Origin of the sequence: Paenibacillus lentus, assembly GCF_042714055.1 — a bacterium.
Classification (GTDB): Bacteria; Bacillota; Bacilli; order Paenibacillales; family Paenibacillaceae; genus Fontibacillus; species Fontibacillus lentus_A.
The window spans coordinates 403154-518496 of the sequence record NZ_JBHGVC010000002.1 but is presented as its reverse complement, the minus strand read 5'-3'; the positions used below and the strand labels follow the sequence as shown (position 1 = coordinate 518496).

Sequence of the window (115343 nt, the reverse complement as noted above, 5' to 3'; positions counted from 1 at the left end):
TAGAAATTCAAAACAGGATAGAGAGAGAAAAGCTATAGAAATTGCAAAACATCTAAATAAGTATAAAATTCCCTAAGCGAGGAACTGAATATGTCATCGTAGATTTTGTCCACTATATCTTTCAGAAATATATGACGCTCATGCTGGGCGTACTAAAATTAAAGACCCTGCCATTAACGGCAGGGTCTTTATACCGATGTTTTCGGGTTGCGCGGCGGTATTCGCTACGTAGCCACATTATACCATCTATTTCAGTAATCTTCCAAGAATAGTTCCCAGCGTGCCCACGTCCACCGGATCGGTTGCCTTCCAATCCGGGCTAATATTGGCGTTCTTAACAAGCCAATCCTTGCCCTTCTCTTTCCACTCAGGTGCTTTTGCCACGGTTGCCCCCTCCCTTCGTTTTAATCCCAAGTATTTAGCAATCCCGGACACATGCCCCTGGATGATCGCCTCGATCACCTCTTGCCGTTTAAGCTTGGCCGCATCAGTTGCTACATCGATAAACAAGTTCTCGGACAGCACTGCCGGCATTTTGGATTCCCTAACCATGTGCAGATTCTTCGACTTCTTGCCCCGATCGTTTACGCCGAACGGTTTAAGCGCGGCCATGATCTCGGCATGCAGCACATTTTGAAATGCCGTGCCCATAGAAGATGCATTAGTATAGCGGAACGTCTCAAAGCCGCCAGCGCCGCCGCCAGCATTGCAGTGGATGGAGACCAGGATATCTGCTCCCGCTGCATTAGCTTTATTCGTTCGGTCTTTTAGCTCCAAAAATACATCAGTGCTACGGGAGAGCAGCACCTGAATGCCGTCATATTGCGATTCCAAGCGTTCCTTTACGCCGAGGGACACCGCAAGCGCGATGTCCTTTTCCTGTAAACCGTTGCCGACCGCTCCCGGATCTTTGCCGCCATGGCCAGCGTCAATCCATACCTTTTTCATTGTTCTCCTCCCTTTCCCTTCAGTACCTCAACAGCTTTTTTCAGACCAGGAGGAATAGCCGCTCCTAAACGACCAGCGTTTTCAATCAATGACAGTAACTCGTTGGCAAGATAGAAGAATATTGCCGCATCCCGGAATAGGTGGGAACCGCCCAATGCCGTATCTACCAAGTGTGCCACGGCAACAATAGCGAAGATAGAAACTTTTTTTGCAATGCCCCATCCACCTACTGTACTGTTTAGCTTGCCTTCTTTGGCTGCAGCACCAACCCCAGTGGCATAATCGATAATCACAAAAGCCAGTAGTATATTAAGCAAAGGCGACCAACCCCCAAACAAAAATGACGCCGCAAAACTTCCGGCGGCTAATGATGCTTTAATCACGTTCTCCATTGCTACCACCCCTTCAATATAAATAGCCCCGGGGATCCCGAGGGCAAAATAAAAAGCACCCGAAGGTGCTTTTCAAAAGAACTATTAATTTAACTCATGGTTTACAACATATAACCAGTAAACTATAGATGGATCAACGAATACTTTTGATTCTGCTCTAATATAGAGTGTCGCGCCAGCCGGAACATAAATATGAGAAATGCCAGTTCCGTCATAAGAATAGAAGATGTCTGTACTGCGCCCGTCTTTGTAAACAAGTTCATGTCCAATGTGGTACTTACTTCCACTACTATTATCAACCACAGCAATGAGAGTACTAATAAACTTATCTGAACCGGTATTATTTGTCCATTTATACCAGTCAACATCATATTGGTTGGATAAAGACATAGACATTACATAATTACCGGCTGCGGTAGGTTGAACCGAAAATGCTTGATCTTTTGTATCAGCAAACCCAGTAGCAGCATAAATAGGCGACGAAAATGTAAGTAATAGCATGGATGTAAAGAGAACGGTTAATATCTTCTTAAATTTCATGTTCTTCCACCCTTTACAGTTTATTAGAACCGCTAGATTCGACTCTATTATATAGCTTGCTAACTTAAAAAGAATCCAACGAAACTACCATATACTAGGATGTTTTATTTATGTTTGGAATTTTGTCAATCGCTTCAACGCCATCCTTGGACTGAAATACTCTAATCATTTTCAACACCCTTCGGAAAATATTTTATTCCTTCAGGCCTATATAAAGTCTATAAAATCTCACCGTAATTTGTTGCTTTATCCGAACGCCTCCCATTCCCATGTTAATCCTGAACCATATGTCATTACTGGAATATCAAATGTAGTTGTCTGCCTATTAATTGCATAAAACCTCGACGATACTGCACCACCACCACCAGGTCCAGTATCCGTTGTTTTAAATAACCTAGCATCGGATGAAAATAGATTCAGTGTCTTTTCTGAGTATATAGACAAATCTCTATAAGTCCTCAATCTCACGAGTATTAAGAAAGGTACAAACCCAATACCCGTGATTGTGACACAAGCCGAACTTTCAGTAGCACCAGTACTACCGGTGATTGTAAAAGTTTTATGTGAGTAGGTTGATACTGTACCACTCGCATATTTTGCTGTGTTTATCGTATTAATCTTATTAGCCAAAACGGTATTCGAATCACTCACGCTAGCAGGAACACCTTTAGATGCAATTGCATTCGCAATAGCTGTCTTTTCTGCGGTGGTCACACGCTCGAGCGCACCCTGTATTCCAAATAGATTAACATCTTTCGGGAAATTTGCAGCTACTAGATCAGGATCCCCAACAACATACCCACTACCATTGTGATACCCTGCTGGGATCACTTTGTTTGTTGTCCCAGGCGTAATCACTTGAGCGCCCCGATTAATGATTGCTGTCATCTTGCTAAGCAGTGAATCCCATGATTCGCTTGTGGATGCCGATATTCCCCAGGCAACAAGCGCGGCAACCACTTCCGCTTTCCGCTCATTGCCAAGCTGAAAAGCCGCTGCTGCTGCTGAGTTTGCGGCGTTGGCTGTAGTCTGGGCTGCTGCGGCCGCATCGTAGGCCGACTTTACTGCCTTTGAGGTTGCTGCCTGTGCTTCACTTGTACTATTCGTTGCATTCGACAGTTGCACAATCCCCGCTTCCGTTAACGATGCCGTTGGAACCTCAATATGATCCACATCCATACGCAACTGATTAATTTCTCGCCCAATGTTATTGAAGTCATCCGGTTTCACCGTATCCGTTAATGTCCAATCTGTTTTTGCCATGAATGAATACCTCCGCTTTTTATAGTTCGCAGCAGCTAATTCTTATCTCTGCTAAATTCATACTATAAGAAGCACAGGGTATTTATTGGCCTTATTGCGGACAGTAAGGGGACGTGGGGAGGACAGAAAAAATTCACTCTAGGGAGGCAGTCGGATCATTGTCAACACCCCTCGGCAAACTTTCTCAACATATTTGGCAAAGAATCTTGTGTACTCCGCCTCTTTAACCCCACTCCAACAAAATAGCCCCTGGGATCCCGAGGGCAAAATAAAAACGCCTATTCGGCGTCTAGAAGCATATCTTGTACTTGATCCTTCCAGCGAAGAGGCACGTCATCAAGCGTCTTAAGCGCCTTTTTAATTAAGTCACAGTAGATTTTAGCCATCACTCTCACCTCCCGAAATGAGTTCGGCAATCTCCGCAAGCGCGAGCTGCATTTCCGTCTTATCCGCTTCCTGGGCTTCGGCCAGCTCTGTGAGAGCAAGCTTAAGCTCGGTGTTCTCGGCTCTGAGCTGTTCCAGTTCGTCAGGCTCCGGGACATAATCAGCCGGATATAGTCCGCCGTCTTCGCCTTCAACGATTTCCATTTCGACGACTTCCGCACCATCGGGCAGAGGATTAGTAGGTTGATCCTCATACACCGGCACCCTCTCGAATACTGCTTCACGTATCAAACTCCCTTCCCCATCGTATTCAGCTGGCTCGACCTCAATCTCCTCTGAACCTACCTCTATCTGCTCCACCTTATAGTCCCAAGGGCCAATGTTTATAACTCGTCCGTCTAGCACTACGCACTCTTTTAGCATGTGGTCACCTCCTGTTTATTTTATGGGGATGTTGTGTTTACCCTTGCCCACCCCGTATTCCCCGTGCCGGATTCTTTTACATACAAAGTTGTCCCCGCGCCGCCGTTGTACCGTAAATGTAGCGATCCCACATTAGCTGCAACAACACCCTCCGGATTAGAGCCGGATGTGATAGAGACATTTCGACCGGACAGAACGGTTATGTCACCGTTGGTTATTTGAAGTGCCGCCCCGGTAGTCCCATCGCCTCGTGATATTTGAATTAACTTATTACCGGATGTATTTGTGTTGCGAAATATTCTTAGTATAGCTTGCTTGTCGGTCAGATCCGGGAAATTTGCTAGATCCCCAATCGTATCCGCATTTCCATTGCGCCAAACTAGCCCCTTCATCGTTTCGAAGTCTATATTTCCCGATACTGTTATGTCTCCACTTGGCGCCATCGCTATTACCTCTGACCAAGGCCCCCAAACGACGTTGAATTTAACTCTAAAAAAAGAGCGGTTGCCGTTATAGTTGGTAGCAAATTGTACTGCATAATCAGCTGCGGGGCTATTAATCTGTGTAACGTAACAGTTAGTCGTTGTTGGCTTATTGGCGGTACCGCCCACTGCGTAATAGCTCCCATTATTCGTTAAATTATTTAGGTCTGTCCCGGCTGACCTAGTGTTAATTGCAGGGGAGGCAGCTAGTTCTGATTTCTTCACAGTTTCTGCAAGCTGTGTATTAATAGTGTCGAGCTCGGCTTTACGTGCTACATCATCGCTCTCACTCGGGGCAGCAGCTTTTAACCGGCCCTCTGAGTCTCGTTTAACTAAGGTATCTGCCGTCGGGTTTGGCGTTGCATTTTCTAGTAAATCCTCCAAACCCGATATAGCCACAGCGTGTTCGTCCAGTAGTTCGCCATGTGCGACGATCTCAGCCAGCTGAGCAGCTGACAACAAACCGCCCTCGGTCAATGTGGCCGTCGGGATCGGATCAGCTCCGTGCTCGGTGTGGGTTATGCCGTGAGCTCCTGGGGCAGCTTCGCCCGTTGCCGTTACGGTAATCTCTCCGTTAATCGGGTTGGTAGTAACCGTTATTCCAATCCCGCCAACGATGTAAAACTGAGATGACGGATCCGCTGCAGTAATATCATTGACCTTGGCAAATGCGTTCTGGTTGACCTGGGCGCCCTCTTCGATGCCGTCTAACTTGTCTTGCTTCTCCTGCGTCATATAGACAACCTGATCCGCTACGTGATCAGCCAGCTCTGTTTCCGTATTGCCATCTGCCTTGGAGTCCCACGCAGCCTTTTGAGACGCCGTGACGTGAATATCGGCGTTCGCCACATGACCGTCCCATTTGGTTTTATCAGCCTTCGTGACGTGGATGTCCGCATTTGCGATATGGCTATTCACCGTGGCCGCCTTGGCGTCTACGTCGGCCTGGACTTTATCAAAACCGACATCAATTGTTCTAAAGTCTTGACTAATATCCTTGCTCGGAGTTAGGTTTGCGTACCTGTTCGCCATATGACTCAACTCCTTTCAATTGCTTGATTCCTATGCTCACTTCATCTTTAACTCCTTCCAAAATGGCCTCGCGTTCAATTGGAGGATAAAGCGAAATGACAGCTTGAATGACTTGGGTAATCTCCGGTACAGGTTTATTCGGATCGAGCTCAATCTTTAGTACGTTTTGTATTTGAGCCAAGTTCATCACCCTTTCAAGGCATAATAAAAGGCCCCGCTGATCAGCGAGACCTAATTAGTTATTTGATATTATTTTGTTTTGAACCAAACTCCACCAGTTCCGTCATACTTTCTCTCAAACACAACCAGGGGCGATTCATCATTCTTCTTAACTTGGAAAGCTACCCATCCTTCACTAGACGACCCAATGTAAATACTAGCATCGAGTTTTGGTTCAGGCGTGACAACCGACGGATAATCATAAGCAGTTCCCGAAGTGGAGACCAGCGTAAAATCACCGCCCCAGAGGCCAACGGCAGCATCTGATTTAGCATTTCTAGTAATTGTAACTTTAGCTTTGACCAGTATATATTCGTGTCCAGTATCTGGCTCGCGATTGAACATATTAGCCTCTTGTATCATTTGCCAGGCTTGCTCACCTCGAATGACTTGCGAGATATTTACGCTGCCGCCATAATCACTAATAATGTCCTTCACAGTAAACGGAAGCGTTGTTCCGATTTCCGCCGGATTAGACCTACTATTCGTACTCGACTTCGTATTTTCAGTAGCTTCTTGACTAGGAACACTTGGAGTATTAGGAATAGTAGCATTCCCCGCACTGTTGATCGTAATCGTACTCGAAGCACTATCATACGATACCGTTGCACCTAACATTTCCGATACTGCTCGCAAGGGTACGTATGTTGTGTTGTTAATTGTTTTCACTTCTGCTGTTGCCGCCTTGCCGTTAACAATTAACTTCAACTTCCCTGCTCCGTGAGCTCCAGCGGCAAATGACGATAGGGCTATCGCAGCAACACTCAAAGACAATAATAACTTATACCTTTTAGTCACCTAATCCCCTCATTCCTTAAAATATAGGAATATAGTACCATGATTTGGTAGATAGGTTAAGGATTAATTTTCCAGTGCTTGCAAGGCTTCGTTTACTAAGCGAAGTTCTGCTTCATTTTTCGATATAATACTTTCGTATTCCGTCAGTTGTTCTTCTTTGACCGCAACCCCTGGCGCAGGGCCGCCGTCTAAACCTGAGGTTTTTAAAATCTCAATCTCGGCAAGAATATTCTTCCGCCCCTCATAGGCTAAAGAAAGAATATTATCTTCAATACTGGCCTTTAGTTCTTCCAAGCTATTTTTGGAACTTCCGATGTACTTATTGTTAACTGGTGATGCCCCAGCAGTTTCATTTCCTGCACCATCGTTGGATTGTGAACCTTCGCTAGTAGTAATATTAATCGTCTTACCGGACACCTCTAAATCTACCCCCAGTGCATCAGACAGGGCGCGAACCGGGACATTAGTTCTGCCATCAATCACGGCACCCTTATCCTCCAATGTTTTCCCATTAACTACTACTGTATATTTGATAATATATTTTTTGACCAGGCTTTAAATTTCTTTTATTAGTACTTAGCCATATTGCTTCTCCGACATACTCATCCATAATGTCTTTCCAAGTCTTATTCATATATTTTTTCTCAATCACTAAAATACGGTTTTCAGTTACTTCCAAAATATATCCTTCACCTTCATTTGGAGACGTGTTTATTGAAGGCTCTCCCTTGGAATTACAACCAGCAATAAACATGATCATCATAGCTAGTATAACAATTCTCTTCATTGATGTTTCCCCCTCAACGCCAATGTTGAATGATTTCACTTTCCGTCATTCCAAGCTTTATTTCACCGACATCAAGATTCTTGTCTTCTTCGACTATACTTCCAAATATTCTATATTCTTATATGTTTTAATTTGGTTATGAATCGATCAAATTTCTTTTTAAGGGTTCCTCTACTATCTACTTGTAATTCAAGTTTGCACTCTCTTGCAATTCGATCAACTATTTCTTCTATGGTTAAACGATCTGTATGAATGTGTGTTTTAAACATTTCCTGAGATAAACTTGAAATACATCTATCAATTTGTTTTGCAGGCCATGAGTTTTTATGATCTCCTCTACTTTTCAATCGTTTTAATAATGTTTCTCGATTCGCTAGTAAGGTAAAATGATGGACTTCAACTCCATTAGAGCTTAACTTATTTATAATTTCATCGAAGTATTGAGGTTTAACAATCGTCATCGGCACAATTATAATTCCGTTGTATTCACTGTTTATTGTCTGAAGAACTGAAAAGTTAATCTCTCTCCATATAGCATGATCTTGAAAATCTTGTTTTAATATTTGTCTAGGAGCATTCTTTCTAATGAAGTATCCAACATTCTCAGGATCATAAACAAAAGAATTGGGAATTCTTCTATTCAATTCATAAGCTACTGTTGTCTTTCCAGATCCAAATGCACCGTTTATCCAAAGGATCAATGGGTTCACCTCTTTTATCTTACACTGCAAATGATTTCAGCTAAACGTTTCTTTCATTTTCATGAACCCGGAAAAGCAAACTATACTAATCGCACTTTATCCTTTAAGTCTTCATATGCATCTGTTAACCAAGGATGAATCACCTTCAAGGTTTCTTTCCGGACCCACAAGAAATTTATATATGCAAATGCCCCGTGTGTAATTGATTCCTGTAAATTCCTGTTAAGTTCATTGATATAAGGGGGTGTCCCCTTCTGATCCCAGGAAATCTTGTCGGCTACGAACAAAACCTGGTCTAGCAATGTAGGATTTGCTCTTAATGTTGTATGACAACCTACTGCATTTAATATATCTTCATCAGTAATATTAAAGATTTCTTTAGCCATTACCTTCGAAATCTTCTGGTGAATAATCATTGGAAATCTTTCTTCTTCAGGTAATATCTCAATTTGTAATTGTCTTGCTGCATCTATTCTCTCGTTGTTTGGAAATACAGCGCTGATGTCATGTAACCATCCTGCAGTCTCAGCCGAGGTTGGATTGGCATCAAACATTAGAGCGAGTCTTCTTGATTCTGCACCTACATCAAAACAATGCTTTGCGGTATCTGAACATTGATTCAATGATAAGAATAAATCAATATCTGCCTTCAAATCTCCGGTAAAATTGATATGTTCCGTGAAGGGCTTGAAAATAAAATGCATCATTGAACCCCTTTCTCAATTGTAGTATCTGCTAACGTTCTGGTAATTACGAAACGACCCAGCTTCAAATTGCTTTATTAGGCTGGGTCGTTGGATACCTGATCCATGAATACAGTGTTAGCTGAAATTTGTAATATCCTCGATATGCTCAAAATCCCATTCTTTAAAAATAACATCCATTTGCTTGGATGCTCTATTTACAAACGTACCAACTGCATCATCTGTAAAGTGCCCGATGGATCCATTATTCTCTGCTGTTTTGTATAACTAACTGCAACATTCAGATGAACCATTGGTAAAGGCATAGTTTAATCTCCTTCACATTTGAATTTTCAGTAATATTGTTTATTCTTTATAACCTTTAAATATATTCACAGCAGATATAACACATAATAAAAACAATAATAGTAATCTTAACCAATCCATTAAAAGCCAAAATTTACCACCGCTCACAATATCGGGACTTATGTTATATTCATCCACAAAAATACCCAAATTCCAAAATAACTTTAATGAAATAATCAGTGAAAGAAAACTCAATGCAAATATTAAGATTGATAGTATTCTTTTATTCAATATAGTTTACTCTCCTTGCTATCATTAATTATACAAATATTCAATATCTTATCTCGACTTAAAAATTCTTTTCAACCTGTTGAGAAGACCTTCCTGTTCTTTTATTACTTTAGTTTCCCAGCCATCATAATCTCCATCATATTCCTGTGATGCTTCTACTAAATAATCGGTCACATCACTAATAGAGTGAAGTTGTACTAAATCAATTCTAGAAATGATCAACGAGTACTTATCACCTGAAGTTTCCTGCTCTTCGATATGAAATCCGTCATTTTGAACTTTCTCTTTAAAAAGTTCACGTGACTCAGCGGAGCTGAAATAAATCCAATGCTTCACTGTTCGCGGTTTTTCCAAGTTGTCTCCAAGTTCACAAAGTTTATTTACTAGCTGTCTGTTAGTCATCCGATGCCAATCAGATTTACCGGGATATAGGAACTCATAATAGAAAGCTCTTGGCTTCTGCTCTTCAATACGATCGATGCTGTACTTATAATTTACAAGAAATTTTACAGCAAGACTCTCCAAAGTGCTTCCATCCAATGAATCTGTATAGTAGAAAAAATCTCTTCTGCCTTGAGTCGTAATCCTTCCTACAAACATATAATTACTATCTAAAGAATCATGGATTGAGTCTTCAAGATCATACAAAACTGCTGCTTCTTGATCGCAGGTGAGGCCATCTTCATTCGGTTCATTTAAGGTTACCCTGAGCCGGTACAAATAAACTAACATTTCATTTGCACCATTTTTCCAAGGCTCCAAATCCAGCAAGAATGAAGCTGGTTTATTATCAATAAAAGTTAAGTATGTATTCCAATTATCTGACATTTTAGCACCGCCTTATGTATTTACAAAATGACCCAGCCTTAGATTGCTCTTATCTAAGCTGGGTCATTTGTTGTCTAAGTTTCTACCATGATTATACACCTGGTAACCGAGGGGCGATAGCCCTGACAAGAATATGATGTTATACGAGCCCCTTCCCTCTACTTCGCATATCCGCTTTGGTTCGCATAACTCCAAAGGGAGAAAATACGAAGTGCCGAACAAAAAAAACTTCAAGTTAAACTCCGATTGGAAAATGCATTCGAAGCTATCAATATGGCCTGGAAAAGCTCCGTCAGCATCTCGTCACTGTGGAAATGCAACTACAGGATCTTTCGTCCGCTGTGTTTTGTTTGAATTTTCAAGCTACGAAAGTTGAGTTAGTAATGATTAGTAAACAGGATAAAACGAAGCCTGCTTGGTATGTACCTTTTTTGATACTAAACCTAATCACATAGTTTCCCTCTTAAAAATATACAGTAGCATCTCTAACAACCGTTCACGTGTGATGGGGTCTTCATAATTCCATGTAGCATCCATATAATGAATCTTATCGGGAGTTAACTCGGCTATAGCCGCGATCTGTGGACAGTGAGCAACTGTTTGCAATTCAAGGGGAGAAGCCAAGATGAAATTACGATCTCCAACATAGTGATTCGATTGTTGCTGCTCAATTTCTATCCATTTTTTCTCTTGCTCGATGAGGTTCATCACTCTAGCAGAGGGTCGAAAGCCAAGTGATTCATACAAGGTGGCTGCTAACCCATTGTGGCCCATAATATAAAGTTTTGCCCCTAACTTGAGATAAACAGTAGCCGTCTCCCCAGCAACATAAGCATGTGCTAATTGCCTACGCACCAGTCTTACTTTGTCCTCATATTTAGTAATCCACTTCTCCGCCGCTTTACTACGTTCAAATAGTTTAGCGATATACCGTAACCGCTCAAATAGTCTAAACTTACTGTTCAGTATAACAGTAGGAGCGATCGCATCTAGTTTCTGCAAATCTTGTTCAGGATGAAAATAGCTAAGCAATAATAACTCCGGCTGCAGTTGTGCTATTTTATCCGGATCTGCCCAATACCCGATATTATGAATATTTCGCAACTTATTATGATAAATCACATTATCTTTCATGGTAGAGATGGCAGCTCCTATAGGAGATATGCCTAGAACTAGTAATTCTCCAAGTGTAAATTTGCCATCAGTCACAATACGTGTTGCATCATTAGGAACATGAACCTTTCTGCCAAGTGAATCGATAACTGTCTTTTGCTGAGTATGAAGATGGATATTTGCATATTCACGCGGAGTGTTTCCAGTTAATTTATGAAAGCACCGACTGAAATAGTATTCATCTCTAAATCCAATTTGTCGAGATATTTTTCTCAATGGCTCGGTGGAATTACACAGAAGTTCTTTTGCCTGGTTTATACGTAAATGGACCAAATAATCAGTTGGCTTTTTGCCGGTCAATGTTTTAAACTGTTGACTATATTGCCATCTGACCATTCCGGCCATGTTAGCTAGTTGTTCTACTGTCAAGTCCTCATCATAATGCTGTTCCATATAATGTACAGTATGTTGAATCATTTTTATCTTTTCTTCGCTCTGCAAATGGGAAGCTTGCTGATCTAACTGGGCCATCAACCCTAGAATTAGCTGAAGTCTACCTTGCATCATAGCCATTTCTGATGTGGATAGAGAGGAGCAAAATTGATTCCTCATCCATGCTTCATTCCCTAATACTTGCTTGACTTTAGAAAATAACAGACTATAAGGATAACCACAAAGCAAGGGTGGATGAGCAACCGGATTCAAAGTCATTCCTTCTACTTCAAAGGTTTCAAAGATAAAGCGCGCAAGCTGTGCCTCTCCGTTATTTGATTCCACAGTGTAGTGTTGTACAGGTAAAACTAGAATGCAGCTCCCTTGTCGCAGATCGATTGCAATTTTGTCTACATATAACCGTATACCATGACTGAGTGCTATCAATAATGTGCATGAATTCGTTTCATTGTCATTTATTCCTTCATTATGGCTACTCGCTGGCATCATCTGTTCAACTTGAAACCTATCATAGTGTTGTAGCTTCATATACAAGGATGCTAGATTCATAAGCAACTCTCCGACTACAATTTCTTACGGCCGCTGCATCCATTGCGGCAGCTTTCTAAACAATTGCTCCAAAGCTAACAAGCTATCTGTATTCCATTCAGCAGAAACAATGTAAACATTCCCCTTTTGAACTGCAGGCAGAGTCTTCCAGAGTGGGCTTTGTAGCATGAGATCAGCTTCTGTTTGACTTTCATCATTATCTTGTACAAGTACAAACAAATGATCACCAGCATACTCTGGAAGCAGCTCTTCTGAAATCGTAACGAATGACACCCCTTTTTCATCGATAATATTCTTCTTTACAGCTGGTGGGATGGCAAAGCCGTTCTCTCCATAAATAATGGCACCAAGTGAACGATTGCCCATAACATAAAGCGTTTTACCTAACTGGTAGAAAACTGTTGCTGTCTCCCCTTCTGCTAATTGAAGCTTATCAAACATTTCTTTCGACTGTGTTTCAAACTTAGCAGTCCACTCGGCTGCCTTTTCCTGTTGGCCAAAGATATTTCCCATCTCCTTTACACGTTCTGCGTAAGGAAGAGCTGGGTTGAAGGGGATAGTAGGAGCAATTTTCGACAATGCCTCATTTTGCTCTGTATCCGCATTGTAATAACTATTAATAATCAGATCCGGTTTCAAAGTTAGAATCACCTCTAAGTCACCTGGATGTCCAACATCAACTATTCCTTCCGTTTTACCTTCATAGTAACTATGATTAGTATGGATAAGATTACTACCAACGATTGGAATATCCATCACCAAGAAATCGCCAAGCGTCGGACCAATATAAACGACCCGTTTTGGATGTGCAGGTATTTCAGTCTGTTTCCCTGTAATCGTTGTATATTGAATTGTTTTCTCACTTTCCCCTACCTGTACATCGGATGCGTTGCCTCCAGAATTGCTGCATGCCGATAATATTAACAAGAGGAGGAAAATCCCTCCCCATAGCATAATTCGCTTTCCACGAAGTCTCATCACACTTGTTGCCCCTTTCCTTCTCGCATTCAATTGAAAATGATTATCATTCTCTGTGTTATTATAGCTTGTGTGCAAAGGGGGAACAATGAAAAAAACGCAACGATTTATTTGGATAAATGTAAATAGCCCGAATAACTAAATTTTATTATTTTTACATCCCGCAGTTATGAGAGATTCAAGATAGCCCTTTTTTGGGCAATAGGATCGTGAACGTAGTTCCTAGCGAAGGCTCGCTCTCGACGGTGATTGTGCCATCATGGGCCTGAACAAGCTTATAGACAATGGCCATTCCTAGTCCCGTGCCATCAGAGGAAGATTCCGTGGTGGTGCCGCGGTAATATTGCTGGAATAGATTTTCTACCGTATGAGCCGGCATGCCGATGCCATTGTCCATAACGCGGATCGCTGCGTGCTCCCCATCATCCGCAATCTGTACATAGATATCTATATGCTCAGGATTATGGATAATGGAGTTCATCATTATATTTTGCAGGATACGCTGCATGTATTTTTCATCAAAATCAACGTGAATGGCAGGCGGATCCGCTTCAAAATGCAAAAGGTAGTTGGTTGCTTGCGGATTATTGCTGATATCGGCAACCACCCTTTTGGTGAACTCGACGATATCCTGGTTCGTCTTCTGTAATGGCAGCGAGCCATCAGCGCGATTGAGCTGTGTGACGAGGCTTAAATCATGAATCAATTCCTCCATATGCTTTCCTTTGCCATCCATTTCCCGGATGAAAGAAATCGCCTCTTCCTTCGACCACTCGTACTGCTCATTCAATAAGAGGGTCGAGTAGCCTTTGATATAGGTTAATGGCGTTTTCAAATCATGGGATATCCCCGCAATCCATTCCTGTTTGGCTTGTTCGATTTGGGTTCTCTCGACATCGTTCGCTTGCAATATGGTACCTAAGGATTGAAGATGCTGGAGCACCTCCTGATACAGGCGGTACCGCATGCGTAGTTTTCCTTTTCGGGTATATATTTTGGACATATTGTCAGGCTGCTTGTAGTTGTCTTGCGAGAGTTGATGAATCCAGGCCATGATGAATCCGATCGGTCCGCCAAAATACCATCCGAACAAGGCTATGCATAGCAGCGCACTGGCCCCAAAGATCCCTCCTACAATAAGTCCTTCATGATCCATACTGATAGGGATGCCAAGCAAGGGAAGAAGGCCTTCAAGCAGGATAACAATGAGTATACCCGTACCAAGAAGCCACAGAACAAGTCCTAATGCCAGATGAATGGTGAATCGAGTTTTTATTCGCATAGCAGTGCCTCATTCGGGGGGATGAACTTATAACCGATTCCCCGCAAATTCACAATGATTTTAGGTTTGCGGGTATCATCGCCGAGTTTTTTTCGTAGCTTGGCGATATGGATCGTTACCGTTTTTTCTTCCCCGAACACATCATTTCCCCATACCAATTCGTAAAGCTGAGCCGTTGTGAAAATATGATTCGGATGCTTGCAAAAGAAATGCAGCAGCTCCAGTTCCTTCGCTGTGCAATCTACGGGTTGACCCTTCACGGTTAACGTCGCCGATTCCGGATGAAATGAGAAATACCCGTAATCGTATGCCGTGTTTTGTTGATGGGCATTCTCCATGATCCTTTGCCGGCGAAGGATCGCCTTGATTCGGGCAATGACCTCCAATGGATTAAAAGGCTTTGTAATATAATCGTCTCCGCCGATTCCTAACCCCGTTAATTTGTCGAAGTCGGTAGAGCGCGCGCTAATAAAAATAATCGGTGCATTCGTATGTTTCCGGATCTCCGTACATAGTTCAAAGCCGCTAATATCCGGGAGCATAATGTCAAGCAAAATAATATCATATGACTTTTCCTTAATGCGCTGCAGCGCGCCTTTGCCTGATGATGCGGTGTCAATACGAGTGAAGTTTTCTTTTCGAAGCGTGATCTCCAATAACTTCAAAATACCAATTTCATCATCGACAGCTAATAGGTTTGCAGTTTCCATGGCTATCTTCCCTCACTTCAAACTTATCCTGTAAATTCATTTTCTATCTTACTCTATTTAAAAGGTCACGAGTTTATTTTATGTAAAATGTTACGAGCATTTTCCGCAGCGTTTACTTTGTTTTTACTTTCATTCCTTAAGCTAAGTGTAGCACGTCAATAAGAAATCGGGAGGAAATCGGAGTGGAAGCCGTCATTCAAATCCATCAAGTAAGCAAGATATTCAAAGGCACAGAAACCATTACGAATGTCAATATGAAAGTCAGCAGAGGAGAAATTTACGGGTTTTTAGGGCCGAATGGAGCCGGGAAAACAACCATCATGAAAATGATATTAAATCTGGTAAAACCGTCTTCCGGTGAAATCCAAGTATTCGATCAACTGGTTCTGCCAACGTCGGTTCAATACTTAAAAAGAATCGGCAGCATCATTGAATATCCCGTATTTTACGATCGGCTGACAGCGGAGGCCAATTTGGAATTTCATTGTAGATTCATGGGCTATCGCGATAAGTCTGCGATCAAGGAAGCGCTGAAGATCGTAGGTCTTCACGGAGTGGAGGATAAAAAAATCCATGAATTCTCGTTAGGCATGAAGCAGCGGTTAGGGATTGCTCGCGCGATTGTTACGAGACCGGAAATCCTCATTCTGGATGAACCTATCAATGGACTTGATCCGATCGGGATTAAGGAAATGCGGGAGCTTCTCTTATTTTTAAAAGAGAAATACGGAACGACCATTTTAATCTCGAGTCATATCGTATCCGAAATCGAATCGGTCGCCGATACGATAGGCATTATTCATCAGGGAGAATTATTAAAAGAAGTAAAGATGGAGGACATCCGAAGACAACATGCCGGATCGTTAGAAGAGTATTTCATCAATCTCATTCATGGAGGCAAACGATATGCTTAAACTTATACAACTGGAATGGCAAAAAAGTAGCATATCCAGTTATTTTAAAGGATTAGCTATTTGCATTGTGGCTATTTTCTCCGCCGTTGCGCTGATGGCGTTGGGCTCTCGTGGTGAAACTGAACCGATGTTTCAGGATTATACTGAGTTCATGTCTTTAACGAATATAATGATTCGCATCACTTATATCATTTTCTCGAGCGTTATTTTGTCACGTTTAGTTATTGATGAATACAAAAGCAACATGATCCAAGTGTTATTTACCTACCCATTGCAGCGAAAAAAGATCATTCAAGCCAAATTATCTATCGTGTTTGGATTTTGTTTTTTCAGCATCATCATAACGACGTTCATGATCAATCTGTTAACGTACTTCTTGAATCCGATGATAGGTTTATTTGAGGCATCGGTTCACATAGGTGAAATGATGGCTGCCGTTCCGTCAACACTGCTAAACGCATTTATGACCGCCGGAATCAGCCTGATTCCTTTATCTTTTGGCATGAAAAAAAAATCGACGGCTTCCACGATTACTTCGGCTGTCATCATTGGATTTGTGATTAACGCAACGGTGTCTGACGGGGGAAGCTCGACTAGCTTGTTCCAATTCATTGCCATCCCGATTGCACTCTGTCTGCTTGGCCTTATCCTTGGGTATCTTTCTTTCTATAAAGTGGATCGAAGCGATGTGGCCTAGGATTTACGCAGAACATGAATGGAGGAACATAGCTTGAAAAAAATCATAACCGCTTCGCTTGTCTTGATAGCCGTCAGCGGGTTGGCGATGGGCTGCCAAGGCATAGGGAAACAAAGCTATAGCCATGAAACATCCTTTGAGGCCAACCGCCTCGAAGAAATTGAAATTCACAATGAATCTTGGGATATTGAGTTCAAGCATACGGATTCCCCGAACATAACTATCGCCTGCGAAGGAAAGCGGCAGGAGAACAAGAGCGACCCTGTAACGATTACTCCTGACGGAAATAAGATCGTCGTTACCCAGCAAGACCAGGGCGGCATGGGAGGCATCACTTTTGGCAAAAAAGGTACTATTTATATATCCATTCCCGACCATGAAGTCGATACGATTACATTGAATAATGACGCTGGTGATATCAAAATGAAAAATGTAGCGGTTCAAAATATTCTCATTACCAATGATTCGGGCTCTCAAAACATCGAAGGACTGTCAGCTGACAAGGGTGAGTTCACATCCAAAGACGGGGAGTTCATATTGAAAGATAGCTCGCTAAACGAATTAACAGTAAAGTTCAGTAGTGGTGACAGCTATATTACAGGCGTGACAAGCTCGGAGATGACAATTACTTCAATAGATGGGGAAGTATCGGTCAAGGGCACCGAAGAAGGAAAGTTATTACGCGTAGAAACAAAATCCGGTGATATCGCCGTGTCTTATAAAGCCCCCCCTGCTTCACTAAAGCTTACCGCGAGCAGTGACTCATTGGATATAAACGTTGGTTTAGATGGCTTGACAGAACAACAGAGCACGGAAAAATCAATGGAGGGAACGATCGGGGATGCAGCCAATACATTAGAGCTTATCAGCCATGCTGGAACGATAACAGTAAAATAGTTGATTTACAAGTTTAATGATGCGAAGACTTCTTCGCGTAAACCTCCAATGCACGCTTTACGATTTTTTCATGGATCCCGCTCATTTTATATATTCGTTCTGCCCACTCATCTATACTTTTCAGTTGATTTTCAACATCCCTACCTTCCTTTTAACTAAGGAAGCTACTGAACTTCCTCCATACTTGCATGACATCTTGAGAAGCGCATGTTCCTTCCTCCTTCATCACCTTCTATCATGTGCCACCAAGAATCCCCGTCCAGTCTATCGAACGGAGCATAATACAAAGTAGGCTACCTTTAAGGGCAGCCTACTTCTAGTTGCGTTTATTTGCTGACTGAGAGAATGAACTTCTCCAGGGATCCTGTATCGGTAATACTGTGATTACATCCTTGGCTCTCCAGACACACGTATTGACTAATGGCAGAAAAATTATCCGGCGAAGCGATGGCAGGCTTGGTCTTGACCGAGAAAGATGCAAGCTCTTGATGCCGATTGCAGAACAGGCAATAGCCTTTCTTGTTGATCGGCGTAATTCTTCCCTCGATCCCCATGAACCTTCCTTCGAACGGATATACAATAAATAACTTGTTAGTGGCAATATCGATCCAACTTAAATACGTTACATATCGAAGGTCGATTGATCGTAGATCCGGTATTTTTAATTTCTTATTTTTAGGAAATAGCTTCTGAATCTGTTTCAGCGAAATCGTCGGAAAAGGCTCTAGGTATGGTTCTAATGAGCTAAGATATCGCTGGAAATCCTCTGCCTTTTCGAAGGTCGATATTTGTCCCAGCATCTGCTTTTGATCCTCTGTCAGAAAAGGAAATGCTTCAATAATGTTCGTTACAGCACGATGCCTTACGGTTTCCAAAACGCTCCGATCCGCGACAGCTCGCAATGTTTTCAGAAGGAATTCCGCTTGTTTCTTAATCACGTTATACTGGTGGTTTCTAATAAATGGTGTATTCATAGCTCTTCAGCCCCTTATTTTTTTGAAAGATAATAAGGTGCAAAGCCTGTTATTAGAAACGATAAAGTTAAGTTTGGGCGATCGAATTTATCCTATCGCACCCCACGCAAAGTATCGCCCCAGATCAGGCTTTGCATGAGGACTTCCTAGCTAATGAGCAATTCAGCATTGCCATCGGTATAACCCCCAATCACATTCTATACGCAAAGTATATCAGCAAGTTCTCGAAGGCGCAATTTGCTTCGGTCGAGGGGAACCCCATCCATTTCAATCGCATACGCTGAGGGACGGACATTCAACAGCTGTCACTCATGCCGAGGATACCCAAAAATCCCGGCGAGGAAGTCCGCCGGGATTTTGTTAAGAAATCAAAATTCAATTAACCGCTTCGGGGGTTTTTAATGGATCTCCAAATAATCAATGTAAGCATCCCATGTCCCGTTATCGGCTGTTACAACGAGCTCAATCTCTTGATTTCCGGTTCCGTGGCTGACATTGTTCAGGGTATAGACCGCAGGACTGCTCCCGCCGAAGTAGAACGTCCCCTTCGTCTGTCCGCCGATTTTTAAGTCGACTCTGGCCATGTTGGAATTATTCGAAGCACCACGGAGTGAAAAGTTATGGGTGCCGGTCGTGAAATTTTGCGTGAACTTCACGGAGTCATTGTTAGCGTATAAAGCGACTCCGTTGAACGGCGAGCTGATATTCCCGGTGTATTGGCCGCTTTTGGTCATACTTTCGGCTTCCACTTTTGTACCTGTGCCCGTAGGAGGAGGTGTGGTACCCCCACCGCCGATAGTAAGTGTATTACTATATACATTAGCGCTTCCACTGCTTTGATAACCCTCTACCGTAAGCGCAACTTCATACATCTTGCCCATGGTCATCCCTAGCTTTTCCCACGCCTTAAAGTGTTCACTTACAGATATAGTTCCGCTCGTGCGTTTCGACGTCCGAACACTCCAATACTGTTTAAAAGTTGCAGTGCCTTTAATGGACGGTTGGTTGACCCTGGTGGTCTCATAGATGTCATAAGTCCCCCCGTCAACGCTAATGGTGCCCTTTGGCGAAGACCCTGGCGGACGCCAGCTGCCCCAGCTATCGACGATGTAAAATTCTACGAGTGGATCAACCGTCCAACCATAGACCGTTAAATACGAATTGCCGTTCGGCTGGTAGGTGGCGCCGTAGGTTATGGATATGTTTCCGATCTGCTGGTGTGTCTGCGTCTCGTTGAATTTCTTGCCTTTACGGAATAAAATATTGTTGATATTGCTCCACTCGGCACTAAACGTACCGCCGCTACCGAGAATCATCGTTCCGTTTCCGCTATCCTTCCAGTATTCATAATCATAGCCGTCATGGGTACCGACGGAATTACTGGTGATCGTTTGTGCATGGACTACTCCAGGCAATGTAAGCGTAAAACAAAGTAAAAATGCGACAAATAACCTCATTCTTTTTTGTTTCATTGTACATTCCTCCTTTTAAATTAAATTGCATATAGTTTTACAATAATGCTGTGCAGCCCATAGCAGGCCGCCGCTCCCAAAACATCACTTCCTTCCAATATTGTAATTGAAAGCGTTTGCAAATATTATTTTATCAAAGGACTCCTTAAGATTTCTTGTGATAAACTAAAGTTTATATCGTCAAAAGTTTAGTTTTTTTTTGAGGTTGGAAACAGAATAGCCTAATTCAAGCTATTCTTAATTCCACTTTCGGGTCAAATCAATGAAACCCCCATTGACAATATTCTGTTTAATTAGCTAGGGTATGCCGGGAATCCACACAAAAATCCCGGCGAGGAAGTCCCGCCGGGATTTTGTTAAGACGATCAAAATTCAAAATAAGTAAAAGGTTCTTTTCGCCTGTCCGCCGATTTTTAAGCCGACTCTGGCCATGTTGGAGTTATTCTAAGCACCCGGAGCAAAAATTATGGGTGCCGCTCGCGAAATGCTGCGTGTATTTCACCGAATCATTGTTGGCATATAAAGCAACTCCGTTGAACGGCGAGCTGATATTCCCGTTGTACTTTCGGCTTCTACTTTCGTACCTGTGCTTGGAGGTGGAGTTGTACCGTCCTCAGGCGCAACCGCCCGGCCGTTGATCGGTGAAATCATGCCGGAGCAAAGGCCGCGGCTCTTGAGATCCTCCGCGATCAGCGGAATCGCTTCGAGCGTAGTCTGGGGATGGTCATGCATCAGGATCACGTCACCGTTTTGCAGCATGCCTGCAGCGGCTACGATCTGGGCGGTGGTGGTGGCGCTGTTCCAGTCCTGGGAGTCAACATCCCACAGTACTTCGGTAAGACCGTTTGCGCTCAGAATGGATTTCAAAGTCGCATTGGTCGCACCGTACGGCGGGCGGAACAGCATCGGTGCGGTTCCGGTAGCCGACTGGATCGCCTGCTGCGTTTGTGTAATTTCCGACGACATCTGCGAGCTGCTCAATGCAGTCAAGTCCGGATGAGTATAGGAGTGGTTGCCGACCCACATGCCCGCAGCCACTTGGTCCTGCACCAGAGGCGGGTTATTCTGCGCGTTTTCTCCAAGGTTGAACATCGTTGCGCGCAAGCCGGCCTGCTCTAGCGCATTGAGCAGATTTGTCGTGTTATTGGGATTTGGGCCATCGTCGAACGTCAGGCCTACGTAACCGTTCTGACAATTGGCATCGGCAGTACTGGCTGTAGGCATCATTGGAACGGTGAATAATGTGCCGAAGAGCACCAGCACCACTGCCCCTTTTACTAGTGTTGCTTTGAACATCATAGTACCTCCTCGCAATAAAATACTAGTATAGTTGTTCACGTCACTCCAACCCGTTCAACTCTCTCTACTAGAATCGGGATTTAGCCTCATCTCCTTCCAAATTTTTAAAACCTGACATGAAATCGCTTTCAAATATTTAACTTCTGCCACTACCTTTTTCTTATGTAAGAATAGCTTTTGCCAGGTGACTATAGTATAAACGAAATAATCATAAAACAAAATAATATATTACAACTAAACCATTATACCCCAATGCACTTAGGAATCTTAAATTGCCCAATAGCTATAAAAATGCCGGTCAACGTACCTTTACGTTGACCGGCATTTATTACTCATTAGTGAAGCGCAGCGCATCAAGTTGCGTTGCATTGGGTTTCTTTATCTGGAAGACTGAGCTTGAAGCACGTTCAGCAAGACTGCTACCGCTTCTGCACGGGTTGCCTGCGCCGTTGGAGCAAAGCGATGATCGCCGCGCCCTTGAAGAAGACCTTCCTTCACGGCGGATGCGATCCAGCCTTTTGCCCAGACTGGGATTTCTCCGGTATCAGCGAACGTCAGCCCGCTGTTCGATCCCTCAGCAAGACCCAGCGCCTTGGCTGCCATTGTTGCAAGCTCCGTCCGAGTAATTGATTGATCCGCACGGAATGTATTATCTGCATAGCCGGTAATAAATCCTTGATGAACGCCTTTGGCAATATCCGATTTCGCCCACTGTGGAAGAAGGCTGGCATCTTCGAATGTGAGCTCGGTTTCTTCGCGCAAATCGAGTCCTCTTGCCAATAAAGCGGTAAACTCTGCGCGTGTGATCGGCTTATCGGGATCGAACGTTCCGTCCGCATACCCTTGAATCAAACCTTTTTGCGCCGCATCCTCAATTTTCGCTTGAGACCAGTGTCCTTGAATATCGCTGAAGACTACGGTTGTCTGATCCGCCGGTTCACCGATCCGCACGGACTTGCCAATGGCTAAGTCTTGCGCGGCAAGCTTGTGATCGACTGCCGTCATAGCATCTAAGCGGACTTCGGTGGCGCCGGTCTTTTTCACCTTAAACGTAAAACCGCTAATTTCAATATCGCCCTCTTCTCCGGCAATATTGCCCGTCATCGTATGAATGAACGTAATCTTTCCGTCCTTCACAATCGGTGAAACGGAAAATCCGTCCAATGCCGAAGCTGCTTCGGTCAATTCCAAATATTCAGGATCAAAACTCAAGTTCACTTCATAAGCGTACAAATCCCGAACGTTTTTCCCCGTCAAAGTCAGTTTAACGGTATCCCCTTCTCTCCAGCCTCCCGATTTTGCACTGAGATGGAAAGATGTCGGGCCTTCGGGGGAATTACGTTTAGGAGTATCGCTCGAACCAGCCATTTTCCTGGCGATTGATGCCAGATCGATCACGTCGATTTTACCATCGCCGTTGACATCGAGTGCTTTGATTTGCTCCCATTCTACGCTTGTCTTGTCATGGCCAAGGAGCTTGGCAAGCTGCTCAAGATCGCTAATCTTTGTTTTGTTAGCCTCGTTTGCACTTGTACCGGACGTGCTGCTTGAGCTACTGCTATTCCCTGATCCGTTATCCGGCTGCTGCGGTAGACCGGGTTCACCAGGTTCTCCCGGCTCTCCAGGTTCTTCTGCATCGGCTTTCAACTTATATACGAAGGAAGCCGACACTGCTTCGATCTCATCACCACGAGCGTCCCCAATCCGCGCCCCGGCGATATCGATACGGCTCTCCGTCGTTTGCTCGACTTTGTTCGTATCGAAAGTCAGCTTGATTAAGTCTTGATTGCCTTGGATCGGCTGGCCTTCACCGGCGAGAATGAGCCGCAGCTGCCCCGAATTGTTCCGCGTATCGAGAATGGTTACTCCTTCCTGCAACGATTCGGCAGACACGAACGTCAACAAATTCGCATCGTATTGCAGAGTCAGGTCGTGCGCATACATATCCTGCATGGCCGATTTAATTTGGTAATCGACAGTCAACGATTCGCCGCCCGTCACTTCGTTCGATCCGCTAATTTCAACCGTCGGCTGTGTAATTGAGACGACGATGCGCTGCGCATCTTCGACATTGCCCGCTTTGTCGACCGACCGGTATTCAATCGTATGGACGCCTAGCTCTTGAACGACCAGTTTGCCGTCTTTCAACGTCTTCCATTTGCCTCCGTCAATCCGGTACTCGGTCCGAAGTACGCCCCAGCCGTTAGAGTTATCTTCGGCGGAAAAGTGAAGAACGACTTCTTTATAATGCTCCTCTTCGGTCTCGCCGCTTCCCTCCATCCGAACCGTTGTTGTCGGCGCCACCATGTCTTTAAGGAGAATGTCCAGATAAGCTTGGTACTTGCCGTCTTCATTTTTGCGGCTTCGCATGTTGGCATACTTGCTTTCACCAACCTGCTGAAGCTGAAGGCTCATTGTTTTGTCCCCTTTCATCTCCGATTGTACAAATGGCGTTACATCGAATTTCTGCCACTGTTCCGGGGAAACAAACACGATTTCATCTATTTTTTGATTCGTTTCAGGCCGATTGTTGTAAGTTAATGTCTCTTCCTTCCAACTGTCGTCCTGTATCGCGAACACGCCGATGTTGGATGTACCGCCGCTATTGTTATGATTGGTTTGTCCGAATATATGCAACGTTGCCCGTTCAATATCCTGTTCAACCTGGGAAAGGTCAAACTTTAGAAAGACGCTGCGGTTTCCGTCTTTAATAATTTCAAGATAGTTTTTGGTCCCGTTATTATCGCTTGGTTTTCCCCCGTTCACGAACGTGTCTTCCGATACGTTAATGCGCACTTTGGCCGCGTCGTCAGGCTCAAGCGCGCCTTCTTCGGGAAGCTCCGTCTCCGAGTCGGGATCAACTTTCAGCTTAATGACATGGCTGCGGCCTTTCGTTCCTCCCGTCGCAATCTCCAGTTGAACTGAAGGAGCCGTCTGTAATACGGTCACGGTCGGATCCTTAGCCAATTCCTCAAGGGCAGCTGCGGCGATTTCCACCTTTACCTTGGATTGCGTCTGTGTTGGGTCGGACACGGATACGGTCAATTCATCGCCTTGCTCCTTCACCATCACGGAAGCAGGCTGATAGGCGCGCACGCGTCCCAATTCTCCCGGCTGCCAGAAGTTGATGCCTGTCAGGCCAAGCTTCGTTTCTTCCACCGCCTGCATTTCTGCCGTATTGCTCAAGACGCGAATATCCGGAGTTTCGCTATACGCTTTCGTTGCGTTCGTCGACAACGTCGGCAGCAGCACATAGGAATACGCGGCATCCGTCGGCTTCGTGCCATGCTCCACCGCGAGACTGACATAGTTTCGCGTAATCGGATCGTCCGGGCCCGAGACGTTAATTTCCTTCCAGGAACCGGTTCTCGATTCGCGTAAGGCTCGAATATCCGTACTCTCCGGGAAGTAGTAGCCGATATCGGCTCCGTCCGCCGTGCCCGCAAGGTGCGCCCAGTTTACTCCTTTCAGTTCATTTGACCAACCCAGCTCGCTTGGCATCGCCTGACCGTTTACGGTCAGTTGATTGGAGCCAGCCGCATTGATCATCCGATTTTCCACAATCGTTTCAACCTGTTGTCCGTCCTTCCGTTCGTCGGGCGTCGTGATGCCCGCTCCCAGCGCGACGATCTCATTGTCGAACATAAACCACGACTTCTTGCCGGTCAATTTGCTTCCGGGCGGAGCCAGATCCATCCCGGCAATACCGTAAAGGCTGTCCATCGACGAGCCGCCGACCCATGTTTTCCCCGTCGTTTTGATCATCGGTCGCTCCACGCCGTCGGACGTCGTGCCCGGCATCCGGTGGGAATCGACCGTTGGCCAGAACGCATCGCGGAATTGCCCCGAATCGCGATTATATAAATACGCCATTCCGTCGCCGGTATACCAGCCTCTAGTATGTTCGCCATTCATTCCTCCCTCGAAGTTGGCAATGCGAGAGGAGGACATGCTAATGCCGAGAGTGTAGCCCGGCCGCGAATGAACGATCCGATCCATCGCTGAAAATTGGCGATGCGCAATTAAGTCTCCGCGCGGTTTGATCGAAGTGTCGCTCATCAGCTTTTTAAATAAAACGATATCTCGAATTTGCATGCCTTCGTACATATTCGGCATGGTTTTATCAGAAACGACCCAATCCTTGACCATACTCTTATAATAGGCGGCTTTTTCCGGGGGAGCATATTGCGCCAAGCGCAGGATCGTCCATACCGCCCCTCGAGTGTTGTTATTGTAACGGGAGACCGCTCTGCCGCTGACCATCTCCATAATGTGACCGCTATAAATGACCGGTTCGAATGAATTGGTAACCCAATCCCACACATGATCGAAATTCGGATCTTCGATCGGCCACGGAGAGCCGCTCAAGACGGTCAGCAATTTCGAAATATCCCCAAGCAGCACGCTGCCGTAGCTGCCGGTATAAGCAATATTATTATGCTGAATGAACGAACCATCCTCATAAAAGCCGTCACCGTTGGTCACATACGGGAAGACGGAACCGATCGCATTGCGCGCTTGCACGATTTTTGCCTCGTCCTGACCGAGAACACCCCGCAGCAGAACAGCCAGCGATTTATCCAGCAGATTGGCGCCCGTCTCTTTCAGGCCTGGAGCGCCGATCAATCTTTTGGTCGGATCGGGTATAAATCGATCGATCGTACGGGTATACCCCGCAATCTGTTCCGGACTTAAATGATCGTACATCAGTGTAACGATATCGGCTAACGAGAGCGGCGAGCCGATCTCCCACTCCCACCAGTTTCCATAATTGCTTCTTGTTTCATTAAAACGATTTTCGTACATCCAATCCAGGCCTGCGATAATATCGTTCTTCAACGCCTCATTCTGATACAATGACGTGCCAGGAGTCGTGAAGGCAATCGCCATATCCTTCAAGCGGTTGTACGATAATGTGATATGGTTCGGAGCAGTCGTACTGTTATAATCCGCCCATAGATAGGTACGGTCTGCCGCTGTATTGAGCGTGTCCCATACTCCAGTTCTGTTCTCGTTCGTTACCTTTTGGGCATTCGCTTCAACCGCATTGCGGATGTCCGCATCATGGAGGTCGATTTGTGCGCCGCCCGTTAAATAATTGAACCATCTCATACGCAGCGCATCGAAATCATTCGCCTGCGCCGCCGCCGCTGCCGGGGCAGCCGGAAATGACGCAATAATAAGTGAAAAGATCAGCAGAGAAAGGACGCAAAACTTGACGCTGTACTTTTTCACGATGAAATAACACCCCTTCCAACAATTTGCGAGAGGGACCGAAAGTCAGTCCCCTTCGCTAATACAAACAGTCACTAAAAAATCGATCAGATTTATTTCGTTGACAAAAACACCATTTTCTTACTCAGCGAACATGAATTCGGCAAACCATTTCAAATCGTCCGCATCGATGATGCCGTTGCCGTTGATGTCGGCAGCCATGACCGCATCCCAATCAGGGCTTTCGGCCGTCTTGCCGAAATGAGCGGCGGCAATGGCCAAATCGCCAACCCCAACCTTGCCGTCCCCGTTCAAATCGCCGACGGTATTTGTAAGCGTAATGTTAATGACACAGGTTGCGGCAAATGCGCCGTCCTCGGTCGTTACGGTCACTTGAACGCGGCCCGGTTTCAAAGCGGTTACCATCGCTTGGAGCCCGTCCGCCTTCACCTCTGCGATATCGCTGCGATCGATGGTCCACACTACATTGGCGTTCGTCGCATTCTCAGGAACGATGATCGCCTCAAGATTTACGCTATCGCCAACGATGAGAGCCGCTTGCTCTTTGTTTAATTGGACGCCCGTAACCGATACGGCTGGCTTCAACGTTATTTCCAAATACGATTTGTAAATCCCGCCTTCGTTTTCCTTACTTCTTACTTCCACCGTCAAATCGGTTTCGCCCTGGAGTGCGATGCTCACTTGCTTATCTTCGGCCATTCGCGCTTTGGCATAGGCGGTAATGTCAAATTGGCGCCATTGATTCTCGCTGTCAAACGATACTTTATCGATCAATTTTCCAACTTGAGGCATGTTATTCCAGGTGATTGTGTTCTCTTTCCAAAGATTGCTCTCTACCTCATAGACCCCTGTCGTCTCAGTCACTCCGCGACTATCGTTCTTTCTACCAAAAACAATCAGCTTCACCGACTCAATTTCTCCGGAAAGCTCACTCAGGTCGTATTTCAAGAACGTTTTGCGCAAGTAGTCGTTCACGCCGTTTTTCACATTGAGATAGCCGACGCCGCCGAAGTTTTGTCCCGCTTTACTTCCGGCATTCACATAAGCGTCTTCGGAAACATATACGACGACTTTCTCATCTTGGCCCGGTTCCGTAGCAGGATCGTCCAATTCCGGCGTTTGGCTTGGATCGTATTGGAATTGAATCGTATGGCTTCTGCCTATCGCGCCCTTCGTGTCAATTTCCAATTTGAGATAAGGTGATGTTTGAACCACGGTAACGGAAGGATCCTTCGTGATTTCCTTCAATACGACTTTGCCGAGCTCTACCGTAACTTTATCTTGCTTCTGCGTCGGGTCGGAAACGGCGATAGTCAATTGATCGCCCTGTTCCTTGACCATAATCGAAGAAGGTTGATACGCTCGTACAAATTCCGAACGATCTGCTTCCCAGAAGTTGAATGCCGTAATGCCAAGCTTCTTTTCTTGGACGGCATGAACTTTGTTCGTCTGGCTCAATATTTGAATATCGGGTTGCTGGCTGTATTGCTCAGTCGCTGCCGTATCCTTGTTCGGCAATAGGACGTAAGCGTAGGAGCCATTCTGCGGTGCCGTACCATGATCGAACGCCAAGCTTAGGTAGTTTCTCGTCATCGGATCGGACGAGCCGCCGTTATTGATCTCTCTCCAAGAGCCCGTTCTCGCTTCGCGTTTCCCCGTGATATTTGCTTTGTCCGGGAAATAATACCCGATATCGGAACCGGCAACATTGCCCTCCAAGTGGGCCCAACCGATCCCTTTCATCGGCTCCTCCCATCCGAGTGCGTCGGATTTCACCTGACCGTCCACCGTAAGCTCATTCGTGCCGCTGTCTGTCAATTGGCGGTTTTCCACGATCGTTTCTACTTTACGGTTGTCCGTACTTGCAATGTTCGAGCCTAACGCCACAATCTCATCGTCGAACATAAACCACGATTTTTTACCCTGCAGTTTGCTGCCCGTGCTTTTTTCAAGCGAAAAATTCATCCCTGTCGCGCCATACTGTTCGTCGAGCGCCGAACCGCCGACCCAGGTTTTCGAATTGTAATAAGCAGCCCAATCTTTCGGAGCCGGTGCATAGCCGTCCGTTGTCGTTCCCGGCAAGCGGTACATATCCACCGTCGGCCAATATTGATTGCTGTATTGAGACAAGTCGTTATTATATAAGGCAGTCATACCGATTCCGGTGTACCAGCCTTTTTTGTTCTCGTTATTGCCGAATTCAAAAGCCGAGATCCGGTCGGAGAACATGCTGAGCCCGAAGCCAAACCCTGGACGCAAATGAACGACCCGATCCATTGCGGCGAAATTCTGATGCTTCACCAGTTCCCCGCGCGGCTGCACCGCAGCATCGCCTACGATCGCCTTGATCAAATTCATTTCATAAATCGGCATATTTTCGTAATAGTTCGGGAATGTCGTATCGGTTAAAACCCATTCCTTAATCATGCTCTTGATCCTAGAGGATTCTACCGCAGGCGCTCCTTCGGCCAAGCGCGCTAACGTTCGAATGATCGCGCGGCCCGTCAGATGATCGGAGTCTGTCTCGCGGGAAATGCTGCGGCCTTTCACCATATCCATCATTGCGCCTTTATAGATCAAGGCCTCGAATGAATCGTCCACCCATCGGTACACATTGTTCGCATTCGGATCGTCCAGCTCCCACGGCGACGAATTGAACAAATACATTAAATCGGCCATACGTCCGACCAATACGCCGCCATATGCCCCGGTATAAGCAATATTGGAATGCTGGATTAGAGAGCCGTCTTCATAAATTCCGTCGCCGCTCTTCGCGTATTGGAATTCCCCGGACATCACATTCCGGCCTTGTTCGATCTTGGCACCGTGCTTGCCGACGGCACCGCGCAGCACAACAACTAGCGCTTTATCAAGCAGGTTTGCGCCGGTTTCCGTGACGCTCGCGTTCTGCACCCTTTTCGTCGGATCGGGAACGAATCGGTCAATGACGCTTAAGTATTGATCCCTTTGTTCTGCCGGCATATCTTCGTACATCAATACGAGAATATCCATGAAAGCTTGCGGCGTTCCAATTTCCCAATCCCACCAGTTCGGGACGCTATTCTTGCTGTGGTTGTATTGGTAGGTATGCATCCATTCCAAAGCCCTTAGGATATCATTCCGTAATTCCTCATTTTGGAACACAGCAGTACCTGCGGTCGAATAGGAAAGCGCCATATCCTTGATCATGCCGTAAGCTTTCGTGATTCGAGCCGAATCGGTGTTATTCTTGTCGATCACATCATCCCATAGCGCATTCGCATCCGGCGTTTTGTTCATCCGGTTCCAAATCCCTGTACCTTCGGCATTGGACACTTTATCTGTTAGCAACTGAATATAAGCGGCAACATCCGGATCGGACGCATCCATGGAAGATCCGCCGATGAGTTTGTCATACCATTTCAGTCTTAGCTCATCATAACCGGTCAGTGTTGCGGCAGACTCCACCGTTACATAGGATTGGGCGCTAACGAGACCGTCCGGTGTCGACACGGTTATGGCAGCGCTTCCATAATTGAGAGCCGTCACCGTCCCGTCTTCTACCGATGCAATCGTTGAATCGGAAGAACTCCACAGGACGGGTTGATCCGACGCGTCTTCTGGCGTGAATATTGGCGTTAGTACCGCACTTTGGCCTTTTTCTAAGGAGATCATTTTCGGCTCCAGTGACAGACCGGTTACGCCTTTGCGCGGTTTCAGCGTCACATCGTCAAACCAAGCAGTTCCCGCCCCCGTTTCGAAAAACGGTTCGATTCGGACATATTTCGCTTCGGCCGGAGCTGACAGCACCGCTTCTTTCAGCGTCCAATTGTTGGTTCCGTCCAACTTAGCGGTCGAAGGGCCGTCCCCGACTTTTTCGTTCTTCGTGCTGCCGTCCAGACCTGCAATGCTTTTATAAAAATTCTTTCTCACAAATACACCGCCGCTCGATACGACATCAGCCGTTTTTATCCGGGCGCTGAATTCATATGTAATTCCGCCGGCAATCGGCACATCCAGGCTAAGACCTGTCCGGTCATCAGCGCTCAGATGCTCGATCTGTACCGAGTAAGCTCCGGAATAATATACGGCATCGGTAGCAGACACCCTTCCATGTCCCTTGGCCAGCCACGCGCCCCACCCTTGCGGTTGAATTCCGTCTGCCCAGGATGCGTTCCCCGTAAAGACGACATTTTCAAATCCCCCGTTAGGAACAAGATTGTCTCCCGTATCGCTCGCTTTCGCCGTATTCGTCGACCAAGTCGGAAACACCGGCAGCAAATTCAACGTCATACAAAAAACCAAAACCACTGATATTCTTTTGTACAGCGCTTTCAAAAAAATTCCTCCTCCCAGCTGTTGAAATCGTTTTCCAGATTCCGTTCTATGATAAATCAGAGGGAGGAGGTTGGAGCAGGGTCAATTTTTGCCTTCCGGTGAATAATTTTGACTTCTATGTGGAAATGCTAGAAGGGAGCTTTGATTATAGAGTTTGTATCGACTGTTTTGTGGATTCATTTCAATAAAATAGCAAGCCCATGTCGATCACATGAGCTTGCTGCTTAAAGAAAATTATTTATCAAACTATTCAATCGAGAAATTCATGGCTACAAAATCTATTTCTTGATCCGCAACCTTGCTCTTGAATGTTTGACCTTTCATAAATCCAACACGTTCATAGACCTTAATTGCTCGTTCATTAAATTTGGCAACAACCAGTCGAACATCTAACGTATTATATTGCTCTTTAATAAATTCAAGACAACTTGTTAAAAAATAAATTCCTATTCCCTTACCAGTTAATTCTGGGTTTAGCCCTAATCCCAGATCTATATATTTATCACTATGATATATGCCAATTTTATATCCTCCTGGAACACGAGCCGAGTTTCCTGTACAAATGAATCCAATCAATTCATTTTCTTCATTCAGGACATAGAAGTAATCACCATTCATTAATTCTAATATGCTTTCCCTACTACCATCCATACTATATAGCGAGTATGGATCTCCATACTTCCATTTTGCAATTAAAGAGGCATATTGTTTGGTCATTGAAAAATATTGAAACGATAACATTTTAAAGCGCCTACTCCTTCACTCATATTCTTTAATATAATCTCTTCTCGTAACTTTCTTGCAGCCCTTTCCTAATTACTTCTTCGGTATATTCAGATGACTTAACATGATCCGATAATATTGATGGGATGGAGGGCAGAGTATTAGAATCCATCCATGATTGGCTATTCCAAACCCTAGAACGCTTAAAAGCTTTTTAGTACAATGAATGAAGCATTCCTCAACTTCTACCCCTATTCCTAATAACGGTTTTTTATCTTTAGCTTCCATCTGTTCTAGAATCTTTTCATCTTTAATTACAAATGCTTTGCCATTAATCCTAAGCGTTTCTTCTAGTCCAGGGTTTATAAATATCATGCCTACTCTTGAATTCAATAATATATTTCTTAATGAATCTATCCTTCGGTTACCTGGCCTCTCTGGAACAACTAAATGCTTATCGTCCAAAACTAAAACTGACCCAGGTGCATCCCCTCGCGGAGACACATCACAATACCCTTGATCATCTGAGGTAGATAAAAATAATAATGGGGAAATGTATTGTTTTCTTCTTAACAAGCTCACTTGGATAACCCAGAAGATCTCTAATCTCTTCTTCAGATGACAATATTTCTTTAAAAGGATTCTTCATATAGTCCTCTATTCTTTTTGTACTGTTTGTTTAAAATATCTTTGCACCGGTTTCTTATAACGTATTGGTTCGAAAATACAACTTACCAAATTTTATAATTAGCGTGTTTAATGGGAATATATTAAATAATTCAGCGAGAAAAAAAGAATGAAACTATTAAGTTAATTGCTTTTTTATTTTATTTAGCTCTTCTTCTATCCCTTCATTACCATTGATCCTCAGATATATCATGAGAACATTCCTCATCTCATAAAATTGAGGTGAATATTCAGTATCAATTAATGCAGTTTGTTTTTCTATCTCTTTCCTTCCGAGGAGTTGATCTTCTTCCGATTCAAAAACATAAATAAATAATTTTTCTTTCTCATCTAATTCAAATGATTTCTGAGTTTTTACTTGTTCAAGACGATACGAATTGATCATTTCGATTTCTTTGACTTCGAGATTGTATTCTTTCAATATGCTCTCTAAATCTTCAAAGCTATATAGTCTAAGATCCTGGCCATAATCAAAACAACCATTCAATAAGAATGAAGTTAATAAAATAAACACAAGTAATTTAAGGGGGTTCTTCAGAGGCTTTACCTCGCTTTTTTGTGATTTCATATATCGTTTCTGGTATTCATGCACCATCACTACTTAAGGTTTACAATTTGTTTTTCTCTTAGTATTGATAATTCGTTAATCCATTTCTCCACATGATTAACTGCCCAAGCAGCTTCTTCATAATGATTTCCTTCTTTAAACTTTATTCTTAAAAGACTAACGCCCATCTTCCCCAAATGTTCGTTCGCTTTACTTATTTCTGTTATCATATTTATTGAAATGGTATATTTCCTTCTCGGTATATACATTTCAAAATTTAATGAATCACTTGATAAAAATAAAATCCCGTTTCCTCTAATTTGTTTTATTCCCTTAGAGCTAACTCCATAGAAATTTGAAAAGTAGTCCACTAATAACTTTTCTTTTTGGCCATAACTTCTCTTCAAACTAATTAATCTATATATCAGTAACAATAAGAGTATAGCAAAACATATAATAATTATGCCTACGATTACCTGTTCCACTTTCTTGTCACACCTTTCAATTAATATTACACTAATTTCATTTAACGTTTATGTATTTGAGTATTTTGCATTCCGTAGGAGGAGGAACAGGCCGCATACCGAGCGGGCAGTCGACCTTGCCAGTAACATGAGATACCGGATTTGCTGGCCCGATTTCAATTGACCGATTATTTCCCCCTTATGCTCCGCAATTAGAAAGTAGTGCTGTGTTCCGACGCTTTCGAAATCATTTTTTAAGTGGATTATTTTCGAATTGATTTCGTCTTCAATGTCATCCAGCAGTTCACCAATGCCTTCCCTCATAAACGCATCTGTAATCACGAATCTAAAAAAACTCACATAGTTCTTTGACGTCTCTACTGCTAGATCTTCTTATCTCCACGTGCAACAATGGATTGCCACTCCTGTTAATTTAGTGAATACGACATATTTTCGCATTAAGGATCCCCTGCTTACTCTTTATTATCATTAAATATTTTTGCACCTGAAACAATGCATAATATAAATAGTAATAACAATCTTAACAATCCATTAATAGCCAAAAGTCGCCGCCATTTACAGTAGTAGGACTCAACCTATATTCATCCACAAAAGTGCCCATTTTCCAAAATAGCTTTAATGAAATAATTAGCGAAAGAAAACTTAGGGTAAATACTGTAATATATAGTATTCTTCTTTTCACTATATTGATCTTCTTGCTATCAACCTTTCAATAGGAAAATATACTACTGACAATTTTGAATTGATAGTTTTAGCAGCTCTGTCAGTATTTTCACTTTACCAAACGAATTGATATTTTTCTATTTAAAAGAAAACGGGAAATGCCCAAACAAAATCCCGGTGGGGAAGATCCCACCGGGATTTGTTGAGAGACGATCATTTACCCCGCTTTATTTGATCTCCAAATAATCGAGGAAAGCATCCCATGATCCGTTATCGGCTGTTACCACGAGCTCAACTACTTGATTTCCCGTTCCATGGCTGACATTGTTTAAGGTATAGACCGCAGGACTGCTTCCGCCATAATAGAAGGTACCCTTCGTTTGACCGCCGATTTTCAAATCGACTCTGGCCATATTGGAGTTATTCGAAGCTCCGCGGAGTGAAAAATTACTGGTGCCTTTCGTGAAATTATGTGTAAACCTTACGGAATCGTTGTTAGCGTATAAAGCAACTCCGTTGAATGGCGAGCTGATATTCCCGGCGTACTGTCCGCTTTTGGTCATGCTCTCGGCTTCTATTTTCGTACCGCTGCCTGTAGGAGGAGGGGTTGTGCCCCCGCCATCAGGCGCAACTGCCCTGCTCGGTGAGATCATGCCGGAGCAAAGGCCACGATTCTTGAGATTCTGCGCGATCTGCGGGATTGCTTGGAGCGTAGTCTGATACTGGTCATGCATCAGGATCACGTCACCGTTTTGCAGTCTGCCTGCTGCGGCTACGATTTGGGCGGTGCTCGCTCCGTTCCAGTCCTGGGAGTCAACATTCCACAGCACTTCGGTAAGACCGTTCTGGGACAAGACAGACTTCAAGGTCGCATTGGTCTCGCCGTATGGCGGACGGAATAGCTTCGGTGCAGCTCCAGTTGCCGACTGGATCGCCTGCTGTGTCCGCGTGATTTCCGAAGACATTTGCGAGCTGCTCAATGTAGTCATATGCGGATGCGTATAGGAGTGATTGCCAACCCACATGCCCGCGCTCACTTGATCCCTTACCAGAGATGGGTAGCTCTGTGCGTTTTGTCCGAGGTTGAACATCGTTGCGCGCAAGCCGGCCTGCTTTAGTGCATTAAGCAGATTTGTCGTGTTGCCGGGATTAGGACCATCGTCGAACGTCAAACCAACGTACCCATTCGGGCAGTTGGCGTCAGCGGCACTGGCGGTAGGCATCATCGGAATAGAGAACAACGAACCGAAGAGCGCGAGGGCCAATGCCCCTTTTACTAGTTTTGCTTTGAACATAAAATAGTACCTCCTCGTAATAAAATACGAGTATAGTTATTCCCCTCACTCCCAGCCGCTTCAACTCTCTCTACTAGAATAGAGATTTGGCCTCATCTCCTCCCGAAGTTCAACATCCCAAGAAAAAAGCGCTTTCAACAAAAAGATTGCTGCCGCTACCTTTTCATCATGAAAGCCGCTTTTTGCCAGGTGACTTTAGTATAAGCGATAAGAATAACAAAAATATCTTACAATTAAACCATTTTACCCCAATTATCTTAGAAATATTAAGTTCAAAGTGAAATTCCTACTTTACTGGCGTTATACATTCTACTCTGTTTCCAAATGGATCTCTGAATTCAAATCTTTCAAACCCTGGAATAGGAACTGACTCTAATAATATTTCAATTCCATTCTCTTTCAGCCGGGTCTCCATTAGCTTGATATCTTCTACTTCATAGGCGAGATGGGCTTTTGTTAATAAACGATCCACTCCTGCTTCAGTTCCAATATGTAACTGTTGATCGCCAACTTCAACCTAAAATCCACCTCTGCCAAGCAAACTTTCAGGTTTTTGTATTTCCTTCAGCTGTAAGACCCCACAATAGAACTTCCGCGCCTCTTCTTCTTGGCCCTTTGGAATTGTAATTTGTGCAACCATTTTTCTTATAATATAACCCGGATTACCCTCGATCATGTCATTCTCTGCTTCATGCTATGTACATCCGTTGGATAACCTAAATCAGTCATTAAATCAGTTACAGCTTCTAGGTCACTTGGATTATATTTACGTATCAAAACCAACTAACAATCACCTACTCTCTTAAAATGGTTATACGATCGTCTTTAATATCGTTTTGTCTCTATCTACAGTTGATGTTATAAATTCCTGTTTGATTTCTTGTTTTAGTACTACTTTAAAACGCTCTCTGCCAATCTGATCAAATCGTTCTTGGACTCTTTTTACATGTTCCTCATCCGCTTTTATCTTAGCTTCGATGTCCTCGTATTGTTCAAAAGAATCATATTCCCAGAGTGCAAAAATCTCACTCGTGTTCTGATCCACTTCAAGATGCCATCTGCCGATTAGTCTAGCTCCATACTTTAATTGAGATAGTAAAAGAATGTCGTTAAATAAAGCATTAAACTCCTCAACAAATGAAGATTCCACGATATATGTCTTTCTCCGATAGATCATTTTACACCAACCTTATTAAAATTTTTCGATGATTATATAAAACAGGCAGCGTACTTGCATTATTTTCGAACGGTACCTCGAATAAGAAACACTGAATTTATCATCATTCGCTCCAAGTTCTCGATTTCAATTCCCGCATCATGTACCATCTGCAGAATGTCCCTATTTTGATGGCAGCCGACTAACTTTACAGATAGTCCATCCAGTCGGTTCTGGAACCATGAATAGGTCGGGTTTGTACTGATACCGTGTTCAAACAACAGGATGGTCCCTCTGTCTTTTACCCACGCCTTCATTTTACTTAAAACTACTTCTGGCTTCTCGTACGCGCATAACGACAAAGTGGATACGACGGTATCGAATGAGTTCTCTGGGAAATCCAGGCTCTCTACATCAGAAACCAACAACTCGCAATCAATGCTGAATTCCAATGCCGCCTCCTTCGCTTTTTCAATCATCTTAGGGCTGAAATCGACCGCCGTCACATGAACGCCCTTGGGATAGAACGGAAAATTGTTTCCAGCCCCAACCGATACTTCCAATACCTTTCCCTCGGCATGTCTCAATAATCGGCTGCGTTCAGCAGCCATTTGGAGTTTTTTTCGTCGTCTTTCATACGATTTGGCCTGCCGATCGAAAATACGTACTCCATTTTGATTTGTCATTCAATCACCTCGCTTTATTACTACTTTCTATTTCGCATAAGGAGTTTAGTCATTTACCTCAAATGAAATGCTTGCTAAATATCCTTAGTCACTTCGATCCATTTCGACACAACTTCAATTAGTTTGCTTTTCTTATCCTCCACATCTCTTGCCGATGTAAAAGTTAAAGTGGCTCTTTCACCGGTCACCCAATCTAATAGTCCTGTATCATCTTTTAAAAGCGGACCTTTATTCGCATACTCTGTTTTCTTTGATCCACAGTGAAAAACTAGTCGAAATCCTTCTTTCCCATGAAAATTGAAAGTTATTCTATCTTTATTATTCACACAAAAACTAGGCGCGTTCCATTTAATATGCTCTGAAATTCGGTTGTTTGAATTCAAGATGATTTTTCGGACTTCTTCAATTTCCGGTTTTAATGGATGTTCAAGCTTCTCCAGAAACTCTAATACCTGCTCATGGCCCGAAGGTTTATTAGATTTATTGCGTTTATTCTTAATATTTAACTCCATGTTATCCCCCCATTTGCATCAATGAAATGACCGTAGCCCTAGATCGTTCATACCTTAGGCTGGGTCACTTGTTGTCTGTGCTTCTTCCATGATTATACATCTGACAACAAAAGGGCGATAGCCCCTCAGCGTGAATAGTGAGGCACAAGTATTAAGATAGCTTTCATGTAGATTTATGGTATTGGTAAACTAGGAGGTACTGATGATTAGATATTCGATAACAGCAGCAAAAGTACATTGGATACAGCGGTAGTGAGTTTACAGATGACATTGGATGCGGCATGACCCTTTTTACAGAGATATTCGCTTTCATCAGGTGGGTTTCTGTGTTGGTGTATATTTATCTATATAATTGCATCTTCCAACCAAGGACGTATGTCGCAGCGTGAAACTTGTGTTATAGGGTGTCGCGTCTTCTTCGAAATAGTTAGATTATTCAGCTATCGTTTCCTATAGGATCAGCCGGCCCGCGATGGCCCAGTTAATCCGTGTGTGCGACGGCACTGATTTCGATCAGTTGCTCAGGGAACGCCAAGTGTGTCACGCCGATGAGACTGCCAGCGGGCCGATGTTGTCCCACGTATTCCTTAAACAGCCGTATGCATGGCTCGGAATGCTCTTGCGCGTTTGTCAGATAGATCTCCACATACGCGAGGTTAGACCTCGTGACACCAAATCCCGCCAGCACGCGATCGAGATTCTCCAGCGTTTGCAGGGTCTGGGCCTCGATATCTCCCTCACCAACGAACGCGCCCTGCATATCATGGGAAAATTGCCCTGAAATGTAAATGGTGCCATTGACGGAGTAACCCTGAGTGACGCCGTTACCCTCTTCCCATGCAACACCGTGATTGTAGGTTTTAGTATTCGTCATTTTTTTCTCTCCTTTAGATCAAAGTAAGGTTAGTATAAAATGAAGGGAAATAAAAAAATAGTACGCACTTTATGGATAGGTACTACCAGAAAGGATAGTGTAATTATGAGTATGGCCGAATACAAAGGTAAGGTTAAAAATATTCAAGATACACCTTTTGGTTATACCTTGTCAGTTATTGGAGGTAAGTGGAAATTGGTTATTATTTACCTTTTAGCAGAAAACCAACCGATTCGTTTTAATGACCTGAAAAGACAGATAGGAGCTATTACTTACAAAATATTAAGTTCACAACTCAAAGAATTGGAAGCCGATGGTATGGTGAAACGGAAAGAGTATCCTCAAATTCCCCCAAAAGTTGAGTATAGTCTTACAGATAAAGCGAAAACACTATTACCCGTGTTGGAAGAGTTATGTGAGTGGGGAGTAAAGAACCAAAATAATTAAATTCAGTTTTCTTATAAATTTAATTTTTTCGATTTGAAAAATAAATGAGGGGTGACTACTCATAAAATCCGCACATCTCAAGAAGGATATTGCACGATGATCAACCGGTCAACTGCTAATATCTGTTCATTTTAAAATATCGGCAGCAACTCCCATCGAAGAATAGGAAAAAACACGAATAATCACACCATTTTCATAGCGAACTGGCATATTCTAATTCGACGTATTTTGATAGCGCGACTCCGTCATCGCACTCGGAAGATTCACCCACAGTTGCCGAGAACAGTTTCTCCAGCGACAGGATCCTCAGATAAGTAATTCCTATCTGTTCCCATATTTACTGATCTAACTGAACTCCCTTATTCGACTGTAGTACTTACCCGATCGGCCAGCTTTAACATGTGGGTGCCGGGCAAAAGCGTCAGTTTTTTCAGTTTGCCCTTCCAGTACTTCTATGGCTTCCAGTTCTTGGCTTACTTCTCTTCGCGCTTCCACCACAGAAATCTGGCTTCAATTTACTGATACAATTCAGACACCTCCATATGCAAAAAGTATTTTTCTATTATATAATTTGTATAACTTTACTTTACTTTTTTATAACTATACTTTATACTGCTCGTGAAAGGGGGGGCACTCTTTGAAAAAAAATACCGATACCATCGTCAATAAAGTTTACGAGTACAGGGTTCTTAGAAAAATGACTCAGAGTGAATTGGCAGAAGTTGTTGGCGTATCAAAACAAACCATATTTGTCATGGAGAAAAATAACTATGTTCCATCTTTGCTGTTGGCTTATCGGATAGCGAATTTTTTTGGGGTAAGTATTGAAGAAATTTTCACATACACAGAAGGAGGAAATAAAGATGCTCAATAATTTGGATAAGTGGTTGGATGTTACGGAGAATTTAAATTTGTTTGTGGGGATTATTAGTTTCGTTGGACTGCTTAGTATGGTTGTATACACCCTTTTTTTGACTAAGATAGGCAAGAAAGATGAATATAGTTTGCAGATTCGACTAAATGTGACCAATAAAATGTTCATAACTCTCATGATTTTATTCATAGCTTTTGCCCTAATTGTCCCAAATGGATTGGTTTACTACAAACAATTAATTTATGCGTTTTTCTCCATTACAGTGCTGGTTGGCGCTATTTCATCCGCATACTACTACTTTAGAGACTTCAAAGATTAAGGAGGCAAGATCATGAAGCCTGTCATTGAAACCGAAAATTTGTCAAAAAGATATGGGAACATAATCGCCCTGAATAAAGTAAATCTTCAAATAAAGGAAGGAGATATTTACGGGTTAATAGGCAGGAACGGTGCGGGGAAATCTTCGCTGCTTCGCGTATTATGCGGTCAATCCACTCAATATTCCGGTAATGTTAAGCTCTTTGGAAAAAACATCAAACAGGATTTCGAAGAACGTAAAAAAATTGGAACTTTAATTGAATACCCTGCATTCTATCCCGAATTAACCGGAAGACAAAATCTGGAGTATTATAGAATTCAAAAAGGCATTTCTCAAAAATCTCGTATACAACGTGTGCTTCATGATCTGGATCTGATTCAATTGGCGGACAGGAAGTTCAAACAGTATTCATTGGGGAACAAGCAACGGTTGGGAATCGCCCTTGCTTTATTAAACGAGCCAAAAGTTCTGATTTTAGATGAGCCGACGAATGGATTAGATCCTTTTGGGATCAAGGAAATACGCAATTTTTTGTTGGGAATCAACAAGACATATAACACTACGATATTAATTTCGAGCCACATTTTATCTGAACTTGAGCAGCTCATCACTAAGGTAGGGTTTATCGACAAAGGCAATGTCATAGAGGAACTGAGCATTGAAGATTTAAGAAAAAAATGCAGCCGATCGATCCACATAAAAGTATCCAGGCCGGATAAGATATACCCGCTTTTGAAAGAACAATTGTTACAATGCCAGGTTACTCGTTCAGACCATTCCAATATTAAAATTTCTGGCGATTATATCGATATCTCGGAACTCTCGACCATTGTCTCTACTGCCAATGAAAAAATATTAACTGTCAATGAGTGTGCAGATACGCTGGAAGACTACTTCATCAATTTGATTGGGGGCGCTGATCATGAATAAATACCTAAGAAGCGAACTGTATAGGATCCGTTCCAAAAAACTTGTTTACTTTTTGCCTTTTTTACTCGCAGCAATTCCGCTTTTGGGCATCCTCTTAGTCTGGTCAGTCGGGCTCTCGAATCCTTCTTTCGAATATAACAGTACGGGATTTTTGTACAGATTCTGCAGACTTTCGTTCAATAATCTTGTGCTTGTCCTTCCCTTTATCACAATTTATCTGTTTGCGAATGAATATTCCAACGGGACATTCAAAAATACGGTCGTATCAGGCATTAATAGAAGAACGATCTACATTTCAAAGTTAATTGTCATATTTGCGTTATTACTATTATTTGTCCTTCTTGACTTGATCATGATTGTGTCGGCAATCGAACTGCTCTTGGAACCCAAAGATCAATTTGAACGAACCTTATTTTTTAAGGATTTTCTTCAATCGATCCCTCTGTTTATTGCTTCATTTTCAGTCTCCGTGATGTTTTGCTTTACAGAAGAAAAAGTGTTCTCCAATTTAATAAAATATTTTCTAATCATATATTTAATACCTGTTTTTTTAGGTAGTTTTGAAAATATTATTTCTGGAATTAAGCCTTTTCTCAATGTTTTTCCTATTATTCGAATGGCGAGCAATTTACCCTTTAATGCAGAGACTATTTTGTTTAACTGGTTACTAGCGGTTCTCTATTTCTGTATTGCTTTCATGATCGGTGACTCCAACTTTCGTAAAAAAGAAATATAGCCGATAAACGCAGGAAAACATAGTTTGGTGATGGATCTGGATCAAGTCAGGGTGGCGGCTCTTTCCTCCGCCCTAATTTGGCTCTCAGTCTTGAATCCCACATTTCCAGTTAGCAGGTTTTTCTTAACGGAAGAATGCGGTGTTACAGCGTCAAAAGTTAATGAGTGATTGACAGCTTATTGTTTCACATTTGGAAATATTAGCGATATAACCACCCCCGAACCAAGCTCTGATTTTGCATCCAACTGAATGGCTAAATCATAAGCCATCTTGCTCACTAAGAAGAGTCCCATACCTGTTGCTTGTCTTGTATAAGTACCCCGCCCTCCAGTAAAGCCTTTGTCAAAAATAAATGGCAAATCCTCTTCATATACACCAGGTCCGTTATCACGAATATGTAAAATGGTTTGATCGCTCACTTCATCATAAACCATTTCAAACTTCAGGATTGGATTGCCCTGATTCTGTGCAACATATTTCGTACTATTAGCGATGATTTGCTCTAATATAAAAGCTAATCCCTTGCGGTCAGATACAATTTCCATTTCTTCACCGATGAACTGTATTTGAAAACCGGATTCATCTAATAATGTTTGATGGTCTTCCATTGTCTGTTTACAAAATGCTAGTAAGTTTATAGACTCAAAAATATAATCTTTATGAGCAGCCCCAAGTCTTGCAAAATACAAAATTCGCTCTACGTCTCCAAGCATTTGATCTCTAATATGAAGCATACGTTGTCTAACAAGGGGAGACATTTCGTCACTGCGGTTATCCAATAACAATGTCATCAATGACAGAGGCTTTTTAATTTCATGAACCCATCCTTCTATATAGTTTTCATACTCGGTCAACTCAATGACTTGCTCTTGAAGTTCCGACTGATATGATCTTATGACACTTCCCATTCTTCGGATAAATGACCAATGTGTCTTAGGAGATACATGACATAATCTTTCCTCGTTCACCTCATTCGGTTCTAACAAAAAATCCTGAAAGGCTGCTTCGATTATTTTTTGCTTTCTAATGATAATGAATACAGACAAGGATATCATGGCTAGCGTAAAAACAATCATGAGTCCTACTAAAACTTTAAACGTTTCAGGATAAGCCAGCCAAGCTAAAAAACTAAATAGGAGACTTGTAGCCATCAACATAAGAAACCATTGTTTATAAGCATGAAAACAATCATAGATTTGCTTTATCCATCTCATGGCTTCAACTGCCCCCTAAGTCGATACCCTTGACCCCTTATTGTTTCAATTTGATTTTCCAAGTTTAATTGCCGCAGTGTTTTTCGCAAGCGAGTGAGATTTACTTGAAGCGCATTTTCGTCTATATATTGATCTGTTCCCCATAAAAGCTCACTTAGTGTTGACTTGGATACAATCTCAGGCCTATTTTGCACTAAAGCCAATAAAATTTTTCCTTCATTAGTTGACAATAATAACGATTGAGAGCCCTTATACAAAGTAAAGGTATTGGGGTCTAGCGAAAAACTGCCCCCATCGATTAAGCCTGGTTGTCCTTCAAATCTTCTTAGCAGGTTCCGAATGCGCGCTAATAATCGATCTCGAAGACATGGTTTTGTGAGATAATCATCTGCACCTAAATGAAGACCATGTAATTCATCTTGTAACTTATCTCTAGAAGTAAGCATCAATATGGGAGCAATCCCTTTTGATTTTAGACTTTTGCATATTTCAAATCCTGATTGTTCCGGTAAATTGATATCTAATAAGACTAAGTCTGGTGCCGAAGTCGCTATTTGAGCAACTACGTCATGGAAGTCTACAATTGCCATCACTTCATAACCAGCTTTTTGCAATATATCCATTAACTCCTCTCTCATCCATGAATCATCTTCAACAATTGTAATCCTCGCCACTTCAGCACCCCCTTCGATGTGAAATTGTATCGATCCTTAATCTATATTCGGCTTCCAACGCAATTTATCTATCTCATGATCTGCTGAACGGGCAGCGGCTGCTCCGTAAATGACCAAAACTACGATGACAATACATGCAAAGGTAAAGGCAATCGGATAAAGTAACGCTTTGTCTTCGATGTGAATAATAACAAATGAAATCATAGCCCTTATACCAACAGCTCCACTGACGCATGCAAGAGATATAGGTAATAGAAAGGTCAACAACACCTGTCTATGCATAGATTTTTTCATTTGATTACGTTTTGCCCCTAACATGGAAAGCGTTACATAGCGCCCGCCTGTCTGCTTCATCTGCGTCAAAAATTGTAAAGCTAATACCGTACAAGCAATAATCAAGAATAAGAATCCCATATATAAGATCGTATAACTTCCAGCAACAACATAGAAAAGCTTACGTCCAAAGTTTTGTAAATAGCTTTCAAACTTGAAGCCTGAAGAGTTTAATAAATCTCTAGCCTCCATCATTGGTTTCATTAAGCCTTGTTGATCTTGCAGCTTTTGTGGGATACGAAAATTCCAATATGACGCATAGGTTAGCGTATTTAATAATTGTTCAAACATATGATCAGGGACGATAAACGCTGAATGAATTTCTACGGAACGATCTGCTACTAATCCTCTCATTGGAATGGATGGGCGTATATATATTGCCTTATCATTAATGCTCATCAAACTTTGCCCTTCTTTTGCAGCCTTTTCAAGAATATGGTCTAGTACAGGCATGCTTTCTAGATTATCCATATGCAAAAGGTCTGGATTAAAGTATAAAGCAATTTCGTCTGAATGTAGGTTCAGTGGTTTTTCTCCTATCGCTTCTAAAAGTCCATTATAAGATGATTCAGGAATGAGGTAAGGTTTTGTTGCATCAATCTCTAGAACCCCAAACAGATTAAGTGCTTCAGGGTTTTCCGAACTGATACTATAACCCTGCATGTCTCCAGATAAAATTTGCTCTCTATAGTTGTTTGGCAGAGCCATAATAATTTGCTCTCTTAATTTTGACCAATCAACTAACGATAAAGGCAAGCCGTCTTCCCCATCTTCATACTGGTATTTCATACTTCCAATTTCCAAGAGATTTAAGTCTTCTACATAGGGTACCATTTTTTCTGAAGTAAGAAATTGCTCAACCTTTTGATTATCCCCATGAACAGTAAAATCATATAACGAAGAACTCCTAGTATAAATATTTTCCAAACCCATAATAGTTGAAGCACCATTTGCTATCAAAATGATAGACAACGTGATAAGAATAGATGTTACTGCAACAGAAGTAGATTTATTCGCTATGTTCTCTTGAAACTGCCTTAGAGTAAATGTGTGCAGCCCTTTAGTAGATCTACGCTCGGACAAGCTTGCCAATAATCCTAGTAATTTTCCAAATCCCCTCATAAAAAGGATCGTTCCTAAACTTCCAAGTGCCAATGCCACAAACAGGAGCAGTCCTCCAAAGTCCATAAAACGATATAAAACGATCCAATATGCCACGCCTAGTAAGATAGAACCTGCTAATATATGGAGTACGTTGCCTTTAAAATGACCCATATCTTGTTTTTTATCCATTTGCTCATTCAGTAATTGATGTACCTCTTGATTAAATAATCTTCCCCCGAGAATGACTAATGCTATGAACTGGATCAATAAAAAACCGATGATAGTAAAGAGAATCGCACTTACCGACAAGCTTATTTGATGACCGATAATTCCTTGTCCGACTAATCTGGAAACCGTCAAGCTGATGACTTCTGCTAAAAATCCGCCTATTAAAAGGCCTCCAATAAGTGCCAAAAGAGAAGTAATGAACCCCTCTGCTAAGAGCTGTAGAACAAGGCGTTCCTTACGCATTCCTAACATAAGATAAAGTCCAAACTCTTTGCTTCTCCGATTTAATTGATACCGATTCGCAAATAAAACCAAGAAAAACAATAAAAACAATGCAAATACATACACAATGGGCATTTGAGCTAAAAGTTTATCGATCGCATCACTTTCAAATTCCCTTAAGAATAAGATAACATCTTGTTTCCCCAGCGAAAGAATGATATAAAACGAGGCTACTGCTGTGACAAGGGTTGCAAAGTAAATTACATTCTCCTTACGACTTCGTTTCGCATTACGATAAATCAGCCTAGAGAACATTTGCGCTTCCTCCCCCAAGCTGAGCAAGTAACTGCAAAATTCTTTCATAAAATTTCTCTTGTGACTCATCATGTTTGCGACGCAGCTCATGAAAGATGACCCCATCTTGAATAAAAAGGATTCTTGAGCAAAAACTCGCTGCATTCGGATCGTGGCTGACCATTAAAATGGTTCTTCCATGACTTTTATTAATGCCTTCCAACTTATTCATTAATGTTCTTGCAGAACGTGTGTCCAATGCTCCTGTCGGTTCATCTGCAAGAACGATGTCTGGATCAGAAATTAAACAACGTGCAGCTGCTACCCTTTGCTTTTGTCCTCCAGACATTTGAGATGGGAATTTATGAAGGATATCTGTAATTTCTAAAAAACCTGCTAGCTCATTTAATTTAGCTCGTGCTTTTGCAAAATCCACCCCATGAATCGATAATGGCAACAATATATTTTCTTGTCCAGTTAAATTGTCCAGTAATTCAAAGTCTTGAAACAAATACCCAATTCGACTACCGCGATACTCCGCTAAATCCTTACTGTCAAAAGCACTGATGTTTTTACCATTTAAAAGTACACGCCCAGATGTGGGTTTTATTATTGTTGCAATGCAGTTTAATAATGTAGTTTTACCAGATCCGCTCGGTCCCATTATTCCTAAAAATTCTCCGGGGAGAATATCAAAACTAACACTGTTTATAGCTTTGGTTATATTGTTTTTCTTTCCGTAGATTTTTTGTAGGTCTTGAACTTCTAGTAATTTTCCATGCTTGATCACTATATAACGCTCCTTTTGCATCGAAGTATTAAACAGTTTTGCTTAAGCGACCCGAAATGATAATTGGGTTATTCATATAGTAACAAGTATAGAAATCTAAAAACACTTACAACTGATGTAAGAAAAATGAATAGTATTGACCTTTCATAATAAATTATTCCCGCTTAATTTTTGAAGTATTACTTATGTGCGATACAACACCTATAAATCAAGCTAATAATATATTTAATTTTCTTCAGTGAAAGACCCTCTTTAAATTAAAACTCTCCTTGTAAGGTCGAAAAGAAATTTCGCTCTTACAAGGAGAGTATAAAATATGATTTTCAATTGTTTTTGCGCTGATTTCCTATAACGTTCTCGCATTACGAACCAGAGAGGCCGTAAGGCTCCTTATGAAACATAGTGTTATATGATGTATCCGCCTTCTTCGATTAATTAAAGCTCACTTCAATCCATCTATATAATTTCTTCGATTTGCCTAATATGTCTTTGTTCATGCACGTACAGAGATCTAACCCAGTCAATTAATAACATCTCTTTAAAAACTGGGTGTACAAAATGTTTTCTGCTTAGCTCGGATCGGTCTTCCAAAATACTCAATGTTTCCAGTAACTTCTGTCTTGATTGATTTAACTTTTCAATGATTTCATCAAGTTCAATGATTTCATCCGTTGGCTGAACAATATCTGGGGCTACTATCTTTTTACTTCTATCAAGCAGAAAATCTAATGATTTACTATCTGTATTTGAACTTTCTTTGCTCTTTAATCCTCTCTTAATTGCTACAACATATATTTCTTCTGTCTTATATAAATGTTGACATATCTGACCTACACTCCAGCTATTAGGATCTTTCCGATGATTTATTTGATCTCTATTCATCCTATGAAGTAATCCCAATAATTCGTTTCTTGTTTCTTTTAATTTTTGATTGATTTCATGAAATTCCATGGAATTCTCCTTTCAAATTTTTTACTGATCCTTCCTATAACGTTCTTTTATTCATAACGCCCCACCACCTTAAAGTCACGAAATGACCGGCCGCAGTCTGATCTTAATTCTAATCTTTTAAATCCAAGTCTTTATCCTAGTCCTAAAATTCAAGCCCCTAAATGGAATTGTATCCCAATTGAGTGAATGTCGCCATTATTTCTTTAATTCAAACGACATGTACCGCGGCGTCGAATATCCAATCCTCTTATTGCACGATTGATTTCCTTGTAATGAGGAATGCTTTTTTATCTTTTATTAAATGAGAAATATATTTCTATAACAATAATATTATAATAATAAACAATAATATTTTATTGTAAAACAATAAAATACGTGTTAAATTCAAATGACAATAAATAAGTGAGGTGCCTTTTATGAAACGAGGCTCAACAATCTTTTTAAAAATAGCTGTTTTTCTTATTGGAACTCCAGCTCTTGCTTTATGTATATTTGGCTTACCTTGGTTAGCTAATAATCCAGTAAATCCAGATTATGCCCACATACTATATCCCATTTTAATCATTATGTATGTATCAGTGATACCGTTTTTTGTTGCGTTGTATCAGGCGTTCCGACTTCTAAGCTACATTGACAAGAACAAAGCGTTCTCTATAATTTCTATAAGAGCTTTCAAGAAAATAAAATACTGTGCAATCACAATTAGTACCTTGTATGTGGTAATGATGCCATTCGTTTATCTCGTAGCTGAGAAAGACGATGCCCCAGGTCTTATAATAATCGGAATGGTTCCTATCTTTGCTTCGATGGTAATCGCAGTCTTTTCTGCTGTTCTCCAAAGGCTTTTACAAGAAGCCATCGATATAAAATCAGAAAATGACTTAATAATTTGAGGTGAATAACATGGCCATTATAATCAATATTGATGTGATGTTGGCTAAAAGGAAAATGAGTGTTACAGAACTTTCTGAAAGGGTTGGAGTAACGATGGCTAATATTTCCATATTGAAAAACGGAAAGGCAAAAGCGATTCGGTTATCAACTTTAGAGGCAATTTGTAAGGCTTTAGATTGTCAGCCTGGAGATATTTTAGAATATAAAATTGACGAAGACACTCAAGGGTAAAATGAATTGACCGCATTTAAACCTAACGGGAAACGATAGTTCTGACAACCAAGGGCGATAGCCCTGCAGCGTGAATACGGTGTTACCTGAAGGTGCCCTGAATTACCCATAATATATCCCTACCAGGTTATCTTTTATATTTCTCTTGAACATTTGGCAATAATGTTACTATCTGTATTAATAAACCTAGTGTAATGTAGATTAAATGAATTATAGAAAACGCATCTATTATATAAACTTGAATAGTAATCCAGATGATTAATTGAAAACCTGAATACAGTGAAAATGTCCAAGACCAATGTTTATCACGGAATACATTAAGTTTCTCAGCTAATTTCCAATTCCATCTTATTAATAATCCTGACGCAATTGTGATTGGAATTACTCCCAAAGCAGTAAATAGTAATAATCCTGGTATCAAATAATTATTAAAAAATGAATTTTCCAATAATAAAAGAGGCATACCAATTAGTTCTCCGCTTGGATCTATAATTAGTGCTGCCCCACCGAACACTGCTCCAATTCCTAAAAGTAATTGAAGTACGATAAGTAAATTTGACTTCTTCTGCTTATTATTCATACAAGCAACCTGCTTTCATTTATTTATAAAAACTTCGCACTTTCAGATAACGTTCTCGCATTCACGAACCCCTCACTACTTAAGCCGAAGGGCGGGCCTTTGCATTCCTTTCCTTTCTAACGCTTTGGTATTCTCGACTTCTGAATATATCCACATCAATATATTCTTTATGTACCGGAGTACTCCTTACTCTAAGCATTCGTTATAAAACCATTGAACAACCATTGATTACCCTCTTTAATAAAATCAAAATAAATTGTGCCATGAGTATCTTTAAGGAATTGAGCAAAAACAATTTGAAAATCAGAATAGGTTTCAGTATAACCAGAACCCCAATATTCTAAGTTACTAAAATTTATCCCCTTAAGAAAATCACATCTTATTTCTTCTCCGCTATATGTGTAAATAACCTGATTTTTTTCTTGATCGATTGTTATACCCGATGCCGAAACAACTTTCAAATATGTATAGTCATTGTTCTCCATTGCTTGTAAAATCTTAAAAGATTCTCTCTAAGATCCATCATAAACGTTTCATTGGGTGGTTTTATATCTTCCTCCACTTGCTCGTTAAGATTGAAGTTTTCTTGTATCATTTGAGTATTCGGAGTTAATGCCTCTGATTCCTTAGAAGTACAACCAATTAACAGCAAAAAAATTAATATTATAAATAATGTCCATGTATTATTTTTCATAAGCGCTCCATCCTCATTAAATATATTTAATGATAACGAATTAGTTATCTTGATAAATAACTCGGGAATTTTGCCTAACGTTTAAAGATTCACAACGGACTCCGCCTGCTACTTGCTCTTGCTTAATTAGGTGGGTTTCTGTTTAACTTTCACATTTTATTTAATTTCTTATCAGTTATTTGTTTTATTACAATTAATATTAAAGCTAAAACTAGCATTGTAAATGCATTATATAAGTTAAACATATATAAAGATCTAATATAATGAAGGGGCGCAATAATACCTACACTATCCCATGTAATAAGCCCTTCTTGTGACTTTCCCAATATAGTATTTATTACATAATTTAATAGTTGTTCTTGTGGTTCTTCGGTTATCTGGTAAGCAATTGCAACCCATAAAAAGCTAATTAAAGCATATAAAAAATTTAACATTGCAAGTCCAATAAAAGCTTTGTTTAATATACGATGGTTTTTAACTATTAGAATTAGACAAATAATAAATCCTAATAGATTCAATATAATAAAGGAGATTTTTGTTAATTGAAAAGTCATACCTAAATGAGGAAGTCTTACTTCCATTCCACTATTTAATACATCAAAAAAACTTCTAAAAAAGAAAATACCTATTATAACAAGTATTAAAGAAGCCATTACATATGAAATGATTTTTAATTTCAGTTTCATTGAATTTCCCCAATCTGTTTATGTTTTTCAGGAATTTCGCCTAACGTTCTTGTTTTACGAGCCCGAGAGGCTTAAGTAAGCAAATGCGACTGGATCCGACGGACTCTATTGATTTTACAAATATTTTTTGTTCCTTATTGTTTCTATTAATTAATGTATCGCCATTCCTTAATACTGTATCTCTAAAAATCACTTCGCCACCAATCACAAAACCTCTCCCCGTTATTCTAAATATATCTTTCACTTCAATTTCAAACATTTATACACATCCTTTAATCAGTCATAAGTTTTATTGAGTGATGATCTCTATGTTTATGATTTATTTGATTTTAATTTGCGCCAATTTCTTATAACGTTCAGGTATTCACTAAACGACCCAGCCTTAGAATGCTCTTATCTTAGGCTAGGTCGTCTGTTGTCTGAGCTTTCTTCCATGATTATACATCCGACAGCCAAGGAGCGATAGGCCCCGCAGTATGAACCATGGCAACAATCTGTGTTGGCCTGGTTCAGTATGACAATAAACTCGCTGTTCGCGAGCATGATACGGCTGTATGACTGTGCAACAAATCGAAGTCGTCCACGTTTCTAACGTATAACCAGTAAAAAAAGCACCATACTTTCTAACCCGCTTCCAGAGCGTGTATAAAAAGTCGGCGCTGTATTCAAGCCGAAACAAAAAAATAATTGGGTAAAATAAAGAGCTTGAACTAAACAAGCTTTTTACTTTTATTGGTTTATCGATATTTTATGATTATATTAATTCCATGTTAATGCTTTCAAGATATTTAAGCTACTGTTCTGATTTAATTGTTTCCCATAACGAATTCTGTGAAATATTAATGTATTTCAGTTGCTTCATACCATAGAGGAAGTCAGGCTTCCTATTGATCATACACATTCCTAAGTCCAAGGTTCGCAATTGCTTCAGTTTCTCTAGCTCGAGCGGTAATTCATAGATCGAGGTGTATTGAATCGTAAGCTGCTCAAGTTGTTCTAGTTCTCCAATCTCCGGTGGGATGCGATTTAGACTGATCGCTTCCTTTGGCTTAACCCGATACCCGGGAGTCGGCCGATCTGAGCTCCCACATTGTATGCAAAGCGCTCTCAGATTCTTTAGTTTGGATATGGATGCGGGAATACTCTCCAAATCAGCCGTCAGGATTTTCAACCGCTCAAGCTTGCTTAACTCGAACAGCTCTTCGGGCAGACGAAAAAGATCCTGTTCAAAAATTTCTAGATCACGCAGTTCTGTAAGGTTTTGGATTTTCTCAGGTAGCTCTGTCACCCCATGTCCACTTAGATACAGCCGATCAGTTTTATGTTTTATAGCATCATTTAACAGACGATCCAGATCCCGGTGAGCTTTTAATTCCAAAAAAAGCCCCGAAATTTGATCCATCAGTTCAATGGCTTCTTCCTCGGCTACATCTATACCATACATTTGTTCATGCACAACGGAGTAAAGGAAGTCTCCCCCACCTTTTTTCAAAAAACACAAGTCTTCCGGCAGGTTCGGATAAATCCAATCCGACAGGCGGTTTGCCATTTGCTTCAGTAGATTTCCACTTTCTTCGCAGCATCTATAAAAATAGTAGGTTCCTGCAGTATAAAAGGCATTACTGCAATAAATACTTCTTATTTGTGTGACTTCATCCATATTATCGCCTTGAATTACGATTGTCTTTACCAGATAAGGTTCCAACGCTTCCAAGACGCTTGTATATTGGCCCCTTACGACATCAACCGAAATTTTCTCCCCTAACACAAAAAATTCCGAATTCCGTATAGCTAAATCTATTACCTGTTCATAAGCTTCACCTTTAGGGTCTGTATATAATCTCATCCCATAATTCCCCATTCCCATACGTTCTGCTATTTACGAAATTTATCCGCCTTAATTTACTTCAATTGCAAATGCATAACTTGAGTCTCCTTCGCCTATTCTATTCTCTTTATCAATTAGCCAATTAGCTGAAAGAGAATAGTAATATATTCCCTCTGTGCTTGAAACATTGAACTCGTTGTCAGTTATCGTTTCTTGAGCAATCTCATCTTGATTATATTTTGTAAGTACCAATTCGGTTGGCTGCTTTCCTTCAAACTGAATTCTAATCGTCGCATTTTTAAAAATCCTGTCTTTATCTTTGTCCTTTAACATTTCGTTTGGACTTATATAATCGACGCATTTCGTACTCCAACAGTACGAACTTTGATATATTCTAATCCGTTTCCCGTCTGCTGTTAACTTAGGCTGAGGAGGCTCATTCCCTAAATTCTGATTTGACTCTTTTCCATTTGTTGTACATGCATTAAGAATAAAAAACATGAGCAATATTATAATCCATAATTTCTTATTCATTAAATCACTCCCTTGTTAAGGAAGACGAATCATGATGGTGAAATGTTCCTTTCCGATCAACTGTGTCTTAGCGAACCAAGGGCGCAGCCTGCAGCCTGAACAGGCAAATCATACATGAAGTATGGTATTATGAACCCATCATTACAGCGAATTCTCAGATTTTGGAGATACTTTATGAATGAAGCGAGAGTTTATATTTATTATTTAATAATGCGTTTGAGGATTGTTTATACTTTTCTGCTATCGTTTACAATAAATAAATACTGCTTCAATGAAAGGATGGAGAAGAATTGCACTTTGCAACTAAATTAATGCTATGCATCCTTTTTCTCGCTGGCTGCCAATCAAAGGAGGATCTCATGGACACGAAGAACGCGAATTTGCTGCTTGCAGTGACACAAGGCAATTCCGCTGAAATAACGAGGCTGCTTGAGGCAGGGGCGGACATTAACACAGTTGATGATCTCGGAAGAACGGCTGCGATGATAGCCGTTCACACCAATCAGCTTGATATTTTCAACCTTTTGATTGAAAAGGGGGCGGATATTAATATTCGCGATCAGCGCTCGGACAATCCGCTTCTTTATGCAGGCGCCGAAGGCTTGCTTGATTTTGTTCGGGCTTCAGTCGCTACCGGTGCCGATACGACCCTTACGAATCGATTCGGCGGAAGCGCCTTGATTCCGGCAGCCGATCGCGGTCATGTCGATATCGTAAGAGAACTGCTCGCAACCTCGGATGTAAACATTGATCATGTCAACAATCTCGGCTGGACTGCCATGCTTGAAGCGATTTTGCTAGGCGATGGTGGATCGAGACATCAAGAAATCGTCAAGCTGCTGGTCGAATATGGGGCAGATGTGAATCTTGCCGATTCGCAGGGCGTTACGCCATTGCAGCATGCGAAACGTTTGGGTTACGAAGAGATAGTTCACACATTAGAGCAAGCAGGTGCAAAATAAAAACAAGTGCGGTGATGACAGATTGTCCATACGATTTAGACTGCTGCTTTCTTTCATCCGTAGTCATTGTATCCGTAATTCTTTTCGTATTTTCCGCTTATTTGCTATCTGTCGCCGTAACAGGCGACTTTCGCAGTATTGGAAGCTTTTATAAGATCCACTATTCGGTTCATCCCCTCTCAGAAGAAGAGGAAAGCCTTTTTCTTGACTTAAAATATCTGGCGAAGCTTGAACGCTAAGAGGAATATGCGGTCACCGGCAAGCTTGCGAATGGGATTGACTATGAAATTGCTCCTGTAGGCAGTTGGGCAAGTGCTAATCATGTGGTGCTAAGCCGGAAAATAAGAAAAAATGCAGGAGTAGTCCTATATAAGGGCTGCTCCCTTTAATGTATATCCAGCACACATCGCATTGCATCAGCCTTCGTTTCCGCCGTATAGACAAGGCAAACCTCTTATATTATGTGATAATTTCATTACTTGAAAATGCTCATCTTTTTTTGTTTTTTTTAGTAATCCCTTAATGATAGTTCTTGAATGAGTTTCTTATTATCCTTTATTCTCATAATTTCCTTCGGTTGATTATGTATCCATCCAAGTTGTATGCAGTATGCTATTTCTTTAATTATATCACTCATTAAAGAACTCCTTTTATATTCTTTCAGACGAAAACGTCCTCTTATTCACGACGTCCCACTGATCTTAATAGTTCATCTGAATATCTTTTTGAATTATATTGTTTAACAAAGAATACTCTGAGTCAGTTTTGATTCTCCACTTCAATTAGCATATCCAAAGTGATTGATTTCTGCGTCGTATGTTTTGAATCAAATTTCTCTTTAATATTATCCATAATTTCATTCAATATTTCTCTCGCATTCACGAACCCCCACCAGCTTAAGCACCGATTGGGCGGCTGCGATGCAGTTAGCTTGTGCAGGGTTGTCGCCTGAATTTATTTCCTGGAAAATCCCCTGGTGACCAAAGGTCGCGCCAGCGGCCCGATGCGTGAATGTATTGTTATAAGAAGTTCCAGCCTCCGTAGCAACACTTACATTAAATCCTCATTCATTCCTATCTTATGTAACCAATAACCTTGTTTAACTTCTCAATATCCTTGGGTTGAATCTTTAATGTTGTTTGTGGTACACCAGTTCCTCCATATACATATGCAAATCGATATAATTCTCGATCTATGATTGTCGGTATATCTAGATTTATTAATGAGACGCTTCCAATCTTACTTCCAGTAGCTTGTTCTACTTCCATTGGCTTTGCTAATTTGATCTCCTTCACCTGTAACAATTCTTTCAACGAATGTAAATCAACTCGACCATAATTTCCTGAAATAATTAATGAATACAATCCTTTATCTGTCTTCAAGATCAGCGTTGAGGCGGTTTGTTCGATATCAATTCCGAAATAATCTGCCCCTTCCTGAGCAGAATTTATTTCTTTGTCATGGCTAATGATCTTAAAATCAATATTATTCTTCTCTAAAATCGATATCAAATCTTCCATGCATTCCTTCCTCCGCTCATTTTTTATGCTTTTTATTTTGTTGATTTGAGTTACTCCGGTCAAATCCCCTTCAACTCCGATTCGAACCGAGGGGCGAATGCCCCGATGCTTGAATATGGTGTTATGCGAAATCCCCTTACCTCCTTCAAAATACCCCTAAACTAATGGTAGAGTTATATCTTCGAGTTCCCCCGCCAACTCTGTATTAATAGTCGTTGCACTTCTCCTAATTCAAAATATTCTTTACTTATCCAAAGAAGTCTTCCATGATCGCCTTTGATTCTAATCTTATCCTGATCTTGTTCTACGATTTGATATTGCCTGCCCCTTGTAAGTGCATGTTCATATACACCGACTCTATTGCAAGTGACAATTCGGATATCCATGTAACCACTCCATGACTGTTTGATTTCAATCACAAGGGTTTCGTATAACGTTTTGGTATCCGTGAAACGCCCCACCTTAGAGAGTTCTTATCTTAGGCTGGGGCGTTTGTTGTCCGAGCTTCTTCCATGATATACATCTAACAACCAAGGGACGACAACCCCGCTGTGTGAATATTGTGTTATCAGATGTCATCGCCTTCCTTAAATAACTTTCAAGGATTTATGTTCCGACCGGTATTAGAATTTCTACATCCTCTTCTTCCACATTATCTTCAAAGTAAAAAATCTCTATTGGGCACGTGTTTTCCAGAAATCTCTGAACATATCCTTTCTCATTCATCCATTTGAAAATCCTATCGTACGCCTCACCAATCGATTTGTTTGTACAATTAATCTTTGCATAGGTTTGGGAAGGCAAGGTGAATCCAATCATGCCTTCCGGAATATCAGTCAGATCACTGACTTCTAAACAAGCAAAATATGTTGCAATGATTCCATTACACATATACGGCGAGAACAATACTTCCTTGTCCTTGGAATTCATAATTTCACTTCTTCTTTCAACGAACTCCAACTGTACTTTCAGGGCGGCGTCAGGAAATCCACTGGGAAAATTCGTTGTAATGCTCTGACCGATCAACGAATATTCCCGTATTGTTAGTTCACATTTAAATTTCTCAAGTTTTTGTCTCTGCATGATAGGTACCTTCCTTTCAATATGGTTTTTGACCTTGCGATGATTTCATATAACGTTCTTGTATTCCCGACGCCCCACCACCTTAAGGTCACGAAGTGACCGGCCGCGATGCGGTTAGGTTGTGCGGGTGTGTCGGCTGATTATGTTTCCCTGCTGGAAATGCTCATCCTCGAATCCGCTTCTAACTCCGGCTGGATCGAGGAGCGAGAAAGTCGATCCGAAGCGTGAATATGGTGTTACCAGATGTTGCGGCATCATCGAATCTGCTTAAGTTAACTCATTTCGTTCTTCATACATTTCTATTGGTGTGATTCTCTTAAATAAGAACGAGTTTCCATCTAAATACTCTTTGATATAAGCTAAAGCATATTTCTGTTCAGCTTTCAAATTAGAGATTTCATTAGGATTAGAAGAGTGGTGACAATAATTTTCAATCATGAACATGATGAAAAAACATTCTAGTTGACTTACGTACTCTACCTCTAAACGTTTGACACTTTCGTAACCTTGTATAAATATCTTTCGTTGTACAGGAGAAAGTTCTAAGAGCGCTCCAGCCATATCATACAAGTAGTATCCATAACCACATCTTCCGAAATCAATTGGGTAGAGAGTTTCTTCATGAAAAATAACATTGCCGCAATGTAAATCAGCATGTATAAGACCGTAGTTCTGATTATTCTTTGGGACTCGATCAACCTCATGTTCGATTCTAGTTATTGCGGACTGATAAACAAGCCAGTCACTGTTTGATAAAAATCGAGAATAATAAAATTCCAACTTTCGAACATTGTCTCTAAAACTACTGCTGCCCCATTCAGGTCTTACAAAATGATCTGGTGCTTTAAATTTCATAGAAGCCTCATGAAGTTTACTCATCATAACTCCAATATTGTATACCTGGCTTTCTGTTATGTCTCCACTTAATTGCTGACCTTCGATCCATCTCATTAATGAGATGCACGGCTTCTGATAACCTTCTTCCGTTTCACATTCAAATACATAAGAGCCATTAAGGCCTTTAACCCCTACCGGAACAATTAAACCATGTACATTGCATAATTCATTTAGAAAAAGAATCTCAGAATTAATCTCTTCTTTGTTTAGTTTATCCGAATGAATGCGAAGCAAATATTTATCATTGGAATCGGTTTCGATTTTAAAAGTAATTGTGTCTGATACTTGAACAAATCGAATGCAATTCCAATCTAAATCATATTGTTGAAGTGCTTTTAAGGCGACTTTCCTCGCCCGGGAAAGCAAGCTTTTCTTTCCTTCTTCTGTGTCATATTGAAAGAAAGGGTGCATCATAGATTTCTCCTTCACGATTTAATAAATTGCTGCAATGTCTGATAACGTTCTGGTATTCACGAAACACCCCAGCCTTAGATTGCTCTTATCTTAAGCTGGGTCATTTATTGTCTGAGTTTCTTCTATGATTGAACATCTAACAACCAAGGGGTGTATGCTCCGCAGCGTGAACATGGTGTTATGAAGCGGGTGACTTCCTGGCATACGTTCAGGAATTCCTTACTTTGTCTTCTCCAAAATAAAATCCCTTGAGCTGTGTATCAAAGAAATTCATTAATTCTCCTTGATTGATTGAATAAACAACTTGGCTATTTTTTTGATCTGTTCTTGTTATATATATCTTTTCAAGATCATATTGAATTCGTATTTCTTTGTTGTTTTTTAATCTAAATACAATCCCTGCACTAATGCTTTTATTTGAGGGTATTTGGTTCAACTCTATAATTTCTGATTCAGGTACGGAATTAATCCAGTTTGCAATATTTTCAACTTCGTCTTGTCTTAATTTAATATCTACCCAATTGACAATTGCACCGGTTCCTTCTTTTGTATATACTGCTTTGGACATCTCAGAACTTAAAATTTGTTTTATTTGAATATCCTTTAAACTTAGTTTACTTGTGGCATTGTTCAAATCAACAAATAAGAAATATACTGCCCCTATTAGAAAAATGAGAATAATAATTACTCTTGCGCCAGTTAATTGGATTTTAATCGTAGTTCCCTCATTTCATATAACGTTCTTGTATTCTCGAACCTTCACTGGCTTAAGGGGCGACAGCCCCGGATCCGACGGACTTAGCAATGCAGGGTTGTTGACTCCACTTCTTAGAAATACCTCGGGCGAACCAAGGGGCGCGGTAGCGATTTATAGCGTGAATGCGTTGTTATACGGCGTAACTGACCTCTCGAATCATCTTATAAAATGTGCTCTTTCTTCTTGATTTGAGCTAAATATGTAATCTGGGTATTTGTTTGCAATTGGTGGTATCTGGTCTTCAGAAAAGAATTTAAGATCCTTAATCTCTTCATTATCTAGATTTAACTGTCCATCCTTGATTTTGCATTCAAATACTATTGTTAAGTATTCAACTTGGTGTCCGTTACCATAAGTAAATCGTTGTTCTTCTCCACCATATACTCCAATGATTCGATCCGGTTCAATATCAAGCCCTGTCTCTTCGAATGCTTCTCTGACCATAGCCTGAGCAGGGGTTTCTCCTATCTCAATAGCTCCAGCAATTAACCCCCAGTTCTCCTCATTGTGTTTTCTGCCAAAGAGGATTTCATCTTGTTTATTTCTTATAACGCCTACTACTGCCGGCATAAAGAGTAACTGATTCCCAAGTTTTTCTCTAAGATTTTTATAGTAATCTGACATCCCCAAAAAATGTCACCTCTTCCTTTACTTTTAGTTATGTCATATAACGTTTCCGTGTTACGACGTTTCGTTCCCTTAAATAGCTCTTATCTTAGGGAAAGGAATGTTTCGGTACCACATCTTCTTTGCCCACACTTCTTCCGACCGAGGGCGCAGCCCGTAGCGTGAACCTGGTGTTATACAACGATATCGCCCTCTTAGATCAGTTGAACAAGAAAACTTTTACTTCATTTAAATCTTGATATATATGATCAACGTTTAATCCGTCCGGTATTTTTTTATTTAATCGGTTTAACCAAATCGCATTTATACCAAGATTTTGTGCTCCTCCAACATCACTTAGTACTGAATCTCCAATATGTATTACTTCACAAGGATTCAAATTACTTCTCCTTAGGGCTTCTTTAAAAAGTTCTGGTCTTGGTTTATATGACTTTACATCTTCACTGGTCAAAATATCTGTAACATTAATATGATGGTATTCAGTAGCTTTTAGTATATCTGTAGTGTCAATATTAGATAGGATATAAATTGGAGTTCCATTGAGTGCTTCTAGAAATGAAATCGTATCATCATAGATCTTTGGCTTAATCCAATGCTCAAATTGAATTTTTATTAACTCTTCTGCTTTACAGCTAGATTTATAGTACTCTATGGTCCTGGATAAAGAATGAATTCCAATTTCTCTTTGTAATTTAAATGTTTCTCCATAACTCTGGATAAAGATGTTTGAGAATTCTTTCCACCAGTAACTTCCAACTTCTTTTGTACTGCATTCAATTTGAGCATTTGCTTTTATCTTTTCACATATAATTGGGATAATCTCATCATCTTCATGTACCAATGTCCCATAGAAATCAAGAAATACTGCTTTGAATCTCATATCTTTATCTCCTTCATTTATTTGCCGTATTGTCGTATAACGTTCTTGTGCTCACGAACCCGAGAGGCTAAAGGCGCTTTAGCGCCGAAGTCGAAGACTTAACCTCGCAGGGTTGTCTGCAGCAATTACCTCCTTGCCTTAACCTCTGCAAATCAAGGGGAACCGTGAGGGTTCGCAGCATGAATACAATGTTACAGGATGTCAGCGCCTGCTTAGAAATATCAACAGCTTCATCCATTTTTAACTATTGTTTTCCGAATAATAAGTTTAAAAACTATAAATATGTTCTCTTAATGATTCCGCTTCATAGTCCATTACTTTATGTATATTAATTATTTGTTTTAGCTGATACACTCTATCTTGGAGTTTAGGATTAGTTGGGTCACTTTCAAGCTGGGCAGCTAACGAGCAGAGCTGGGGCACTTCCCAGACGCTTCGTAAAGCGGTACTTATACAATAACCGTATCTAGCTAATCTCTCCTCCCCTTCCCACCCCATTTCCCTCATTCCTTTCATGTAGGAGTAAAACAAAGAATCTCGATAATCTTCGTATTGATCCGTAGGGATGATTCCAATGCTCATATTTGCACCAAACATCTTACCGAGATCTTCTCCAATACCTGAGATACTCATGAACTGCCAATCAATAAGCACCAGTTGTTCGTTTGGAGTTAAGAACATATTTTTTTGTCCTAAGTCTTGATGTGCTAACACACGTGGCAAATTGCTGAGAGAAGCCAATTTTTCATTTAATTCTTCAGTTAGTTCTTTGAACCAGTCCCAAATATACTTTACCTCTTTATCTTGTATCTGGTTTATGTATGACTCTGGGTTAGGCGCGTACATTCGACTTGAGGTTGTCCACGATTTAAGCCAGTTTTTACAGATCCATGATTCGTTTGGTATTGCTTTTACAGTAAGATATTCTGCGTTAAACATGCCAAGTCGATGAGCAATAAAATCGAATTGCTCCTTTGAATTTGCAAAATACCCATTTACCTGCTCCATCCATAACCAGATAGTTCCATCATTCTGTTCTTCAACAAGATAAGTTTTTGGAGCTTGGATATATCCAGAAAGATGATCAAAGAGCTTAGATTCGAACAACAGCGCCTCACGGCACCAGTAATTATGGTGTTGGATATCGTCCTTTTCTTCACTATCTGGCTTGATTACTTTTAAAATAATTGACCATGGTTGTTTTTCATTGTTAGTTTCTAAGAAACCGTACAAATGATAGATACCTTTTGTAGTAAAATTCAGAGTATCATTTTCTAAAGCGTCACACGTAAAGGCATCAATCTCAAAAACAATCTCACCGATCATCTTATGAATACAAGCATAAAGTTGGTCTACTTTTTTCTCTATAGGTAAGCTTGTGTTATTGTTTATTATCATTTTGAAAATATCCCTCCCTCAAAATTCTTCAGTATTATGTTATAATCAATACACTTAATCTTAGAACATATGTTCCGAGTTGTAAATATTTTCAATTGAATTGCCACACTATCCTGCCCGTTAGTGTAATTCTTCTAATGAGTCTTTTCCTATTTTTCCTCTTAATTTTTAATCGTAGAACGATTTATTTCTCTTTTATCTATTTAATACTCCAGTTTATAGACGACTTCCCCATCTATCACTCGGCCATCTTCTTCAAATCCTAATTTTTCATATAAATGTTTTGCCCAAACATTCTCTGGTTCAAAGCTTATGTATATGACCCGATGTTGTATATCTTCTTTAATCCTATCAATGAGCATCTCCATAGCAGCCTTTCCATAACCTTTTGACTGATGCTTATAATCTATCATTAACCGATAAATCCAATATTCATGATCTTCTTCATCTATACAATACATCGTAAATCCCACTAGCACATCATCGTGATAAATAGCTAAGCAAACACACTCTGGGAATGCCTTAGCCTGTGCGAGCGAAAACAAATTTGTCGCTACAAACTCACTTTGTTCATCAGCTACGCTCAACTTAATGACCTCAAAAAAATTACTTCGATCTACTTCCTTAAGTGCTATCATAAGTGCTCCCCCATCTTCATTATGTTAATCTTGGATAATATACTCTCCTTCGGCCTCTAAAAGATATTCACCACCTTCATAATTACATAGTCACCTCTATCTCTCAGTAATTTCAGATAACGTTCTTGTGTTCCTGACGTTACTTTCCCTTAGATAACTCTTATCTAAGGGGAAGCGATATATTGTGTTTCGAACTGACTTTTATAAATTCCCTGCTCAAGCAATGATTGAGCAACACTTTTATTGTCCGCTATTGTCCGATCAGGATGAAAATGCAGTGCGACCCTAGCGTTCGAAAATATCTTAGTACGGGCCTCTTCAAAAGTGCTCCAAGGAATATTTGACATCTGGAAAACTTCAATTAGTGACTTTTGGGCTTCAAATTTTCGGGTTCTGGCATACTGAGTAATATGATCAATTGCTAGGAATTGTGAGTGCGATAACTTATCTGACATTAATATCACCTTCCCATAAAGCAAGACATAGTTTTGATATTAAAATCATCTGGATTTGCATCGCGATAGTACATAAGTATTGTTATCTTGCCATTAAACGCTCTTTCGTAAATGTTAGTCGATGCGGATGTGTCCCGTAATAAGCTTCCCAGACTCTTCTTCCGGGATCGAGGCGGTTTGTCCGACGATGCGTGAACACATTGTTATACGCTGCCCTTGTCTTTCTGAATAACATTCCATATCACTAGAATTTGTAATACCAAATAATCGCCTTTTCATTAGCTGTTGAGAAATTAGTGTATAGCATATTATCCACGGCACCAATAACAAAGTTATTCTTTGCATAAAAACGGCAAGCTGAAAGATTAACATCCTGAGTTTCAAGCATGAGACCTACTAAATTATTCTGCTTTGCCCACTTAATCGCTTTCATTAATAATTCTGTACCAATACCCCGTTGTCTCCAATTAATAGCAACTGTGATTTCCTCAATAAATGCAAAACCATTCCAATTGGTTCGCAGCCTAATCTGACCGATGCAGTTATTACCCTCATAATAGAAAAAAACTGCCTTATCCTTATTTTCGATGTAACTTATGTCAATATCATCATTTTCATATTGTTTTATATATTGTTCTGAAAATATCTCCTCGGTATATGACCAATTCTCGTTCTCGTATTTCGGAATTATTCGCCCGAACACAACTAAACTTTCATTAGACTTGTTATAATCTCTTATGTTTTCATGTGTCATTCTCATAACCATATAAAACACCCCCTGTTGTGAAGTTTCGATTTATTTAAATAAATTACAATAACTCAATTCTCCACTTAACTTTCATTTATAAATGCATAAACTGGATAGTCTTCTTTTACTTCAAAACCTAATTTTGTAGCTAACTTGTGAGAAGGTGTATTCTGATGGGTCGTCTCCCATAATGGAAACATACTATTGTGTAATAAATGATCAATTAATTTGATTGCAGCTAATGTTGCGTAACCTTTTCCTCTCTGTTCATGAACAAAAGTATCAACGTCTATAAAATATTCATTATTATAGACAAATCCGTTATTTCTACAGATTGTAATCAATTCGTGTCCCTTTCTAATTTCAACTCCAGGATAAGATTTAGTTAAAAACCTTTCATCAATGTATTTTAAATTCCGATATTCTTCTGGCAGTATCTCAAATTCCAATAAGTTAACTTCAATATTTTCAATTGGCGGGGAAAATGTTTCCTTGACACGCTTAAACTTATCCAAGTTCAAGGTGTAGACTGATTCATAATGCTTATCTGCTTTAACAAGGTGTAATCCATCGAGAAAAAGTTCATCCCAGCATTTAATATCAGAAGCATAAATTTCAAACCAATTCACATTACTTTGCTTACACTCTGGAATGACTACGTCATAAATAAAACTATTGAGTTCCGTTTTTTCCTTCTCGCTATTTATATTGCCCTCTAAGTACATCCATCTACCGATTGCCCAAACAATTACTAGATCGGGTTCACGATCATTCACAAATACTCTTCCAGGATAGTTACCATGAATAACAGACAATGCAGGAATATATTGTTTCTTCTTGAAAAAAGGTTCTGCAAGATGATACTCTTTAAAATTCAATTCAATCATAATCAAATCCACTCCAACTCTACTTTTTCTTTTCTTTTATAGCGACTGCCAAAAACCTCTCCGATTCCGCATCTTCTACTTCTGCCGGATCAAGGATCGGATCAGCCGATTCGCAGCGTGAATATTATGTTATCCGATGCCTCCGACATCCTTGATCCGCTTACAAAGACCGTTACTCTATTTAGTTAGATAAGTTATTCATTGGAAAGATCGTCAATCCGTCGAATCAAACTAACTATTTCAAGTTATCAGATGTGGCTGATATCTCTGAATTACACTCATAATCTGAGTTAGAGAATCCTATATCTTGCTTAATCTTTCGATGGCCCGTTGTTCATCAGGCAGGAAAAATGTGTTACTTCCTTTATTACTCTCATATATAAAATCCTTGAAGCTTTTACTCGAATATATTGAAAAATCACCTACGATAGCGACTTTAACTTGATAATTGATAAATTTCTGTAGAACTTCGCCCGCAAGACCAGATCTTAAATCGAAAAATTTCTCATCAATGGCTGATTTGTTTAGAACAAACCGATCAGCTCCTGTTTGATAGCTAATTGTAGCCATAAGATCCAAGGCTGACTGAATATCATAAATCAAAATTTCATTACTATCCATAAGGGCAATTTCAATTCCATTCTCAGTTATCTTTCTAATGTTCATATAATTCTCCCTCTTTAGTATGTATTTGTAATTTGAAATTAGGCTAAAATCCCGAATTCTTTCTATATAGTCCTTGTTATACGAAAATATCACTCGCCATATGCTGCGCCCGAACCTGGAAATTTTAATTTCCATATCAGTACCTTCCTTTACCCAAGATTATAGCCCATTTGTAAAATGCAGGAAACGACAAAAAGGAGACCCCACCGAAGTATTGGCTCCAATTCTTTTGGAAAATAACTGTTAGCTGTATTTAACTGCTAACCTCCGCCTATCAACAAAGAAGCAAGAAACATCCCCAAATCAAACGATAGTACAAGTGTACAAAAATCTTTTGGCCCATGCAGCGCCCTTCCTGCTTTATCACCAACTTGACTACGGGCAGAAGCATGTTAAAATTCAATCATTCGAATGATTACAACTAGCGAGGAGAGTATGCTTGTATGAACTGGAGAGAAATAACGACACTTGAAGAGTGGAATGAGATCATGGCTAAATCAACAGAGCGCGGACAAATTATTTTAAAACATAGTACGACATGTCCTGTTAGCTCCAACGCGCTTCATGAATATGAACAATATTTGCAGGATACACCTAATCAGGATTTGGATTATACACTAGTGAAAGTCATCGAATCCCGTCCGGTGTCAAACAAAATCGCCGAGGATTTGAATGTCAAGCACGAATCACCGCAAATTATATTTATTAAGGATACAGCCAAATACTGGACCACGTCTCACTGGTCGGTTACGAAGGCGCATATGACAGCAGTATTAGACTAACTTGGAATAGGCATTTACACTGCTTATCAATTGCCTCATGCTGCAGCGATCAAGCAGCATTTCTCGTTTTGACAGCATCATGATTCATAATCGAGTAGGCCCATGCGCAATTGCATGGGCCTCTCACTGTATCAGGACGTGCGGGTCATCGCACCTCTTATAAATTTAGCAATATCCTTCGCGCTTACGAACACTTGCTATACCCGCAGTTGGCGCAGGTTTTGCAGCCCTCGACGCTCAGCAGTGAGGCCGAGCCGCAGGACGGACACAGGTCGCGCGAGGTTGCTGGCGCACTTACATGATGTCCATTGCCAGCAGCAGGCTGGCCATTGGCCGTAACGCTGCCCGCAGACCCTAAGCCTGCTTGTTCCAGCTCTTCATGATGCACCACAGTCGCGGCTACAGGAGCTGGATCATGGTTATCGTAAGGGCCGTGCTGCACGTGTGTTTCCAATGCTTTGGCTACGGCATCCGCAATCGACTCGACGCGATTCGGGCCGAAGCCGATGGCGCCGGAACCGCCAATGCCCTTCAAATGCTTGATCAGCAGCTCCACCTTCTGTCCATGATCGCCATAGCGCAGGAACAAGGAGCATACGCGGCCCAGAGCTTCCGCCATAGCGAACACGTCTGATCCCGCTTTACCGACGTTCAGGAAAATCTCGCTCGGAATGCCGTTCAAATCATTTATCGTAATGTACGCCATACCGAACGGTGTATTGATTTTATAGGTTGCTCCATGGAGCACCTGTGGACGTTTCTTATACTGCTTATCAAAAACAGTCTTCTGACCTGGATCTACTCCGGCCGAGAGCGATTGATCCAGACCGCTTAACGCAGACTGCTCCGCACTCGTTACCGAACCGTCAGCACTCGCCGCTGCTCCAGCTCCTTCACCAGCGGATACGCCCGCTTCAGCCCCGGAAGCAACTGCCTCGGAAGCTCCTCCATCTGCTGCTGCTCCAGCTCCTGCCGCCTCAGTCTTATCTTCCTTCTTCTCCGTTTGCAGAACTTGAATATCGCGGCTGCCGTCACGGTAAATCGTTACGCCCTTGCAGCCCAGATCGAACGCCAGCTCATACAGGCGCTTCGTCTCTTCCACCGTGAAGTCAGCCGGACAGTTCGCCGTCTTGGAGATGGAGCTGTCCACCCAGCGCTGGATCGCCGCTTGCGCGCGGATATGATCCTCTGCGGACAAATCCATGGCCGTCACGAAATAATCAGGCAGCTTCTCCCCCGGATGCGCATCGATCCACTCCTGCGCGATCGGCACGAACTGCTCGTCGAAGCCAAGTCGGCTTTGACGGTAATATTTAAATGCAAAGTAAGGTTCGATTCCTGTGGATGTGCCGACCATCGTCCCTGTGCTTCCCGTAGGAGCCTGGGTAATAATGGTTACGTTGCGTATTCCCTTCTCGCGAACCGCTTCTTCCACTTCAGGATAGACTTCCGTCATGACCTTCATAAATCCGCTTTGCAAATACTTGTCCGCTTCAAATGCCGGGAACGAGCCCTTCTCAGCTGCGATATCCGCCGAAGCGAGATAAGCTTCTTTTGCAATAAAACCGTATAATTTATCGAGGAATTCCAGCGATTCCGGACTGCCGTAACGGATGTTCAGCTTGATCATCAGCTCGGCCAGCCCCATCGTGCCCAGTCCTACTCGGCGCTCGTTCTTCTGGTTCTTCTCGTTCTCTTCAAAATGATAAGGCGTCTTATTAATGACATTATCCAGGAATCTGACCGAATAGCGCGTCGTCATCGCCAGGTCGTCCCAAGCGACATCATGATTATCTTCATCATAGAATTTCGACAGGTTCATCGCCGACAGGTTGCAAACTCCCCAGCCGGGCAGACCTTGCTCACCGCACGGGTTCGTACAAATAATCGGGTTGAAATACCAGCTGTTCGACATCTGATTATAGTATTCCATGAACACGACGCCCGGCTCGGCCGATTTCCATGCCGATTCAATAATCGTATGCCAAATTTCCCGCGCCTTCACCGTACGGAAATGATTGACTCTCCGGCCTGCGGCTTTCCATTTGTCCAAGTCTCCGTCCCATACCTCATTGTAATCCTCGTAAGTCGTATCCGGGAAAACAAGCTCCCAGTCCAAATCTTCCTTTACAGCCTTCATGAAGCCGTTGCTGACGCAAACCGATAAATTCGCGTTCGTCACTTGCCCCATCGTTTGCTTAACCGTAATGAAATCAAGCAGATCCGGATGCCAGTCGTTAATCATCAGCATAAGCGCACCGCGCCGGCTTCCCCCTTGCTCGATCAATCCGGTCGTGTAGCTGAACAGACCGCCCCAGGATACAGCACCGCTTGACGAGCCGTTAACGCCTTTGACGACGGCACGACGCGGCCGCAACGAGCTCAGGTTAATCCCGACGCCGCCCCCGCGAGCCATAATTTCCGTCATTTCGGATAATGTCTCCATAATGCCGCCGCGGCTGTCTTTGGGCGAAGGGATGACGTAGCAGTTAAACAGCGTCAACTCATCGCTCGCTCCGGCGCCAGCGGCTATGCGTCCGCCGGGTACCAGTTTCCAATCGTCTAATACGTAACGGAATTTCTCCTCCCACTCCTGCTGCAGCTCCGGCGTAGCTTCCACCGAGGCCATCGCGGAAGCGAGGCGATCCCACATTTCCTCCGGTGTTTTCTCGATATTCAGCGTCAGCTTTTCAACATCCGATTGTACGAGTTCGCCGGTGCGTGTCTTCACCGTAACCATCCGCCCGTCACGCGCTACGACCTCACCTACTTCTTTCGTCGGAAACTTTGGATCATCCTTGGTCAGTACAAGGACAACATCGCCAACCTTCGCATCGCTGGGATCAGGATTCTTCCAGGCGTACCGATCCAAAAAGATTTTTTCACTAAGCCCCTCCAGACGTTGCTTCTGCTCTGTTTTCAAAGAAAACACCCTCCTCAAAATTATATTTTGCGCGTAATCAACTTCATCCTTCGCAGCGGATTGTCAGCTTTTGTCGATGTACAAAAATCATGATCTAACCCTGCCAGGCGCAAAAAAATGTCGGTAGCTGCGCAAATGCTTCACCTGCACAAATACCGCCGATTTCTGTCTGTTTTCTAACCTTTTTCCTATTTATTTATAACCCTCATCCACAGCACATAAACGATTTTTTATGTATAAATCACAATATGTAGTGGGCGAGTATCATTATACTATACAACATCTCGATATTACAGCTTGGCTTCTCTGAAAATTAAGGCAGATTAATGGCGTTTATCCCCTATGATCTCCTCTTTCCTTCGAATCCCTCTATTTTTCATTCTAGCCTTTGAAAAAAGGACTGAAAACTTTCCATATCATCCCTGTCCGCCTGGACAAAGGATTTTTGCTCTAGGTTTTCCTATTTCCCTATATATCATCCTCCCCAAGCTGTAACCAGCAGCTCTGAACTATCGGATTTCATCCAACCCGGCATTCCAATTTCAACCCTCTCCAAAGACAAAATAAGACAAATTCCGATCCGGTTAACCATGCTTCCAGCCCGCGGAGTTATGAATTTCTACTTATTCGTCCATACTACATCTACATGAATTTAGAAGATGACAGATAAGGGAGGCTGCTTACATCATGAATCCGAATCCTCCGAATCCCGCCCTGCCTAATTCGCAGGCTGCGCCTCTGATTGAGTTTGATTGTTCCTGGTACGAGGATTTGAACAGCCGCCTGGACAAAGGCGGGCCTTGGGATGATTGGAAGCTGTTTAACCTGGCCATGGAAGCCGAAGGCGCTGCGCTCGTATCGAGCTTTGAAGAGATTCTGTGCCTAGCTCACGTACATGGAGTCGAGCCGCTGCCCCATCAGACCGAGACAGCACGCAAGGTATTGTTCGAAATGCGCGGACGGGCGATCCTCGCGGATGAAGTAGGACTTGGCAAGACCATCGAAGCCGGACTGATTCTCAAAGAATACATTATTCGCGGACTTGTCCGCAAAGCGCTTATTCTCGTTCCCGCCTCCCTGGTACTTCAATGGGTGCGCGAGCTCAACCAAAAATTCGCCATCCCTGCGGTAGCCCAGAAGAAACAGCATTCCTGGGATAACGATATCGTCGTTGCTTCCATAGATACGGCCAAGCGTGATCCTCATAAAGAAATTTTGCTGGGCAATGAATACGATATGGTCATCGTCGACGAGGCGCACAAGCTGAAAAATAAAAAAACGACCAATTACCAGTTCATGATCCAGCTTCGCAAAAAATACTGTCTGCTGCTCACCGCCACGCCCGTTCAGAATGACCTGAGCGAGCTGTTCAATCTCATTAATCTGCTCAAGCCGGGCCAGCTCGGCGGACAAAGCGATTTTGCGGCAAACTTCGTAGTCGATAAACGCATACCTAAGAATGAAGAGAAGCTGAAGGAAGAGCTCTCCAAGGTCATGATCCGCAATCGTCGCAGCGACGGCGAGCTGGAGTTTACCAAACGGATCGTCCGCAACATCCACGTCGAGCTGTCACCCGAGGAGAAAAACTTATACGACGGGGTCACTTCCTTTGTCAAAGACCAATATCAGGCCACTGGCGGTGACTTAAGCAGCATGCTGTCGCTAGTTACTCTGCAAAGAGAAGTTTGCAGCAGCCGGGACGCTGTATTCGTAACGCTTGTCAATTTGTCCAAGAAGCTCGCCCCCGATTCCCCGCTTCGAGATCGCATTTGGGATCTGGTCGGCATCATCAAGACGATCCAGGCCAACAGCAAGGCGGAGAAGGCCATGGAGCTGATTAAGGAAATGAACGACAAAGTGATTCTCTTTACCGAATACCGGGCAACGCAGGAATACCTGCTGAAATATTTTCGTGATCGCAACATGTCGGCCGTACCTTATCGGGGCGGCATGAACCGGGGCAAGAAGGACTGGATGATGGATCTTTTCCGCGGACGTGCCCAAGTGATGATCGCGACCGAAGCCGGCGGCGAAGGAATTAACCTGCAGTTCTGTCACCAGATGATCAATTTCGATTTGCCTTGGAACCCGATGCGAGTAGAACAGCGTATAGGCAGAGTTCACCGCCTTGGCCAGAAAAACGATGTAAAAATATATAATCTATCGACAAAAGGCACGATTGAGGAGCATATATTAAATTTGCTGCACGAAAAAATCAACATGTTCGAAATGGTCATTGGCGGCCTTGACGTCATTCTGGAACGTTTTGAGAAGGAGCATTCCCTGGAGAAGAGCATCTACAAAATTTTGCTGGAATCCCAGAGCGATGAAGAAATCGCCAGCCGTGTAGATTCACTTGGACGTTCCTTGTACAAAATTAAGGACGAGCTCGGCAACGAGCCTCCAAGTGAGTCATCCGGCAAGAATTTGACGGAATTGATGGGAGGCTGATGAACAATGACTATGACGATGGAGCAAATCCAGCAGTATGTTATGACCTACCTGGAAATAACCGAATGCCAACTTATTGAGAAATCGCCTCATCACGTTACCGTCAAGCTGTCTCCCCAAGCGGACAAGGATTTAACGAACCGCCCCTACTATTGGGGCTTTATCGAACGCACAGGAGCCGAACCGGAGACGATGTCCTTCAAGTTTGTTTTTGATGCGGAACGCCATGATGCAGAGCTTGCAGCAGCCGAACAAAATACAACCCCGCCGCAGGAGGATGAAATTCTCGGACGTCATTATGGAGCCGTGCGCCCTCTGCCGATCCTTGGCCCGGGACGGATTCAGCGCGAGGATATCGCCTTCGGAAGCCCGCGCCTCAAGCAAATTTTTAATGCCGCGCTTCGGGGCGGCCGCTGCGTATATCTGTTTGAGAGTACGGCGCCGAGACAGCGAATGACTTTATTGCCCGCAGCCTACGAGCCATGGCTGGGAGTCAATTTTAAAATCGAATTCTGCTGCGACATGAAAAGAGAAGAGCTGCGTTCCCTGGGGATTTCCCTGCTGACAGGGCAGATCGATACCTCTTTTACATCCAGACTACGGCCTCTGACGTTGGTTCCCCGCGTACCGGAGAATGTCCATATCGAGCCGACCAGACTAACCTTGGCCGAAGGCCGGGACGCTTTGGAGAGAATGATCCGTGCAGAAGTCGAAGCCTACGATCATACCTGGGCCGAGGAAGCCAACGAACGGCTTCAGGATGAGCTGCTGCTGATTGATGGCTACTATACCGACCTGCTTCGCGACCCGGACGAAGAAAGAAAAAAGCTCGTACAAGAGCAGTACGAATCGCGCCGTGGGGAAATACGCTGGCAGTACGAGCCGAGGATTGTCGTATCCGCAATAAACTGCGGCATCTTTCATTTGCGCTCGCGAAGGTGACGAATAATTGACCCTTCTCGCTAAAAGATTGCAAAAATAGAATCGATGCCGGACAAGCTTGCGCGACAGGTTGAGACAGCCTTCTCTGCGCTCGTCTTTTAAGATAGAAACAAGCTAACGTCCCAAATTATACGAAAGCTGGTGATCGATCTGCGCATGCTTCGCTTCCCATTTAGAATAAGCCTGGCCCTGCTGCTAAGCCTGATCCTCCTCGTCATTTCTTTACCAAGCCTCACCCAAGCCCATGATCAGGCTGGCCTGCAAGCCCCGTCCGCCCTGTTGGCCTCGGCACGCCCTGCGGCGGCTCCGGAAGACGCGATTCAATTCGCCAATAAGCTGATCAGTAAGCTGGCTGGAGACAAGCCCTTTACGAATTGGAAAGGAGCCAACCCGGAATTTCAGCCGCTTGGGCCTGGTACGCACGCATGGCTCATTACTTTATATCAACAGAATAGGCCTGTAGGATATCTCATTATCGGCGCTCAGCCGTCGGGAGGCTACGCCCTCATCGAATATGGAGCCGGATCGGAGCCGTTGTTCGACACCGCTTCGCTTCAGCGGGCGCTGGCCGCTGAGAATGGGTCATCCGATCACGCTTCGCTCCAATCGCTGCAAGTCGAGCAGCTCTATGCCGGGCCGCTTTTCGCTGAATGGCGCATTATTAACAGAACCAGCCAAAAGAGTGGACAGGCTGTGAAAGGCGATACGCTTGCTCTGCAGTACCGGGATGCCCGCAATGCAGATCCGCTGCCGGATAATGAATCGTTTTGGCAGAAACTTCTGTCTGCTCCAATGCAGCTGTCGGCCTCCATTGTCGCTAGCGGACAATCCCAGGCCATCCCAAGCCCGCCTACGGTTACCGCGGAGAGCTTTGATCCCAACAATAATCTCATGTGGCTGACAAGCGATAAACTAAAGCTCACAGCCTCCTCATTCGCTCGAGAGCTCCATCAGCATAAATCCCTGATCTTCGCGGCGAGAGGCGAGGATCGCAATTATACCTTACCTTTACCTGTCTATGGTTATCAGTCCTGGAGCCTATCGGACGACACCGCTGCCGAACGCTTATACATTCTGACCGGCTCCGCTTCATCCCCCCGATTCATCGCCTTCGATGAACTCGCCAAGGCCGGACAATTTTACAGTCCTACCGGTAAATAAATGCAGCAAAGCCTGGATCCGCTCCTGACAGCGCAGTATCCAGGCTTTCCTCTTTTACTTCTTAGCAGATTGAGGCCTCCCTTTCTGGTCATAAGAAGTTTTTTTCGCCATTTGCCCCCACCACATTCCCAGGCCAAACGGAACCATTCCGAACCATTTACGGCTCCAGGGCTCTTTCCCCTTCACCTTGCTCCGCCGGATATCCTTCGGGGTCTCCATGTAATCGACGACTCGCTCGGTAATGTATTTGACAAGCTCATCACCCTTTGCCATTTTCCGTCCTCCTTCTCTAACAGAATCATACCTGCCTATCGCTAGTGTGCTCCGTTTAACTTTCCCCTAAACAAGCCTTCATGCTCATGCATGATTTTTCAAACTCCGGCTCATTCTATAGTAGAGATATATTCGTGGAGGTGAATTCATGGGACGTAAATGTCTTCCTCTGCTTGTGCTAATATTCGCCTTCAGCAGTATGTACGGCTCTTATGCAGCTGCCGAGGACAACTCCTTTAGTCACGCTTTCCCTCAGCCTGTCATTCTCATCGATGCAGGTCATGGCGGAATTGATGGAGGAACTTCACATGGAGACATATTGGAAAAGGATATCAATTTGGAAATCGGACGCCGTCTTTACGTCATTCTTCGCAGCCAGGGCTACCGGACGATCCTGAACAGAACCGGAGATTACGCGCTTAGCGATGACAATCGTTGGCTGCGAAGCCGTTCCCGGCACTTGCGGGATTTGGCCCAGCGGAAGCAGCTCAGTGAAGAGCTCCCCTCGGAAATCGTCATCAGCCTTCATGTGAACTGGGGCAAAAACAATTCCAAGCGCGGCCCGATTGTTCTTCATCAATCCGAAGGCCGCAGCGCATTTCTGGCTTCTTCAATCCAGAACTCGCTGAACAACCTATATAGCACCTCATCCTTGCCGCAAATCGGCAAGCCCTTTTATTTGCTTAACCATGTGGATTGCCCTGCCGTCATTGTGGAAACAGGCTTCATTAGCAACACCGAAGACCGTACTCTGCTCAATAGCAAGCGCGGTCAGCAGAAAATCGCCGAAGCGATATACGGAGGAATTCTCCAATATTTTACGGCAATATAGAATTCGGCTCCCGGCCAACGTCCGGGGGCTGTTAATTCAGGCGTGAATATCCTTTCTTCCAAACGAAATCAGGGCAACGCTCAAGCATACTACAATGATTACAAGAGGAATAATCGCAGTACGAAAATAATCATTTGCACCGGCCAGCAGCACCTGCTGGGAATCCACCACATATATCCTGGAAAACTTCATGATTTGAGTCATTAAGGAATGATCAGAGATCGTGCGCAAAACGACAGATGAAGAATCCTTCAAATAACCCCCCAGGACAAAATCTCCAAATATAATGACAAAGGTTAGAACGACCGCTGGCGCCGTTTTTTCAACGATGATGCCCACCATCATGACCATGGCTGCGTAAGCCGATAAATACAAAATGTTAAAGCCGAGCACAGTGAGTACAATTCCTAAATCCTTCACCAGATGGGTTGTTCCGATGCGGGAACCTGTAATAACAACAGCAGCCATGTAAATCACGTAATAAAGCCCGAAAAATTGAAACAAGCACCAAAGTATCACTTTAATCTCCGAAACAAATTTCCCCATATAATAAGATCCTCTAGTCTGTCCTGAGGCAATAATAGGTTTAACTGTTCCATGCTCAAAGCCCTCTGTTGCAAAGAAGCAGGCTTGCACCGGAATAACAAAATACAAGAATAGAGATAAAGGAGTGACTACCCTAAGCGGCTCTATAAAATTGCTGACATGGAATCCCGACTTGGCTCCGATCCAAATAGGAAGTACCAGGCTTGCGATAAGAAAAAAGAAACAGATTCCCTGAACCATCGTGTCCTTCTTTAAATAATAGGCCTGTCCCCTAAGAAAGCTTTTCAAGGTCATACTCTTCTGCCTCCAATCAGTTCCATATAGTACTGCTCCAGACTTGAAGCGGATAAGTGGAGTCCGTCCAACGGAATACCTTGTCGGAGCAGTTCTGCAGATATTTCTTGGATAAGCCGCCCTTGATGAAGAAACCCGAATTTAGTAGCTATCAGCTGCAGCTCACTCAAGATATGACTGGATATTAAAATCGTCACCCCTTTATCGTTCACCAGACACTCTAAAATCTCTCGCATCTCGACAATCCCAGCAGGATCCAGCCCATTCAACGGCTCATCCAACACCAATAATTTAGGGTGATTAAGGAGGCTAACCGCGATTCCTAAACGCTGCCGCATTCCAAGAGAATAATGTGAAACCTTCTTTTTTCCACTCCCGGCTAAAGACACCGTATGCAAGACTTCTTCGATCCTGCTCTCATCCTCTATGCCAAACGCACGGCAATAAAAAATCAGATTTTCTTTTGCACTTAAATGCGGGTAAAGCGCAGGCCCTTCAATAAGATAGCCAATCTGGCGTCTGGCCAGATGCAGTCCTCGATGATCGCTTCTTCCAAACAGCTTTATTTCCCCCCTGGAAGGCTGAACCAAACCCGCAATAATCCTCATTAAGGTTGTCTTTCCGGCTCCATTCTCACCAATAAAACCATAAATGTCTCCCTCGGCGATCTTCATATCGATATCCTGGAGTGCATACGTAGCTCCATACCGTTTCGCCAATCCACTAGTCTCAAAAATGATGGTATCCACAAGAAATACACTCCCTTATTTTCTTGAGGCAACGATAGCATGCAGCTTGCGACGCAACACATAAATGTAATTATTAAGTCATTTCATGTCACTTTTGATTTGTTTATCAGTCTTCCAACAGGGAAGTGATATTTTAGCTTGAATATCCACGAATGTATAATAATATTAGGCAAGAAACAATTCTGAGCAGAGGTAATTTCAATGTTGATCGAAAATAATGAACATGTCATCCAAATAGCCATATGTGACGATGATCCCTGGATAACCGGACAGCTCGAGGAGCTAATTATAAATGCTGTCAGCAACTTATCTAGAGTGGACATCTCTATTTTTTACTCGGGGACAAGCTTCTCCAGAGCCATTCAACCCGGCTGTCCTTTTGATATTATTTTCATGGACATCGAAATGAAAGGCATTGATGGCATTCAAGCAGGACATTTGTTAAGGGAAAATGAGGATAATGATTTCGTACAGCTCATCTATATTTCCAGTTATGAGCAGTATCATGTGCAGCTCTTCGACGTTCAACCGTCTGGATTTGTTAAGAAGCCCATTGAACCCGAAGTTTTTGCGCATAAGCTCATTTCCGCGGTACAGAAAGTCATTCGCAAGCGGCAGCACGGCATGAAGAAATTTCTTCCGATTCAACAGAGCGGGAAAGAGCTGTTAGTTCCTTTTCGCGACATCATGTATATAGAAAGTAATTTAAGAAAAATTCATCTCTACACTCGAAATGAACAAATTGATTACTATAGCACGTTAAATACCGAAGAAAAGAAACTGCCCGCCAGCCATTTTATCCGTATACATCAGTCCTATATGGTTAATTGTTACTTTATTCGTGAGATCAGCTCTCATAAGGTCGTTCTGTTAACGGGTCAAGAACTACCCATCAGCGATAAAAAAAGTGCCTCCGCGAAACAAAATTATTTGAAGTTTAGGGGGAGTCTGATTGGATAATCACATCAGGATGGATGAGCTGTTTTATCTAGCCACCTTCCCACTGTTGGCATGGATCATTCATTATTTTTTCCGCCATTTCTTCGTCTGCCGTGTCAGGAATAAACTTAACCTCGCCATTTTCTATGCCTTGTATTTTGGATGCCATACCATTCTGCATATTAGTTCTTGGCCGAGTTCTGTCCTGCTAGTCACAAACACAGCATTGATCATCCTGTTATCCTCGCTCTACAGGGGGAGCCTCAAATGGAGGATCTCTGCTGCCTTATTTCTGGTAGCTTTGATTATGCTATCCGATGTCGTCATCCAAGCAGTCATCCAACCGATATTCTCCGTTCATGGTTATATCATCAGCCTGTTTCTTTCCAAACTGCTCATGTTCATGCTGGCATATGTCTCGATACGCACAGTTCATGCCTTTGGCGAGGGCAATTTATCGGGATGGTATTGGCTGCTGCTGCTTTGTGTTCCGCTTGTCAGCGTCCTTGGAATGGTTCAAATCACAAATCACCTATTCTTTCGGACTTATCATGCTCTGATTCCTGCAATCTCCTTGGGCCTGTTGATCATCAATTTCTTGATGTTGATGTTGTGTGACCGGATCCTTTGTGTTCAATCGGCATTAAATCGAAGCCAGCAGCTGGAGCTGCAAATGACTTACTATACGAAGCAATATGAGTGGATTCAAGAACGGCATGAGGCCACCTCCAGACTTCAGCATGATTTCAAAAACATTCTGCTTGGACTGAAGGCACAGCTGAAATCGAATGAGGAGAGTAAAGTAATCAGGGAGATCAACGAAGTACTTGGGGAAATGGAGAACACGGCAGGGCTATGCAATAGCGGAAACATGATCATCGACTCCATCATCAATTACAAAGCCCAAATCGCAAAAAATCACGACATTCCCTTCCACATCGATTTGAACATCCCGCCACAGTTAGAGCTGGATACGATAGTTATCAGCGTCATTTTAGGAAACGCCCTAGATAATGCGATCCATGCAAGTATAGAAAAGGTAAATGTTGAGCCTTACATCAAGCTGCAGATGCATTATTTGAATGGCAGCTTGTTCATGCGGTTTCAAAATCCATATGTTCATGAAATTCTCACAAATCGGCAGGGAGATTTCTATTCGACGAAACCTGACGCACACTCCCGACTAGGCTTAGGAATTAAAAACATCAAAAAGATCGTTGACGATAACTATGGGCTCGTGGATATTTCTTACCGCAACCATCTTTTTGAACTTGAAATTGTTCTGTTTCATGTTAGGAAGAAGGCTTCCAAAACTACTGCACAGCAATTTTTAGAAGCCTGACTAAGTTAAAAGCTACTGGGGTACGGACAGCTTGGTGTTAAACCGCTCCTCCAGCACATCCCAGTTGGGAGTAGAAACGTTGGATTGTTTCTTCCAATCGTGAAACACGCGGCTTAAAGCGGCGATTTCATAGGCAGAACCGTCGACCAGCCGGCTGACCGGCAGAATATGATATATTTTTAAAAGCAGACGCAGCAGCATGGGGTGCTTACGAATCAATGAAGCTTGTTTGGCCGGCGTTAGGGGATAACCCTGGGTTTCCAGTAGGCGGAAGCCTTCGTCCATGGCTGCGATCATTTGCCGCAGCAGCTTGTCGTCTCCGGCGATTTTTTTCATGCGATGCTCATGGATAATCGTTACAAAGGTCAGCGCTATGATAGGCACAATATGGTTCTTCAGCCAAGCGTCTATATTTTCGTGATAGACAAGCTTGTACTTCGTTTTCGCGAACACTTGATTCAGCTCGGCTTTAAAGGGAAGCGGACCATTCAATCCGCCGAGTACCATCTGCACGCTGCCGCGGATACAGACGATTCGCCCGTTTTCTCTGCTTCCGGCGCTAATTTGGAACCCGAAGGCGATATTTTTGTGCGTTTTACTATGCTCCTTTAAGTAGTTTTGCATATCATGGGCATCCGTATTATTGCCTACCAGAACGAGATTGCTGCTCCGATTGTTGGCCAGAATAGGCAGCACCGCCGGAAAGTCCGTATATTTCATGACGACAAAGATGAGATCATAGATATCGCTCTCTTCCAGCATCCGGATGACGCGCACCGGATCCACCGTCGTTTTCCGCTGAAAATAATGGCGGATGACAAGTCCCTCCTTCTCAAGCTACTCCGCCCGTTTTCCTCTGGCCAATACAGTCACATCATTGCCCCCGCATACAAGTACATGGGCTAAATAACTGCCTATGACACCTGCGCCATAAACCAATACTCTCATGCTGCAATCCTCGCTTTCCTGCTTTTATATTTAATGAACACTTGTTGCATAAATAACACTTGTTAACTACAATTACGATAGCATTCGGCGAAACAGCGGATCAATCGGTAATATTTTTGATTTTGTTGAGTATTCAACAAATGTGCTTGGATTGTCTAAAAAGGAACAGGGAGAGATAGCTATGGACAGGCGAATTCTAAAAACGAGGCAGGCCATTATGGAAGCTTTTATCGGGATGATGGAGGAGAACAGCTTTGAGAAGATTACGATAAACGCCATTGCGGAGCGGGCGAATGTCAACCGGGGAACCGTCTATTTGCACTTTACGGATAAGTACGACCTGCTGGATCAGTGCTTCGAAACGTATTTGCAGTATTTGTATGAAAGCTGCATGCCTGACGGAGATCATAGCAAGGTGTCCGCCAAACCTTTGCTGCTTCGCACATTCGAATTTTTAGAGCGCAATTCCTCCATTTACTCCACACTCCTGACGAGCAAGGGAGTTCCCGCATTCCGAAAACGAATGATGGCGATGATGGAGATGGGGATCGAGGAGCATATCAAAAGCTGCGGCATCAGCCCGGGCATAAATCGGGAAATCCTCGTCCAATTTCTGTCCGTTGCGGTAGCCGGTCTGGTGGAATGGTGGATTATCAATTCGATGCCCTACACTCCGGCGGAAATGGTGGAACAATTGATGCTGATTCAGAATTTGATCTTGCCGGAGCAGACTTGATGGGGATGAGGGAGCTCGGACAATAAGTTGTTTTGTTTACTACCGGATACATTTCAAGTTCCCTGATCGGGCTTCGTGATACTCCTGGCTTTGCCTCATATGGTGTTTCGTAGGAGATAAAAAATTCGGCTTAAGTAGGGCTCCCAGCGCGTGATCCCCGTTTATTCGGGTAAACCAACATAAATTGTACGATCTTGTTATCGGCTGGGTTTAGTGAAAAGTACTGAATTACCCTGGACAAGCCTGTAAATCAAAGAATGACTATAGGCAGGTGCTTGTTATGCCCGGCATACGTTCGATTCTCATGGTAGTGCTTACCTGGATACTGACGCACAATATTTTAAACATGTATATTGCGTTCGTTGCCCTATAGGCAGGCATCACATCGGCAACGGTAGTTTACGCGGCCATGATATCATGAGCAATTGCAGCCAATGCTGCTGCAAACTGCACAAGCCATACAAGAAGTGAAGAAGGCGTATAAATATCCTCCTCATGCCATTAACACGACCGTATGGGAATAATGTCCATCGTTGGTGGCGGTATTATTGTCGGTGCCTTCTGGAGCTTGTGAGAGTACAATCTTTTCTGGGAGTTTTGTTGATACTGCTGATTATTGCGTTGGTTATAGCGTGGAGTGCGAAGAGCTATGGGTGTTCCATGGAAACGATGAAGATACATATCCATCTTCCGTTTTGAGGCTATCCCTCCGCAAAAAATCGATGTTTTTTATCAGCCTGATTTATAAAAGTTGAATGCAGACGTTTTGGTTCCAAACGCACACAGTAGCCGAAGATCCTTAAAACAAGCGAGCCTATGGCATAGCCTGGAGACCCGCTTGTTTGGATATATCGCTTTTTTCTAAGATTCGAATGAGCTTGTATGGGATTTTGCGCAGCTTGTAAAAATCTTTCAGCGGCGGCAAGCGAAAAATCTGCGATGGACTTACCTAATCGATTTCCTGCGCCACGGCGGTCGTATCCATTGCGCCGCCAACTTAATAATACCTAGGTAAAATAAGCGCTTTACGCAATGACGTGTTCTCCTATACCATCGAATAGCTTACTAAATCAACTCAGGTAACGCCTGAAACCAATCCTCTTTTAACTCCTTACCAAATAACTCCTGATAAACCTTAGCCCCAAAATCCACCATTTCTTTTTCTAGCCCACCTTCAGAAGCTTTAAGATATTTTAAATCCTCTTCAGATAGAATATTACTTTTGGGTTCAACATACTTAAGGTATATCAAAGGATCCATTCGCCATGCATAGAATTGTGCTGGAAAGAACTGTTTTTCCATTCCTTTCAACATCTTAATGCCTGGAACATCAAGATCACCTGAATAATAAATAGAGCAGTTTGGATTTGACTCTAAGCATCTCTTAATAAATACCTTCGAAGCAGTTCTCGATTGTCCTATCGTACACAAGAGAACTGGAAAGCTTATTGGAAGCTGCTCTATCGATAATTTGTTCAGATTAAGAATATGAATTAGTTCATCTACCAAAAAAGAGATAATAGATGGGTTCTCAATAATATACAATGACGGGTATTTGGGGAACTCGTCCATATCCTCGATTTCTCGTAGATTTAAGGTTCGGGGAGAAGTCCCCCTTATTAGATTGGGTGCGAATACATGGGAAATAGAACTAATATCATCATCAAGGATATCAAAATCTCTATAAATTTGACGGTCAAACAAATACTCTGGCACGACAGTTATATCATTATCACTTCCATTATGATTTATCCTTTGACTATATATATCATATAGTGCATACCACAGCAATCTTCCTACTACTGTGTTTCTTTTATCAAAGGCATGAGAATCACCTGTAACATGAGCTGCAAAGGTAGGTATTCTAATTTTCCCAGTAGAAATTCCTCTTTCATTAAACATCTGGTCTTTTCTCATGAGCAAATGCCATAATGCACTAAGGCAATGATATAAATCCAAATATACATTCGAACCTTTGTCAAATGCATATCTTAAGACCCCATAACCCTTAGCCTCTCCTGTCTTCAATCTTTGAAACCAGTTAAATGTCATTGGAATAAATTTATCGAGATCGGAGTCAGTGATATTAAATTCATTGATGAAATCCTGTTCAACTTTAGCAAAGAGATTAGTCCAATTAAATAATTTCAATTCTTTCTGTTCACGTTTTGTGAGCAACTGCGTACCATACAAAACTTCATAGAGATCAGGAATTGTTAACTCATACCCTCGCTTTAACTCCTCCGCAATAATTGTCAGAGGTACTTCAATCTCCGTCCCAACAGAAATAAGTTGTTTTACACGATCTCCAAAATAATCCTGTAACCTTTCAGCCTCGGATTGCGAATGTACTATAATATGTGCATTCCCTCTTACACCATTCAATCCTTTGTACTTGCCAAACACTGCACCCAATAAATTTCCAAGTAAAGGGTCTGAATAGTACTGCCTGACTGTCTTACGATTTAAGAGTTCCATAACATACCTCTCTAATCAAGCAATTCCTTACTCTCCCCATCCCAGCGATAATGGAATAAGGTAACAAACTCTGCATCTCTTGGCCTGTATATTTCATAGATTGCTAGTCTTGGCACGGTATCATAACACCCCCATAACACTTGAGATGTCATAATATAATCAAACCCCATATCAGTAAGCAAATGGAACATATCTCGCATATTAGCATCATCAACCCCTGCGAACGCTTCATCCAAAGAAATGATTTGGGGCGCATCCGCATTAGCCTCACTATACCTTGAATAAGTAGCAGCAAATAGCGGGATATACATTGCCATTGCTTTCTCGCCTCCGCTCAAGACATTAAATTTCTGGTCAGTCAGTTCCGTATAATTTGTTCTGCTGCCTTTAATATGTTCCAATTTAAATTCGAACCATGAGCGGTAGTCTAATTGTGAATAAATATAATTACGCAACATCCCATCTTCCCTTTGGGAGTCTTGTTTTGCTTGTAAAATCCTCTTTCGGAAATGAGCAATGACTTGTTCTATTTCCTCATCACTCATTCGATGTTGATCTAGCATCAATAAACTGACCAATTTTTCTGTATCGAGCTCATCTTCATTTTTACGTTGTAAAGGGATCCATTTAAGGGATAATTTTAAGCCACTTGATGTATTTCTTTGCCTCATCAAAGTGTCCATTTGATCAGCCCAGGCCTTTGCACGATGTATTCGTTTACGAATTGCTTTCCCTACACTTCCTATAATGATTTCCTCATAAAGTTCCCGGTCTTTATCGGTTAATAGTATTTGTTGCTCTTCAATTTGTTGTTTTAACTCATTTAATAACATACTCGGGGACATTGGGTGCAAGCGATCTCTTTTGGAAAGTATAATGATGCGGCTAGACGCAGACTCATCTTTATCCAATTCAATTACGAACTCTTGCAAATTTACCTTTGATTTATGATACTCCTCTATCAAATCACTGGTTACCCTCTCTAGAGAAACATTGAAGAAAAACTGGGCATATTCTTTTACAATCTGCTCACAAAAGATAACTATGTCATCTAAAGAAGATTCATTTGTAATTGATACCATGAAATTCTTCGATAAAGGTAATAAAGCAAGACGTATTTCACTTTTCCATTTTTCAATCACATTATTAAGCAGGTCATGGCTTTCGTTCAAATTCTCACGATAAAATTCAAAATTTCCTTCGGCTTTACCAAGTTGAATACTTTGTTCTTCTTTAAACTCACGCAATCGCAAAATCTCATTGTTCAACATGGATTTTTCGTCTTTATACTTCTTGATTCGTCTATGAATATCATCAATTCCCATATTTGCAACGATTTCCGTTAGTATCTCTACCTGTGCCATTAGTTTCGCTTCATGATTTTTCTTATACTCTTCCTCTATCTGATCTTCCTCAATAATTGCAATCAGATCAGCATATTGTCCTTCTAATATCTCCTTACTTTGCAAAGTATTTCGGTACTGTATCCAATGCGATTGTAAATCAGAAATGTTAGCTTGATAAGTGGAGCAATGCTCTATTGCTTCGTTAATTTGCGACTCATTTTTTAACCGTGACCAGTCCGCCGTTTGCTCCATTAATTTAACCTGCAGCCTTCTCCAATCAGATACTTTTAACTTGTAACGGCTTTCCACTTGTTGTTCATGTTTCATTAAATGTTCCAGTTGAATTGTCATTCTAAATACTATTTCCAGTTGATTCTGCAGTTCACCATCAGAAGGGAATGAATTTAACTCAAAGCCCATATCTTGTTGATGAATAGATAATTCCTGAAGCTGCTGATCAATGTCTCTCAGTTGTTCATCTTTTTGTTGTATTTCTGCTTCCAGCTTTATCATTGTTAATTCTTTTGTTCGTAACCGGTTAGCCTCGCCGATGAATTCTGACCGCGATTTCGAGTTATTTTTTCCAACCAAAGGTCCTATGCTGAAATAACCTGAGTTTGTTATCAATGCTATGGCCTTTTTATCTAAAGTTGGCAAGAAACCTGACTGATTCTTCCAACCTATAGAATTAAGGACCTGATTAATATCCTCAGCAGATAGACCGCTTTTAGCTGTTGGTGTTGCACGCAGAACTGATCCAAGTGTCTCTCCTTCTTTATAACTCGAAGGTTCAATTTGAACCCATACCTCTTCAGTATTTTCTATCTCAAGTAAACCTAGTTGCCCGCCTGGCAAGATCCATGCATCGAGCAATCCTGCCTGATCTAAAGTCTCCTCGAGTTGTGCTTGCTGACTTTCGCCTAATGTCTCATTAAAATCACATACTGAATACAGGGGAGCTCCTGTCTTTGGTTTTCTCTCTTTCCTTGAAAAATCTCTACCTTCTTTTCTTTTAGGCTCCGGTTCTTTGGATGTCTTCCATTCATTCATTTCCTGTTCTAACTTGAATTTATCTTCTTGAATAGCGGCTCTTTTTTGATTCAAATGAACCTTTTGCTGAATATATGTCTCTTTTTGTTGCTCATAAATTTGGATAGCCGGCTGTCTTACTGATGCATATTGACGGTTATTAATGTTGATTAAAGTTAAAGCTCGTAAACTTTCCCTAAGTTGCTCTCCTTTCGCAGGCAAACACTTCAAATTTTCATACCACGACACTAAATCTTCTCTGATGTTATCTTTTTGTCTTTCTAACATTTCTTCTTGATTATTTTTTTCTCCTTCAGCTTGGTGCCGTTCTTGAAGAACTTCTCCAAGCTGTATCTCCATCTCTCTCGCTGCTCTTGCTGCCTCCTCCTCTTTTTTTGCAGTATCTCGAGCTGCTAATAATCGCTTCTTATGGGTATCCAGGTCTTGCATCCAATTTTTATGCCACTGATTTTCCTCTGGAATCTCACGATGCCATATCCCAACATAAATATCATGCTCACTAAATTCGATCACTCGCGCCATATTTTCTAATTCATCAATCGATTCGTTCTGTTTTTGAATAATTTGATCTAATGACTCAGTTGAATTCAAAATGTCTTGCTCTAGTTTCCTCAGTTTAGATTGATTCGAAGTGATCCTCTCTTTAAGTATCTGGAGCTGCTTTCGAATCTCCCCTAATTGTTCTTCTTGAAGCTCAAGCTCTCTTTGTTTTCCCATAGCCTCGCCTTTTGTTAAAACTTCTAGCTCCGCCTCAATAGTGCCATACCTCTGTTCATAATCAGTTAATTTCCTAACAATTTCATCTTTCGTCGTTTCTATTTCTTTTAATTTCTTTTCCGCTTGGTCTAACAGACCATAATTCTTATTTCGAACTTTCCATTTCCGGAGCACATCATCTGAGGCTTGTTGTAATAGGAATTGATTATACCTCTCATAGCTCTGTTCAATTTTACTAAGTTCCTGCACATGTAATTGAAGCTCGTCTAAACGATCCGCAATTTGATCCATATCCTCAAGAACATCAGACAATGAGCTTAAGTCTTCTTCTAAAAGGGCCGGAAGGGATTTATTTAGGATTTCATAGATCGACGAAGGCTTTAAGTCTTTAGATAATTTGGGACTTCGCAGCTCTAACAAGAGCTTTAATAAATCCTTATAAGACTCTGCTTCCCTGAATCCGAATACTGCCTTATTCACCATATCTCGATATGCACTTTGCTCCTGAACAACTTGTCCGCCAGAATTTATTACTTCTTCTAATGTTTTACGGTTAAGCGGGACTTTTTTGCCTTCTTCCAACCATAAATTTCGATCATACAGATAAAAATTTTCACCTATTCTTCGATTATCTTCTAGTAAAAATCCCCAAAAACCTATTTGAGGGAGGCCACGGCGCGCCCTTAGTCCAATACCGATCGTTTTATGTAGTTTCTTACCAGTATGATAAAATTCAAGCCAAAGATAACCAGTTCTATCGGTGTGCCCCTGATGAGCATCACCTAGCAGATAATATTCAAGACGCCGATCTCGCGAACCAAATGGATCTAGTCGCTCTGGTCTCTTATCTCCATCTAACACCAGCGGAATAAAACTTTGCATTGTGACTGATTTACCTGAGCCATTAGTTCCCCTTAAAATTAATCTCCCGTCTTCAAAAAGGAATTCTTCGTCGTCGTAATACCAAAAATTTAGAATTCCGGCCCTATTCATTTGCCACCGTTCCATATCAAATCCTCCTAATCGACCTGCTCTGTGGCTCCGTATTCAACTTCCCATCTACCTCCAGCTCCATTGATTACAAAAAACATATGATCTTCCCAATGTCCAAATCCCCATTCACTTAAGTGTTCACAGATATCCTCGGCTAATGAGGACGAATTCATCTTTTTATGTTCATTAGTCCAAAATTCTCCGAACCGTTCCTTTAAATGAATAAGTAGACGTTCAATTTCATTTTTTGTTAAACGTAATAAACCATTCAAATCAACCTTTGTATCTAACGTATCATTCATTACCATCATTCGAACCTCTCCACATAAGAGCATTGCTAGATCAGACAAGGCAAGCTGCGTTGGAAATATCTCTGACCCCGACATAGAATCGGCTTCGAAAAAGAGAATCCCCTCTCTGTAGCGGTTTCCTTCCCATCCAAACATTGTTTTCAAATTCTTAATCAAGAAATTAGCTTCATTCTCTAAGTATGACAGATTCCCATGCCACTGATGATTAAGTACCACAGGTTCTAATAGGAACCGACGGTATAGATCATGTCTATTTCTTATCTCAATTTCCTTAGAATCATTTCCATAAAACATCGTTTCCTTTAGTTCATCTATACTTGTATAATTGGATAACTCGGTAGGAAAATTTCTAAGAATATAACGCGAATACATCGTACATTCATATAGCACATCATAATGCTCATAATTAGAAGCCCAGTTAGATTCTTCACCATCTACCGCCTGAACGATATTCAAATTTTTTAATTTCTTTAATGCCCTGGCCATAGATAGGCGGTGGTAATAATTTGCCCAATTCACGTCCATTCCTTGTTCGATCATATAATGTCTGATTTCAATTACTAATTGGGTCAGTAAAAACTGTTCGCCCTCTGTCTTGTTCTCCAAATACCACAAACTATAGGTAAATAAGGAATAATCTAATGGCTCTCGAAACTCCTGAAATCCCATCCAAGGTAAAGCAATCGTCGGAACTTTCTCTAACTTTATGAAATTCCTGTTTAAAATGATTGAGTAACCTGCATAGTGCATAAACCAATCTTTTATTTCAAGATATTGGTCTTTGATCCAGTAATAGATTTCAGCATCCTTTTTCTTATCAATCCACGGTCGGTTTAATAGAGCATTCATACAGATTTGTTTCCTCTTTCCGATCTCACTGCGGTCAAAACGGTTCATTCTTTGCCTTCTAACACTTGCCTTACCGACTTTGATTCTCATCTCTTAGGTTATCCCCTTTCCGGAAGTATTTCATGGTCATATCTAAAGCCCATTAAACCAATCAACCTGATTACTCCAAGCTTTATGGCTAGTAACTTCAAAATTAAAACTATAATTTAAGAGCTCAAGCGTACCATCTTCACAGTGTAATATTGCACGTTCCTTGTCAGCAGGATGCTTCAACTCAATTCTAATTCCTTCTGAAGTCTGAAAAGAATAAGTAGAAGAAGCATTGCAACGGCTTATCCAACCTAGCAATTGTAACCTTGTTACTTCACCTATAGTTTCTATTTCTGTAATAGTTACTTCTCCTAGATCAACCATTTTCATTAAAAATTCCAACTCTTGCTTTTGCTTGGCTAAAAATGACTCCTTTAAGCGTTGTTTGAGCTCACTATTGTCAATAGCAGCCTCTGTTTCCTGTCGCTCGTTTCTTTTTCTGCTTCGCGAACGTATTGTCCGTGAAATTGATGATTCCTTCCACATTGACATCTCTCTGCTGTCTGACTCCCTTGAATCTTCTCCCTGTAGATGACGAGTTGGAAATAATCCAAATACATATGCCGATAATTTATGTGCAGTCACAAGATCAGAGGTTTGATAAAACCATTTTCCTAAATAATCAAGTTCCTTCTTTCTGCTTAAACTAGAACGTTTTTTCTCTTGTATGCGAACGGCGCTTTTCACTACCTTCACTATGGCATCTTTTGTCGCCCTCTCTAGTAAGATAGAATCACTAATTGAATTAGAATCGCCAAGAAACCACCTACTTAGACTGTTCCACTTATTACGAAGTTCATTTAAATATTGATCTTTTGTAACTGCTCGATCTAATTTAGGAATTCTCCATTCATCTTCTGTTACTGAATCCAAAAATAATTCTCTGACACCTGCTGTTATCTCGTTCAAGTTACCCTCAATTTTGTAAGAGCGTCTCTGTAATGCCTGTACAAAATCTTGTAGATAGTGGGTTATTGAATCCTTATATAATAAAAATGCATCTGTAGCCATTAAATCTTCAGCCATCCCGGTTTGAAGACTCCCAATGTAATCCACAGATGCCTCGTGTAAAGTTTGAAATGAGTTAAATAGTAATTTCCAGTATTCCAGTGCTTCGCCAGATTCATATATACCCGCATTCTCTCTGATTTTAAATAGTGTATCTGCAATGGTGTCAAAGTGAGTAGGCTCCAAAGAACCTCCATAACCCCGAATCGACTCCAGACTTTCCAACATTCGTTCGATTTCAATGGAATATGGGGTAATTAGGTAGCGAAACTTTTTACGTAAATACTCTTCAACCGTTACCGCCCGTTCTCCATCATGCTGCGCAGTTAAATTTCCCCACTCAGACAACTGTGTAAGATCAATTTGACACTGATCTAAAGTGTAGCCCCTAAGTAATCCCCAGTTCATTAGTCCTTCGTAGATTTGTTCTGGTTTAAGCCAATAATTTAACTTTTGATACTGCTGATAAACATATCTCATGATTGCTCGATAACGTGTAACGTTATCAGCATTTACATATTTCAATTCAGAAATGCCTCGCAATGACTGTAAATCAGGAATTTTGATATTAATAACCTCCCTTAACTATGAAAAGTGGTGTCCGCTCTTGATTTACTTTTTGGTTCTAGTTGTCTTAGCCATGCAAGTAACTCCCGCTCAGCTCTATATTCTTTATCCAAATTACAATAAATGACACCGCTCAAATCCGATGGAATTGATGACGTTCCTCTTCTGCAAATGATCGTTCGATTAGCACCTAAGTGCCCCTTAAATAGACCATATTCATAAAGAATATTCGGTCTAGGATGCATGCTAAGCTCGTTATCAAATAAAACCGAGTTATCTTCACTAAATATAAGGACTGCAGCATCTACCAATCTACAGATTTTGTCCAAACTTTCACTCATATGGTTTCCGAGAGGGAATACCCCTGGCGAGTTCCATGGAATAGCGACATATCCCACTTCTTCAATAAGCGCAGCAACCTTTCTCAAATCATCAAGTGCGTCAGGGGTATTCGCACTTCCAAGAAATATTTTCACCATTCCACGGAACTCCCTCCAAAAAGGTAATAATTTGATTCTATTCTACAAGCATATTCAAAATTTATCCACACACGCCTTTTTATGATAAGAGAAATATGGCTATAATTGAGTTATAGTTGAATATTTTCTTTCCATATCAATAGTAGAGGTGAAAATGATGAATTTTAAAGAAGATTCTGAAAAATATTTAACCTCCTGTAATACTGAACAAAATTTACGAGAACTCCGAAAAAACGTATGGAAGTTCCTTGAGGGAATAGACCAACAGATAAATTCTAGGTATCCAAAGACAGGCCCTCATAGTCTCTGTCCGCGTTGCAGAAGTAGCAACACGAAAAAGAATGGAAAAAAACAAAAACGATCCCGCTGTCTTGATTGTGGCCGTTCCTATTCAAACATTCTGAACAACCCCCATATTTTTTACCATAAACGCCATCCGGAAAAACTTCTTAACTTCATTTTCTTGATTTATAAAACAGACAAAAGAATTCCAGAAATCTTAAATGAACTTGGGTTATCAAATATCACGTTCTACAAATGGAAAAAGGAAATACTAGCCATTATGCCTTTCCTTAAGAAACATTTTAAAAACAGACGTTAAAAACCCGCTAACTTATCCTTCCTACCTACATTTTGGGTATTAAAATCTTCATAAAAATTTATTTTTTTTGATACGTTATTTCATTTATCTTATAGAGAATATTTGTCATTTATGTAAATGTTATAATATTTACGAGTAGCTCTGGTAAAGAAATTAACAATTATTTGCTTTTTAAATTAACTTTAGTAGTGATTCTAAATAACCAGGTCATCTCTCATCTTCCCTTTAAACTTGCAACCATAGAATTAGACTCACCGGTCACATCCAGTGTGTTCTCAATTGCTTCGAAATCGATCTCCGAATGATAACCGGCCGTAACCTTTGACCCCTAGCTTCACCTTCGGGATTTACATATACTGTAAGGTTCAATTCAAAAGAATGTTAGACTTCTTCTAAAATCGTGTTCACACTTCGGAGTGTTCGCCCCTCGATCCTTAGTAGTTGATCCAAGAAGCCCGTGTTATGGACATCAATCCCAAGTTGATATTCGATTTCTAATTCAGTAAATGCTTCATTATGAAGATAATCAAGAGTACACTCTTCGCCTTCACCATGGTAAAAAGAGCAGTTACCACCGTATAGTTCGCTACCCTTAATAAGATGAAAAAAGTGAAAGCCATCAGGTTAGGAGCAGTAAACCTTAGCAAAATCAAGTTGAATTTTGGTGTCATAGATCCTCAAGGGCAAATCAATGGCTTCTCGGTGGATGTACTTATGTCGTTATGTGCCGTGATTGATTTACAGAAACCAACTTTTTCGCTTGAAATGAATATGTAATAAAAACCAATTGGAAAATGACATGATTGAATCCTGGCGATCTCAAGCGTCAAGGAGATTCGCAGAATGATGTTTCTGGAATTGGAAAGTACCATATCCAGGGTACTTTCACGAGCACCTAGTTCTTATCTCAGCCACTGCCACACCTGCTCCCTTGGCAAGGTTAAAATTCATCCAAATCAAAAATCATCGCTAAAAATATTGAAATAAACCCTAAAGTTAGCTAACATGTATTTAAAATAGCTAATTTGAGGTGGATGAAATGCGGATTTCTTCAACTGATATGCAAAACAATTTCGGGAAGTATTTAAAGTTTGCAGAGGCCAATGAGGAAATTATCGTAACAAGAAACGGCAAAGATGTAGCCAAATTGAGCGCTTTCGCCGGGGGTAATGACACCATCCTTAGGGAGGAAGCGGCGGGATACAAAGCCAGCGATTGGGTGACCTATGAGGAGTTCCTCGAACTGATAGAAGCGTCGGAACAGCGTTTCGAGCTTATAGACGGTGTCGTGTACAACCTCGCCTCACCTTCGTACAAGCACCAACATACCGTACATGAACTACATGGTACGCTTTACAGTTGGTTTAAAGGAAAGCCCTGTACACCGCTGACTTCCCCGTTCGATATCACGCTGGAAAAGGAAAAAACGAATATCTGCGTCGTACAGCCGGATCTGGTTATCATTTGCGACAAAGATCAAATCGATGCGCAAGGCAAATACAGGGGCACGCCGGATCTGGTCGTCGAGGTGCTGTCTCCATCCACGCGGAGTAAAGATTTGATCTGGAAGCTCGATTTATACAGGAAATGCGGCGTGAAGGAATACTGGATCGTCGATCCGATAAAGGAGCAAGTGGCCGTCTACACTTTAACCGACGGTGAGATCGCGGATATGACCTATTATTCGAATACCGGCGAGCAGTATGCGGAATCGCAGCTATTCAAGGGCCTGCGGATTTCGACACAGGATCTCTTCGCCTGATCCGGGTGCTCTCTATCCATCCGCGCGCAGGCAGGCCGGGAATATCCCCGCCCTAAAAAGCTTTCACAAGTGTCCGCCGGATGACCGGCCTATGGCCCCCTCAACCTTATAATCCTCCAAAGCAATATCGATATCCAGCCCAAGAGCCAGCTTGGCCAGCTGGCATCCGATATAGGGCCCCATCGTTAGTCCAGATGCCCCCAAGCCATTGGCAACAAAGATGCCTTGCCAACCGGGCATAGGGCCGATCACAGGCAGAAATCCTGGAGTGAACGGACGGAAACCGACTCTCGCCTCCAAAAAGGTGCTGCTGGCCAGCCCCGGCGCATACTCCAATGCCTTATTTAAAACCTCTTGCATGCCGCCTGCTGTTATGCGGGTGTCAAAGCCTTGCGGATCGTTCTCATGGGTTGCACCGATCACGATTCGGTTATCGTCAAATGCCAGGATATACTGGTCGCCCGGCGGTATGATGACAGGCCAGCTGCCCGTATCCGCACCCGGCAAGGCTAAATGAACGATCTGCGCTTTTTGGAAGGTCGCTTTGAATTCCACGCCCAAGGGCTCCAGAAGTTGATTGACCCACGCGCCAGCGCAAACGATAACCGCGTCGGAAGCGATTTGCTCATCCCCAAACCGTATCCCTGTAACCTTGTCGCCTTGGAATTGGAGCCTCGCCTCTCCATTCAGGAAGGCAGCGCCCTTTCTGATCGCAGCCCGGAGCAGTGCATTCCGGAGAGCGCGTCCATCGACGCGGGCGGCCCCGCCGATATGCAGCGCGGCGTAGTCATCGGCGAGCGGGGGAAATAAACGCTTCACCTCGCCTGGGGGAAGCAGCGTAATCTCGCCCATCTCCGGGGCATCATGCTTGCGCTGTTCTGCACGTTTTTCCAGTTCAACAAGCTTTTCTCTCTCCCTGTGGATACGAAGCGCGCCAACACGCGCATAGCCGGTTTCGGTCTCTCCGTCTTTTTCCAGTTCCTCGATTAAAGATGGATAAAAACGCGCCCCTTCTCTGGCCAGTTTATACCAGGCTTGATTGCGTCTCTGTGAAAGCCACGGACAAATGATCCCGGCAGCAGCGTCCGTTGCCTGTCCTTTGTCTTTCCGGTCGACAATGATTACTTCCGCTCCGCGCTTGGCTAATTGATACGCCGTAGAAGCGCCTAAAATCCCCGCACCGACAACGATAAATTTTTGCATGTTACAGCATCCTCTTTGTTCTATGTATTTCTTTCATTTGTTCCAGCACGAACAGCCCGCCTCTTGCGCACTGTTTCAACTTGCTGGTGCAGGTCTATATGTACCCGCCAGGTTGGTCTTAATACCCGAGCCCATGTTGGATTTAGATGGATTTCTGGTACCTATTTTAGCTCGATTGTGGCAATAACGAGAAATAGCTGGATTTCATGTATCTAAAACATGGCTTTCAGCCTTGTAAGCCTTGAAGTCTTAGTTTAACAACATGAAATCCAACTAATGTACATTCTGCGATCAATTGCGGATTTTAAACACAAACAATCCATTTATTATGGGAACCCAAACGCTTCACTGAAGCTCAATTGGCCAGACGAGCCGGCCCACGGTCTAATTATGTCAGCTCGAATAGCGCGATACCTTAGGATGCCAAACTCTGATCGACATCATCTCCAAGGAGCAAGGAGCCTTCGAGCAGCAGCGGAACCCGAAAAGGCGATGCACCAATGCAACCGATGCTGCCGATGAAGCGATACACCGGATGCACCGATACACCTGTTCACCTAGGCCGATGAAACGATGAATGCTGCAATGGACACACTATTGCAACCAATTCACCTAACAGAGACCCCCAATGTAACCGATGCGATGCACCTATTTCGGCTGAATATAGCCTTCTGCTTTGAGCAGCTCGGCGATCAGGACGGCCCCTCCCGCCGCTCCGCGCAAGGTATTGTGCGACAGACCCACGAATTTATAGTCATACAATGAATCTTCACGCAATCTGCCCGTTGAGACGCCCATCCCCCGCTCGATTTCGCGGTCGAGTTTGGTCTGCGGTCTATTTTCTTCTTCAAAATAGGTGATGAACTGCTTCGGTGCGCTTGGCAGGTTCAGTTCCTGCGCTCTTCCTCTGAATTGCTGCCAACGAGCGATAATTTCCTCTTTGGAGGGTTTCTTGTTGAACGATACAAATACCGTGGCCAAATGTCCGTCCGTCACGGGTACACGAATACATTGCGTCGTAATCAGAGGCGCGCTTGCTTTAACAATCTGGCCATCGTCAATACGGCCCCAGATGCGCAGCGGCTCCTGCTCGCTCTTCTCCTCTTCACCGCCGATATAAGGAATGACGTTGTCCAGCATTTCAGGCCAATCGGCAAAGCTTTTGCCAGCTCCCGAAATCGCCTGATAAGTCGACGCGACAACTTTGTTTGGTTCAAAATCCAGCAGAGCATGTAGAGCAGGGACATAACTCTGAATAGAACAATTAGGTTTGACGGCAATAAATCCGGTTTTCGTTCCAAGCCGCTTGCGCTGAGCCGAAATCACTTCGAGATGCTGCGGGTTCACTTCCGGAATCACCATCGGAACATCGGGTGTCCAGCGATGTGCCGAATTATTGGATACAACAGGGGTTCCCGTTTTGGCGTAAGCCTCCTCCAAAGCTTGAATTTCATCCTTCTTCATATCCACCGCGCAAAAAACAAAATCGACTTGAGAAGTAACCTCTTCCACTTTCGATGCATCCTGAACAACGATATTTTTTACTCCGTCAGGTATTGGCGTGGACAGCTTCCACCTGCCTTGCACGGATTCTTCATATGTTTTGCCTGCGGAATTCGCGCTGGCTGCAATGACCGTAATCGTAAACCAAGGGTGCTGATCCAGCAGCTCGACGAACCGCTGACCTACCATCCCCGTACCGCCAACGATGCCTACCTTCAATTTTTCTCCCATGTGAACTCTTTCCTTTCCATCCATGTTTTGTCTGTACATCGAACGATAATAGCGTATTCCCTTACAATTAAAAAAATCCCACCCCCAAGACTTTCAATCCGTCTTGGGGGCGAGATTGTGTGCCCGCGGTACCACCCCAGCTTCGTTAATATGTCACCATATTAACCTCTTCAAGTACAGCGTGCCATGACACGCATATACTCTAGCTCTGTAACAGGAGCTCCTGGCACACCATCGCTGTCGATCATCGTTCCGATGTGCTGCTCAGAGGCTTTTTTCAATAAAGAAACACTTTACTCCTTTTCAGCGAACGGAGCTCTCTGTAAAAGATTTCATTACCTACTCATCTCATCATCGCATTTGAATATTGCGACTATATTACCAAATAACTGCCCGAACGTAAACCTCTTTAAGAAATTTTATAGTGAAACCTCCATCCCCAAAGTCCATTCATAAATAATCCAAAGTATTTAAAATGAGAATAAGTCCCACGATACACAGCACCCATGACAGAACCGAACCGGATTGCTTGGTGATTTTGACGTGAAGCTGTTCCAACGGCTTTTGCATCATTCGTCCAAATAGCAAATGCATCATAAAAAGAATCAATGGAGGCAGCACCATGATAATATTGTAACCGGCCATAATCGGCAGCCATTGATAGAATGCCAAATTAGACGTCGTCATCAGACCGATGGCGGCAAAATAAGGAAACGCCGTTCCCACCTCAACCAATGCTGTTGTTATTCCCAGCGCAACCATGGAGAATTTACTTTTTGACTTCGGACGCGGCAGATCTGTTTTCTTTTTTGGAGGAATGTAAAAACTGGCTATCAACAGGACTACTCCGATTATAAACATAATCCAGCTAACCACCCTGCTTTGAAAAAGAGAGACAGCCGCATCCAGCAGCACCCCCATGCCCAGCATCAGCATGACTCCTACTGAAAAATAAAAGCCGGCGACGGTCAGCAAATAAATCAGCAGCCGAGAAGCCAGTCTCTTTGTTTCCGTTAAGAGCAGATATACGGTAACTCCTATAGTGGCTGGGCTCAATGTATCCAATAAGGCCAGTCCGCCTATCGATAGCAGCAGCTCCACACTCATACTTCTTCCTCTCCCCGCGCTTGTTTGGCGACTAACCTTTCTTTCTGAAATGACATATATTTTTCATAGGCCTGATCCATAAATTCGAGAACTTCTCGGTCGATCGGGTAAAGTCCAAGCTGCTCCGATTGGGAGGGTGACATCCTTGCGTCCCACAATTTTTGAATAAACTCGTCTTCGCCCGAGAAGTCGTGCTGTTGTTTTTCAAGCATGCGTTTGATGATGCTTTGCACCTTCGGCGACGATACGCCCTCCGTCTTATACTTCTTTATTTGGCCAAGAAGCGCTATCCATTCCAAGGAATCGGGATCGTCACCGCTCATATGCGGAATCTTCTGCCACAGCTCCAATTCTTTCTCAGTAAACATATTTTCTTTAAACGAATGTAGTCTTTTCTTGTCTTGATTCGATAATTGAATAAGCTTTTGGATCGCGTGTTCATCATCCCCTCCTTCCACGACAAGTCCGCTGATTAATTCGCGCAGGGCCGTCTCTATATTTTTTAGTCTTGCTTGCTCCTCCATGATATAAGCTAGTTGAGCTTTCAAGCCGGTCGACCAATTCCATTTCGGACTAGCCAGCATTTCTTTTATATCCTTCAGACTATACCCCACCCCTTTTAAAAATTGGATCTGTTGAAACTGACGCCGCACGCATTCAGGAAATAATAAGCATGAAGGAATAACGCAGAGACATTATTCTTAAGCGAAGAAATATGTAACGGGAATGAAACGGAGCTTCCGCCCCAAAAACAGGTCAAACAGTTCTTTCATCATTCTCTATTGAATTATGGGAAATTATGCCGATATCTATATATAGTGATGTATTTTTTAATGGGGTTATATAAGGAGGTTTAACATGAAGATTGAAAGCAATGTTAACTTGTCACTTCCAAGACTCTACACTGAAAATCGAGATAACAACCAAGTGAAACTGGAAACAGGCCATGCTCTTCCAGGGCATGACAGCGTGGAAATAAGCGAGGCGGGCAAGCGGCTGGCTGCCGGGATTGGCGCTCGGGAATTGCCTGTAGGCGCGATAAAGGACAATTATTCGATAAGGCCGTATTTTACTGCCGAAATCGATTCTTCCTTAAACGAATTGCTTAACGGAAAACCGCCTGAATTGGAAGAAGCCGTAAATTTCTTAATTAGCCGCAACTTTGTTCCCGATGGCTCCGTCTCGGATGAAAGCGAAAGAGCGGCACTGCTCGAGAGCGGGCTGTCTCAGGCGAAATTTATTGCGGACAATTATTTGGCAGGCGACGAAGCGCAGAAGTTCCTGGCCACCATGGATAAAATCGCTGCGTATGCCAAAACCAGAACGATCGATCCGAAGACCGGTCAGGCAAGCTATATCGAAATCCATCGCAAACCTGAAGGCGCACCTGATGATTATGTCGACATCGATTACTTGATGAAAAAATATGATCCGGAATCCGCTAATAAAATAACCGAGATTCTCAAAGATGCATTGAATGGCGGCAGCAGCGCAGGCTTTGCGGAAATTCTGATGGATTTTAATCAAAAGCTGGCGCAAAACCCGCAATGGTCTAGGGAATACCGCGCTCAAGCCAATCATGTGAATACGGTTTTGAAAAACACGGAGATTAACAACCGGTTTGAAGGCGCGGACACCTCAAATATGACCGCGTTTTTACATGATATGGACAGTAAATTCCGGAATACATCCTTTGAAAGCAAGGACTTTTTAATAAGAAATATTCAATATTTCGCGCTCATACTCGGAAAACAGATATAGGAATGCGAAACCATCGGCTGCGAGGATTCGACGCAGATTGCGGAGACGTTTAAAGAACTGTGCAGGGGAACCGTCTCGGGGGAAAATTACTCCATGGATAAAAATATAAGAAAGGCTCGTAAATCGCTCCAAAGAGTAATATACGAGCCTGCGGGCTTTATTTTATTTCAAATACATTTGCATAGGATAGGACAAATACTCGACATTATCCATTTTTTCAATGGTGTAATATCCTGCCGGGGCATGGATGACATTAGGAATACGGTTGACGACTGTAGCGCAGGTATGCTCGACAGTTGCGGGTTTTTTCACAAAGAAGGTCGTGTCAGGCTCCCCGATGATTTTCCAGTCGCACATGTCGCCGTCATCCGGTCCGTATACCTTGCCGATACATTGGGTTTCAATGACAGGCCCCTGGAATGTTTCGGTAGTCACCACAGCGCTCATGCCGATACAATGACCTTTGGGGATCGTTCTGCCCAGCGTTTCGGAATACAGGTCGGTATCATAGAAATAAGGAACGCATTTTTGGCTTTGGGATTTGATCGTCCAGCCCATTTTGGAGCAAAGCGCTTCATTTGAATTCCAGACGTAAGCTGGTTCCAGCGTTTCTGGATGCGCGATCTGCTTCTCGAACTCTTCCGGCGTAAGTCCCGCGCCATGAGCTTCAGCAAGAGCAAGGCCATAATCCTCGACATTGTAGCTTACGGCACCTTCGATTTTGTCGATGCGATGAACACCGCCGGCTACGCAGCCAATCATATTGACCCAGAAAATATCCTGCATACCGGAGCCCGCAATGGTGCAGTTGTACTCTTTTGCCAGCTTGTCCAGTCTATTGGTATCCGCCGATGCGGTTGTCCATGGATAGATGGCTTCTTCGCAGGTCGTAATGACATTGATTCCCCGGCTTACGCATCTTTCAAAATGCGGCATAACATCGTTCATAAAGCTGAACAGAGTGACAATAGCGACATCGGCATCGCATTCATCGAGCACCGCGTCGGCATCGCTTCGGATCGTAACCCCAAGCTTTACACCAAGCTCGGCAAAGTCCCCGACATCCATCCCTACAACGGCGGGATTAACGTCAATCGCGCCCACAATTTCCGCTCCGCTTTCATACAAATAACGAAGCGTGTACTTTGCCATCTTTCCACAACCATACTGAACAACACGAATTTTTTCCTTAAACATAGCATGCTGCCCCTTTCATCAAAGTTACCCGGCCCAAATTCATCCGAGTGCTGATTGCATCTTCATTATAAAGTCTATAGTAGCTATAAGGTAAACAGTAGTTTGTGAAATTATGAACAAAACTTTATAGGGATCTGCAATCTCAAAAACATCCCCCGCTTATTTCGCTCCAAATAAGGAAGTTCCGTTAAAACTTCGCAGATATAGTCGCCGTCGATTAGATAGCCCTCTTGTTCTATGGTTAGCAGCAGGCGGTTAATGTATTCCTTTTCCTTTTCAAATTGATCGCAGTAAATACACAGGTAAGTGTTTGCCGGAATAACCGTAATAAATTCATCGGAAACAAAATCTTTATCGACAAACACAAATATCTCGCTCGAAAATATCCTCCGCTGCTCCAAATGCCTCTTTCTTAAAATAGTTCCCGCATTGCAGAAATAAATTTGCGGCAGCTTATTGGTAGTCAGGTCAGCCTTCAGCTTTCTGAGCATTTCCTCGTAAACTTCTACTCCGTGATCATAAAAGTTCATTTTCGTATCAATGCAATACATGTACCGTTCTTCAATGTACTCGAGAACGATCGTGCTGTCGGGCGGAGATGTCTGGTAGTGCTGAAGATTTTTCAAAGTGCGGTCAATCGCCCTCTTCTGATATCTAAGCTCCCGGATCTGCGCGTCAATTTGTGATCTTCTTTGCTTGAGCACGCTTTGGATCAGGGAGGGATCGCGCACCTCCAAATATTTTTGGATATCCTTCAGCTCCATGCCCAGAGCTTTCATATACTGAATCATATCCAGATATGCGCTTTGTTCGATGCTGTAATACCGGTAGCCGTTCTCGCGATTCACCGTGTCCGGCACCAAAAGCCTGATCTTGTCGTAATATCGCAGCGTCTGCTCGGAAATATTGTTTAATCTTGCCATTTGGCCAATCGTTATTTTTTTCACTAGTGTCCCTCCTCATATGTAAATTTAGAAATCATACCGCTATTCTCTAAAAATAGTGTACCAGCAAACCTTATAGTTAGTATAATGTTTCATCGAAAGTAATGAAAAACCTTTTCCTAAGATGGATATTATATATTCTACTGTACTAAAGCAGAGCGGATCATAGTAATGCACATAATATTCGTAGGATTGCTTCTTCAGAAAGCGAAGCATCTTCACTATGCTGAAAGCAAGAATAGCCATTTATATCATGAGGAGGTGTTTATAAAGGCTTCATTCGCAAAAGTAGGAGGACAGCCTTTTGTAAATTGATCTGATTAGGAGGATGTTAATTTTGACAAAAAAGTTAAAGCAAACTCCACTAGTTATCTGCCTCATAGTATTTGTTCTGCTATCGCAAATTACGCTGACGCTGAACCCTGCCTCATCTTCTGCTGCAGCCAGGCCTAACCTCGCTCTAGGCAAGACGGCAACAGCTGCCGGATACGCCGATGAGTATGCAGCCAGCCATGTAATCGATGGCAATCAGAGTACGTATTGGGAGAGTGTAAACAACGCTTTCCCGCAATGGCTTCAGGTAGACCTTGGTGCAAGCGCTAACATCGATCAGATCGTGCTTAAGCTGCCTGCCAGCTGGGAAACGCGCACACAGACCTTGACTGTACAGGGCAGCACGAACGGCTCAAGCTTCACCAATATTGTGAACTCAGCAAGCTATACTTTTAATCCTTCGACCAACAACAATACAGTGACAATCAACTTTGACGCAACAAGCACCCGTTATGTCCGGCTTCATTTTACCGCTAACACCGGCTGGCCTGCAGGTCAGGTTTCCGAATTGGAAATTTACGGCGAGAGCGATACACCATCGCCTCCTGACGGCACGAATATCGCTTTGAACAAACCGATTACAGCTTCCTCCTCCATCCACACATTTGTAGCAGCTAATGCCAATGACAGCAACGTCACTACTTACTGGGAGGGAAACAGCAATCCTAGCCAACTGACTGTCGATCTTGGCGCTGACCATCATATTACTTCCATCGTCGTCAAGCTTAACCCGGCCAGCGAATGGAGTACACGCACGCAAACGATTCAAGTGCTGGGCAACAATCAACACTCGGCCTCCTTCAACAATCTTGTTTCGGCACAATCGTATACGTTTGATCCAGTTGCAGGCAACTCTGTAACGATTCCTGTTACAGCAATGGTGAAACAAGTGCGTTTGAATATTACGGCGAACTCTGGAGCGCCTGCCGGTCAAGTAGCCGAGTTTGAAGTATATGGCACGCCCGCTCCAAACCCGGACTTGACCATTACAGATCTATCATGGACACCATCTGCTCCAGTCGAGACAAACGCCATTACCCTTAACGCCACCGTAAAAAATATCGGCACTGCTGACTCACCCGCATCGTCGGTCAACTTCTATTTAGGAACCGAGCTTGTCGGCTCCGCTCCGGTAAACGCACTGAATGCTGGAGCATCAGCAATCGTATCTGTGGATATCGGTGCGAAAAATGCCGGCTCCTATACCGTCAGCTCCAAGGTAGATGAAAACAACGCCATTATCGAGCAGGAGGAGAGCAACAACAGCTACACGAGTTCATCTCCTCTAACAATCGCGCCCGTGTCCAGCTCGGATTTGATTGTATCCCCCTCATGGAATCCAAGCAATCCAAGTGCCGGCAATACGGTCACCTTCAGCGTCAACCTTAAGAATCAGGGCAATATTGCTTCCGGCGGCGGAGCCCATCCGATTACACTCGTACTAAAAAATGCCGCAGGTGCTGTCATTCAAACCTGGAACGGCAGCTATAACGGCGAGTTAGCTGCAGGCGCATCGGCCAATATTACGATGGGTACCTGGACTGCGGTCAATGGCAGCTATACGGTAACAGCAACCGTCGCCGCTGACAGCAACGAGGCAGCCATCAAGCAGGCCAACAATTCAAGCTCGGCAAGCCTGTATTCAGGACGCGGCGCGAATATGCCATTTACGATTATTGAAGCGGAGGATCCTTCCAACACAACGAACGGCACAAGGCTGGCCCCAAACTTCAAGCTAGGCGACTTTGCCGGTGAAGCTTCTGGACGCTCTGCTGTACACTTGGATGCTATCGGCCAATATGTAGAATTTACGCTTCCTGCGCCTGCAAATGCCTTTGTGCTTCGTAATGCAGTCGCAGAAAATACAAACGGCACAATTAGCATTTATGCAGATGGCGTGAATAAGGGCAAATTCAATGTATCATCCAAATTCTCGTACGTATATGCTACGCCAAGTACGCTGGGGGAGCTAGGTTATAACAATCAGCCTGGCGCTGGCCAAACCGCATACTGGCTCTATGAGGATTCCCAGCTGATGCTTGACCAGGTCTATCCGGCGGGAACGAAAATCAAAATTCAAAAGGATGCCGGAGACGTGCCTTGGATTTATGTGGATATGATTGAGACAGAGCATGTCGCTCCGCCCGCTTCAAACCCCGACCCTAGCAAATACGTCGAGGTTTCATCCTCCAAATCTATTGAGCAAGCGCTAGATGAGTTTAGGCAAAACCCTGGCATGAAAGGAATATTTATTCCTGCTGGAGAATGGACGATCAATAATAAAATCTATTTATATGGGCGAGCTACTGAAATTATCGGCGCCGGGCCTTGGCATACCAAGCTGATAGCGCCGCAAAACCAAACCAATACGGATGTTGGATTTAATATTAGTTCAACAGCTAATGGTTCCACGATCAAGGATCTTTCCGCATGGGGAAATTATGTATACCGCGTAGATGGACCTGGGAAATTCATCGATGGCAACGGCATGCAGAACGTAACGATCGAAAACCTGTGGGTCGAGCATTTCGTCTGTTTGTATTGGGGAGTCAATTCCTCCTACAATACGTTTAAGGATAACCGCATTAAAAACACCTTTGCAGATGGAATCAATATGACCAATGGCTCATCGTATAACATCATTGACAACAATTACTCCAGAGGGGCAGGAGACGATGCTTTTGCATTGTTCAGCGCCATTGATTCCGGCGGCTCCTATAATGTAGGCAATAAATATACCAATCTTACCGCAACCAATGTAAGACGAGCTGCTGCCTTTGCCATTTACGGCGGTTCGGATAATTTATATCAGAATTTGTATGGTGCGGATACGCTTACCTATCCTGGACTTACCATAAGCAGCTTAAGCTTCGGCTATAATACATTGGGCTTTGGCGATAAGGATACCGTCATCGACGGCGTCACATTAGACCGCACCGGCGGGGACTTCTGGACCAGCGTAGGGGCAGACGACAAAATTAATGATTATCAGAACTTCGGAGCGGTTTGGTTCTTTGGAGGAGATAGAGCCTTCAAAAATATAGTGTTTAAAAATGTCGACATTAATCATCCTGTTTACTTTGGGTTAATGTTCCAAACGAAATCGCCCGAAAACCTGGCCATGCAGAACATTAGAATCGAAAATGTCAACATTAACAATCCTACACGTTATGGCATTAAGCTTGTTGCAAGCGCGGAACAAGGGCAAGGGCCAGTGATCGGCGAAGCAAGATTTACTAACGTGAAGGTGAATAATCCGGGTATTGCGGCTATATATGGCGAGAGCAAAAGCCCGAATTTCCATATTACAAGAGTTTCAGGCAACAACTGGTAAGCTACTGACGCTGCCCCCTCGATCTTAGAGGGGGCCTGTTTTTTTAATAAAAATAATCCGCTAGAGGAACCGTACGGAATAGATCGAGCAGAGGACAAATTGTCCTCTGCTCGATTTTTATTAGGTATGCTGTTGGATGTCTGCTCTACATGCAGTCATACGAGCATTTTAGCCATTCTATATAACGAAAAAGCCGGCTTGTTAATTTCGCCCGTAATTTGGTAACCCATACGCTTATATAATTTAAAGGCAAGTTCGTTCTCCTTTTTTACAGTCAAGGAACATTTGGCAAAACCTTGCAAAGCGGCTTGTTCCTCCGCAAACGCCAGAAGCCGTGAACCTATTCCCAATCCTCTGCTTTCCGGCAAGGCGGCGATGGTTCCAATATGAAATTCATCATCCTCCCCTTCCTTCATAGTGATCATTGAATACAGTGATTTAACATGTCGAAGATTATATCCAATAAGTCCCAGCTTCCGATAAGCAAGCAGTTGTTTAAAGGTTGGCCATGCCAGGCGTTTTAACACAGGGATCGGATAACATGTGATCATTCCAAGTGTTTGTCCTCCGACTCTGGCCTCAAAGGCATATTGATGACTAAAGCGGTTTCCCTTCCATTTCCACAGCTTGCGAAACGTGCCGGAAACGATGCGCTTCTTCTCGGATCCGGCAAGTGTGTATGCCATATATTCCAATGCCATTTGATTAAGTCTAGCGCCAACCGCGGATCGGCCATCAGCCTTTAAAATGGTAATTGCTCCTTCAGCCGATATCATTATTCTGATACTCCCACAACTTTGATGTTGATAGAGCCGATGCTCAATCCGGTAAAACTCTCGACGGCCTCTCGAACATTGGATCGCAGTACCGCACAGACATCCGGCATTTTCATACGGTATTGGACGATTACGCTTAAGATGATATCCAGTCCCCTGTCCGATTCCTTTAATTCGATCCCATTATGCAGACGGTTACCATTTAACCAGTTGGCGAAGTTCTCGACAACTCCGGCTGACATGTATACGATTCCGCTGGTCGCATTTGCCGATTTGCCAATGATTTTGGAGATTGCCTCTTTTGAAATGTTGATTTTTCCCATCGCATTTTGAATGAACATGAGCATCCCCCACTTTTCACGATTTGATTTAAAAATCTAAGATAAGTTTTATAGACATCTAAAAGTGATATATAAATATATCTTTTGAAATAAAATTATATCAAATTTAGGCGAAAGTCAACTTTCTCCTTAAACCAAAGCGATGATGCTAAACTGTTAAATGGAAAAAGAGCCTGTCCCATTTAGAACAGGCTCTGCAAGCTTTATGAGCATCTTTTAAGAATTCCCGTATTATGCTTCTTAGCCACTTATCAGGCGTCATTCACGAATTCAGGAAAAATTAGTCCTTCGCCTTAAAACCATGATAAAACGTATCCACAACCAATGCGGCTGCGGATTTTCTGGCAATATGCCCTTCTATGACCTGCTGCCATGTCAGGAACAGAAGTGAATACAGAACATTGACAATCCAGTTCTTATCTACATTCCGGTGAAAATACCCTTTCTGCTGCAGCAAACCGATCGCACGCAGTACAGGCTCCCGAAGCTTCCGATCCGCTCCCTCGATCTCCCGATTGTAATTGACGGTGGCGTCATGGGCCAGAAAATAAATTTTATCCCCGAGCGGAATTAAGGCTTCAATCAGCTCCGGGATGTAGCTTTCACAGTTCTCCTCATCCAGCCGAATGTTTTTCATCGTCTCGCTGACGACCTCAATCGCGCGAAGCCCCAAGTAAATCATCAATTGCTCCCGGCTCTCCACATACCGGTGCAGCGTTGCGACGCCGATTCCGGCAGATTCGGCAATTTCATGCATGGAAGCATTCGGCTTCTCGATCAATAGCTTGGTCGCTTCATCCAAAATACTGTTCAACCGCTTTTGCTTTATTGACGTCAGTTCTTTCTTCATCCTATTGCACCTCTTAAAGAGCGATGGAATTCATCTGTTTGGTTATCGATCACTTGATAGTATAGCATATCGATTGGACTGGTATCTTCATAGGCAGGAAGTTAATTTGAAGCATATGGAAATTTAGGCATTGACACCTGCGACAACTCGTCGTATATTCAATCTACGACAAGTTGTCGCAGTAAAGAATTGAGGTGCGCGCCCAATGAAAAACTTAGGAAGACTGTCCGAAACCGAATTGGAAGTTATGGAGGTGATTTGGGAAACAGCAACAACCGTAACGGTCAATCAGCTTTTGGACATTTTCAAAAACAAAGACTGGAAAACGTCAACGTTATCGACCATACTGAATCGACTCATCGAGAAAGGATATTTGACTAAATCCTTGAGCGGCAAGACGAATTATTACGCTCCCGCTTTAACGTTAAGCGAGTATAAAAAATACGAAACCCGCTCCTTTCTCAGCCGCTTATACAACGGGAAAGTAAAGAACTTCATTGCAGCTCTGGTTGATGACGAAGAGCTCAGTCAAGACGACATAGCGGAGCTTAAAGATTGGTTTGCCCGCAAGGATGGCAAGAAATGATGATGGACTTTGTTTCGTTTCTCATCATTGCCTCATTCGCCGGTACGATCCTTTGGATTTTGCAGTACAGTCTAAATCCCGTCACACAAAAATACTTTTCTCAAACATGGCATTATTATTCTGGCTTGATTCCTGTATTTTTTCTTCTTGGCGGATCAGAGATTATAAACAGACTAGTCTCTCTTATCCCCTCTGCCTATTCAGGTTCAAAACACATTCAGGATGCGGGAATGATTGCGGAGCCATATGCCCAAGTCTCAACAATTGAGCAAACCGCGGCCAACGTCTCCTTCTGGATTATGCAACGATTTGACGAGCTAAGGCGCTTTAGCAGCACAAAGGAATTTATGCTCATCGCAACTATGATTTGGGCTGTTGGAGCCACTGCTTTTTTTGTGGTAAATATCCGAAAGTACCGGGCGTTCAAGCGTTCCATCTTCCGAGGGAGCCGAGCATGTCATGCTGGACAATGCCCTGTACAAGTCATTGCAAGCCCTCATGTAACCACCCCATTGATTATGGGGTTGTGGAATCCGATTGTTGTATTGCCGGATATCCCCCTTGGCGAAAAAGAGCTTGCCATGATTCTATCCCATGAACTCGTCCACTTAAAACGCGGCGACTTGTTTATAAAGCTGATTGTTTTTGCAGCAAATGCAATTCATTGGTTTAATCCTGCAGCCTACACGCTGAACAGGCAGATTTCCATGTTCTGCGAACTCTCCTGTGATGAAAAGGTCGTTCAGCACATGGATATAGAGGGCAGAAAAAGTTACGGTGAAACATTGTTATCTATGCTGGAATATGGCGTTATGAGAAAGAATGTAATTTGCACAAGCAGTCTGTGCAATCCTAAAAAACATATGAAAAGGAGACTTATTAATCTTATGAATGAGAAGAAAATGAACAAGCCGGTATTGGTACTGTCTCTTGCTTCTGCCATCGCTTTGCTTGGCGGAGGCGGTGCTGCCGCTTATGCGGCAGGATCTGTTCCAAAAATCCCGACCGATAAACAAGTTGCAGGTTTTAATGTGACCGTTGAATATCCAGACGGAAGAATTGAATCTTTTGATAAAGACGGGAATCGGGTTGCCGCGAAATCGAAAGAAAACTATACCCCAAAGAAGTTAACCGCTGAAGAGATTGTGGATCGGATAAAAAAACATATTGAAAAGAGACTTACTGTACCGCAAGGATATATCGATGAACTTCCGCAAAAAAACTTGGATGCCATCAATGAGAGCTATAGTCTGAAGCTTCAAAAATCAAATAGGAATTAAAGCTGGAGATGATGATCTTGTTAAAAACAAAATGGGAATTTATTACAACCATGAGTTTACTTGTTGTTCTAATGACCGGAAGATTAGCGTATGCAGCTGATGATTTCTTTTGGTCAGATGTTGAACCAATCCTTAATTGTTATGAGAGCCGCGACGGAAGCGCTGCTGAAATGGGTATAGTGGTAGATGATAAGAGAGTAAGCCAAGCTATTCCCTCTTGTGAAGATGCTAAGAAAAATCGTGTAGTCGTTCTCTTGAATGGGAAATATCTCAATACCGTAGCCGGAACCGGGGCAGATCCGTTTATCGAGAATGGGCGATCTATGATTCCACTAAGAGCACTTGCGGACGGATTCGGGTTTGAAGTGAACTGGGATCAAAGCGATAAAAAAATTATATTAAATAAAAATGATAAAAGTATCCTTATGCAGGTCGGAAAATCGGAAATGCTGGTTGATGGAGAAAAGGTGAATTTGGAAAATGCCGTGCCCATGGTTAAAAATGGCGTGACATTCTTACCCGTCAGACAGCTTGCTGAAATACTTGATGTTAAAGTGGATTGGAATAACACAACAAGAACAGCAAAGTTTACGGAAAAATAATAATCAACCCGAGAAGGCAAGTGTCCTTTATTCCTGAAGGATTCATGCTAGTATACAATGATGCCTACTTTGAATATTACAAGCGAGCAGGAGGCCCTGTTCGCTTGTAATTTTTTATGAATCGACACCGCCAATCGAGCCTGTTATGAGAATTCGCTTGCCAATCAGCATCCTCTTAATAATTGGATTTTATTGCCTGAGTAGTCAAGAAATGATATGTTTAACTCATGAGCAGACCAAGAGAATTTGATGTTAATTGTGCATTGCAGCAATCCATGGAGACATTTTGGGCAAAAGGTTTTAAGTCGACATCCTTTGAAGATTTGACTCGTGAAACGGGGGTAAAGAAACAAAGCTTGTATGGGGTATTTAAAGACAAACGATCCTTGTTCTTAAAGGCATTAGCGCTTTATCGAGAGCGAAGCACAGCCATCTTGGAAGATTTGGCCGCACAGGATATGCCTCCGCTAAAGAAACTTGAGGCCATTGCCTGTGTTTCACTTTCTGAGGAGAGCGAAATAAATCGACGAGGATGCCTTATGGTGAACTCCATTTTAGAATTCGGAACCGAAGATCAGGAGGTAGCTAAAGAAATTGAGGTAATGTTGTCCGAGGTTGAACAAATACTTGAAAAAGTCATCCGGAGCGGCCAAGAGCAGCAGGTGATTACGAATCTCCGTACCAGTAGAGAACTAGCTGCATATCTGAACAACATTTTTATCGGTGCTAAAATTTTGGAGAAATCTGGAGCTTCAAATGAGAAGATCGAAATGAACTTGCGCACTGCGTTTGCGTTACTAGAAATATAATTTTTTCTGCAAAGTTTTTGACCATCAGGTAAAAAATAAATCTTTGGGTGCGTACCACTAATAAAAGGAGGTGACTCTTTTAGATTCTTTCGTTTCGTAAAACATCAATTTTTTTGTTTAGTTATTGACTAAGCAGTCAATAATAAGCCAGAAGATTAAGTCATAAAGTTTTCATTAATATAACTGTTGGAGGTAATATTTATGAATGAGATGCAATCCGTTCAATCATTATTTAAACCATTTTCCTTTGGGGATACGACACTATCGAATCGCATTGTGATGGCACCGATGACAAGACAATTTTCTCACGGTGGGGTTCCGGGTCCGGATGTAGCTGATTATTATCGCCGCAGAGCTGAAAACGGCGTTGGACTTATCATTACCGAAGGGACAGTGATTAATCATCCAGACTCATCCAATCAAAGTAATGTGCCATACTTTTTTGGCACGGATGCCTTGAAAGGTTGGGCAAACATAGTGACTGAGGTACATGACGCAGGCGGAAAGATTATACCTCAGATATGGCATATGGGTGCTCGAGGCCATGTCAACGATTACTCCGAATCGGATATTGCGGAAATTATCCAGGCCTTCTCTCAGGCAGCATTCGAAGCCAAGCGTCTGGGATTTGACGGTATCGAACTTCACGGCGCGCACGGTTATTTAATAGACCAATTTTTCTGGGAGGAAACGAATCAGCGCACGGATCGATACGGAGGGGACTTTGTAGAACGAACCCGGTTTGGGGCAGAGGTCATCTCCGCTTGTCGTCTTGCTGTAGGCCCAGATTTTCCAATCGTGCTGCGGTTCTCGCAATGGAAGGGAACAGATTACACAGCCAAATTAGTGAAGACGCCAAATGAGCTGGAAAGGTTCTTGGCCCCATTAGTTGACGCAGGCGTTGACATATTCCACTGCTCAACCCGTCGATTCTGGGAGCCTGAATTCGAAAACTCCAATCTGAACCTTGCTGGCTGGACAAAAAAACTGACCGGGAAACCGACAATCACCGTAGGCTCGGTTGGTTTGGATCGTGATGTAACGAGTTTCTTTGCTGAAGGAAAGGGAGCCAGTCTTAGTCGAGTCGACGAATTAATCGAAAGGCTTGATCGCGAAGAATTCGATCTGGCAGCCGTAGGTAGGTCATTAATAGCTGACCCTGCTTGGGCCAGTAAGCTCCGTGAAGGCAGAATTGACGACTGGGTTCCCTTTGACCCCGAAGCAGTAAAGAAACTGTATTAAGGCGCTTGTTGAATAAGCCACCCGTGGGATCCATTTCTAAGCGGATGTAAAACGATATTTTAATAACCAGCGGCAATACTGGATTAATTTTATGTCCAAGACTACCGCTGGTTATTTATATAAAAATCCCAATCATGCAAAAAGCTCCTGAATCTCCACAAGGGGAAATTCAAGAGCTCTTTCATTTTAAATATAATGCGGTCGAGAGGACTCGAACCTCCACGGGGGTAAGCCCACACGGACCTGAACCGTGCGCGTCTGCCAATTCCGCCACGACCGCATATGGTGTTGTCTTGCAGATGATGTTCCGCAGCGACAAGATATATAATATCACGCCTGCCCAAGAGAGTCAACAATCTTTTTTATTTTTTCTACAAGCGACCCCGAACTCATTCTCCAGACCAATTGGCAATTAATTCCTCGGCCCGATGCCGCACCCGTTCGTCTCCCTCTAAAGTGAAAGTAGTAACTATCCATTGGAGGTTGAACCATGAATCAACACTTAAAAGGCTTTGATAAAAACACATCTGTAAAACTATTCGAAGGAGAGCGGGCACTAGTATGGACTGGCTTACTAGGTTTTTTGCTGGCAGCAATCTGCGGGATCTGGGTGATACTCTATGGAGGCGCGAGATTGCCGGACGGCAATGTTGCCAGTGCATTTTCCTTTAATGCTGCACTCGGCATTTTTTTGATTTCTACCGCAGCCATCAGCCCGCTTTCCGCCAGGAGTCCCCGACAAAGAGCTTTCTTTAGATGGACTTTCGTACTATTGGCACTGTATTGTTACATAGCTGAAACGCTCCAAAATTTCCGCGGGGTCAATCCACGTTTTGTTAAGGATGGCTCCTTCTTCGATCATTTCATAGCTAATGGCTTCGCCCTGGTTGCTCTCCTGCTGGTCATCTTTTACATTTTCTTCTCGATTCCCTTCTTTCGCAGAAAAGCTTCGCAAACCCGCCCTGAAATCGTACTCGCAATTAGATACGCACTGCTGATGACGTTGCTTTCCTTTGCGGCGGGCATTTGGATTTCTGCTAACCAAAGCCGGTTTACTGGACTTGAAGGCAATATCATTTGGCTGCACGGCCTTGGTTTTCATGGTCTTCAAGTGCTTCCTCTCATCGCTTGGCTTACCGAGCACTCCTCCATCACCACAGCCTTACGTCGTAGAATCATTCATCTAACAGGGGCGGCCTTCTCATTAGGTGTTATTTTTATCGGTTGGCAAACACTGCTCGGCAACACGCTTTGGGAATGGACGTGGCTCCCTATGCTGGCCGGCGGCTGCTTTTTAATCACTCTAGCTGTCGGCGCAGCCGTCCTGTTCCAGGCTAGGCATGTGTTGTCCCCCGCCTACTGGCAGAGGGCCTCAAATCGGCATCTCGCTTCTTAAAAGTACTTACCCATCCCTTCCCCGTATAGCACAAATAAAGCTGTCCCGAAGCCTCTCTAGGCCTCTAGGACAGCTTTATTATCGAACCACGGTGTTGTGCTGCATTTCTGCGGCCGGGTCAGCCGACCACATGGAGATCTTCTGCTGTTATTGCAGTGCAGGGCTCGCTTCTAAAGCCTGCTGCACGCGGGTTACTCCTTGCGATAGAGCATTTCCTGCAAGCGCGGCAGAGGCTACGGCGACCGTCTCCAAGATTTCTTCTTCGGATGCTCCCTTGGCTTTTGCCTCGTTAACATGATAGAACGTGCAGACCTCCTGGTTCATCGATAACGCAATTCCAATCGCAATAAGCTGCTTTGTCTTGGCATCCAGCGCTCCATCAGCGAAGCTCTCGCCTGTAAAAGCATGATATGCCTCCGTCACGCCCGGCATGGTCTCGCCAAAACGATGTATTTCCTGTTTGTATGCAGCTATTTTATCGCTCACAAGAGACATAGACGGACACCCTTTCCAAAAGTAAAGTGTAGTTGTCGTTGACAGCTCAAAGAGCCAGAACTTACACTTACTACGTTAACCCGTCCGTAAAAAAATATGCTATCCCTCCGGCGAAATTCGCGGTTCACGGGAAGGCTGTATAATATAGCTTCGATCCAGCTTAACCACATTGCGATTCGGTCTGCGAATTAATACATGCGTATCATCCCAAGCGACGACGACGCCCCGAATGTCATTCTCAGGGATGGCATCGCGCACGACCCGCACTTTTTCGCCGGATAATCGATAAGCGTTCAATTGTTCATCGGAAATCACGGGGACAATCACCTCCTTGCACATATTTTAACACATCAATCATCAGGATGTTCTTGCTGCCAATTTTGTTATTTTCAATATCTAAAAAACGCAGAAAAAGACCCCGCTGCATATTATCGCGGAGTCTTACTATATCGCACCTTAGTGCCAAGCTGCATAAACAGTAACTTATCCCTGATTTAACGTTGTGCATGCTCCCGGCTATCATCAAACCAGAAGTCAAGCACTTTTGCCGACATCACCCGCTGCTCCAGATAAGCCACCTGCTGAGGGCTGAATTCATCCTTCCAAGGTATAGACAGCTCCTCGCATAGACCAGCAATCGTCAGAAGCTGAGACCAGGCTACATAGCGTTTGTACCAAAAGAACTGGGGATGCTCAAGCATATAGGGATAAAGGTCGTCAAATTCCGTATGTTTGCAATCCAGGGCACGTTCAAATATAACCTTTGCATCGGACAACTTGGAAATAAAGAAATTCACGTCTACAACAGATTGATTTTGATCCCCCATTGATTTGCCTCCTCTCCCTAGTGCTCCCATTATATCGAAAAAAAGAAGCCCTGCAAAGGATTGTTGCAAAATTGGTACTATTTTTTTTATTCGGCAAAAGTTACTTTGCCATCGGAAAGCGAAGCAATCTGAACGAGCGATTCCAAACGGATTCCCTGTTCACGGATCGCTTTCCCCCCGGACTGGAATGTCTTCTCAACGACGATGCCCGCTCCTGCCAGCTCGGCTCCTGCGCGCTGAACTATTTTGATCAGCCCCCGTGCAGCGTCGCCGTTTGCAATGATGTCATCGATAAACAGAATACGGTCATTTTCCGAAATGAAATCACGCGAGATCAGAATGTCCGTCACAATTCCTTTCGTAAACGAGGGAACCCGTTCACAGAGCATGTCGGACTCTGCAAGCAGCGTCTTCTTCCGCCGTGCGAACACCAGGGGTACTCCAAGCTCATAAGCCGTGGCAAACGCGACCGCGATCCCGGACGATTCCACCGTTACCACACGTGTAATATTATCCTCCTTGAAGCGCTTAGCAAATTCTTTTCCCATCTCCATCGTCAGCTGAGGATCGACTTGATGATTGAGCAGAGCGTCAAGCTTGAGGACCTGCTCCGAGACGATCACGCCTTCTTCTGCAATCCTTTGTTTTAATTTCTCCATACCTTTTCCTCCCGGATCATCTCGTTTGTAACAAATTAACATATTCATTTCTTCGCTTCAATAGGGAAATACTTGAGACAGCAGGACAAGATTAAGTCATGTCCCATTCCCCGGCAACATACCTTGTACTATATATAGCACATCAGCCAGGGGGAAAACTATGAAAAATGCCTTGAATGTACTTAAAATTGCTTTCACCTATATCGGTACCGTAGTTGGCGCGGGCTTTGCCACCGGTCGCGAAATATTACAGTTCTTCACCCAGTACGGCAAATGGGGTGTGCTGACGATCCTGCTGACAATGCTTCTGTTTATATGGCTGGGCACCAAAATGATGCTGCTGGCTCACCACATTAAAGCGGCTTCGTATGAAGATTTGAACCGCCATCTGTTCGGAGATGGCTTCGGTAGTTGGTTAAGCTTATTTACTCTAATTGTCCTAATCGGCGTAAACAGCGTCATGCTGGCCGGAGCAGGCTCCGTTTTCGTGGAGCACCTCGGCCTGAATTACCAAATCGGACTCTGGTTTACCTTGATCGGAACCTTTATACTGCTTCGCAGAGGAATCGATGGCGTCATGCAGCTCAACACCGTTGTCGTACCGATGATGATCTTCCTCTCCATCGCTATTATTGCATCGACGGCAAGCTCTCCAAGCGCTATGCGCTTTGTCACCCTAAGCACGGATAAAGGGTTGTTTGCCACCTGGGCTTCCCCCCTATTATATACCGCCTTCAATCTTTCCATGGCCCAAGCCGTGCTCGTTCCAATTGGAGGCCATACTACGAATCGACGAACGATTATATGGGGCGGGATCATAGGCGGTGCCGGAATCGGCTTCATGCTGATGGCCGCCCATTTTGCTTTATCCGCCTTCATGCCAGGCGTGAGCCAATTCGAGATCCCGATGGGCAGCGTCGCCTCACAACTGGGAACCATCATACAGTTCATCTACATCATTTTAATATTCATGGAAATATTCAGCACCTTCGTCGCCGACGTTTATGGTATTACACTGCAGCTTAAACAGCGGCTTAATGTCCGGCCTTTTATCATTTCCATAACCGTGCTCATGATTTGCTATGTAACAAGTCAATTCGGCTTCAGCTCTCTGCTATCCGTACTATATCCTGCTTTTGGCGTCTTCTCTTTGCTCTGGGCCTGCGTACTCGCCTCATACAAGCGAAAGCGGATTTAAGCCAGGTTCACGACTTGGGCTTGCGGAATTTGGGCTTGTATGCCTTCCACGACATGGGGGTGACAGGTCATCATCACAATTTGACGCTTTAGGGATACCTCCTTAAGCACAGAAATGACACCGTTCAGCCGGGCCGCATCAAAATTGACGAATAAATCATCCAGCAGGATCGGGATATTGCGATGATGCGAGACCGCCTCCGCAAGCGCCAAACGCATGGACAAATAAAGCTGTTCTGCCGTTCCACGGCTTAATGCTGCGCTTCCAATCGCCCCGAAGTCGCGATGCTCTGCTTGCAGCTCCTGGCTGCCCATCTTTAGAACGATGCGTTCGTACTGCCCATTCGTCATCTGCTGCAAATAGGCGGATGCCAGCCTCAACACCTCCGGCTGACGCTCCTCTTCATATAC

General features: G+C 42.8%; 109 protein-coding genes, 1 tRNA gene, 5 pseudogenes and 1 other annotated feature (2 of these 116 running past the window's edge). Of the genes and pseudogenes, 31 read left to right on the top strand and 84 right to left on the bottom strand.

Translation table 11 applies throughout. The features are described from left to right. A protein-coding gene (locus ACE3MQ_RS06080) for a hypothetical protein (RefSeq protein WP_379391636.1) crosses the window boundary here: on the top strand, positions 1-76 show its 3' portion. The gene continues 239 nt to the left of window position 1, outside the view; only the last 76 of its 315 coding nucleotides appear in the window; its start codon lies beyond the left edge, outside the window; its stop codon occupies positions 74-76. Positions 77-246: 170 nt separating this feature from the next. On the opposite strand, the gene ACE3MQ_RS06075 is transcribed toward ACE3MQ_RS06080, so the two are convergent. The 19 genes from ACE3MQ_RS06075 to ACE3MQ_RS05985 all read right to left on the bottom strand — a co-directional run bounded on the left by ACE3MQ_RS06075 (position 247) and on the right by ACE3MQ_RS05985 (position 15162). Further along, positions 247-948 carry an N-acetylmuramoyl-L-alanine amidase family protein gene (locus tag ACE3MQ_RS06075; RefSeq protein WP_379391634.1) on the bottom strand — a complete coding sequence of 234 codons (702 nt, stop codon included), beginning with the start codon at positions 946-948 and terminating at the stop codon, positions 247-249. Then, a complete protein-coding gene (locus tag ACE3MQ_RS06070) occupies positions 945-1340 on the bottom strand; it encodes a phage holin family protein (RefSeq protein ID WP_379391632.1) in 396 nt (131 codons plus the stop codon). The genes ACE3MQ_RS06075 and ACE3MQ_RS06070 overlap by 4 nt, the downstream gene beginning before the upstream one ends. Positions 1341-1424: 84 nt before the next feature. After that, the gene (locus tag ACE3MQ_RS06065; protein ID WP_379391630.1) at positions 1425-1880 is read right to left on the bottom strand and encodes a hypothetical protein; all 456 of its coding nucleotides are present in this window, start codon (positions 1878-1880) and stop codon (positions 1425-1427) included. Between the two features lie 246 nt (positions 1881-2126). Further along, the gene (locus ACE3MQ_RS06060) at positions 2127-3143 is read right to left on the bottom strand and encodes a phage tail protein (protein ID WP_463139993.1); all 1017 of its coding nucleotides are present in this window, start codon (positions 3141-3143) and stop codon (positions 2127-2129) included. Between the two features lie 278 nt (positions 3144-3421). Continuing rightward, positions 3422-3529 carry a CD1375 family protein gene (locus tag ACE3MQ_RS06055; protein ID WP_379391628.1) on the bottom strand — a complete coding sequence of 36 codons (108 nt, stop codon included), beginning with the start codon at positions 3527-3529 and terminating at the stop codon, positions 3422-3424. Continuing rightward, positions 3522-3950, bottom strand: coding sequence for a hypothetical protein (locus ACE3MQ_RS06050; protein ID WP_379391626.1), 429 nt, complete (start codon positions 3948-3950; stop codon positions 3522-3524). The genes ACE3MQ_RS06055 and ACE3MQ_RS06050 overlap by 8 nt, the downstream gene beginning before the upstream one ends. Positions 3951-3970: 20 nt before the next feature. After that, positions 3971-5464 (bottom strand): pyocin knob domain-containing protein, encoded by a 1494-nt coding sequence (locus ACE3MQ_RS06045; RefSeq protein ID WP_379391624.1) that lies wholly within the window; start codon positions 5462-5464, stop codon positions 3971-3973. Continuing rightward, the gene (locus ACE3MQ_RS06040; RefSeq protein ID WP_379391622.1) at positions 5421-5645 is read right to left on the bottom strand and encodes a hypothetical protein; all 225 of its coding nucleotides are present in this window, start codon (positions 5643-5645) and stop codon (positions 5421-5423) included. The genes ACE3MQ_RS06045 and ACE3MQ_RS06040 overlap by 44 nt, the downstream gene beginning before the upstream one ends. 68 nt (positions 5646-5713) lie before the next feature. Next, the gene (locus tag ACE3MQ_RS06035; protein ID WP_379391620.1) at positions 5714-6481 is read right to left on the bottom strand and encodes a stalk domain-containing protein; all 768 of its coding nucleotides are present in this window, start codon (positions 6479-6481) and stop codon (positions 5714-5716) included. Positions 6482-6544: 63 nt separating this feature from the next. After that, positions 6545-6964, bottom strand: coding sequence for a hypothetical protein (locus tag ACE3MQ_RS06030; protein WP_379391618.1), 420 nt, complete (start codon positions 6962-6964; stop codon positions 6545-6547). Positions 6965-6992: 28 nt separating this feature from the next. Further along, the gene (locus ACE3MQ_RS06025; protein WP_379391616.1) at positions 6993-7268 is read right to left on the bottom strand and encodes a DUF3221 domain-containing protein; all 276 of its coding nucleotides are present in this window, start codon (positions 7266-7268) and stop codon (positions 6993-6995) included. A 110-nt stretch (positions 7269-7378) separates the two neighbouring features. Then, positions 7379-7969, bottom strand: a complete 591-nt coding sequence (locus ACE3MQ_RS06020; RefSeq protein WP_379391614.1) for an AAA family ATPase — start codon at positions 7967-7969, stop codon at positions 7379-7381. Positions 7970-8049: 80 nt separating this feature from the next. Next, positions 8050-8673, bottom strand: coding sequence for a bis(5'-nucleosyl)-tetraphosphatase (symmetrical) YqeK (gene yqeK / locus ACE3MQ_RS06015; protein ID WP_379391869.1), 624 nt, complete (start codon positions 8671-8673; stop codon positions 8050-8052). Positions 8674-9018: 345 nt separating this feature from the next. Further along, on the bottom strand, positions 9019-9249 hold the full coding sequence (locus ACE3MQ_RS06010) for a hypothetical protein (RefSeq protein WP_379391612.1): 231 nt from the start codon (positions 9247-9249) through the stop codon (positions 9019-9021). Between the two features lie 48 nt (positions 9250-9297). Beyond that, entirely contained in the window at positions 9298-10077 is a 780-nt protein-coding gene (locus ACE3MQ_RS06005) for a DUF695 domain-containing protein (protein ID WP_379391610.1), read from the bottom strand. Positions 10078-10524: 447 nt separating this feature from the next. Then, the gene (locus tag ACE3MQ_RS06000) at positions 10525-12192 is read right to left on the bottom strand and encodes a helix-turn-helix domain-containing protein (RefSeq protein WP_379391608.1); all 1668 of its coding nucleotides are present in this window, start codon (positions 12190-12192) and stop codon (positions 10525-10527) included. Between the two features lie 24 nt (positions 12193-12216). Beyond that, positions 12217-13173, bottom strand: coding sequence for an ABC transporter substrate-binding protein (locus ACE3MQ_RS05995; protein WP_379391606.1), 957 nt, complete (start codon positions 13171-13173; stop codon positions 12217-12219). Positions 13174-13348: 175 nt separating this feature from the next. Then, positions 13349-14452 (bottom strand): sensor histidine kinase, encoded by a 1104-nt coding sequence (locus ACE3MQ_RS05990; RefSeq protein WP_379391604.1) that lies wholly within the window; start codon positions 14450-14452, stop codon positions 13349-13351. Further along, positions 14443-15162, bottom strand: a complete 720-nt coding sequence (locus ACE3MQ_RS05985) for a response regulator transcription factor (protein WP_379391602.1) — start codon at positions 15160-15162, stop codon at positions 14443-14445. Before ACE3MQ_RS05985 ends, ACE3MQ_RS05990 begins: the two co-directional genes overlap by 10 nt. A gap of 182 nt (positions 15163-15344) precedes the next feature. Between ACE3MQ_RS05985 and ACE3MQ_RS05980 the strand changes: the two are divergent. From ACE3MQ_RS05980 to ACE3MQ_RS05970, 3 genes and pseudogenes are all read left to right on the top strand, one after another. Continuing rightward, positions 15345-16031: pseudogene (locus ACE3MQ_RS05980) on the top strand (ATP-binding cassette domain-containing protein); the annotation flags it as partial. Between the two features lie 37 nt (positions 16032-16068). Next, positions 16069-16773: an ABC transporter permease gene (locus ACE3MQ_RS05975; RefSeq protein ID WP_379391600.1), complete on the top strand. Its 705-nt coding sequence runs from the start codon at positions 16069-16071 to the stop codon at positions 16771-16773. A 33-nt stretch (positions 16774-16806) separates the two neighbouring features. Beyond that, the gene (locus ACE3MQ_RS05970; protein ID WP_379391598.1) at positions 16807-17670 is read left to right on the top strand and encodes a DUF4097 family beta strand repeat-containing protein; all 864 of its coding nucleotides are present in this window, start codon (positions 16807-16809) and stop codon (positions 17668-17670) included. A gap of 326 nt (positions 17671-17996) precedes the next feature. Here the strand turns inward: ACE3MQ_RS05970 and ACE3MQ_RS05965 are convergent, their stop codons facing one another. From ACE3MQ_RS05965 to ACE3MQ_RS05895, 15 genes and pseudogenes are all read right to left on the bottom strand, one after another. Beyond that, a complete protein-coding gene (locus ACE3MQ_RS05965; protein WP_379391596.1) occupies positions 17997-18644 on the bottom strand; it encodes a FusB/FusC family EF-G-binding protein in 648 nt (215 codons plus the stop codon). A 398-nt stretch (positions 18645-19042) separates the two neighbouring features. Further along, on the bottom strand, positions 19043-20116 hold the full coding sequence (locus tag ACE3MQ_RS05960) for a glycoside hydrolase family 11 protein (protein ID WP_379391594.1): 1074 nt from the start codon (positions 20114-20116) through the stop codon (positions 19043-19045). A gap of 381 nt (positions 20117-20497) precedes the next feature. Continuing rightward, positions 20498-21412: pseudogene (locus ACE3MQ_RS05955) on the bottom strand (polysaccharide deacetylase family protein); the annotation flags it as partial. Between the two features lie 381 nt (positions 21413-21793). Continuing rightward, a complete protein-coding gene (locus ACE3MQ_RS05950; RefSeq protein WP_379391592.1) occupies positions 21794-26650 on the bottom strand; it encodes a polysaccharide lyase family 8 super-sandwich domain-containing protein in 4857 nt (1618 codons plus the stop codon). Between the two features lie 120 nt (positions 26651-26770). Beyond that, positions 26771-30967 carry a polysaccharide lyase family 8 super-sandwich domain-containing protein gene (locus tag ACE3MQ_RS05945; protein ID WP_379391590.1) on the bottom strand — a complete coding sequence of 1399 codons (4197 nt, stop codon included), beginning with the start codon at positions 30965-30967 and terminating at the stop codon, positions 26771-26773. Positions 30968-31213: 246 nt separating this feature from the next. Further along, complete coding sequence (locus ACE3MQ_RS05940; RefSeq protein ID WP_379391588.1) at positions 31214-31708, bottom strand: GNAT family N-acetyltransferase; 495 nt, start codon at positions 31706-31708, stop codon at positions 31214-31216. A gap of 31 nt (positions 31709-31739) precedes the next feature. After that, positions 31740-32339 (bottom strand): annotated as a pseudogene (locus tag ACE3MQ_RS05935) (MSMEG_1061 family FMN-dependent PPOX-type flavoprotein). 156 nt (positions 32340-32495) lie between these two features. Beyond that, a complete protein-coding gene (locus tag ACE3MQ_RS05930) occupies positions 32496-32945 on the bottom strand; it encodes a hypothetical protein (protein WP_379391586.1) in 450 nt (149 codons plus the stop codon). A 29-nt stretch (positions 32946-32974) separates the two neighbouring features. Continuing rightward, positions 32975-33409 carry a hypothetical protein gene (locus ACE3MQ_RS05925; protein WP_379391584.1) on the bottom strand — a complete coding sequence of 145 codons (435 nt, stop codon included), beginning with the start codon at positions 33407-33409 and terminating at the stop codon, positions 32975-32977. Between the two features lie 890 nt (positions 33410-34299). After that, positions 34300-35367 carry a polysaccharide deacetylase family protein gene (locus ACE3MQ_RS05920; RefSeq protein ID WP_379391582.1) on the bottom strand — a complete coding sequence of 356 codons (1068 nt, stop codon included), beginning with the start codon at positions 35365-35367 and terminating at the stop codon, positions 34300-34302. A 286-nt stretch (positions 35368-35653) separates the two neighbouring features. Continuing rightward, positions 35654-36007 (bottom strand): annotated as a pseudogene (locus ACE3MQ_RS05915) (VOC family protein). A gap of 171 nt (positions 36008-36178) precedes the next feature. Continuing rightward, positions 36179-36517, bottom strand: a complete 339-nt coding sequence (locus ACE3MQ_RS05910; RefSeq protein WP_379391580.1) for an NIPSNAP family protein — start codon at positions 36515-36517, stop codon at positions 36179-36181. A gap of 86 nt (positions 36518-36603) precedes the next feature. Continuing rightward, entirely contained in the window at positions 36604-37209 is a 606-nt protein-coding gene (locus ACE3MQ_RS05905; RefSeq protein ID WP_379391578.1) for a class I SAM-dependent methyltransferase, read from the bottom strand. Positions 37210-37283: 74 nt separating this feature from the next. Then, entirely contained in the window at positions 37284-37721 is a 438-nt protein-coding gene (locus ACE3MQ_RS05900) for a DUF1801 domain-containing protein (RefSeq protein WP_379391576.1), read from the bottom strand. 481 nt (positions 37722-38202) lie between these two features. Continuing rightward, the gene (locus tag ACE3MQ_RS05895) at positions 38203-38595 is read right to left on the bottom strand and encodes a RidA family protein (RefSeq protein ID WP_379391574.1); all 393 of its coding nucleotides are present in this window, start codon (positions 38593-38595) and stop codon (positions 38203-38205) included. Between the two features lie 105 nt (positions 38596-38700). On the opposite strand from ACE3MQ_RS05895, the gene ACE3MQ_RS05890 reads away from it, so the two are divergent. From ACE3MQ_RS05890 to ACE3MQ_RS05870, 5 genes are all read left to right on the top strand, one after another. Further along, the gene (locus ACE3MQ_RS05890) at positions 38701-39042 is read left to right on the top strand and encodes a winged helix-turn-helix transcriptional regulator (RefSeq protein ID WP_379391572.1); all 342 of its coding nucleotides are present in this window, start codon (positions 38701-38703) and stop codon (positions 39040-39042) included. A gap of 637 nt (positions 39043-39679) precedes the next feature. Beyond that, on the top strand, positions 39680-39916 hold the full coding sequence (locus ACE3MQ_RS05885; protein WP_379391570.1) for a helix-turn-helix transcriptional regulator: 237 nt from the start codon (positions 39680-39682) through the stop codon (positions 39914-39916). Then, positions 39906-40235: a hypothetical protein gene (locus tag ACE3MQ_RS05880; RefSeq protein ID WP_379391568.1), complete on the top strand. Its 330-nt coding sequence runs from the start codon at positions 39906-39908 to the stop codon at positions 40233-40235. The genes ACE3MQ_RS05885 and ACE3MQ_RS05880 overlap by 11 nt, the downstream gene beginning before the upstream one ends. 12 nt (positions 40236-40247) lie before the next feature. Next, positions 40248-41165, top strand: a complete 918-nt coding sequence (locus tag ACE3MQ_RS05875) for an ABC transporter ATP-binding protein (protein WP_379391566.1) — start codon at positions 40248-40250, stop codon at positions 41163-41165. Continuing rightward, positions 41158-41901, top strand: coding sequence for an ABC transporter permease (locus tag ACE3MQ_RS05870; RefSeq protein WP_379391564.1), 744 nt, complete (start codon positions 41158-41160; stop codon positions 41899-41901). The genes ACE3MQ_RS05875 and ACE3MQ_RS05870 overlap by 8 nt, the downstream gene beginning before the upstream one ends. A 176-nt stretch (positions 41902-42077) precedes the next feature. Here ACE3MQ_RS05870 and ACE3MQ_RS05865 read toward each other — a convergent pair whose 3' ends face one another. The 5 genes from ACE3MQ_RS05865 to ACE3MQ_RS05845 form a co-directional block, all read right to left on the bottom strand. Next, the gene (locus ACE3MQ_RS05865) at positions 42078-43115 is read right to left on the bottom strand and encodes a sensor histidine kinase (protein ID WP_379391562.1); all 1038 of its coding nucleotides are present in this window, start codon (positions 43113-43115) and stop codon (positions 42078-42080) included. Continuing rightward, complete coding sequence (locus tag ACE3MQ_RS05860) at positions 43112-43789, bottom strand: response regulator transcription factor (protein WP_379391560.1); 678 nt, start codon at positions 43787-43789, stop codon at positions 43112-43114. Before ACE3MQ_RS05860 ends, ACE3MQ_RS05865 begins: the two co-directional genes overlap by 4 nt. A gap of 36 nt (positions 43790-43825) precedes the next feature. Continuing rightward, on the bottom strand, positions 43826-45991 hold the full coding sequence (locus ACE3MQ_RS05855) for an ABC transporter permease (RefSeq protein WP_379391558.1): 2166 nt from the start codon (positions 45989-45991) through the stop codon (positions 43826-43828). Further along, the gene (locus ACE3MQ_RS05850) at positions 45981-46760 is read right to left on the bottom strand and encodes an ABC transporter ATP-binding protein (protein WP_379391556.1); all 780 of its coding nucleotides are present in this window, start codon (positions 46758-46760) and stop codon (positions 45981-45983) included. The genes ACE3MQ_RS05855 and ACE3MQ_RS05850 overlap by 11 nt, the downstream gene beginning before the upstream one ends. Before the next feature lie 456 nt (positions 46761-47216). Next, entirely contained in the window at positions 47217-47711 is a 495-nt protein-coding gene (locus tag ACE3MQ_RS05845; RefSeq protein ID WP_379391554.1) for a DinB family protein, read from the bottom strand. 416 nt (positions 47712-48127) lie between these two features. Between ACE3MQ_RS05845 and ACE3MQ_RS05840 the strand changes: the two genes are divergently transcribed. Further along, a complete protein-coding gene (locus tag ACE3MQ_RS05840) occupies positions 48128-48604 on the top strand; it encodes a DUF2975 domain-containing protein (protein ID WP_379391552.1) in 477 nt (158 codons plus the stop codon). A 10-nt stretch (positions 48605-48614) separates the two neighbouring features. Continuing rightward, the gene (locus tag ACE3MQ_RS05835; RefSeq protein WP_379391550.1) at positions 48615-48836 is read left to right on the top strand and encodes a helix-turn-helix domain-containing protein; all 222 of its coding nucleotides are present in this window, start codon (positions 48615-48617) and stop codon (positions 48834-48836) included. Positions 48837-48963: 127 nt separating this feature from the next. On the opposite strand, the gene ACE3MQ_RS05830 is transcribed toward ACE3MQ_RS05835, so the two are convergent. The 7 genes from ACE3MQ_RS05830 to ACE3MQ_RS05795 all read right to left on the bottom strand — a co-directional run bounded on the left by ACE3MQ_RS05830 (position 48964) and on the right by ACE3MQ_RS05795 (position 53158). Then, positions 48964-49416, bottom strand: a complete 453-nt coding sequence (locus ACE3MQ_RS05830; RefSeq protein ID WP_379391548.1) for a hypothetical protein — start codon at positions 49414-49416, stop codon at positions 48964-48966. Positions 49417-49607: 191 nt separating this feature from the next. Further along, positions 49608-49901 carry a hypothetical protein gene (locus ACE3MQ_RS05825; RefSeq protein WP_379391547.1) on the bottom strand — a complete coding sequence of 98 codons (294 nt, stop codon included), beginning with the start codon at positions 49899-49901 and terminating at the stop codon, positions 49608-49610. After that, entirely contained in the window at positions 49874-50110 is a 237-nt protein-coding gene (locus ACE3MQ_RS05820) for a hypothetical protein (protein WP_379391545.1), read from the bottom strand. The genes ACE3MQ_RS05825 and ACE3MQ_RS05820 overlap by 28 nt, the downstream gene beginning before the upstream one ends. A gap of 149 nt (positions 50111-50259) precedes the next feature. After that, positions 50260-50796: a hypothetical protein gene (locus ACE3MQ_RS05815; RefSeq protein WP_379391543.1), complete on the bottom strand. Its 537-nt coding sequence runs from the start codon at positions 50794-50796 to the stop codon at positions 50260-50262. A gap of 40 nt (positions 50797-50836) precedes the next feature. Further along, positions 50837-51055, bottom strand: coding sequence for a hypothetical protein (locus ACE3MQ_RS05810; RefSeq protein WP_379391541.1), 219 nt, complete (start codon positions 51053-51055; stop codon positions 50837-50839). Between the two features lie 534 nt (positions 51056-51589). Then, a complete protein-coding gene (locus tag ACE3MQ_RS05800; protein ID WP_379391539.1) occupies positions 51590-52642 on the bottom strand; it encodes a leucine-rich repeat domain-containing protein in 1053 nt (350 codons plus the stop codon). A gap of 51 nt (positions 52643-52693) precedes the next feature. Further along, the gene (locus ACE3MQ_RS05795; protein ID WP_379391537.1) at positions 52694-53158 is read right to left on the bottom strand and encodes a hypothetical protein; all 465 of its coding nucleotides are present in this window, start codon (positions 53156-53158) and stop codon (positions 52694-52696) included. 311 nt (positions 53159-53469) lie between these two features. On the opposite strand from ACE3MQ_RS05795, the gene ACE3MQ_RS05790 reads away from it, so the two are divergent. Continuing rightward, positions 53470-54120, top strand: a complete 651-nt coding sequence (locus tag ACE3MQ_RS05790; RefSeq protein ID WP_379391868.1) for an ankyrin repeat domain-containing protein — start codon at positions 53470-53472, stop codon at positions 54118-54120. Positions 54121-55193: 1073 nt separating this feature from the next. On the opposite strand, the gene ACE3MQ_RS05785 is transcribed toward ACE3MQ_RS05790, so the two are convergent. From ACE3MQ_RS05785 to ACE3MQ_RS05730, 12 genes are all read right to left on the bottom strand, one after another. Then, positions 55194-55640: an aminoacyl-tRNA deacylase gene (locus tag ACE3MQ_RS05785; protein ID WP_379391535.1), complete on the bottom strand. Its 447-nt coding sequence runs from the start codon at positions 55638-55640 to the stop codon at positions 55194-55196. A 606-nt stretch (positions 55641-56246) separates the two neighbouring features. Beyond that, a complete protein-coding gene (locus ACE3MQ_RS05780; RefSeq protein WP_379391533.1) occupies positions 56247-56723 on the bottom strand; it encodes a GyrI-like domain-containing protein in 477 nt (158 codons plus the stop codon). Between the two features lie 267 nt (positions 56724-56990). After that, positions 56991-58034: a phosphotransferase enzyme family protein gene (locus ACE3MQ_RS05775; RefSeq protein WP_379391531.1), complete on the bottom strand. Its 1044-nt coding sequence runs from the start codon at positions 58032-58034 to the stop codon at positions 56991-56993. Between the two features lie 208 nt (positions 58035-58242). Then, a complete protein-coding gene (locus ACE3MQ_RS05770; RefSeq protein WP_379391529.1) occupies positions 58243-58602 on the bottom strand; it encodes a hypothetical protein in 360 nt (119 codons plus the stop codon). A 345-nt stretch (positions 58603-58947) separates the two neighbouring features. Next, complete coding sequence (locus ACE3MQ_RS05765; RefSeq protein WP_463139983.1) at positions 58948-59421, bottom strand: NUDIX domain-containing protein; 474 nt, start codon at positions 59419-59421, stop codon at positions 58948-58950. A gap of 196 nt (positions 59422-59617) precedes the next feature. Next, positions 59618-60298, bottom strand: a complete 681-nt coding sequence (locus ACE3MQ_RS05760) for an HAD family hydrolase (protein ID WP_379391525.1) — start codon at positions 60296-60298, stop codon at positions 59618-59620. Positions 60299-60565: 267 nt separating this feature from the next. Further along, complete coding sequence (locus ACE3MQ_RS05755; protein WP_379391523.1) at positions 60566-61696, bottom strand: phosphotransferase family protein; 1131 nt, start codon at positions 61694-61696, stop codon at positions 60566-60568. A 203-nt stretch (positions 61697-61899) separates the two neighbouring features. Further along, the gene (locus ACE3MQ_RS05750) at positions 61900-62334 is read right to left on the bottom strand and encodes a GNAT family N-acetyltransferase (RefSeq protein ID WP_379391521.1); all 435 of its coding nucleotides are present in this window, start codon (positions 62332-62334) and stop codon (positions 61900-61902) included. A 164-nt stretch (positions 62335-62498) separates the two neighbouring features. Next, positions 62499-62789, bottom strand: a complete 291-nt coding sequence (locus ACE3MQ_RS05745) for a DUF3626 domain-containing protein (RefSeq protein WP_379391519.1) — start codon at positions 62787-62789, stop codon at positions 62499-62501. Between the two features lie 244 nt (positions 62790-63033). Then, positions 63034-63555: a GNAT family N-acetyltransferase gene (locus ACE3MQ_RS05740; protein WP_379391517.1), complete on the bottom strand. Its 522-nt coding sequence runs from the start codon at positions 63553-63555 to the stop codon at positions 63034-63036. Positions 63556-63620: 65 nt separating this feature from the next. Further along, positions 63621-64424 (bottom strand): GNAT family N-acetyltransferase, encoded by an 804-nt coding sequence (locus ACE3MQ_RS05735; RefSeq protein ID WP_379391515.1) that lies wholly within the window; start codon positions 64422-64424, stop codon positions 63621-63623. A 300-nt stretch (positions 64425-64724) separates the two neighbouring features. Next, positions 64725-65090, bottom strand: coding sequence for a DUF4180 domain-containing protein (locus ACE3MQ_RS05730; protein WP_379391513.1), 366 nt, complete (start codon positions 65088-65090; stop codon positions 64725-64727). Positions 65091-65533: 443 nt separating this feature from the next. Between ACE3MQ_RS05730 and ytxJ the strand changes: the two genes are divergently transcribed. Then, positions 65534-65872, top strand: coding sequence for a bacillithiol system redox-active protein YtxJ (gene ytxJ / locus ACE3MQ_RS05725; protein ID WP_379391511.1), 339 nt, complete (start codon positions 65534-65536; stop codon positions 65870-65872). A 184-nt stretch (positions 65873-66056) separates the two neighbouring features. On the opposite strand, the gene ACE3MQ_RS05720 is transcribed toward ytxJ, so the two are convergent. Beyond that, entirely contained in the window at positions 66057-68795 is a 2739-nt protein-coding gene (locus tag ACE3MQ_RS05720) for an adenosylcobalamin-dependent ribonucleoside-diphosphate reductase (protein WP_379391509.1), read from the bottom strand. Positions 68796-69482: 687 nt separating this feature from the next. On the opposite strand from ACE3MQ_RS05720, the gene ACE3MQ_RS05715 reads away from it, so the two are divergent. The 3 genes from ACE3MQ_RS05715 (at position 69483) to ACE3MQ_RS05705 (ending at position 73349) form a co-directional block, all read left to right on the top strand. Beyond that, positions 69483-71246 (top strand): DEAD/DEAH box helicase, encoded by a 1764-nt coding sequence (locus ACE3MQ_RS05715; RefSeq protein WP_379391507.1) that lies wholly within the window; start codon positions 69483-69485, stop codon positions 71244-71246. Positions 71247-71252: 6 nt separating this feature from the next. Then, positions 71253-72188 carry a YqhG family protein gene (locus tag ACE3MQ_RS05710; RefSeq protein ID WP_379391505.1) on the top strand — a complete coding sequence of 312 codons (936 nt, stop codon included), beginning with the start codon at positions 71253-71255 and terminating at the stop codon, positions 72186-72188. A gap of 156 nt (positions 72189-72344) precedes the next feature. Beyond that, on the top strand, positions 72345-73349 hold the full coding sequence (locus ACE3MQ_RS05705; protein WP_379391503.1) for a hypothetical protein: 1005 nt from the start codon (positions 72345-72347) through the stop codon (positions 73347-73349). Positions 73350-73403: 54 nt separating this feature from the next. Here ACE3MQ_RS05705 and ACE3MQ_RS05700 read toward each other — a convergent pair whose 3' ends face one another. Beyond that, a complete protein-coding gene (locus ACE3MQ_RS05700) occupies positions 73404-73622 on the bottom strand; it encodes a YqzE family protein (RefSeq protein ID WP_379391501.1) in 219 nt (72 codons plus the stop codon). Between the two features lie 199 nt (positions 73623-73821). Here ACE3MQ_RS05700 and ACE3MQ_RS05695 point away from each other — a divergent pair, with 199 nt between their 5' ends. Then, positions 73822-74454 carry an N-acetylmuramoyl-L-alanine amidase family protein gene (locus ACE3MQ_RS05695; RefSeq protein ID WP_379391867.1) on the top strand — a complete coding sequence of 211 codons (633 nt, stop codon included), beginning with the start codon at positions 73822-73824 and terminating at the stop codon, positions 74452-74454. A gap of 36 nt (positions 74455-74490) precedes the next feature. Here the strand turns inward: ACE3MQ_RS05695 and ACE3MQ_RS05690 are convergent, their stop codons facing one another. Both ACE3MQ_RS05690 and ACE3MQ_RS05685 read right to left on the bottom strand, forming a co-directional pair. Further along, on the bottom strand, positions 74491-75294 hold the full coding sequence (locus tag ACE3MQ_RS05690) for an ABC transporter permease (RefSeq protein ID WP_379391499.1): 804 nt from the start codon (positions 75292-75294) through the stop codon (positions 74491-74493). Beyond that, on the bottom strand, positions 75291-76043 hold the full coding sequence (locus ACE3MQ_RS05685; RefSeq protein WP_379391497.1) for an ABC transporter ATP-binding protein: 753 nt from the start codon (positions 76041-76043) through the stop codon (positions 75291-75293). Before ACE3MQ_RS05685 ends, ACE3MQ_RS05690 begins: the two co-directional genes overlap by 4 nt. 201 nt (positions 76044-76244) lie before the next feature. Here ACE3MQ_RS05685 and ACE3MQ_RS05680 point away from each other — a divergent pair, with 201 nt between their 5' ends. Both ACE3MQ_RS05680 and ACE3MQ_RS05675 read left to right on the top strand, forming a co-directional pair. Next, positions 76245-77003, top strand: coding sequence for a LytR/AlgR family response regulator transcription factor (locus ACE3MQ_RS05680; protein WP_379391495.1), 759 nt, complete (start codon positions 76245-76247; stop codon positions 77001-77003). Then, on the top strand, positions 76996-78324 hold the full coding sequence (locus ACE3MQ_RS05675; protein WP_379391493.1) for a GHKL domain-containing protein: 1329 nt from the start codon (positions 76996-76998) through the stop codon (positions 78322-78324). Before ACE3MQ_RS05680 ends, ACE3MQ_RS05675 begins: the two co-directional genes overlap by 8 nt. Positions 78325-78336: 12 nt before the next feature. Here the strand turns inward: ACE3MQ_RS05675 and ACE3MQ_RS05670 are convergent. Beyond that, a pseudogene (locus ACE3MQ_RS05670) lies at positions 78337-79272 on the bottom strand (ketopantoate reductase family protein). 181 nt (positions 79273-79453) lie between these two features. On the opposite strand from ACE3MQ_RS05670, the gene ACE3MQ_RS05665 reads away from it, so the two are divergent. Further along, positions 79454-80008, top strand: coding sequence for a TetR/AcrR family transcriptional regulator (locus ACE3MQ_RS05665; protein ID WP_379391491.1), 555 nt, complete (start codon positions 79454-79456; stop codon positions 80006-80008). A gap of 1065 nt (positions 80009-81073) precedes the next feature. Here ACE3MQ_RS05665 and ACE3MQ_RS05660 read toward each other — a convergent pair. Genes ACE3MQ_RS05660 through ACE3MQ_RS05640 form a run of 5 tightly spaced genes read right to left on the bottom strand, consistent with a single transcriptional unit; the run spans position 81074 to position 89896 of the window. Beyond that, positions 81074-82486 carry a TIGR02679 domain-containing protein gene (locus tag ACE3MQ_RS05660; RefSeq protein WP_379391489.1) on the bottom strand — a complete coding sequence of 471 codons (1413 nt, stop codon included), beginning with the start codon at positions 82484-82486 and terminating at the stop codon, positions 81074-81076. Positions 82487-82497: 11 nt separating this feature from the next. After that, a complete protein-coding gene (locus ACE3MQ_RS05655) occupies positions 82498-86607 on the bottom strand; it encodes a TIGR02680 family protein (protein ID WP_379391487.1) in 4110 nt (1369 codons plus the stop codon). An 11-nt stretch (positions 86608-86618) separates the two neighbouring features. Continuing rightward, positions 86619-87842 (bottom strand): TIGR02678 family protein, encoded by a 1224-nt coding sequence (locus ACE3MQ_RS05650; RefSeq protein ID WP_379391485.1) that lies wholly within the window; start codon positions 87840-87842, stop codon positions 86619-86621. A gap of 42 nt (positions 87843-87884) precedes the next feature. Further along, positions 87885-89375, bottom strand: coding sequence for a TIGR02677 family protein (locus tag ACE3MQ_RS05645; RefSeq protein ID WP_379391483.1), 1491 nt, complete (start codon positions 89373-89375; stop codon positions 87885-87887). 56 nt (positions 89376-89431) lie between these two features. Next, the gene (locus tag ACE3MQ_RS05640; protein WP_379391481.1) at positions 89432-89896 is read right to left on the bottom strand and encodes a nucleotide-binding protein; all 465 of its coding nucleotides are present in this window, start codon (positions 89894-89896) and stop codon (positions 89432-89434) included. Between the two features lie 154 nt (positions 89897-90050). On the opposite strand from ACE3MQ_RS05640, the gene ACE3MQ_RS05635 reads away from it, so the two are divergent. Both ACE3MQ_RS05635 and ACE3MQ_RS05630 read left to right on the top strand, forming a co-directional pair. Next, on the top strand, positions 90051-90497 hold the full coding sequence (locus ACE3MQ_RS05635) for a hypothetical protein (protein ID WP_379391479.1): 447 nt from the start codon (positions 90051-90053) through the stop codon (positions 90495-90497). Between the two features lie 1039 nt (positions 90498-91536). After that, the gene (locus ACE3MQ_RS05630) at positions 91537-92259 is read left to right on the top strand and encodes a type II toxin-antitoxin system prevent-host-death family antitoxin (RefSeq protein WP_379391477.1); all 723 of its coding nucleotides are present in this window, start codon (positions 91537-91539) and stop codon (positions 92257-92259) included. Between the two features lie 63 nt (positions 92260-92322). Here the strand turns inward: ACE3MQ_RS05630 and ACE3MQ_RS05625 are convergent, their stop codons facing one another. The 5 genes from ACE3MQ_RS05625 to ACE3MQ_RS05605 form a co-directional block, all read right to left on the bottom strand. Continuing rightward, positions 92323-93462, bottom strand: coding sequence for an NAD(P)/FAD-dependent oxidoreductase (locus tag ACE3MQ_RS05625; protein ID WP_379391475.1), 1140 nt, complete (start codon positions 93460-93462; stop codon positions 92323-92325). A 415-nt stretch (positions 93463-93877) separates the two neighbouring features. Beyond that, positions 93878-94003 carry a hypothetical protein gene (locus ACE3MQ_RS05620; RefSeq protein ID WP_379391473.1) on the bottom strand — a complete coding sequence of 42 codons (126 nt, stop codon included), beginning with the start codon at positions 94001-94003 and terminating at the stop codon, positions 93878-93880. A gap of 107 nt (positions 94004-94110) precedes the next feature. After that, a complete protein-coding gene (gene asd / locus ACE3MQ_RS05615; protein ID WP_379391471.1) occupies positions 94111-95196 on the bottom strand; it encodes an aspartate-semialdehyde dehydrogenase in 1086 nt (361 codons plus the stop codon). A 102-nt stretch (positions 95197-95298) separates the two neighbouring features. Beyond that, positions 95299-95560, bottom strand: a binding site (T-box leader). Between the two features lie 86 nt (positions 95561-95646). After that, positions 95647-96303 (bottom strand): GAP family protein, encoded by a 657-nt coding sequence (locus tag ACE3MQ_RS05610; protein ID WP_379391469.1) that lies wholly within the window; start codon positions 96301-96303, stop codon positions 95647-95649. Further along, entirely contained in the window at positions 96300-96887 is a 588-nt protein-coding gene (locus ACE3MQ_RS05605) for a MerR family transcriptional regulator (protein WP_379391467.1), read from the bottom strand. Before ACE3MQ_RS05605 ends, ACE3MQ_RS05610 begins: the two co-directional genes overlap by 4 nt. A gap of 274 nt (positions 96888-97161) precedes the next feature. Between ACE3MQ_RS05605 and ACE3MQ_RS05600 the strand changes: the two genes are divergently transcribed. Further along, entirely contained in the window at positions 97162-98064 is a 903-nt protein-coding gene (locus tag ACE3MQ_RS05600; RefSeq protein WP_379391465.1) for a hypothetical protein, read from the top strand. Positions 98065-98226: 162 nt separating this feature from the next. Here ACE3MQ_RS05600 and ACE3MQ_RS05595 read toward each other — a convergent pair whose 3' ends face one another. Continuing rightward, positions 98227-99261: an NAD(P)H-dependent amine dehydrogenase family protein gene (locus tag ACE3MQ_RS05595; RefSeq protein WP_379391463.1), complete on the bottom strand. Its 1035-nt coding sequence runs from the start codon at positions 99259-99261 to the stop codon at positions 98227-98229. Between the two features lie 110 nt (positions 99262-99371). Next, the gene (locus ACE3MQ_RS05590) at positions 99372-100208 is read right to left on the bottom strand and encodes a MerR family transcriptional regulator (protein ID WP_379391462.1); all 837 of its coding nucleotides are present in this window, start codon (positions 100206-100208) and stop codon (positions 99372-99374) included. A 334-nt stretch (positions 100209-100542) separates the two neighbouring features. Between ACE3MQ_RS05590 and ACE3MQ_RS05585 the strand changes: the two genes are divergently transcribed. After that, positions 100543-103872 carry a discoidin domain-containing protein gene (locus tag ACE3MQ_RS05585; RefSeq protein ID WP_379391460.1) on the top strand — a complete coding sequence of 1110 codons (3330 nt, stop codon included), beginning with the start codon at positions 100543-100545 and terminating at the stop codon, positions 103870-103872. Between the two features lie 155 nt (positions 103873-104027). Here ACE3MQ_RS05585 and ACE3MQ_RS05580 read toward each other — a convergent pair whose 3' ends face one another. From ACE3MQ_RS05580 to ACE3MQ_RS05570, 3 genes are all read right to left on the bottom strand, one after another. Further along, positions 104028-104648: a GNAT family N-acetyltransferase gene (locus tag ACE3MQ_RS05580; RefSeq protein ID WP_379391458.1), complete on the bottom strand. Its 621-nt coding sequence runs from the start codon at positions 104646-104648 to the stop codon at positions 104028-104030. After that, on the bottom strand, positions 104648-104989 hold the full coding sequence (locus ACE3MQ_RS05575; protein WP_379391456.1) for an Asp23/Gls24 family envelope stress response protein: 342 nt from the start codon (positions 104987-104989) through the stop codon (positions 104648-104650). Before ACE3MQ_RS05575 ends, ACE3MQ_RS05580 begins: the two co-directional genes overlap by 1 nt. Positions 104990-105269: 280 nt before the next feature. After that, a complete protein-coding gene (locus ACE3MQ_RS05570) occupies positions 105270-105839 on the bottom strand; it encodes a TetR/AcrR family transcriptional regulator (protein WP_379391455.1) in 570 nt (189 codons plus the stop codon). 205 nt (positions 105840-106044) lie between these two features. Here ACE3MQ_RS05570 and ACE3MQ_RS05565 point away from each other — a divergent pair, with 205 nt between their 5' ends. From ACE3MQ_RS05565 to ACE3MQ_RS05545, 5 genes are all read left to right on the top strand, one after another. After that, a complete protein-coding gene (locus ACE3MQ_RS05565) occupies positions 106045-106425 on the top strand; it encodes a BlaI/MecI/CopY family transcriptional regulator (protein ID WP_379391453.1) in 381 nt (126 codons plus the stop codon). Then, the gene (locus ACE3MQ_RS05560) at positions 106422-107705 is read left to right on the top strand and encodes a M56 family metallopeptidase (RefSeq protein ID WP_379391451.1); all 1284 of its coding nucleotides are present in this window, start codon (positions 106422-106424) and stop codon (positions 107703-107705) included. Before ACE3MQ_RS05565 ends, ACE3MQ_RS05560 begins: the two co-directional genes overlap by 4 nt. A 17-nt stretch (positions 107706-107722) precedes the next feature. After that, positions 107723-108307, top strand: coding sequence for a copper amine oxidase N-terminal domain-containing protein (locus ACE3MQ_RS05555; protein ID WP_379391449.1), 585 nt, complete (start codon positions 107723-107725; stop codon positions 108305-108307). Positions 108308-108534: 227 nt separating this feature from the next. Beyond that, positions 108535-109116 (top strand): TetR/AcrR family transcriptional regulator, encoded by a 582-nt coding sequence (locus ACE3MQ_RS05550; protein WP_379391447.1) that lies wholly within the window; start codon positions 108535-108537, stop codon positions 109114-109116. Positions 109117-109317: 201 nt separating this feature from the next. Further along, complete coding sequence (locus ACE3MQ_RS05545; RefSeq protein WP_379391445.1) at positions 109318-110358, top strand: NADH:flavin oxidoreductase; 1041 nt, start codon at positions 109318-109320, stop codon at positions 110356-110358. Between the two features lie 196 nt (positions 110359-110554). On the opposite strand, the gene ACE3MQ_RS05540 is transcribed toward ACE3MQ_RS05545, so the two are convergent. Further along, positions 110555-110638, bottom strand: a tRNA-Leu gene (locus ACE3MQ_RS05540). A gap of 210 nt (positions 110639-110848) precedes the next feature. On the opposite strand from ACE3MQ_RS05540, the gene ACE3MQ_RS05535 reads away from it, so the two are divergent. Further along, positions 110849-111754 (top strand): hypothetical protein, encoded by a 906-nt coding sequence (locus tag ACE3MQ_RS05535; RefSeq protein ID WP_379391443.1) that lies wholly within the window; start codon positions 110849-110851, stop codon positions 111752-111754. Between the two features lie 147 nt (positions 111755-111901). On the opposite strand, the gene ACE3MQ_RS05530 is transcribed toward ACE3MQ_RS05535, so the two are convergent. From ACE3MQ_RS05530 to ACE3MQ_RS05515, 4 genes are all read right to left on the bottom strand, one after another. Continuing rightward, the gene (locus ACE3MQ_RS05530; RefSeq protein WP_379391441.1) at positions 111902-112249 is read right to left on the bottom strand and encodes a carboxymuconolactone decarboxylase family protein; all 348 of its coding nucleotides are present in this window, start codon (positions 112247-112249) and stop codon (positions 111902-111904) included. 99 nt (positions 112250-112348) lie between these two features. Next, a complete protein-coding gene (locus ACE3MQ_RS05525; protein ID WP_379391439.1) occupies positions 112349-112564 on the bottom strand; it encodes a hypothetical protein in 216 nt (71 codons plus the stop codon). 179 nt (positions 112565-112743) lie between these two features. Beyond that, a complete protein-coding gene (locus ACE3MQ_RS05520) occupies positions 112744-113076 on the bottom strand; it encodes a hypothetical protein (protein WP_379391437.1) in 333 nt (110 codons plus the stop codon). 86 nt (positions 113077-113162) lie between these two features. After that, complete coding sequence (locus tag ACE3MQ_RS05515; RefSeq protein ID WP_379391435.1) at positions 113163-113735, bottom strand: xanthine phosphoribosyltransferase; 573 nt, start codon at positions 113733-113735, stop codon at positions 113163-113165. A gap of 160 nt (positions 113736-113895) precedes the next feature. Between ACE3MQ_RS05515 and ACE3MQ_RS05510 the strand changes: the two genes are divergently transcribed. Continuing rightward, positions 113896-114933 carry a YkvI family membrane protein gene (locus tag ACE3MQ_RS05510; RefSeq protein WP_379391433.1) on the top strand — a complete coding sequence of 346 codons (1038 nt, stop codon included), beginning with the start codon at positions 113896-113898 and terminating at the stop codon, positions 114931-114933. Here ACE3MQ_RS05510 and ACE3MQ_RS05505 read toward each other — a convergent pair. Next, positions 114930-115343: the final stretch of an AAA family ATPase gene (locus ACE3MQ_RS05505; RefSeq protein WP_379391431.1), read on the bottom strand. 2988 nt of this gene lie beyond the right edge of the window; only the last 414 of its 3402 coding nucleotides appear in the window; its start codon lies off the right edge, out of view; its stop codon occupies positions 114930-114932. The genes ACE3MQ_RS05510 and ACE3MQ_RS05505 overlap by 4 nt on opposite strands.

Coding starts and splice junctions, on each gene's coding strand:
- ACE3MQ_RS06075 (WP_379391634.1), bottom strand. CDS start 948: ATGAAAAAGGTATGGATTGACGCTGGCCATGGCGGCAAAGATCCGGGA.
- ACE3MQ_RS06070 (WP_379391632.1), bottom strand. CDS start 1,340: ATGGAGAACGTGATTAAAGCATCATTAGCCGCCGGAAGTTTTGCGGCG.
- ACE3MQ_RS06065 (WP_379391630.1), bottom strand. CDS start 1,880: ATGAAATTTAAGAAGATATTAACCGTTCTCTTTACATCCATGCTATTA.
- ACE3MQ_RS06060 (WP_463139993.1), bottom strand. CDS start 3,143: ATGGCAAAAACAGATTGGACATTAACGGATACGGTGAAACCGGATGAC.
- ACE3MQ_RS06055 (WP_379391628.1), bottom strand. CDS start 3,529: ATGGCTAAAATCTACTGTGACTTAATTAAAAAGGCGCTTAAGACGCTT.
- ACE3MQ_RS06050 (WP_379391626.1), bottom strand. CDS start 3,950: ATGCTAAAAGAGTGCGTAGTGCTAGACGGACGAGTTATAAACATTGGC.
- ACE3MQ_RS06045 (WP_379391624.1), bottom strand. CDS start 5,464: ATGGCGAACAGGTACGCAAACCTAACTCCGAGCAAGGATATTAGTCAA.
- ACE3MQ_RS06025 (WP_379391616.1), bottom strand. CDS start 7,268: ATGAAGAGAATTGTTATACTAGCTATGATGATCATGTTTATTGCTGGT.
- yqeK (WP_379391869.1), bottom strand. CDS start 8,673: ATGCATTTTATTTTCAAGCCCTTCACGGAACATATCAATTTTACCGGA.
- ACE3MQ_RS06005 (WP_379391610.1), bottom strand. CDS start 10,077: ATGTCAGATAATTGGAATACATACTTAACTTTTATTGATAATAAACCA.
- ACE3MQ_RS06000 (WP_379391608.1), bottom strand. CDS start 12,192: ATGAATCTAGCATCCTTGTATATGAAGCTACAACACTATGATAGGTTT.
- ACE3MQ_RS05990 (WP_379391604.1), bottom strand. CDS start 14,452: ATGCGAATAAAAACTCGATTCACCATTCATCTGGCATTAGGACTTGTT.
- ACE3MQ_RS05985 (WP_379391602.1), bottom strand. CDS start 15,162: ATGGAAACTGCAAACCTATTAGCTGTCGATGATGAAATTGGTATTTTG.
- ACE3MQ_RS05975 (WP_379391600.1), top strand. CDS start 16,069: ATGCTTAAACTTATACAACTGGAATGGCAAAAAAGTAGCATATCCAGT.
- ACE3MQ_RS05965 (WP_379391596.1), bottom strand. CDS start 18,644: ATGAATACACCATTTATTAGAAACCACCAGTATAACGTGATTAAGAAA.
- ACE3MQ_RS05960 (WP_379391594.1), bottom strand. CDS start 20,116: ATGAAACAAAAAAGAATGAGGTTATTTGTCGCATTTTTACTTTGTTTT.
- ACE3MQ_RS05940 (WP_379391588.1), bottom strand. CDS start 31,708: ATGTTATCGTTTCAATATTTTTCAATGACCAAACAATATGCCTCTTTA.
- ACE3MQ_RS05930 (WP_379391586.1), bottom strand. CDS start 32,945: ATGAAATCACAAAAAAGCGAGGTAAAGCCTCTGAAGAACCCCCTTAAA.
- ACE3MQ_RS05920 (WP_379391582.1), bottom strand. CDS start 35,367: ATGTTCAAAGCAAAACTAGTAAAAGGGGCATTGGCCCTCGCGCTCTTC.
- ACE3MQ_RS05905 (WP_379391578.1), bottom strand. CDS start 37,209: ATGACAAATCAAAATGGAGTACGTATTTTCGATCGGCAGGCCAAATCG.
- ACE3MQ_RS05900 (WP_379391576.1), bottom strand. CDS start 37,721: ATGGAGTTAAATATTAAGAATAAACGCAATAAATCTAATAAACCTTCG.
- ACE3MQ_RS05895 (WP_379391574.1), bottom strand. CDS start 38,595: ATGACGAATACTAAAACCTACAATCACGGTGTTGCATGGGAAGAGGGT.
- ACE3MQ_RS05890 (WP_379391572.1), top strand. CDS start 38,701: ATGAGTATGGCCGAATACAAAGGTAAGGTTAAAAATATTCAAGATACA.
- ACE3MQ_RS05880 (WP_379391568.1), top strand. CDS start 39,906: ATGCTCAATAATTTGGATAAGTGGTTGGATGTTACGGAGAATTTAAAT.
- ACE3MQ_RS05875 (WP_379391566.1), top strand. CDS start 40,248: ATGAAGCCTGTCATTGAAACCGAAAATTTGTCAAAAAGATATGGGAAC.
- ACE3MQ_RS05870 (WP_379391564.1), top strand. CDS start 41,158: ATGAATAAATACCTAAGAAGCGAACTGTATAGGATCCGTTCCAAAAAA.
- ACE3MQ_RS05865 (WP_379391562.1), bottom strand. CDS start 43,115: ATGAGATGGATAAAGCAAATCTATGATTGTTTTCATGCTTATAAACAA.
- ACE3MQ_RS05855 (WP_379391558.1), bottom strand. CDS start 45,991: ATGTTCTCTAGGCTGATTTATCGTAATGCGAAACGAAGTCGTAAGGAG.
- ACE3MQ_RS05845 (WP_379391554.1), bottom strand. CDS start 47,711: ATGGAATTTCATGAAATCAATCAAAAATTAAAAGAAACAAGAAACGAA.
- ACE3MQ_RS05840 (WP_379391552.1), top strand. CDS start 48,128: ATGAAACGAGGCTCAACAATCTTTTTAAAAATAGCTGTTTTTCTTATT.
- ACE3MQ_RS05835 (WP_379391550.1), top strand. CDS start 48,615: ATGGCCATTATAATCAATATTGATGTGATGTTGGCTAAAAGGAAAATG.
- ACE3MQ_RS05830 (WP_379391548.1), bottom strand. CDS start 49,416: ATGAATAATAAGCAGAAGAAGTCAAATTTACTTATCGTACTTCAATTA.
- ACE3MQ_RS05825 (WP_379391547.1), bottom strand. CDS start 49,901: ATGGAGAACAATGACTATACATATTTGAAAGTTGTTTCGGCATCGGGT.
- ACE3MQ_RS05820 (WP_379391545.1), bottom strand. CDS start 50,110: ATGAAAAATAATACATGGACATTATTTATAATATTAATTTTTTTGCTG.
- ACE3MQ_RS05815 (WP_379391543.1), bottom strand. CDS start 50,796: ATGAAACTGAAATTAAAAATCATTTCATATGTAATGGCTTCTTTAATA.
- ACE3MQ_RS05810 (WP_379391541.1), bottom strand. CDS start 51,055: ATGTTTGAAATTGAAGTGAAAGATATATTTAGAATAACGGGGAGAGGT.
- ACE3MQ_RS05800 (WP_379391539.1), bottom strand. CDS start 52,642: ATGAGATTATATACAGACCCTAAAGGTGAAGCTTATGAACAGGTAATA.
- ACE3MQ_RS05795 (WP_379391537.1), bottom strand. CDS start 53,158: ATGAATAAGAAATTATGGATTATAATATTGCTCATGTTTTTTATTCTT.
- ACE3MQ_RS05790 (WP_379391868.1), top strand. CDS start 53,470: ATGCTATGCATCCTTTTTCTCGCTGGCTGCCAATCAAAGGAGGATCTC.
- ACE3MQ_RS05785 (WP_379391535.1), bottom strand. CDS start 55,640: ATGGAAGATTTGATATCGATTTTAGAGAAGAATAATATTGATTTTAAG.
- ACE3MQ_RS05780 (WP_379391533.1), bottom strand. CDS start 56,723: ATGCAGAGACAAAAACTTGAGAAATTTAAATGTGAACTAACAATACGG.
- ACE3MQ_RS05775 (WP_379391531.1), bottom strand. CDS start 58,034: ATGATGCACCCTTTCTTTCAATATGACACAGAAGAAGGAAAGAAAAGC.
- ACE3MQ_RS05770 (WP_379391529.1), bottom strand. CDS start 58,602: ATGTCCAAAGCAGTATATACAAAAGAAGGAACCGGTGCAATTGTCAAT.
- ACE3MQ_RS05760 (WP_379391525.1), bottom strand. CDS start 60,298: ATGAGATTCAAAGCAGTATTTCTTGATTTCTATGGGACATTGGTACAT.
- ACE3MQ_RS05755 (WP_379391523.1), bottom strand. CDS start 61,696: ATGATAATAAACAATAACACAAGCTTACCTATAGAGAAAAAAGTAGAC.
- ACE3MQ_RS05750 (WP_379391521.1), bottom strand. CDS start 62,334: ATGATAGCACTTAAGGAAGTAGATCGAAGTAATTTTTTTGAGGTCATT.
- ACE3MQ_RS05745 (WP_379391519.1), bottom strand. CDS start 62,789: ATGTCAGATAAGTTATCGCACTCACAATTCCTAGCAATTGATCATATT.
- ACE3MQ_RS05740 (WP_379391517.1), bottom strand. CDS start 63,555: ATGGTTATGAGAATGACACATGAAAACATAAGAGATTATAACAAGTCT.
- ACE3MQ_RS05735 (WP_379391515.1), bottom strand. CDS start 64,424: ATGATTGAATTGAATTTTAAAGAGTATCATCTTGCAGAACCTTTTTTC.
- ACE3MQ_RS05730 (WP_379391513.1), bottom strand. CDS start 65,090: ATGAACATTAGAAAGATAACTGAGAATGGAATTGAAATTGCCCTTATG.
- ytxJ (WP_379391511.1), top strand. CDS start 65,534: ATGAACTGGAGAGAAATAACGACACTTGAAGAGTGGAATGAGATCATG.
- ACE3MQ_RS05715 (WP_379391507.1), top strand. CDS start 69,483: ATGAATCCGAATCCTCCGAATCCCGCCCTGCCTAATTCGCAGGCTGCG.
- ACE3MQ_RS05710 (WP_379391505.1), top strand. CDS start 71,253: ATGACTATGACGATGGAGCAAATCCAGCAGTATGTTATGACCTACCTG.
- ACE3MQ_RS05705 (WP_379391503.1), top strand. CDS start 72,345: ATGCTTCGCTTCCCATTTAGAATAAGCCTGGCCCTGCTGCTAAGCCTG.
- ACE3MQ_RS05700 (WP_379391501.1), bottom strand. CDS start 73,622: ATGGCAAAGGGTGATGAGCTTGTCAAATACATTACCGAGCGAGTCGTC.
- ACE3MQ_RS05695 (WP_379391867.1), top strand. CDS start 73,822: ATGTACGGCTCTTATGCAGCTGCCGAGGACAACTCCTTTAGTCACGCT.
- ACE3MQ_RS05690 (WP_379391499.1), bottom strand. CDS start 75,294: ATGACCTTGAAAAGCTTTCTTAGGGGACAGGCCTATTATTTAAAGAAG.
- ACE3MQ_RS05680 (WP_379391495.1), top strand. CDS start 76,245: ATGTTGATCGAAAATAATGAACATGTCATCCAAATAGCCATATGTGAC.
- ACE3MQ_RS05665 (WP_379391491.1), top strand. CDS start 79,454: ATGGACAGGCGAATTCTAAAAACGAGGCAGGCCATTATGGAAGCTTTT.
- ACE3MQ_RS05660 (WP_379391489.1), bottom strand. CDS start 82,486: ATGGAACTCTTAAATCGTAAGACAGTCAGGCAGTACTATTCAGACCCT.
- ACE3MQ_RS05655 (WP_379391487.1), bottom strand. CDS start 86,607: ATGGAACGGTGGCAAATGAATAGGGCCGGAATTCTAAATTTTTGGTAT.
- ACE3MQ_RS05650 (WP_379391485.1), bottom strand. CDS start 87,842: ATGAGAATCAAAGTCGGTAAGGCAAGTGTTAGAAGGCAAAGAATGAAC.
- ACE3MQ_RS05640 (WP_379391481.1), bottom strand. CDS start 89,896: ATGGTGAAAATATTTCTTGGAAGTGCGAATACCCCTGACGCACTTGAT.
- ACE3MQ_RS05635 (WP_379391479.1), top strand. CDS start 90,051: ATGATGAATTTTAAAGAAGATTCTGAAAAATATTTAACCTCCTGTAAT.
- ACE3MQ_RS05630 (WP_379391477.1), top strand. CDS start 91,537: ATGCGGATTTCTTCAACTGATATGCAAAACAATTTCGGGAAGTATTTA.
- ACE3MQ_RS05625 (WP_379391475.1), bottom strand. CDS start 93,462: ATGCAAAAATTTATCGTTGTCGGTGCGGGGATTTTAGGCGCTTCTACG.
- asd (WP_379391471.1), bottom strand. CDS start 95,196: ATGGGAGAAAAATTGAAGGTAGGCATCGTTGGCGGTACGGGGATGGTA.
- ACE3MQ_RS05610 (WP_379391469.1), bottom strand. CDS start 96,303: ATGAGTGTGGAGCTGCTGCTATCGATAGGCGGACTGGCCTTATTGGAT.
- ACE3MQ_RS05605 (WP_379391467.1), bottom strand. CDS start 96,887: ATGCTGGCTAGTCCGAAATGGAATTGGTCGACCGGCTTGAAAGCTCAA.
- ACE3MQ_RS05600 (WP_379391465.1), top strand. CDS start 97,162: ATGAAGATTGAAAGCAATGTTAACTTGTCACTTCCAAGACTCTACACT.
- ACE3MQ_RS05595 (WP_379391463.1), bottom strand. CDS start 99,261: ATGTTTAAGGAAAAAATTCGTGTTGTTCAGTATGGTTGTGGAAAGATG.
- ACE3MQ_RS05580 (WP_379391458.1), bottom strand. CDS start 104,648: ATGATATCGGCTGAAGGAGCAATTACCATTTTAAAGGCTGATGGCCGA.
- ACE3MQ_RS05575 (WP_379391456.1), bottom strand. CDS start 104,989: ATGTTCATTCAAAATGCGATGGGAAAAATCAACATTTCAAAAGAGGCA.
- ACE3MQ_RS05570 (WP_379391455.1), bottom strand. CDS start 105,839: ATGAAGAAAGAACTGACGTCAATAAAGCAAAAGCGGTTGAACAGTATT.
- ACE3MQ_RS05565 (WP_379391453.1), top strand. CDS start 106,045: ATGAAAAACTTAGGAAGACTGTCCGAAACCGAATTGGAAGTTATGGAG.
- ACE3MQ_RS05560 (WP_379391451.1), top strand. CDS start 106,422: ATGATGATGGACTTTGTTTCGTTTCTCATCATTGCCTCATTCGCCGGT.
- ACE3MQ_RS05550 (WP_379391447.1), top strand. CDS start 108,535: ATGAGCAGACCAAGAGAATTTGATGTTAATTGTGCATTGCAGCAATCC.
- ACE3MQ_RS05545 (WP_379391445.1), top strand. CDS start 109,318: ATGAATGAGATGCAATCCGTTCAATCATTATTTAAACCATTTTCCTTT.
- ACE3MQ_RS05535 (WP_379391443.1), top strand. CDS start 110,849: ATGAATCAACACTTAAAAGGCTTTGATAAAAACACATCTGTAAAACTA.
- ACE3MQ_RS05530 (WP_379391441.1), bottom strand. CDS start 112,249: ATGTCTCTTGTGAGCGATAAAATAGCTGCATACAAACAGGAAATACAT.
- ACE3MQ_RS05520 (WP_379391437.1), bottom strand. CDS start 113,076: ATGGGGGATCAAAATCAATCTGTTGTAGACGTGAATTTCTTTATTTCC.
- ACE3MQ_RS05515 (WP_379391435.1), bottom strand. CDS start 113,735: ATGGAGAAATTAAAACAAAGGATTGCAGAAGAAGGCGTGATCGTCTCG.
- ACE3MQ_RS05510 (WP_379391433.1), top strand. CDS start 113,896: ATGAAAAATGCCTTGAATGTACTTAAAATTGCTTTCACCTATATCGGT.